The sequence below is a fragment of the Candidatus Limimorpha sp. genome (assembly GCF_056203535.1).
Map to the genome: position 1 here is coordinate 1 of NZ_JBADWU010000058.1, position 105,923 is coordinate 105,923.

At 45.1% G+C, this 105,923-nt stretch carries 78 protein-coding genes; 26 read left to right on the forward strand and 52 right to left on the reverse strand.

All coding sequences use genetic code 11. The features are described from left to right. Positions 1-241: 241 nt before the first annotated feature. The 13 genes from AC06MN_RS06865 to AC06MN_RS06925 form a co-directional block, all read right to left on the reverse strand. Positions 242-883, reverse strand: coding sequence for a toprim domain-containing protein (locus tag AC06MN_RS06865; protein ID WP_475671615.1), 642 nt, complete (start codon positions 881-883; stop codon positions 242-244). Continuing rightward, positions 876-2,186, reverse strand: coding sequence for an AAA family ATPase (locus AC06MN_RS06870; protein ID WP_475671616.1), 1,311 nt, complete (start codon positions 2,184-2,186; stop codon positions 876-878). The genes AC06MN_RS06865 and AC06MN_RS06870 overlap by 8 nt, the downstream gene beginning before the upstream one ends. Positions 2,187-2,293: 107 nt before the next feature. Next, positions 2,294-5,335: a type III restriction-modification system endonuclease gene (locus AC06MN_RS06875; protein WP_475671617.1), complete on the reverse strand. Its 3,042-nt coding sequence runs from the start codon at positions 5,333-5,335 to the stop codon at positions 2,294-2,296. Between the two features lie 20 nt (positions 5,336-5,355). After that, complete coding sequence (locus AC06MN_RS06880) at positions 5,356-6,582, reverse strand: hypothetical protein (RefSeq protein WP_475671618.1); 1,227 nt, start codon at positions 6,580-6,582, stop codon at positions 5,356-5,358. 2 nt (positions 6,583-6,584) lie between these two features. After that, positions 6,585-8,549, reverse strand: coding sequence for a site-specific DNA-methyltransferase (locus tag AC06MN_RS06885; protein WP_475671619.1), 1,965 nt, complete (start codon positions 8,547-8,549; stop codon positions 6,585-6,587). 17 nt (positions 8,550-8,566) lie between these two features. Then, the gene (locus AC06MN_RS06890; RefSeq protein ID WP_475671620.1) at positions 8,567-9,184 is read right to left on the reverse strand and encodes a DUF4391 domain-containing protein; all 618 of its coding nucleotides are present in this window, start codon (positions 9,182-9,184) and stop codon (positions 8,567-8,569) included. 163 nt (positions 9,185-9,347) lie between these two features. Further along, positions 9,348-12,590, reverse strand: a complete 3,243-nt coding sequence (locus AC06MN_RS06895; RefSeq protein WP_475671621.1) for a helicase-related protein — start codon at positions 12,588-12,590, stop codon at positions 9,348-9,350. Positions 12,591-12,910: 320 nt separating this feature from the next. Continuing rightward, positions 12,911-13,723, reverse strand: a complete 813-nt coding sequence (locus tag AC06MN_RS06900; protein WP_475671622.1) for a putative polyvalent protein kinase domain-containing protein — start codon at positions 13,721-13,723, stop codon at positions 12,911-12,913. A 203-nt stretch (positions 13,724-13,926) separates the two neighbouring features. Then, on the reverse strand, positions 13,927-14,088 hold the full coding sequence (locus AC06MN_RS06905) for a hypothetical protein (protein WP_475671623.1): 162 nt from the start codon (positions 14,086-14,088) through the stop codon (positions 13,927-13,929). Positions 14,089-14,154: 66 nt separating this feature from the next. Further along, positions 14,155-14,706, reverse strand: coding sequence for a hypothetical protein (locus AC06MN_RS06910; protein WP_475671624.1), 552 nt, complete (start codon positions 14,704-14,706; stop codon positions 14,155-14,157). Positions 14,707-14,939: 233 nt separating this feature from the next. Continuing rightward, positions 14,940-16,790, reverse strand: coding sequence for a 30S ribosomal protein S1 (gene rpsA, locus AC06MN_RS06915; protein ID WP_475671691.1), 1,851 nt, complete (start codon positions 16,788-16,790; stop codon positions 14,940-14,942). 759 nt (positions 16,791-17,549) lie between these two features. Beyond that, complete coding sequence (locus AC06MN_RS06920) at positions 17,550-19,610, reverse strand: hypothetical protein (RefSeq protein WP_475671625.1); 2,061 nt, start codon at positions 19,608-19,610, stop codon at positions 17,550-17,552. Between the two features lie 57 nt (positions 19,611-19,667). Continuing rightward, complete coding sequence (locus AC06MN_RS06925; RefSeq protein WP_475671626.1) at positions 19,668-19,874, reverse strand: hypothetical protein; 207 nt, start codon at positions 19,872-19,874, stop codon at positions 19,668-19,670. A 516-nt stretch (positions 19,875-20,390) separates the two neighbouring features. On the opposite strand from AC06MN_RS06925, the gene AC06MN_RS06930 reads away from it, so the two are divergent. Beyond that, entirely contained in the window at positions 20,391-21,554 is a 1,164-nt protein-coding gene (locus AC06MN_RS06930; protein WP_475671627.1) for a pyridoxal phosphate-dependent aminotransferase, read from the forward strand. Positions 21,555-21,560: 6 nt separating this feature from the next. Here the strand turns inward: AC06MN_RS06930 and AC06MN_RS06935 are convergent, their stop codons facing one another. The 5 genes from AC06MN_RS06935 to AC06MN_RS06955 all read right to left on the reverse strand — a co-directional run bounded on the left by AC06MN_RS06935 (position 21,561) and on the right by AC06MN_RS06955 (position 32,664). Next, a complete protein-coding gene (locus tag AC06MN_RS06935; protein WP_475671628.1) occupies positions 21,561-26,363 on the reverse strand; it encodes a RecQ family ATP-dependent DNA helicase in 4,803 nt (1,600 codons plus the stop codon). Between the two features lie 322 nt (positions 26,364-26,685). Further along, positions 26,686-28,188, reverse strand: a complete 1,503-nt coding sequence (locus AC06MN_RS06940) for a TrkH family potassium uptake protein (RefSeq protein WP_475671629.1) — start codon at positions 28,186-28,188, stop codon at positions 26,686-26,688. A 412-nt stretch (positions 28,189-28,600) separates the two neighbouring features. Next, a complete protein-coding gene (locus AC06MN_RS06945; protein WP_475671630.1) occupies positions 28,601-29,053 on the reverse strand; it encodes a DUF2750 domain-containing protein in 453 nt (150 codons plus the stop codon). Between the two features lie 80 nt (positions 29,054-29,133). After that, positions 29,134-31,089: a membrane protein insertase YidC gene (yidC, locus tag AC06MN_RS06950; RefSeq protein ID WP_475671631.1), complete on the reverse strand. Its 1,956-nt coding sequence runs from the start codon at positions 31,087-31,089 to the stop codon at positions 29,134-29,136. 117 nt (positions 31,090-31,206) lie between these two features. Further along, a complete protein-coding gene (locus AC06MN_RS06955) occupies positions 31,207-32,664 on the reverse strand; it encodes a glyceraldehyde-3-phosphate dehydrogenase (protein ID WP_475671632.1) in 1,458 nt (485 codons plus the stop codon). A 557-nt stretch (positions 32,665-33,221) separates the two neighbouring features. Between AC06MN_RS06955 and AC06MN_RS06960 the strand changes: the two genes are divergently transcribed. After that, the gene (locus AC06MN_RS06960) at positions 33,222-34,352 is read left to right on the forward strand and encodes a T9SS type A sorting domain-containing protein (RefSeq protein WP_475671633.1); all 1,131 of its coding nucleotides are present in this window, start codon (positions 33,222-33,224) and stop codon (positions 34,350-34,352) included. 95 nt (positions 34,353-34,447) lie between these two features. Beyond that, entirely contained in the window at positions 34,448-35,650 is a 1,203-nt protein-coding gene (locus AC06MN_RS06965) for an exo-beta-N-acetylmuramidase NamZ family protein (RefSeq protein WP_475671634.1), read from the forward strand. Between the two features lie 128 nt (positions 35,651-35,778). Here the strand turns inward: AC06MN_RS06965 and rplT are convergent, their stop codons facing one another. From rplT to thrS, 4 genes are all read right to left on the reverse strand, one after another. After that, entirely contained in the window at positions 35,779-36,123 is a 345-nt protein-coding gene (gene rplT / locus AC06MN_RS06970) for a 50S ribosomal protein L20 (RefSeq protein ID WP_475671635.1), read from the reverse strand. 76 nt (positions 36,124-36,199) lie between these two features. Next, a complete protein-coding gene (rpmI, locus tag AC06MN_RS06975; RefSeq protein WP_475671636.1) occupies positions 36,200-36,394 on the reverse strand; it encodes a 50S ribosomal protein L35 in 195 nt (64 codons plus the stop codon). 32 nt (positions 36,395-36,426) lie between these two features. After that, complete coding sequence (gene infC / locus AC06MN_RS06980) at positions 36,427-36,987, reverse strand: translation initiation factor IF-3 (RefSeq protein ID WP_475671692.1); 561 nt, start codon at positions 36,985-36,987, stop codon at positions 36,427-36,429. 222 nt (positions 36,988-37,209) lie between these two features. Then, a complete protein-coding gene (gene thrS, locus AC06MN_RS06985) occupies positions 37,210-39,150 on the reverse strand; it encodes a threonine--tRNA ligase (RefSeq protein ID WP_475671637.1) in 1,941 nt (646 codons plus the stop codon). Between the two features lie 110 nt (positions 39,151-39,260). Between thrS and AC06MN_RS06990 the strand changes: the two genes are divergently transcribed. The 4 genes from AC06MN_RS06990 to AC06MN_RS07005 all read left to right on the forward strand — a co-directional run bounded on the left by AC06MN_RS06990 (position 39,261) and on the right by AC06MN_RS07005 (position 46,268). After that, a complete protein-coding gene (locus tag AC06MN_RS06990; protein ID WP_475671638.1) occupies positions 39,261-42,089 on the forward strand; it encodes a C10 family peptidase in 2,829 nt (942 codons plus the stop codon). 28 nt (positions 42,090-42,117) lie between these two features. After that, a complete protein-coding gene (locus AC06MN_RS06995; RefSeq protein ID WP_475671639.1) occupies positions 42,118-43,488 on the forward strand; it encodes a choice-of-anchor J domain-containing protein in 1,371 nt (456 codons plus the stop codon). A gap of 168 nt (positions 43,489-43,656) precedes the next feature. Beyond that, the gene (locus AC06MN_RS07000; protein ID WP_475671640.1) at positions 43,657-44,955 is read left to right on the forward strand and encodes a C45 family peptidase; all 1,299 of its coding nucleotides are present in this window, start codon (positions 43,657-43,659) and stop codon (positions 44,953-44,955) included. A 23-nt stretch (positions 44,956-44,978) separates the two neighbouring features. Next, positions 44,979-46,268 carry a linear amide C-N hydrolase gene (locus AC06MN_RS07005; protein ID WP_475671641.1) on the forward strand — a complete coding sequence of 430 codons (1,290 nt, stop codon included), beginning with the start codon at positions 44,979-44,981 and terminating at the stop codon, positions 46,266-46,268. Between the two features lie 278 nt (positions 46,269-46,546). Here the strand turns inward: AC06MN_RS07005 and AC06MN_RS07010 are convergent, their stop codons facing one another. From AC06MN_RS07010 to AC06MN_RS07035, 6 genes are all read right to left on the reverse strand, one after another. Further along, the gene (locus tag AC06MN_RS07010; RefSeq protein ID WP_475671642.1) at positions 46,547-46,957 is read right to left on the reverse strand and encodes an FKBP-type peptidyl-prolyl cis-trans isomerase; all 411 of its coding nucleotides are present in this window, start codon (positions 46,955-46,957) and stop codon (positions 46,547-46,549) included. Positions 46,958-47,044: 87 nt separating this feature from the next. Continuing rightward, on the reverse strand, positions 47,045-47,203 hold the full coding sequence (locus AC06MN_RS07015) for a hypothetical protein (RefSeq protein ID WP_475671643.1): 159 nt from the start codon (positions 47,201-47,203) through the stop codon (positions 47,045-47,047). Between the two features lie 90 nt (positions 47,204-47,293). Beyond that, positions 47,294-48,199, reverse strand: a complete 906-nt coding sequence (locus AC06MN_RS07020) for an EamA family transporter (RefSeq protein ID WP_475671644.1) — start codon at positions 48,197-48,199, stop codon at positions 47,294-47,296. Positions 48,200-48,456: 257 nt separating this feature from the next. Beyond that, entirely contained in the window at positions 48,457-49,482 is a 1,026-nt protein-coding gene (locus AC06MN_RS07025) for an endonuclease/exonuclease/phosphatase family protein (RefSeq protein WP_475671645.1), read from the reverse strand. Positions 49,483-49,499: 17 nt separating this feature from the next. Then, entirely contained in the window at positions 49,500-49,886 is a 387-nt protein-coding gene (locus AC06MN_RS07030; protein ID WP_475671646.1) for an acyl-CoA thioesterase, read from the reverse strand. A gap of 354 nt (positions 49,887-50,240) precedes the next feature. Beyond that, complete coding sequence (locus AC06MN_RS07035; protein ID WP_475671647.1) at positions 50,241-53,699, reverse strand: tetratricopeptide repeat protein; 3,459 nt, start codon at positions 53,697-53,699, stop codon at positions 50,241-50,243. A 240-nt stretch (positions 53,700-53,939) separates the two neighbouring features. Here AC06MN_RS07035 and AC06MN_RS07040 point away from each other — a divergent pair, with 240 nt between their 5' ends. From AC06MN_RS07040 to AC06MN_RS07070, 7 genes are all read left to right on the forward strand, one after another. Then, a complete protein-coding gene (locus tag AC06MN_RS07040; RefSeq protein WP_475671648.1) occupies positions 53,940-55,250 on the forward strand; it encodes a T9SS type A sorting domain-containing protein in 1,311 nt (436 codons plus the stop codon). A 12-nt stretch (positions 55,251-55,262) separates the two neighbouring features. Further along, positions 55,263-55,937: a hypothetical protein gene (locus AC06MN_RS07045; protein WP_475671649.1), complete on the forward strand. Its 675-nt coding sequence runs from the start codon at positions 55,263-55,265 to the stop codon at positions 55,935-55,937. Positions 55,938-56,101: 164 nt separating this feature from the next. Continuing rightward, on the forward strand, positions 56,102-58,204 hold the full coding sequence (ligA, locus tag AC06MN_RS07050) for an NAD-dependent DNA ligase LigA (protein ID WP_475671650.1): 2,103 nt from the start codon (positions 56,102-56,104) through the stop codon (positions 58,202-58,204). A gap of 10 nt (positions 58,205-58,214) precedes the next feature. Next, on the forward strand, positions 58,215-58,760 hold the full coding sequence (locus tag AC06MN_RS07055; protein WP_475671651.1) for a pseudouridine synthase: 546 nt from the start codon (positions 58,215-58,217) through the stop codon (positions 58,758-58,760). Between the two features lie 226 nt (positions 58,761-58,986). Continuing rightward, positions 58,987-60,264 (forward strand): serine--tRNA ligase, encoded by a 1,278-nt coding sequence (gene serS, locus AC06MN_RS07060; protein WP_475671652.1) that lies wholly within the window; start codon positions 58,987-58,989, stop codon positions 60,262-60,264. Between the two features lie 212 nt (positions 60,265-60,476). Next, on the forward strand, positions 60,477-61,418 hold the full coding sequence (locus AC06MN_RS07065) for a glycosyltransferase family 2 protein (RefSeq protein ID WP_475671653.1): 942 nt from the start codon (positions 60,477-60,479) through the stop codon (positions 61,416-61,418). A 125-nt stretch (positions 61,419-61,543) separates the two neighbouring features. Beyond that, positions 61,544-62,575, forward strand: coding sequence for a threonine aldolase family protein (locus AC06MN_RS07070; protein WP_475671654.1), 1,032 nt, complete (start codon positions 61,544-61,546; stop codon positions 62,573-62,575). Here the strand turns inward: AC06MN_RS07070 and AC06MN_RS07075 are convergent. Next, a complete protein-coding gene (locus AC06MN_RS07075) occupies positions 62,572-63,909 on the reverse strand; it encodes an ATP-binding protein (protein ID WP_475671655.1) in 1,338 nt (445 codons plus the stop codon). The two genes, AC06MN_RS07070 and AC06MN_RS07075, sit on opposite strands and share 4 nt — an antisense overlap. 259 nt (positions 63,910-64,168) lie before the next feature. Here AC06MN_RS07075 and AC06MN_RS07080 point away from each other — a divergent pair, with 259 nt between their 5' ends. Continuing rightward, on the forward strand, positions 64,169-66,226 hold the full coding sequence (locus AC06MN_RS07080; protein ID WP_475671656.1) for a dipeptidyl-peptidase 3 family protein: 2,058 nt from the start codon (positions 64,169-64,171) through the stop codon (positions 66,224-66,226). Between the two features lie 52 nt (positions 66,227-66,278). Here AC06MN_RS07080 and AC06MN_RS07085 read toward each other — a convergent pair whose 3' ends face one another. Next, positions 66,279-67,568 (reverse strand): lipopolysaccharide biosynthesis protein, encoded by a 1,290-nt coding sequence (locus AC06MN_RS07085; protein WP_475671657.1) that lies wholly within the window; start codon positions 67,566-67,568, stop codon positions 66,279-66,281. Positions 67,569-67,709: 141 nt separating this feature from the next. On the opposite strand from AC06MN_RS07085, the gene AC06MN_RS07090 reads away from it, so the two are divergent. Beyond that, positions 67,710-69,668, forward strand: coding sequence for a glycosyltransferase family 2 protein (locus tag AC06MN_RS07090; protein WP_475671658.1), 1,959 nt, complete (start codon positions 67,710-67,712; stop codon positions 69,666-69,668). Between the two features lie 214 nt (positions 69,669-69,882). On the opposite strand, the gene AC06MN_RS07095 is transcribed toward AC06MN_RS07090, so the two are convergent. The 10 genes from AC06MN_RS07095 to AC06MN_RS07140 form a co-directional block, all read right to left on the reverse strand. After that, positions 69,883-72,429 carry an Ig-like domain-containing protein gene (locus AC06MN_RS07095; protein WP_475671659.1) on the reverse strand — a complete coding sequence of 849 codons (2,547 nt, stop codon included), beginning with the start codon at positions 72,427-72,429 and terminating at the stop codon, positions 69,883-69,885. Between the two features lie 73 nt (positions 72,430-72,502). Next, positions 72,503-72,973 carry an NUDIX hydrolase gene (locus tag AC06MN_RS07100; RefSeq protein ID WP_475671660.1) on the reverse strand — a complete coding sequence of 157 codons (471 nt, stop codon included), beginning with the start codon at positions 72,971-72,973 and terminating at the stop codon, positions 72,503-72,505. A gap of 5 nt (positions 72,974-72,978) precedes the next feature. Then, entirely contained in the window at positions 72,979-74,109 is a 1,131-nt protein-coding gene (locus AC06MN_RS07105) for an ATP-binding protein (RefSeq protein WP_475671661.1), read from the reverse strand. 221 nt (positions 74,110-74,330) lie between these two features. Continuing rightward, a complete protein-coding gene (gdhA, locus tag AC06MN_RS07110) occupies positions 74,331-75,674 on the reverse strand; it encodes an NADP-specific glutamate dehydrogenase (protein ID WP_475671662.1) in 1,344 nt (447 codons plus the stop codon). A gap of 133 nt (positions 75,675-75,807) precedes the next feature. Beyond that, positions 75,808-76,464, reverse strand: a complete 657-nt coding sequence (locus AC06MN_RS07115) for a toxin-antitoxin system YwqK family antitoxin (RefSeq protein ID WP_475671663.1) — start codon at positions 76,462-76,464, stop codon at positions 75,808-75,810. Positions 76,465-76,475: 11 nt separating this feature from the next. Continuing rightward, a complete protein-coding gene (locus AC06MN_RS07120) occupies positions 76,476-78,542 on the reverse strand; it encodes a LysM peptidoglycan-binding domain-containing protein (RefSeq protein ID WP_475671664.1) in 2,067 nt (688 codons plus the stop codon). Positions 78,543-78,763: 221 nt separating this feature from the next. Beyond that, complete coding sequence (gene guaA / locus AC06MN_RS07125) at positions 78,764-80,338, reverse strand: glutamine-hydrolyzing GMP synthase (RefSeq protein ID WP_475671665.1); 1,575 nt, start codon at positions 80,336-80,338, stop codon at positions 78,764-78,766. A gap of 108 nt (positions 80,339-80,446) precedes the next feature. Further along, positions 80,447-80,608, reverse strand: coding sequence for a hypothetical protein (locus AC06MN_RS07130; RefSeq protein ID WP_475671666.1), 162 nt, complete (start codon positions 80,606-80,608; stop codon positions 80,447-80,449). Positions 80,609-80,905: 297 nt separating this feature from the next. Next, positions 80,906-81,502: a hypothetical protein gene (locus tag AC06MN_RS07135; RefSeq protein ID WP_475671667.1), complete on the reverse strand. Its 597-nt coding sequence runs from the start codon at positions 81,500-81,502 to the stop codon at positions 80,906-80,908. 125 nt (positions 81,503-81,627) lie between these two features. Continuing rightward, entirely contained in the window at positions 81,628-81,873 is a 246-nt protein-coding gene (locus AC06MN_RS07140; protein WP_475671668.1) for an RHS repeat-associated core domain-containing protein, read from the reverse strand. 374 nt (positions 81,874-82,247) lie between these two features. Between AC06MN_RS07140 and AC06MN_RS07145 the strand changes: the two genes are divergently transcribed. The 4 genes from AC06MN_RS07145 to AC06MN_RS07160 all read left to right on the forward strand — a co-directional run bounded on the left by AC06MN_RS07145 (position 82,248) and on the right by AC06MN_RS07160 (position 86,750). Then, positions 82,248-83,054: a PrsW family intramembrane metalloprotease gene (locus AC06MN_RS07145; RefSeq protein WP_475671669.1), complete on the forward strand. Its 807-nt coding sequence runs from the start codon at positions 82,248-82,250 to the stop codon at positions 83,052-83,054. A 142-nt stretch (positions 83,055-83,196) separates the two neighbouring features. Next, positions 83,197-84,825, forward strand: coding sequence for a choice-of-anchor J domain-containing protein (locus tag AC06MN_RS07150; RefSeq protein ID WP_475671670.1), 1,629 nt, complete (start codon positions 83,197-83,199; stop codon positions 84,823-84,825). A gap of 137 nt (positions 84,826-84,962) precedes the next feature. Then, the gene (locus AC06MN_RS07155; protein WP_475671671.1) at positions 84,963-85,685 is read left to right on the forward strand and encodes an EFR1 family ferrodoxin; all 723 of its coding nucleotides are present in this window, start codon (positions 84,963-84,965) and stop codon (positions 85,683-85,685) included. Positions 85,686-86,561: 876 nt separating this feature from the next. Beyond that, the gene (locus AC06MN_RS07160; RefSeq protein ID WP_475671672.1) at positions 86,562-86,750 is read left to right on the forward strand and encodes a hypothetical protein; all 189 of its coding nucleotides are present in this window, start codon (positions 86,562-86,564) and stop codon (positions 86,748-86,750) included. 187 nt (positions 86,751-86,937) lie between these two features. On the opposite strand, the gene AC06MN_RS07165 is transcribed toward AC06MN_RS07160, so the two are convergent. Next, entirely contained in the window at positions 86,938-89,523 is a 2,586-nt protein-coding gene (locus AC06MN_RS07165; protein ID WP_475671673.1) for a C10 family peptidase, read from the reverse strand. A gap of 313 nt (positions 89,524-89,836) precedes the next feature. Between AC06MN_RS07165 and AC06MN_RS07170 the strand changes: the two genes are divergently transcribed. After that, positions 89,837-90,385, forward strand: coding sequence for a 30S ribosomal protein S16 (locus tag AC06MN_RS07170; RefSeq protein ID WP_475671674.1), 549 nt, complete (start codon positions 89,837-89,839; stop codon positions 90,383-90,385). 87 nt (positions 90,386-90,472) lie between these two features. Here AC06MN_RS07170 and AC06MN_RS07175 read toward each other — a convergent pair whose 3' ends face one another. After that, positions 90,473-90,877 carry an arsenate reductase/protein-tyrosine-phosphatase family protein gene (locus tag AC06MN_RS07175; protein WP_475671675.1) on the reverse strand — a complete coding sequence of 135 codons (405 nt, stop codon included), beginning with the start codon at positions 90,875-90,877 and terminating at the stop codon, positions 90,473-90,475. Positions 90,878-90,984: 107 nt separating this feature from the next. Here AC06MN_RS07175 and AC06MN_RS07180 point away from each other — a divergent pair, with 107 nt between their 5' ends. From AC06MN_RS07180 to AC06MN_RS07200, 5 genes are all read left to right on the forward strand, one after another. After that, positions 90,985-91,713, forward strand: a complete 729-nt coding sequence (locus tag AC06MN_RS07180) for a YebC/PmpR family DNA-binding transcriptional regulator (protein ID WP_475671676.1) — start codon at positions 90,985-90,987, stop codon at positions 91,711-91,713. A gap of 105 nt (positions 91,714-91,818) precedes the next feature. After that, positions 91,819-92,517 (forward strand): hypothetical protein, encoded by a 699-nt coding sequence (locus tag AC06MN_RS07185; RefSeq protein WP_475671677.1) that lies wholly within the window; start codon positions 91,819-91,821, stop codon positions 92,515-92,517. 78 nt (positions 92,518-92,595) lie between these two features. Further along, positions 92,596-93,828, forward strand: a complete 1,233-nt coding sequence (locus AC06MN_RS07190) for a DUF3078 domain-containing protein (protein ID WP_475671678.1) — start codon at positions 92,596-92,598, stop codon at positions 93,826-93,828. 10 nt (positions 93,829-93,838) lie between these two features. Further along, positions 93,839-94,717, forward strand: a complete 879-nt coding sequence (rfbD, locus tag AC06MN_RS07195; RefSeq protein WP_475671679.1) for a dTDP-4-dehydrorhamnose reductase — start codon at positions 93,839-93,841, stop codon at positions 94,715-94,717. 173 nt (positions 94,718-94,890) lie between these two features. After that, positions 94,891-96,612 carry a phospho-sugar mutase gene (locus AC06MN_RS07200; protein ID WP_475671680.1) on the forward strand — a complete coding sequence of 574 codons (1,722 nt, stop codon included), beginning with the start codon at positions 94,891-94,893 and terminating at the stop codon, positions 96,610-96,612. 127 nt (positions 96,613-96,739) lie between these two features. Here AC06MN_RS07200 and AC06MN_RS07205 read toward each other — a convergent pair whose 3' ends face one another. From AC06MN_RS07205 to AC06MN_RS07250, 10 genes are all read right to left on the reverse strand, one after another. Continuing rightward, on the reverse strand, positions 96,740-98,410 hold the full coding sequence (locus AC06MN_RS07205; RefSeq protein ID WP_475671681.1) for a uridine kinase family protein: 1,671 nt from the start codon (positions 98,408-98,410) through the stop codon (positions 96,740-96,742). Positions 98,411-98,547: 137 nt separating this feature from the next. Continuing rightward, the gene (locus AC06MN_RS07210) at positions 98,548-99,576 is read right to left on the reverse strand and encodes a tetratricopeptide repeat protein (RefSeq protein WP_475671682.1); all 1,029 of its coding nucleotides are present in this window, start codon (positions 99,574-99,576) and stop codon (positions 98,548-98,550) included. A 62-nt stretch (positions 99,577-99,638) separates the two neighbouring features. Next, on the reverse strand, positions 99,639-100,667 hold the full coding sequence (recA, locus tag AC06MN_RS07215; protein WP_475671683.1) for a recombinase RecA: 1,029 nt from the start codon (positions 100,665-100,667) through the stop codon (positions 99,639-99,641). A 232-nt stretch (positions 100,668-100,899) separates the two neighbouring features. After that, on the reverse strand, positions 100,900-101,346 hold the full coding sequence (gene bcp, locus AC06MN_RS07220) for a thioredoxin-dependent thiol peroxidase (RefSeq protein WP_475671684.1): 447 nt from the start codon (positions 101,344-101,346) through the stop codon (positions 100,900-100,902). Positions 101,347-101,409: 63 nt separating this feature from the next. Beyond that, positions 101,410-102,042 (reverse strand): hypothetical protein, encoded by a 633-nt coding sequence (locus AC06MN_RS07225; RefSeq protein ID WP_475671685.1) that lies wholly within the window; start codon positions 102,040-102,042, stop codon positions 101,410-101,412. Between the two features lie 141 nt (positions 102,043-102,183). Next, positions 102,184-103,014 carry a hypothetical protein gene (locus AC06MN_RS07230; protein ID WP_475671686.1) on the reverse strand — a complete coding sequence of 277 codons (831 nt, stop codon included), beginning with the start codon at positions 103,012-103,014 and terminating at the stop codon, positions 102,184-102,186. Further along, positions 103,011-103,652 (reverse strand): endonuclease III, encoded by a 642-nt coding sequence (gene nth / locus AC06MN_RS07235; protein WP_475671687.1) that lies wholly within the window; start codon positions 103,650-103,652, stop codon positions 103,011-103,013. Before nth ends, AC06MN_RS07230 begins: the two co-directional genes overlap by 4 nt. A 91-nt stretch (positions 103,653-103,743) precedes the next feature. Further along, complete coding sequence (locus tag AC06MN_RS07240) at positions 103,744-104,193, reverse strand: hypothetical protein (RefSeq protein WP_475671688.1); 450 nt, start codon at positions 104,191-104,193, stop codon at positions 103,744-103,746. 100 nt (positions 104,194-104,293) lie between these two features. Further along, a complete protein-coding gene (locus AC06MN_RS07245) occupies positions 104,294-105,520 on the reverse strand; it encodes an ABC transporter permease (protein ID WP_475671689.1) in 1,227 nt (408 codons plus the stop codon). A gap of 85 nt (positions 105,521-105,605) precedes the next feature. Beyond that, on the reverse strand, positions 105,606-105,923 hold a 318-nt coding region (locus tag AC06MN_RS07250; RefSeq protein WP_475671690.1), incomplete at its 5' end, for a transposase.

The following is a 105,923-nucleotide window of genomic DNA, read 5'->3' on the forward strand; positions in this document are numbered from 1 at the left end:
GCCATGTCTGTCAGTCTTTTGCTTGTTTTGTTTTCTACCACTAAGATAGGTGAAATTCCTGACATGGCAATCTCCTGGGCAACTTTTTGTTGCTCAGGATTTTATTCCTTTTAATCTATTACAGGTGTGCGGAATTAAGGAAAGATACATAATTTTTCTAATTCAGTTTGCAAAAATACATATTTTTAATAAATCACAAACTAAATAATGATTTTTTCGAGAAAAAGGGAGAGTAATCTTTTTATCCATTCGAATTAAAAGTTTCATCAACACCCAACATCCTTTCCAACCCTTTCAATTCAGTCTTTCTAGCTTTACGTATCTTGGACATATCTAATTTTTCGACAACAGGTGCAATGTTTTTTGAACCTTTACTACGAGAGTAAGCGATGTTTTTCCTATGGAATAATGATGCAACTTTTTCCTGTCCATTTGTTCCTTTGGGATTAGTGTCTTTTGGCAGGGAAAGCCCCCGCAGCAACCCATCCAAATCATCGAGCATCCAATCCTCAATACTGGTTTTTGCCTCAAGACGGCAGAATTCGACAACACCGAAGTCGGATTTGAGGTCTCGTTCCACATTCTTCCAATTTGGTTTTTGTTGAATTTGTTTTTCGTAAATATCTGTGTCGTATTCGCAACAAACGGCACGGAACGAGCAGGACTTCTTACAACATTGACGTATACGTTCCAATCCTTGTTTCATTTTTCTCTCAATTGGGGTGCCGTGCGTGTTAACCACCCTTACGCCAGATGGACGTTGCCAACCAAGACTTTTGTAATAGTCAAGCAATCTATTTACAATCAATTCATCGGCATCTCCTTCCACAAAGATGACGGTCATTTCTTCAGGATCCTGATTTTTGTCTTGTTTTTTAGTCATTCGCCACTCCCTTCTTTCGGCCAATCGGTTTGAAGAAATCATCTATAAGTTCATGATCACCGTCAAGATCAAGCATTAAGTCAAAAAGGTATTCGCCAAGCGACATGTTGCCTGCTGCTGCAATTTTCAACACGTTTTTCACTTTTGACGGCCTGAGTGTGCGAAAATCAACAAGACCTTTGTCAGAAGGGATTCCCACATAGAGTTGTTCAGCGGTAAGATGTTGTGCCAAGTGAGTGGAATGACTCGTGAATAACAGCTTCGTTTCACCAATAAGGCTGCTAATAGATTGCAGCAAATTTTCCATCAGCCTAGGATGTATGGAATTCTCAAGTTCCTCTACCAGCAATAATTGCACACCTTCTTCATTTGCCCGAATACAATTGGCCAAAAGAAACAACACCTTCATACTTCCAGTGGAAAGATAACGGAAAGGTGTCGCTTGGTTATTGCACTTTTCCTTTACAAGCACATCAAAACTATCAGGCAGTTCAAAAGGAATTCCGTCAACCATTTGCTTATCTGAAAAGTGTTGCCTTATTGGTTTTATTGACTCAACCATCGGAACAAGTTCCATGATTGTAGATGTCAAAAACTCAAACAATTCTGGCTGTTTTTCTTGAAGATGAAATAAATATTCAGGGAAACCACGGTCAATTGAAAATTCCATCTTCCCTTTTTGAGAAAACGAAAAACCAGGGACAAAAAAAGCGACAGGATCCGAAAGCGAATTAAGGAAACGTATCTTAACCGAAAGAATTTCAGTTACAACAACCCGATAGTTCCAAGAATCAAGATTCGAAAGCTTATTAATGGCCAATTCATCGGAAGAAACAACTATTGGCTTGTTGCATCGTCCACACGAGTCATATTTTGCTTCCTCTTCCTTACGATCAAACACGACCTTGTATTTTGGCTTTTCCGCCTCAAAATCTTTTATTCCGAGGTATTCGCTCAATATCTTTCCTTTAGTTTCGCCGTCCGCTTGATTGCCATTCATCAACCACCGAAAGCTAAAACTATACAAAAAGCCCAATCCATCATCTAAAGCCCCTTCAATTTCAAAGCGATACGGCCTACCTGCATTACTACTATTAATAGGAATAGAATTTGCAGAATGCATCATCTCCGCTTTCTCATCCATTGTAACATGCATAAACGACGAACCAAATTTTATGGCATCCAGCACATTACTTTTACCATAATTATTTGGTGCCAATAAGGTTGTGAGATTTTGAAGATCAATCTCAACATAATCAATGTTGCGGAAACCTCCAATCGAAATTTTTTTAAGCGTTGCCATTTCTTCCTTTTTTTTGAATTTTGAGGCAAAAATAAACAATTTTTCTCTATAAAAGTAAAAATATATTACTTTTAACCCAAAATATCGCAAACAAAAGATATGTACCCCTACCCTTTCACCAAATCCATCAGTTCCTGATAATCCGACACCACACCATAACAGACGTGTGCATCCGAAATGTTTTGGAAGAGTTTTTTGGCGCAAGCGGTCTTTGCATTTTCGATGGCACGAAGATCCATGCTATCCATGCTACCTTTGGTTTCCGCCACAAAGAAGACGTGCTTAACCGAACCATCATTAAAGGCGATGGCCCAATCGGGCGAGTAATTTCCGACTGGCGTAGGTATCTGGAACGCGCGTGGCAATTTGGCATAGACACAGACTTCAGTAGCGATGTCTAATGATTCCGCAAAGGTACGTTCAATGCTCTTGTCAGCCGAACCATCAGTAAAGACATAGTCCATGATGCTCTTCTGTGCATTATAGGCCTTGCTGATTGGCTGTGCGTGTTTCTCTTGGGTGAAAATGCTGCTATCGTAGGTCTCGTTAAGACGATCGTATTCAATATGTTCAACTATCATCGTGGCTTTCTCGTCTTTGATGAGTTTGCTGACATTTTTGATAAACTCTTCGGGATTGTTGCGGAACATCGCTAACTTGGACGGCTTGAGTCCCTTCAGAATGGTGCATACGGTACGGCGGGTCAGTGTGGTGCGTCTGGCTATCTCGCCTACCAAATCATATTTCACCGTCGAGGTGCTCACTGTTGACAAGGTCGTCGTCTTAGTCTGTGTTTCGCCAAACGTATCGACTTCCTCCTGGTTGCCAACCGTCATGACATATTTCAGTTCGGCAACTGCAAGCCTTGCGTTGATTGAAGTGACGGCTTTTTCGATAAGTTCCTTGCTATCGTAGTGAACCGTATAGACATATTTGTGGTTGATGCTCTTCCAAAGGGCCTGAAACTCTTTCTTGCTGAAATTGTCGTTCAACTTGTTATCAACAATTGTAGAGGCATGACCGTTCTCGACCATCGAATCCACTTCACTTTCAGTCTCATACACCGCCTGTATCAGTTTATGGACATCATCCTCAATCGGTTCCAGCATTGGGAACATGGCCATCGGTGCAAGCGTTCCATTGTCGGCAGCGTCCTTATAACTCTGCTGAATGTTATCATCCTTGTCAACATAGCCATTCATGATTAAATAGGTATAGATGACGTTTGCCTGCTGCTGGTCAATCTGCAATGTGTGACCATCCTTAAACTTATGCAGCCCTTCAAAATATGCTTGCGTTGCCTTGGTCGGGCGCTCTCGCAATGCCTGTTTTGTCTCATCCTGAAGTCCTTTCACAAAGGTCGAATAACTCTCGTTGGCAATGACAGTAAGTTTGTTGACATCATGCACATTGTCGCCCAGTTCCTCCTTATCCATACGGGTGCCGTGCTGGTTGACGCAGATTCTCAAGCCTCGGCCTACTTCCTGACGCCTGGCAATGGTGGAATCGGCATGACGAAGGGTACAAATCTGGAACACATTTGGGTTGTCCCAGCCTTCACGCAAAGCGGAATGGGAAAAGATGAAACGTGTAGGTTCTTCGAAACTCAACAGACGTTCCTTGTTCTTCAAGATAAGGTCGTATGCCGTGATATCGTCAGACGTGTCGCTGCCGCGTGACGTTTCGCTATTGACAGAACGGCCTTTCTTGTCGATGGAGAAATAGCCACGATGCACCTGACTTGCATCAAACTGGCGCAAGTAGGCCTGATAGTCATCGTCGAAAAGCGACATGTTTTCGCTCAGATAGTTGTTATATTCCTGTTCGAAGTATTTCCAGAAAGGGCCTTTCACCACGTTGCCTTCTTCGTCGTAGCTTTTATAATGAGCCACTTCATCAACGAAGAAAAGCGAAAGCGTCTTGATACCTTTTTCAAATAAGGTGCGTTCTTTCTCGAAATGCGAAGCTATGGTTTCGCGAATCTGGACACGCTGCATGGCTTCTTCGGTAGTGTCGCCATACACTTCGCCTTTGTATAGGGTAAGGCCATTGAGGAAGGTGACGCAACCACGGAAAGCGTCGATGTCGGAAATGGTAAAACCGTCATATACCTTCAAACCTGACACTGCATAAAGGCTATCGTGCAAATCGAAGCGACGCGACTCACGGCGAATGGCGGAAGCACCTTGCACCTGAAGCTCGATTTTTGCTTGCGGCGGCTTGTTTTTCGACAAGACGATGTCATCTAGATACAGATAGGCCGAATTACCCTTGATGTTCTTCACCTCGAAACCTTTCACCTGAATTTTCTTGACAAGTTTCTGCTTGTAGGCATCCAACGCATCCAATGCGTAAATGCAGTTGTGGATGGTTTTGTGCGTGGCCGAATAATAGAGTACGAAAAGCGGCTTGAAGCGTTTCAAGGCTGTCTGCGTTGCTTCGCCTTCCATCTTCTGCGGTTCGTCCATAATGATGATGGGGCGGTTGGCCGCCAACACATCTATGGGCTTGCGGCTGCCGAACTCGTCGCGTTCGCTGTAAATAATCTTTGACGCTGCGTTTCTTGCGCCTTCTTTCATTGAGGATGCGAAAGCCTGGGTATTGATAATCATCACATTGATACCCGCATCGGAGCTATAGGAATCCAACTGCTGGAGGTTCGAGCTGTTATAGACAAAGTATCTGGCTTTCTTGCCATAATGTTCCATGAAGTGGTCTTCGAGCATTTTGAAACTCTTGTTCACGCCTTCGCGGATGGCAATGCTCGGCACCACGACGATGAACTTGCTCCAGCCATACAGCTTGTTCAGTTCGAACATCGTCTTGATATAGACGTATGTCTTTCCCGTACCCGTTTCCATCTCGATGTCGAGGCCGACACGTCCCAAGTCGTGAGAGAGCGCAGCTGATTCGGGAATGTCGCAATGGTTTTGCATCTGCCTGATGTTTCTGAAAAGCACTTCGTCGGTGAGTTCGATGTCGGCATTCCTGTAGCCGGCATATTCTTCTTCATAGACAATGGTGCCCGACACCTTGCCGAGGTCGCGGCGATAGGTTGTGGCGTCGTGTGTGGGCTGACCAGCAAACACCTTTACGGTATTCTCCACCGCATCGGTCTGATATTGTTGTATCTTGAAGTTGAATTTCATAAGATTGTATTTACCATTTTTTAGCAAAATGCATTGTATAAATCATCATAATCCGCACGAATAACATTAAAACCTAACGATTCAAGAAATGCACATTTCCCCTTACTAATATTTTTACCTACATACCAACCTTTTAAATCTCGTTCATACATTCTTGAAAACTTCGCTCTTTGTATTAACAGCCATCTAAAAAAGACCTCATTTTCATCGAGAGACAAGCCAAAGATGAATAACGGTTTATTAAAAACAATATGCAACCACGTATTGCATCCAACCCAATTATCAACATTTTTACCATCAAAAAAATCGTTCATGTTTTTATAATGAATCATATTTCGAGCTCTAGCAACACTTCCCATATAATCACTTAACCCTAATTGGATACTTCGATGATAGTTTTTTAATCCATTAATGTGCCATATCCCAAATCCAGAAATTGGTGATTCTATTTTTTCATCTCTTCCCCAATACACATTCCACGGATAATAATCCGTAAATCCATTCCCCATTCTATTCAGTTTCAAACCTAAAGCAGAACTCATATAAGTGTCAAAATTAGTGGTTAAAATTGGAGACTTTCTGCCCTCCATTACCTTAATAAAGGAACTAAAATCAGAGCTAGTTTTCTCATCCTCGTACTCCTTTGCAATTTCTTTCTTCAATTGATTTTTGTACAGACGAACCTTTGTGGGGTCTGAAAAAAATTCTATCGTTTTATTAACGCAGTCAATATCAGATAAATCATCTGCATCCTCAATACTATTTTGACACCAATCTCGACAAATCACTTTTGTTTCATCCATTTTTTGCCGAAGATTTTGAATCAAATCTGTATTTTCATTTGAAAGATTATTTAAAGGAGTATTTTTTGATCCTGTCATCGCGATTGCATCTATCATCTTGCAATCAATAGATGGAAATTTTTCTTGTTGTCCTTGGAAAAAGTTGACCGAATCCCGAAAATAACAATTCTTGTCAACAGTACGACTATATAAATTAAGTTCAATCAAATCGAATAATTCAGTATTGGATAACCCATTCAATGTATTTGTATTTCCATCAATGAAATTGTCCAACAATTTACCATTTGGATCATTCTGATTAAATTTTATCCATAATGATTTCAACAACTCTATCCATGATTTAACATCATTAAAAAAACGTTGATTGATGCCATTGCCTATCACAAATGCAACATCATTTTGGGATAGAATTCCTTTTATAGTATCCCGAGTTCCTTCATTCATAATTACAATATCTTTCTAATCGTATCCTTACTATAAGCATTGAAAATCTGCTCGAAATTGTCGGCCACGTTGTCGGAGCTTAACGACTTGTCGCGCATAATGAAGTAATAGGGCTGCTGCTTGGCCACTTCGGTGATGACCTGCTCATTGACATCTTCATCGAAGCAGGCGATGAGGTAGCCTTCGTTCACATTGAAGACTTCCTTGCCCGCAATGGTTTTCTTCTCAATCTTAGCCGAAAGTGGCAGATTACATTCAAGCATTACTTGGAAAAGCAAGTCTTCGGGCGTGCGGTCGGGCTTCACATTGTCCTCGAAAAGACGCAAGTCCGAAAACTCCTCCGGCTTGTAATAGACATCCTCCATGTTGGAAGTGTCGAGCTTGAGGACGCGGAAACCGGTGTCCAAGTCTTGTGTTGTCAGCGGATTCTCTTCCTTTATCTTCTTCCCTGCCCTACGGATGCGCTCCTTGCCGATTTCACAGATGTTTTTGTAACCTGCTTTGTAGGCTTCGCTGTTTTCATCAGTCTTTTCAGGCAACTGAACCATAATAAATTTCCTTCTTCCGTTTTTTCTACTATTATAGTTCATTATTGCATGTGCGGTTGTTGCACTTCCACTGAAAAAATCGAAAATCAAAGCATTGTCTGGAAGGAAATAGTCAATCAAATATTCTAATAGTTCAACAGGTTTAGGAAATGGAAATATTTCTTTTTTCCCAAACAAATCCGAAATGTCCTTTGACCCATAATTAGGTATACCTTCTTCGTCTATTACAGAACTAATTATATTATTGTTTCGTTGTTTTTTATATCTTGGCATACCATTGCGATTGAAATATATTTCAACCCATTCCTGTCCTTTATTGTCAAATGTAGGCAAGCCCTTTTCTTTGTTTTGAAAAAAAGTTTCAATCTGATTTTTGTATGGCCATGTTCCTCTAAGAGTAACATCATTTTGAAGTACTCCATTTTTGAAAACCATCTCTCCATTAACAATATCAAGTTTCACATCAGTTCCAACTTGACCAATAAACACAGCATCTTTAACTCCTTCTATTGGACAACCTTTCTTAAAAACCAATTCATTATATGGATTTTTTGGACTTGGCTTATTGAAGCAATAATGCTCTAATGGTTCTAAATTATCAGCATTATTTTCGCCAAATGAACTTATAACTATTTCCGCGTTTTTACCATATCCTAATATGAATTCATGATTTTTAACAATTTTCGTAAACCCCTTTGAAGAGCCTCTATTTACCCAAATCATACTTCCTCGATCAAGCCTATTGGAAAAGCCAAAAATCTCATCACACATTTTTCTAACATTATCCAATTCCCTATCATCAATTGAAATAAACAATATGCCATTTTCAGATAATAAATCTTTTGCAACCTTAAGTCTTGGGTACATATCATTAAGCCACTTTGTATGAAACCTTCCTTCACTTGAAGGATTTAATTGATAATTATCCAACAGCATATTGCCATCAGCATCAAACATGCCGCTTTTATCCTTAAATTCTTCGGCAGACGCACTAAAATCATCTTCATACACAAAATCCTTTCCCGTATTGTAAGGCGGATCGATGTAAATCATCTTCACCTTGCCGAGGTAGTTTTCGCGCAAGAGTTTCAGTACTTCAAGGTTGTCGCCTTCAATGTAGAGGTTTTCGGTGTTGTCGAAGTCAACACTGTCTTCACGGCAAGGGCGCAAAGTCATATTGGTAGGCATATTGGCCAAGCGCATTGCCTCGCGCTTCCCTGGCCATGTGAATTGGTAACGCTCCTGATTGCCTTCAACAATCTCTTTCGATAACTCCTGTTTGAGTTTGTCAAAATCAATGGCTCTTTCGGGCTTGCCGTTTTCGTCCAATCGCTCCGTCAGGCAGTTGGGGAACAATTCGCCAATCTTTTGGATATTAGCATCGGTAATATCGGCAGTGTGCATTTTTAGTTTATCCATATTATGATGATTTACGATTATTTTTGAAATGACTTTAAAAATTCTCTTTGTTTATCGCGCAGTTCTTCAAACAGTTTCAGTTTCTTTCTCGGCTGTTTCTCGTTACGCGCTTTCTTTTCGAGTTGCTCTATTTCCTTCAGCAGCTTGCGTTTGGCTTCGTCAATGGCAATTTGTTCTTCAAGCGAACGGTCACCCTCTATGCCAATTTCGCCAATGGCAATCACAAGGTTGTCCCAAACCTCGTCGAGATCAATGCCTTGCAACTGAAGGGAAACGGCCTCTTGGTTTTGCCAACGGCCCATAATCAGCTTGGTGTGAGAAATGGCCAATTGCAGCTGGTCGGCATAACGCAAGGCAAAGACCATTCGCTGCGGAATGAGTCCGCACAGCAAAAGGAGGTTCTTCGGGTCGTAGTCTGGCTTTTTCAGCATCACCTCCACGACATAGATGCACTCCACTTCGCTCCCTTTCCGAAGCGTTGGAATGGTGGTCGGCGAAATGGCGTTCACGATAAGCATCCTGCTGATGTCATCATCAAAGTGTTCGCGTTGCGCGGGCTTCAATCCGAACTTGGCGAAGATGGTCTTCTTCGGAAGCTGCTGGCTTATCTCTGTCGCTTGGGGTAGTCCTAACATATTGTTCTCCTTTTATCTTAAGTAACCGTTCAAAAAACACACTACATCATAAACGGGCATGGGATTTCGAGGCTGCGAGGCTGCGGGGCTTCGAGACGCCTCGTATTCTCGCAATCCCGCGACCTCGTTGTCTTGTTTTCAATATGTGAACTAATTTTGCTCATCACCTTATCACCAGAAAAGTTATCAGTTCAAAGTCGTCCAATCCGGTGATGGGTTGGGTGAACAACTCGGTTTGTATGCCTCCGAGGAAGCTGTCCAAGTCCGACTCTTCCTTCACATTGATGATGCCGTTGATGGCCTCTCCAAGCAATTTCGAGTAAGCCTGCATCCTGAAACCATCCTTTGTTTCCTTGTTGAACTCCTTGCAAAGCTTTGCCTGTGGACGGTTTACGCCTTTGCAGAGCCGTCTGAACTTGTCTAACAATTCCTTTGGACTCAAGTGATTCACAATCACTTCGCCCGAATTGGAAATATAGACCATATAGAATGGATGGAGGCGGTTCTTCTTGTCGATATTGACACCATTGTCGCGGTTTTTCAGTACGAAAATCACGCCTGGCTGCGAATAAGCGTCATGCTCCACAACGGCATGGAGTCCAAAGGGCGTGTGTTCCACATCTTCGTGGGTCTTGATGTATTCGAGCAGGTCGAGGCGGAATTCATTCAGGCCGAGGTCCATGATGGAAATGCCGTTGTTCATTTCCTCAATGTCAACCACTTCTTCCTGTAGTTTCTTGAGTTGCGCCTTTCGGTATTCAAGGTCGCCTTTTTCTTCAGGCGAGATGGGATTGTCGTCGCCCGTTGAAGCCAGCACCGAGATTTTCATTCGGGCTTCGACGCGGCCTTTCAGGTCGATGTATTCGTCAAGCGTCAGGTCGGGCCAATAGTTCACCAACTGTATGACAGCGTTCCTTGAGCCGATTCGGTCGATACGTCCGAAACGCTGAATGATTCTTACCGGATTCCAGTGGATGTCATAATTAATAAGGTAGTCGCAATCCTGCAGGTTCTGTCCCTCGCTAATGCAGTCGGTGGCAATGAGGACTTCTATCTCCTCGTTGATTTCAGGATAAATGACTTCCTTTTCTTTAGAGACAGGCGAAAAGAGGGTCAAGACCTTGTTGAAATCGAGTTTGCCGATATGCCTTGCGTTGCAGCGAGCCTCCACATCGCCCGTTACCAAGGCCGTGTCCATGCCATACTTTTCCTGTATGCCTTTGGCCAGATTGTCGTAAAGATAGACGGCAGTATCGGAGAAAGCCGTGAAGATAATCACTTTCTTGTTGTTCCCGTTGATAGGATGTTCAAACTTGTTTTTCAGGTCGGCAATGAGCTGTTGCAGTTTGCTGTCGTATTCAGGCGTAATGTCGGCTACCATCAATCGGGTCAGTTCAAGTTCTTCATAGTCCTTTTGTAGATAATTCCTCCACGAGATGTAGTCCATGTCGTCGAGCGCAATCTTATTCTTCTTGGTCCCGACAAACACATCGTCTTCCATGTCCTCGATGTCGAAGTCCCAGTCTTGCGCTTCTTCAACATCAATTTCCGCTTCGTGGTTGTCGATACGTTCTATCGTGTTCTTGATGAGTGTCTCCACCCTCTCGAGTGTGAGGCGGAATGAATTGACGGAACTTTCCAAGCGTTTCAGCATGAGGATGCACATCAGCCGACGGATGCCCATTTCACGGCCTTCGAGCGATAGACCGCTTTTTCCCTCACCCAATTGCGGATTGTATTTTGCAATCTTACTTGGCAAGATGAAATGCGAAGGCGTGTAGATGGCAAGGTTCAGCTTTTGCAATTGCTCAAAGATTTCCTTGTAGTTGATGGCGCCCGACCTATTGGTAAGTGGCGGTCGTCGGGAAATGGGCGTCAAACGGGTTGGAAATTTGCCGATGGCCGAAGTATCGTAATAGGCCTCGATATGTTTTCGGCTTCGGGCAATGGTGACGGAATCAAGCACTTCGAAGAAATCGAAACTGAGCATGCCCAGGAGCCTGTCGGTAGTGCGTTCGGCATTGGGCAGTTTCGACCAGATGTTATAGGCCTTTTGCGCCTGACGGAAGATGTCGTCGAGCGAACTGCTGGTGTTCAGTTTGTCATCAATTTGTTTCACTTCACCCTCGTAGGCGAGTTGCAGCTGGTTCTTCAAGTCGTTGAAACGGTTGTTGACTGGTGTTGCCGAAAGCATCAAGACCTTTGTCTTCACACCTGAGCGAATCACCTTATTCATCAGCTTGAGGTAACGGTTTTCCTTCTTTTCGTCATCATCGCTTGTGCTGACCTTCCCGCCATTGCGGAAATTGTGCGACTCGTCGATGACGACAAGGTCGTAATTTCCCCAATTGATGTGACGGAGGTCGATGCCATTCGAGCTGCCGCCATTGCGCGAAAGGTCGGAATGGAACAGCACATCGTAACGCAACCTATCTTTTGCAATGGGATTGTTGATGTAGTTGGAGCGGAAAGTCATCCAGTTGTCGCACAGTTTCTTCGGGCATAGCACCAAGACGCTTTTATTGCGGTTTTCATAGTACTTGATAACCGAAAGGGCTGTAAAGGTCTTACCCAAACCGACGCTATCAGCCAGAATGCAGCCATTGTATTTCTCCAATTTATTGATGATGGCGAGTGCGGCATCTTTCTGGAAATTGTAAAGCTTATTCCAAATCTGGCTATCCTTGAACCCCGTGGCCTCATTGGGAAGCACATCCTCGGAAATATCCTCCAGAAACTCATGGAAAATATTGTAGAGCGTGACGAAATAGATAAATTCCGGGCTGTTTTCCTTATACACATTCTCGATATTGCTCAGCACCGTATCCGTCACTTCCTGAATACGTTCGGAATCGTTCCATAGGCTATTGAAGTTCTGCAAATAGTTATCAGCGTAAGGCGAGGAAACTCGCATCGTCAAAGGACAGATATTGTTTCCCTTCTCACAGCCCAATTCAGTGGTAGAGAACTCATTGAAAGGCTGGTAAGTGAGACGGGCATCCTTCTGGACGACATTAAGATAGTTTTGGATTTGACCGTTCGAGACATTGGTCTTGAACCGCACCTTTTGCCTAATCCAATCGGCACATTCCTTGGCGATAGCTTTTTGCGTGAGCTGGTTACGGAGTTTCACCTCGAAATCGGAACCGTAAAGCGAGCGCTCACGGTTGAGTTTTGGAATGAAAAATTCGCGGGTTTGCCTGCATGTCGATTCCTTGGTAAAGGTAGGAGAAGTGAAAATGAAACGAAGTTCATCTATCCCTTCCAATTCCTCTTTCAAGGCCTCGAAAGCATAGATGGAGAAAGAAGCGGCTGCCACCGAAACCTTACAGCCTTGGGTGAGTGTGATTTTCAAATCATCGACAAGACGATGATTGATGTTATCAAATTGTTTGATTTCCTCCATGCTACCGACTTATATAGCGGCGGCCATCTTATCAGATTTGCATCGGGCAACTCATCTATCGGAAACAGGACATAGAAAAAGCGTGAACTCCAGCTTATCTATGTCCTGAGGCCGTAGGAATTGCCCGTAATCCTAGATAAATGTCGCCCACGCGGGAAGCATGGGCGTCAGCTACTATCATCATGGATTACTTTGTCATTGAAATTTCCTACGTTTCAGGACAATCCGAATAAATAGCAAACGCTATTGGTTAATAATTATATGTCAATTAAAAAGATTTTCTATATTTTACAATTAAATGATAATCTGTTTGTTATTCGTTATTTAAATTCAACCTCCGTTGTCAAGGTTCTAATTCCTCCGCAGCGAAGTTTTGGAGTATTAATTCTAATATCACAATCAATCACAAAGACATTCCCTCTATATGAACGAATCACGTTTTCATCATGCAAGTCGCTCAAGTAAATCTCCGGAGTTGCGTATGTCCAATTCTTGGGATTTATGCAGTCAAAGCCAAGTTTTAAGGCAAAATCATGAATCTCTTTGTCTGACATTTTAGTACCTTGAATGAATGATTGTTCTGCGACAATCTGAAAATTGCCTTCCGATGTTCGCCCAAACCCAACGACCAATAGCTTGGTTTCCGGGAAATAGGTGTTGTGCAGCGAAATCCTATCCAAAGCCAAAATGGGCTGAATATAGTAGTCCAAACCGATGGATTTAATCAAGTTTGTTCCCTGCTGATACACATGAGCTTCCCCGCCTTCTGCAAGTTGTTCACCCAAGGCCCTTGGCAAAACAAGGTCAACATTGTCCAACCAACATTGTTTCTTTCTTGCCCATTGTTCTATTCTTTGTTCTTGCGTCTTTCCGCGTTTACATTCTCCTTGGAAATCGTTTGAGAATGAATCAGCATGATCTGTTCCAGCATCTGCTCCCGCGAGAAGGGTTGCAACAACATTAGCAACACCTCCTGCTGCGCAGCCATGCTGTTCAAACGATGAAAATCGCTTATATACAAGTTGTTGGTTGATGAATTGCTCTGCATATAGTTCCAGTTTATTTAATCCATTGGAAGAAAAACCTTCATCAATGATTTGCTGAATATCGTTCCAAAAGATTGAATTAGACATAGTTTTCGTTCTGTTTCAGGAGGCAAATATAGTTATTTTTGAGAGAAGTCTGATTATTGTCGGCATGAGCCATGTGAATTTGTTGCAAAAATAACGAAATAATGAAACGGGCGAACACCGAAGTCAATATTTTGCAAGAAAGGAGCAAATTCAAGCGTTACCATCCATCACCTCCGACAGGTTGAAGGGGTTTTAGGTCTTCGTCACACACCTCCGACAGGTTGAACGGGGTCGATGGTCTTGAAGCAACACCCTCTGATAGGTTGAACGGGGTCGATGGTCTTGACACAACACCCTCTGATAGGTTGAACGGGGTCGATGGTCTTGATGCAACACCTTTTGATAGGTTGAAGGGGGTAAAACATGTTTGCACATGACTAATTGGCAGGTTTAACGGGGTTTTTGGTCACGCAAGGCGACCGAAAACCAGGTTAAAGGCCCTTTTTAATGTCGATACATGACAAAACGACCGATAAAACGGGGTGAAAAGTCTCTTTCATACACCTCCGACCAGGTTGAACGGGTTTGAAGTCTTCATCACACACCTCCGACAGGTTGAAGGGGTTTGAGGTCACTGCATGGGTGTGTTTTAGCCAAGGTTTTGCCGTTTTTTGGAAACAAATCTCACATGAATCTTTCATTAATCCTTGCCAGACCACCAGCCGCTTCCTAATCGGAACTACAGAACCTTTCAAGGCCGCTTGCGCGGCAATGTTCCGAACACGGATAACACGGATCTTTCGGATGGATGTTTTGCGAGCAAAACATTTCCGTGCCAATCCGTTCAATCCGTGTTCAGTATAAAGCGGTCCAAAAAATCCAATCCATTCAATCCGTCCAATCTGTAATTGTCCCAAAAGCTTCCTAATCGGAATCACAGAATCTTCCAGTGCCGCTTGCGCGGCAATGTTCCGAACACGGATAACACGGATCTTTCGGATGGATGTTTTGCGGGCAAAACATTTCCGTGCCAATCCGTTCAATCCGTGTTCAGTTTAATGTGTCAATTTATGCGCGGCTCCTAAGCGAAGTCGAAGGGTGCGTATTAATAATTCTGCGTAATCTACCAAACCTGTAGTTAGCTAAAAATCAGCGTAATCTATGTAATCTGCGGTTCAAAAAAACAGATTACGAAAGCCAAAACAAAATAAAAAACCGCCCTCAAAACGAGAGCGGTTTTCCGTATGACAAAATAAGTTATTCCGTCAATTCAGGTTTATTCAGCGCCATTTTCCTTGGCAGCCTTTTCCTGCTTTTCAAGGTTTTCCTTCAGGCCAGCGAGGACATCAAGGTCACCGAGGGTGCTGCGTTCAATGGTGTCATTGATTTGTTTGACAGCGCGCTTGGCTTGCTTAGCAGCCTTATCGGCAGCCTTTTCTTCGCTTGACTTAGGTTCCTTTTCGGTTTCAACCTTAGGAAGAGCGAGAACGATTCTCTTGATTTCCTTGTTGAATTCGAGGACCTTGAAATCGAGGACGTCTTCAACCTTAGCGTTGGTGCCGTCTTCCTTCTTCATGTAGCGGCTTGGGCAGAAGCCTTCGACGCCGTAAGGCAATGAAACGACAACGCCCTTATCGGAAGCGCTGATGACAGTGCCCTGGTGCATTGAACCGAGTGTGAACACGCCTTCGAACACATCCCAAGGATTTTCTTCAAGCTGCTTGTGGCCGAGGCTGAGGCGACGGTTTTCCTGGTCGACATCGAGAACGACGACGTCGATGGTTTCGCCAACCTTTGTGAATTCAGCCGGGTGCTTGATCTTCTTGGACCAGCTGAGGTCGCTGATGTGGATGAGGCCGTCAACACCTTCTTCCAGTTCGACGAAGATGCCGAAGTTGGTGAAGTTACGCACTGTAGCAGTGTGCTTTGAGTTGATAGGATAACGTTCTGCAATGTTTGCCCATGGGTCTGGCATGAGCTGCTTCATACCGAGAGACATCTTGCGTTCTTCGCGGTCGAGGGTCAGGATCTGAGCTTCCACTTCGTCGCCAACCTTCAGGAAGTCCTGAGCGGTGCGGAGGTGCTGTGACCATGACATTTCCGAAACGTGGATGAGGCCTTCAACGCCAGGAGCGATTTCGACGAATGCGCCGTAGTCGGCGATGACGACAACCTTACCCTTAACGCTGTCACCAACCTTGAGTTCAGCATCGAGAGCATCCCATGGATGAGGAGTGAGCTGCTTCAGGCCGAGAGCGATACGTTTCTTACCTTCGTCGAAGTCAAGGATAACGACCTTGATCTTTTCGTCGAGCTTAACGACTTCTTCTGGGTTGTTGATGCGGCCCCAGCTGAGGTCGGTGATGTGGATGAGACCATCAACACCGCCGAGATCGATGAACACACCGTAAGAAGTGATGTTCTTGACAACACCTTCAAGGACTTGACCCTTTTCGAGTTTGCCGATGATTTCAGCTTTCTGCTGTTCGATTTCGTCTTCGATAAGAGCTTTGTGAGAAACAACCACGTTCTTGAATTCCTGGTTGATTTTCACGACTTTGAATTCCATTACGCTGTTGACGAATACGTCGTAGTCGCGGATAGGCTTAACGTCAATCTGTGAACCTGGCAAGAAGGCTTCGAGGCCGAACACTTCGACGATGAGGCCACCCTTGGTGCGGCTCTTGACATAACCATTGACGATTTCGCCGCTTTCGTAAGCTGCGTTGACGCGATCCCAAGCCTGGAGCATGATGGCCTTCTTGTGTGAAAGCACGAGCTGACCGTTGACACCTTCCTGATTTTCGACGAAAACTTCAACCTTATCGCCAACCTTCAGGTTTGGATTGGTGCGGAATTCAGCAACCGGAATAACACCATCTGACTTGTAGCCAATGTTGACAACGACTTCGCGAGGAGTGATGGCAACCACAGTACCTTCGATGACATCGTGGTCAGCGACCTGGTTCATTGTGTTTGCATACTTTTCTTCGAGCTTTGTGCGTTCGTCAGCTGAATAGTTGTCGAACTTTTTGTGTGATGAGTTCCAATCGAAATCAGCTGCTGGAACTGGTTTCTGCTTAGGAGCCTTAGGAGCTTTTTCAACTGGCTTTTGTTCTGCTGGCATAGCCTCGTTGATGATGTTTTCGTTTTCTGCCATTTGTAAATTTGTTTTGAATTGTACCCGACCATGCTTCGGATGCCACGGACGAGGAGGTTAAACTTTTTGTTATCACATTGAACCTCTGATTTTTACAACCAGACCGAAATAAGGTTCAAAACGGACTGCAAAGATATGAAACTTATCCGTAACTTTTACTGATTCAGACAATTATTTTGGCACTTATTTTCAACCCCAGCCTAAATCAATAAGGATTTTCAGCAGATTTCTTTCTCCCGCAGATGCCGCTGACTTCCGCAGAGGTTTTTTGAAACCGCAGATTACACAGATTACGCTGATTTTCAATAAACTACAGATTTCACAGATTACACAGAAATTATAAATGCGCAAGCGCAAAAATTCCACAGATTGGCTGGCGCACGAAAAAATTTACTCTTTAATTTACTCTTTAATTTCCTCCGTATTTACTCTCTACCGCCTTGGCGGAACATGATTTTTTTTGAAAACCGCTGATTACGCTGATTTCCAATAAACTACAGATTTTCAGATTGGACAGATTTATTTTTCATAAAACCGCAGATAACGCGGATGACGCAGATTTTACGCGGATTAAATTTTAATGCGCAGGCGCATAAATTAACACAGATTGGCTAACGCACAGATTTATTACCCCACACAAAACAAGGAAGAGGCACGCCATGCGCTCCTCCTCCCTCTGTTTTCATTCTTGTTCTTGTTTGTTTGTTAGCTCTCTACCAGCATTTTTCAATTCTTAGACACGAGGCGCACAGAGTTACCATAGGAGCGACTGACGTGATCGCCAGGACTGACATTGTCACTGGAGAATTTGAGGCGGTACACGTAGGTCGTACTTTCGAACGACGACGAGTAGTAGTAGCCATTTGATCCCACGTTTTTGACCGAACTATTATCGCGGTAGCCAGCGGCAGGAAGGAATACGGCCCCGGCGGCCTCCATCAGTGACCACTCGGAGTAACTGTAGACATTCGACCACGAAGATGTGCCGGGAGTGAAAGGCAGATTTGGTTTATACGTTTCCCAGTCATCAGGAAGGATGATCAGACCCGGCGTGCAGTTGCCCACCTTGCCCTCGCCGTAGAGTGGATTACCGTCACTATCTGTGCGGGTGTTGATGAGATACACCCACTCGTTCTTGGTCAGCGTGCGCCAGCTGCCGGCAGTATTGCCGCCGTTAATGATGGCGTTGGCATTGCCCCAGTCGGCCTTGCCCGTGTGAGGAGCAGGGCCGCCTTCAAGGTTTTTGTTATTAGAGTTGTAGACATAGTAATCGTTGAGTGGAGATGTATTCTTTTTCCAGGGCTGGTAGGCTCTATTGTTATGGTTGTAGCCAGAGGTGCCCCAGCCGAACAGGTCTATCCAGCCGTCGTAGGTCTGCGCAACATTTGCGTTGTTGCACTTGACACCATCTTTATATACATTTCCATTGGTGGCATCTCCGACAAAGTCGAACTGGTGCTCGGCGAAACGCCATGTGCCGCCAACATTTTCACCTAGAGCAACTTCGGCAGTAGAACCAGTGGCACAGTACTGAAGGTTGCCCTGAGAGAAGAAGACTTTTCTCGGGGTTTCGCCGTTCATGCCCACGGTGAACGGATGTGGGTTTTTGCCGTTGGTCCAGTTGCTTGGCAATGGCAGCGGTGTGTTGCTGAAGTCCTTGGCCGTGCTGTAGGCGGTGCCTACAATCATGGCGTAGGCGCGCACGTGGTAGGTAGTGCCGGCGGTGAGGCCAGTGATGTCGGCGGTGAATTCCTTGGTGCCTGAGAATGTGGCGGTGCCGGCCACAACCTTTTGCGCGCCTTCCTCAATGGTAGGTGTGTTGTCGCTGTCGCTGTACACAAGGCCGAACTCGCAGGTGTGTGTGCCCTCAGGAACGGTAACCGAACCGCCCACGTTGTAGATGTTTTCATTGGAGCATCCGGCGGTCAAGGTTACGCTGCTTGGCATGATAGGCGTATATGTGGCCACCGCCTGTTTCGGCAGCACGGTAATCTGGCTGCGGGCGATGAGGTTCTGGGGGGCGTTGGCGGTCTTCGTCCACACGTTGCCGTTGGTCTCCGTAACCTTCACGGTGAAGCTCGTGCTAAGCGTGCCGACCGGAACCACGAAGTAGTAGGCGGAAGGCTGGCTTTCGCTGGTGCTCATTGCCTTGCCGCCCTCGCCCATGACGAGCGTCAGCGTGGTGCCGCCGTTGCTCAGCGTGCCGAGGGTCGGAAAGCCATCGGTGAGGGTCACGGTACCCGTGCCGTAGAGTTGTTCGCTACTGTTTGAGGTGATGCTTATGCTCTGCACCTGGCAGGCTGTTGCGCTGTAGAGCTGCAGTTTGAGCACACCGCACACGTTCTTGAAAGGCAGCAGTGTCTCGCTTGAAGTGGCCGCCATCGGGTTGGTGCCGCTGGCGAAGGTGTTGTTTTCGTCATACTGCTGGGTTGGCGGCAGCGTGAGCTGGTCGCCTGAGAACTTGTCGGCAGGATAATAGCCCGTGTAGGGTGGTGCGTAGAAGTTCGTAGGCAGCGATTCTGCTGCATCGAAGTTGGCCGAGGCATCGGTGCCTGTGGTGGTGAAACGCTTTGGTGTGGTGCAGGTGCTGCTCTTCACCAGTATTTCATCGCCGCTGTCCCATTTCACGGCAAGGCCTTCCAAGTGGGTCTTGCCAGTGCTTTCATGGCTCTCCACCGTGGCGCGAAAGCCGTTGCCAGAGTTCTCGATTTCGTCTTTCTTGTCTTTCTTGCATGAAACGGCCAGCATCAGCAAAGCCGACATGCAGATCATCGTTAATTTCTTCATTTTACGTTTGATTTTGTCTTTTAACCTTTTTGATTTAATTGATTGTTCTCGTTTGGTTTACCATGCGCCGTCTGTCGTCGTCATGCTTTCGGGGCCGCCGCCGAGGCCGTCCCAGGCTCCGTCGCCTGTAGTGAATCCCTCAAAGCCAGCGTTGATGTCTGACGGCGACGCGCACAGGATGCTTTCCTGAGCAACCGCAACGCTCTCCGCCCGCGGAGGTTCATAGCCTTGGCTTAAGAATCTGAAATTCAATTGTTTCTTCATGTTGTTTGATTTAAAGATTTAATTATTTAATATTTAAAGGTTTGACTTTTTGATTTTTAGACTGTTTAACTATTCTTAATCCTCAATTCCCCCTTCCCTTCGACAAGCTCAGGGAGCTTTCCTCCTGCAATCCTGAATCCTTGAATCCCGACAAAACGAAAAAAGCCGCACGCCAAGGCGCACAGCTCCGCTATGAAACGTCGTAAAAATCTACGGATTTTAGTAAAGTATTGATTATCTGATATATATATATATATCAACTCCTAATAGCTTAATATTCAAACAGTTATAAACACTTTTAATATTATCCCGACAATTCAACATATTATTTGCTCCTGATGTCTTTTTATTAAGCTAAGAGGCTACAAAAATACATTTTTTATTGCAATTATTTACCTTTGTATAAAAAAATCCATTTTGGGCAGTGGGCGGGAAACGGCAAAAACTATTTGTGCCGTCATGTATATGACTCCCATTATTTTTGCTAATTTTGCCCAACAATAAGCATTTCATTTTATGAGTTACCTCGACACCAAAACGCAGTTGCCGGTCATCACCGGTTCGATGATCAGCTATTTCAGCAACATGATAAAACTCAAGGGCGGCGTGAACCTTGCACAAGGCATTCCCGGATTCCGTCCACCCGAGAAACTATTGGAGATTTTCGCCGATGTCATCAGCCGCACCAACGTTCACCAATACGCTCCCGGCTGCGGCAACCACCTTTTGCTACAGCAATTGGACAAGAAATATGCGCAACGTGCCGACACCACCAAGATTTTCGTTACCAGCGGCGCTACCGAAGCTGTCTCGCTGATTTACACCTATTTGCAATCGATTCACGGCAAGGATTTCACCGCCATGAGTTTCTCGCCCGCCTATGAATCGTACAGCAACCTGCCGCGCATTTTCGGCAACAATTACTGCACTTACAAAGTCAATCCGGAAAATTATTTCGACAATGATGATTTCCGCAAGTTCTTCATCAGCAACAAGATAAACCTGATTTTCATTGCTTCGCCCGGCAACCCTTACGGCAAGACCATCAGCAGGGAGAAACTGAATTACCTCATTGACTTGTGCGAAGAGTTCGGTTCATACCTTATTATAGATTCCGTTTACAGCGAACTGTATTTCAACGGAGAACGCCCCTACTACCCTATCGACCGCATCTCGCCCAACGTGTTCTATGCCAACAGTTTCTCGAAGAAATATTCCATCACGGGTTGGCGCGTGGGTTATTTCCTTTTCCATGAAAAGCATTTTTCACAAATCAGTTTCATCCACGATTACATCGGATTGTCGTCGGCGGCGCCACAGCAGCAAGCCATTGCCGAGTTCCTCGATTTACCTGAATCGGAGAAATGCATCAATGAATTGAGAAACACCATCATTGAAAACTATAATTTTGCCAACCAACGGCTTGCCAAGGCGGGATTCGAATGTCCGCAAAACGACGGCGGCTATTTCGTTTGGGCGAAATTGCCCGAAAAATGGAACGACGGCCTGCGTTTCGGCCTTGCGCTCTACGAAAACACGCAAACTGGCGTTATCCCCGGTGTGCATTTCGGCAAGGAATGGAACAACTACATCCGCATTAACATTGCGCAGCCGAAAGAAGTCCTGACGCAAGGCATTGACAACCTGATTCGGTTTGCGGAGGAGTTTGAAGTGTATTAGGACTGCTTATTTATCAAACTTCTTCAGCAAAACATTGGGCAGCACGACTGCTGTTTCCTGTTCCGCATCCTTATTTTTCCATGCCACCACGAAACGCACTTCCGCCGACACCAACTCATAACCTTTTGCCATCCAATTAGCCATATTTTCGCGGCATTGCTTTGAAAAACGGACTATTTCCTTGTTCTCATCATCAACTTTAATTGACAAACCGCTTTCGCCAGCCACCAGCCGGTCACCGCTGCGAAGGTTCAGAACGGTTTGCTTCTTATCTTTAAAGAAATCAAGATACACATCACGATGCGTCAGCTGCATGACAATCTGCTCAGGCCCTGCATATTCCATGAAATCTGATTTTTCCTCCACACCAGGCACACAAATGCCACGGAACAAGTCGCCGTTGTAATGGACAAACAAGGAATTTTTCGCACGCGTCATGCCGACATACAATTTCCGACATTCCGCATCGGCACTGACATTGGCCTGATTCAGCATCAGGTAAACGGAATCAAATTCACGGCCTTTTGCCTTGTGAATAGTTGAAACATACACGAAATCCATTTCATCGTCATAAAAATCCTCGAAACTAGATTCGTTGATAAACTCGGCCAAATCCGTCCTGTATTTCATCTTATTCAAGCGTTCAAAATCCTCCATGAAATTCAAGACATTTTCCAAGCAGCAGCTATCCTTGTATTTAGCCATCAGCTTATGTTTCGCCCGTTCCCAAAGTTCGTTATCAATAACCGGCGTGTGCAACTCACTATCAATCACTTTCAAAAGATAACGGATTTCCATCAAGTCATAAAATCGGAATCCATCCATCGACTGAATCAGTTTCGCACGAATGCCTTCCTTATGGAGCAATCCGATAACTTGCACAGCTTCATCGTTAGTCCGCGTCAAGACACACGCCCGACCTTGACGATATGTCCGCTTGACCTGCTCAACCACAGGCACTTCAAGATTTGCACCGACATGTTTTGTCAGCACGACCTCTCCCCCATTCCTCATCGCCAGAATCGGTTCCGTCTTCATGCGGCTTCTAATTTTTCTGACAAAAGCATTCGCAAAATCGACAATCAGTTTTTCACTACGGAAATTATCGACCATTTCATAAAACCTTACTCCACAATCACTTATCAACGAACTGAAATAACTTGAATTTGAACCTCGCCATTCATAAATGTTCTGGTCATCATCACCAACGGCAATCACGCGCATTTCCTCATTCTGATTCATCAAGGCGCGGACAAGGTTGAATTCATCCCCATCCATATCCTGAGCCTCATCAATCACAAGCACCGATTTGGCAATTCTGCCACGCTCAACTTCACCGTTTTCAATCATCTGTGCAGCCTGTCTCACCACATCTTTTGCCTCATCCAAATTGCCGACTTTTCCAATCAAATCGAAACTATAGGAATGGAAAGTCTTGATTTCCACAAAATGCGCTGCGCCACCAATCAAGCCAATCAGACGTTTCTTGAACTCCGTTGCTGCAGCCCGCGAAAAAGTCAGCATCAGCAACTGCTCGTGCTTGACATCTTCCATCAGCAGTAGCGAGGCTAACTTATGCACCAAGACTTTTGTCTTTCCACTTCCAGGACCAGCCCCGACCACAATACATTTTGAATTCTTATCATTGATGATAGCACGCTGTCTATCAGACAAATTCCCAAACAACTGGCGGTATTTCTCAGGCGTAATGTTCTTGTCAATTTCAATCGCTCGTTCACCTTTAAAATACTTACTGATAAATTTCTTGAAATCCAGATAAAAGTAATCGTGGACAAACTGAAGTGCCGCCTCATAATTGCCCACCATCAGATTGGCATATTCACCGACGATGTGTATCTGTCTGATTTTCTGCTTGTAAAACTCATTCAGCAAGCGGTAATCATCAACTTTATATCTTGTCTTATTGTCAGCAACACGATTGATTTCCAAAGCATTGTACAAAACCAGGAAACCACCTTCCAATTTCAGAGCCCCGATTTTCGACAAATAGAGCAACGCTTCCTCGACATGGAGCAAGTTGACCTCATCCAAATTGACATCCAAACGCAACTGCGACTTGTATCCCTTCAAAATGCCAAGCATGGAAAAAGTGACGGGCTGTTCATCGGATTCCACTACCATCAAATCAGCCTTATCGAACAGATAACCAATGATATACCTGCACAAATCCATGCGAAGCAAAGCCTTTCGCTTCAGCATATCGATGTCAAAACAAGGCATAATTGCCACCACATCCGATGCGGTCTTTTCCAAGACATGAACATAGCCCTTCACTTTCAGGAAATGCAACAAAGTCCTGATATTCTTTACCGTAGAACCAGAAGCACCCGCATCCAACGCGTTCTCATTCAGTTCCTTGACATTTTGCTCAAGGCCTTCATCGGAAAGACACGACAAGAGAAAAGTTTCCAATTTCGCAAACTTTTCAAAAACTGCTTTTGACTTATTTTCAGAATCCGATTTCATGATGTAGGCCGAGATGTCCATCTCATCAGAAAGAATGTCCTCCTGACGCATGAGGTTGACAGCCATAACCACACTTTCCTTTGGAAGTCCAAGAATATCAGCCAAATAATCAACACGCGACTCAGCATCCTCATCCCTTGCCTTCGCAATGCTGCGGCACGAAATCAACGATTTGATAATTCTAACTGCGTTTTCTCTTTCCTTGTCGCTAAAATATGGTGATTTCAAAATACGTTCATGCGCTTCATTCATGTCCTTCACCCGAATGCTCGTCGCATAAACATGCGGAACGTTATTGCCTCTTTTCACATAGCCCGCCGTTTCCAACGCTGCGACAGCCGTTTTCACCCTCGTTTCCACCTCACTGACCGAGTCGTCCCACCCAGCCTGCCGTGCAATTTCCAAAGCCGAACAGCAAACCGTATGACGCATTTTGGTCAAATCCTTGATGGCCTTCCAAACCTGCTGTATCTCGCTCAAGCTCAGCTTCGACTGGTTCAGCAGAATGAAATGCTTATCCAAATCGCTGTCATTGTAAAGCACAAAACACTTGGCCTGCATATTCGGGTCACGACCGGCACGACCTGCTTCCTGAACATAATTCTCCAACGAATCGGAAATGTCGTAATGCACCACTAACCCCACATTCGACTTATCGACCCCCATGCCGAAAGCCGAAGTAGCCACCATCACCTTAATCTCGTCATTGATAAAAGCATTCTGGTTCTTAATCTTTTCATTGGGATCCATTTTCCCATTATAGGCTTTGGCAGGATAGCCGTCGCTTGTCAGTTTAATAGCCAATTCAACGGATTTCGCCGTTCTCGAAACATAAACAATTGTAGGACAATCGTTAGCGGAAATCAGGTTGCGAAGCATGGAATACTTTTCATCATCCGTCTCAACATGCTGGACAACATATTGTAGATTTTTTCGCGCCGAAGTCGTGGAAAACACCTCCAAGTCAAGATTCAGCTTCTGCTTGAAATAGTCGCAAATATCGGTGACGACTTTCTGTTTGGCCGTGGCCGTAAAGCAGGAAACCGGAATCGGATTTTTCTGCAACTGCTTTTTCTGTTCCTTTAGTTTCCTAATGAAATCGCCGATATACAGATAATCGACGCGGAAATCTTGTCCCCAAGCCGAAAAGCAATGCGCCTCATCGATGACAAAACGAACCACATTCCGCGACAGCAGCATTTTTTCGATTGTACGCGAGCGGAGCATTTCCGGCGATATGTAAAGCATTGTGGCACTGCCATTCAGCACCCTTTCGCAAGCATCGGCACGCGTGACGGGATCAAGCAAACCGTTGATAGTCACAGCATCGGTAATGCCTTTGTTGTAAAGATTGTCCACTTGATCTTTCATCAGCGACTGGAGCGGCGAAATCACCACAGTCAGGCCGTGAACGTTTTCGCCCGCCATCAAAGCCGGGAGCTGAAAAGTCAGCGATTTTCCGCCACCTGTAGGGAAAATGGCAAGCAACGATTTCCCCTCGACGGCCTTTTGCACGGCAAGTTCCTGAAGCGGTTCTCCGTCAAAAGTACGAAACTGGTCATAACCGAAAAAACGCTTCAATCCAACGTGAATGTCGAAATGCCGCTTGCAATAATCACAACCCGCCGAACACGGACGATTCCTAAGATATTTGACGACATTCTCAATCTTTGGAAAATTCCTCAACAGCCAATGGGGAGTCACCGAATGATAATCATCAGAAGAAACCAAAGCCAAGGAATAAGCCAACTCGACAGGATAGTTGCGCACAAGCATTTCCAAATCAGCATTTTCGCAAAACAATCCCTTATAAACTACCCGAATCTCGCCAATCAAATCATCCGGTTTTGAAAGGAAATCCATGTAATCGAAGAAACCCTTGAACTCCTTTTGCGAATACAACAAGGCAAAATATACGCCCTTGACTTTTTCAGGCAGTTTTTCAAAGGCATTTATTTCATCGCGGAACAATTCTCTTGCCTTAATGCAGTCGTTTACAGGGTTATTACACTCGTCGACTTGGAGTTTATCATCCTTCAAAAGCGCATGGTAAGGCTTTTTAGGGAAGAGCAAAGGCGAAAGGAAAAGCGTGTCAATCAAGCCGTAGTGCGACATCGGGACTGCGCCATTGGTCAAGAAATCCAAATCGTGATGCACGATATTATGTCCGCACAGAAAATCGGAACCGGCAATGAACTTATAAAAAGCATCCTTGTTAGCCGAATGGAAAAACCTTCCATCGTGGCTGACGGCTCCGATGTCGTGAATCTTCCTATCACTCAATCCGACTTCCAAATCGATAAATGACAATGACTTAGACATAATCAGAGATTATTTGAAAGACGGTTTCGCAAAAACAGCGCAAATGTTTTCACCATTCCAAGAGATTATACACCTACAAAATTACACCATTCCAAGAGATCCTGCAAGCCTAATTTGACACCATTCCAAGAGTTTTTTGTTGATTGTTTTTGAAGCAATTGATTATTAAGCAATTGCAAACACAAAAAAATCAAGATAAAAATAGCAGGGGAAAAAGGCTTTTTGAATCGACTTTAAAAGAAAGTTTTTTCACCAATCCACCATGCAAATTCCCCAAACCTTTGAATCAATACTTTTCTCTCTTCCAATCCGCAACTCCTAATCACAACGATTTCCAGAAATTACGGGTGAAAAGCATGAATACGGTAAAGATTTCGAGACGGCCAAGCAACATATCGAGGGAAAGAATCCATTTTGCGGCAGCGGGGACAGCGGCAAAGGTGCCGTCAGGACCTGTCAAACCTGAACCAGGGCCAAAATTGCTGAAGCAAGTCAGAAATGCCGACATCGAATCATTCAGGCTCAAGCCTGCGGCTGACAACAAAACCATATTCCCCATAAACACCAAGATAAACAAAGAGAAGAAAATACACACCTGACGGACCGACGATGTTTCGACTGGTTGTTTCGAAATCTTCAAAATATACATGCCTGTCGGATGAATACATTCTTTCACAGCCATCTTCATGTATTTGTACAACACAATGATACGGATCACTTTGATACCGCCACTCGTAGAACCAGCGCAACCTCCAGTAATCATCAGGAAAAACGTGATTACCAAAAACATAAGCCCCCAACTGTCATAATTGAAGTTTTCCGCCTGATAGCCCGTATTGGATAGCAAGGTGGCCACATGGAACAGCGAAGTGCGCAATTTGTCCTGCCAATTTTGCGGCATACCAGCCAGCTGTTCTTCGGTGACGGCATTGAAATTTCCAGCAAACTGAAACAGACAAAAGAAAATCACAACAGACACCAGAATCATCTGGATATAGCAACGGAATTCCTCATTTCGGAAAACCAAGTCTAAACGGCGGGTAAAGGCAAAGTGATAAATAGCAAAATTAATGCCTGACAGAATCATAAACAGACTGCAAATGTACTCAATATAAGACGATTGGAAATAGCCGATGCTGGCCTGATGCGTACTGAAACCACCCGTTGCGACCGTAGTCAAGGCATGGCAAACAGCATCGAAAACACTCATGTTGCCAAGCCAATAGCAAAAAGCGCACATTGCCGTGAGAATGATATAGATAATCCAAAGGCTGCGTGCCGTATTCTGCATTTTTGGTGACAGTTTCTCGACACTCAAGCCTGGCGCTTCAGCAGCAAAAAGAACCATTTTTTTCGATCCTTTTGCAATTGAAGGAATGAAAGCCAAGGTAAAGACCACAATGCCCAAGCCGCCTAACCATTGCATCAGGCTACGCCAAAACAAAATGCCATGTGGCTGACTGTCAATATTTTCAATCACTGTTGCACCTGTCGTGGAAAATCCAGACATGGTCTCAAAGAAAGCATCCGAGACATTATCGATAGTTCCATAAAGGAGGAACGGTATCATGCCAAACGCCGAAAACACGACCCATGAAAATGTGACAACCTGAAACGAGTCTTTCAATCTCAAAGGCCGGCTGTTTTTTCTGATGCCCAACAAATAAAGGACAGTGCCCAAAACAAGGCAAGCCGCCGCCGGAATGAGGAAACAATTCAAATCCGTCTCATTCGCCACACTATTGTAATAGAATGACACGCCCGCTGTTATAGCCAATGCAGCGGCCTCAATAAACAGAAGAACACCGAACAGTTTACTCCTCATTTGTGGACTATTTGATTTTTAGACAATTGGACGTTTTGATCGTTTGACATTTTAGACTTTCGGACTATTTTACTATTTAGACTATTAGACTTTTTGATTTTTTGAATGCAGGAATGAGGTTTCAGGATTTCGAGATTGTATGATTACTTTGAGCTTTCAATTATTATCCTTCCATTTCAAGAGGTCAATGTTTATACAAATATCATTTCCTTTTCCATTCCAAGACGCGATAAATCGCGTCTCTACACCTAACATATACCATCTCCCTTCGACAAGCTCAGGAAGCTAAACACTCTCTATTTCAACTTTTTACTTTAAACAATTCCCAATTCATGCATTTCTTCCCTTTCACCTTTCGGACGCACGCAGTGCGTCCCTACTCCTAACTCCTCATTCCCCACTCCTAACTCCTTTAAAACTCATGCGCCCAGCCTTCGCCATAATCGAAGCCATCGACGACACTGCCTTTTGACTTGCCTTTTGGCTTTGCCTCAGGCTCATCTTCCTCATCGTCTTCTTCCTCAATATAGGAATGGTCATCATATTGCTTTGCCCATTTGCCAAAATTTGCAGAAGCAATGGCCGTGATTTCACCATCTTTTTCTGGCGAAACGGCAATGTCGATTTCGTCGCGCGACAATTCCTTCAACCACACTACGAGTTCCGAGAAACCAATTTCGGTCACTTTGTAACCTTCCCAATCGTCTATGGCTGAGTTCTTTGCCAATGTTTCACTTTCCCAAACTGGAATATAGGAATTGCCATTGTCGTCTTCCAACATGGCAAACATGCCTTCCATGGCTTGCAGCAGCCAAACCTTGCGCGTTTCGGTGATGGCTGCAATGAAATCTTCAAGTTTATTCATTTCTTTTCTTCTTTTATGGCCGCAAAAATAGCAAAAAAGCCGACCAAATTGTCGGCTTTCTTGAATTGTCGATTGAAATCTTATCTTCTCTGCTGTTGTTGAAGTTTCTGCTGCTGTTTCTGAGCTTCTTCCAAACGTTTCTGGAAGTTCGATTTCTTCACGGGTTTCTTCTTGTTCTTTTCAATCGTAGCACGAACCTTGTCTTCATCAATCATCTTGCGGAAGACGAACATCTGAATGAAAGTGATGATGTTGACGAGCATATAATAATAGCTCAAGCCAGCCGAATAGTTGTTGAAAATGCCGAAGAACATGATTGGCATGAGATACATCATCCATTTCATCGGTTTCATCGACGGGTTTGACGAGACATCCATCTGCTTGTTATTCACGTATGTATAAATGAAAGTGGTGATGGTCATCAACAGGCAGAACAAGCTGATGTGATCCATGCCAAGGAATCTTGGAAAATCGACGATGCTGTCGTAGGTTGAAAGGTCGTCGCACCAAAGGAATGGCTGCTGACGCAGTTCGATACTGGCCGGGAAGAAACGGAACACGGCAAACAAAATCGGCATCTGCAACAAGGCTGGGATACAACCCGACGACGGACTTGCTCCCGCCTGACGCTGCAATTCCATCACTGCCTGTTGCTTCTTCAGGGCATCTTCTTCCTTAGGATATTTTGCATTGATGGCATCCATTTCGGGTTTCAGCACGCGGGTGATAGCCGATGATTTGTAGGATTTGAATGCGAACGGGAACAAGACTGTCTTAATCAAAATGGTAAGTATCAGAATCACAATACCGTAACTCCATCCGTAGGAACTCAGCCAGTTGAATACTGCAATGACACCATAGTTAATCCAACGGATCAGGAAGAACTTACCCAAATTGATTTGATGCTGCATACCTAAGCCGTAGCTTCTCAAGGTCTTGAAATGGTTAGGGCCGAAATACAACGACATGGCAATATCGTTTTGTTCGGCATTGACATCAATCGGCACTTCTACATTGGCCGACATGGTTTTGAAATAACGCGGATTGTTCGACTTGTTGGTGCGGACTTCCATGTTGGCGCTTTCGAATTCATCCTTGGCAACCAGCACGTTGCAGAAGAAACGCTGTTTGAACGAAATCCATTTCAGTTTGGTGTGAACGGCTTCTTCACTGTCCTTGAATTCATCCAGATGGTCGACATCCTTGTCGTTCAGCGGACGGTAATAAACCGATTCGCCTGAGAAACGGTCGGCTGATTTTTCCTGTTTCATCAAATCGACATTCCATTCGATGGACATGTAGTTGGCATTCGTGGCAAGAATGTCTTTCATGCCAATGGTGCGAATGTCAAAATCCATCATGTAGTTGTCGTGATGAATGGTATAGACGAAATCGATGTACTTGCTGTTATTGACGCTGCCGTCCAGATTGTCAGTCATCAATCGCATGGTGACCATCACACTATCTTCCGGCTGGGTCATCAGGTCTCCCCCATCCCAAGGCTGTCCGTTGACAAAAGGCTTGAAATAGAACTGCGAAGAGTTGATGGTGCGGTTCTGCGAGAAGAAGGCCAAATCGAAAATGGCAGTCGTTGGGTCGAATGAAATCAAAGGCAGACTGTCGTAAGTCTTGTATTCCTTCAATTCCACTTGCTTCAGGAAACCGCCTTTTGTGCTGAAAGTCAGGCGTTGCAACTGGTTTTCAACGGTGAAAGTCTGTTCCTCGCCCGTGGCTGCATTGGCGAAAACGCCGAATTTGTCGCGCAAGGCATTGAATTGTGCCTGGGCTAAAAATGCCGAATCAGCAATCGTGTCGGATTGCATCAAATTCTGAATGGCCGTCAGCGAATCATTGGCTCTTTGCAATTCGGCTGCACGGATTGAGTCGAGTTGCGCTTCTGCGATACGCACCTGACGGATAGAGTCTTGCACATGCTGCTGACGGGCAAGTTCCTCTTTGGAAGGGGTCATCCACATCATCCAGCCAAATAGGATGGCGGCAATGAGAATGAAACCGATTAAACTGTTTTTGTTCATTATAAATCGCTTTTTCCGAAATAAGATGCAAAGATAGGAAAAAAAACATTGGGCACCCTTCCGATGCCCAATGTTTTTCAATGAAGCTGGTCTTATCTTAGCTTACAGCTCAAAAAATCAATAATATCTGTAGCTCTTCACCTGACCGATGTGGCGTGCAAGGCGGATGACCTGGTTGCTGTAGCCGAACTCGTTATCGTACCATAAGTAAAGGATAACGGTCTTGCCATCAGCACTGACCTTGGTGGCAGGAGCATCGAAGATGCAGGCGCATGAATCGCCGATACCATCAGATGAAACGAATTCCGTCGACTGACTGAAACGGATCTGTTCGATAAGATTACCTTCGAGGCAAGCCTTACGGAACATTTCGTTCACTTCCTCAACGTTGGTTTCGCGGTCGATGTCGAGAGCCAAAACTGCCAATGAGACATCAGGCGTAGGAACGCGGACAGCGTTGCTGGTGAGTTTGCCCTTCAGTTCAGGCAATGCCTTTGCAGCAGCCTTGCCGGCACCTGTTTCGGTGATAACCATGTTCAAGGCAGCTGAACGGCCACGACGTTCTTTCTTGTGGTAGTTGTCCAGCAGGTTCTGGTCATTGGTGTATGAGTGAATGGTTTCGATGTGACCCTTGATAATGCCAAAGTTGTTCATAATCACCTGCAAGCCAGGAACGATGGCATTGGTGGTGCATGATGCTGCCGAGAAAATCTTTTCATTTTCAAGGTCGAGTGTGCCTTGGTTGACGCCATAAACCACATTCGGAATGTCGCCCTTACCAGGAGCTGTCAGCAACACCTTGGCAACGCCCTTCGACTGGAGGTGACGGGCCAACGATTCTCTGTCGCGGAATGCACCGGTGTTATCAATAAGGAGTGCATCATGGATGCCGTAGGCTTCGTAATCCATATCTTCAGGATTCTTCGATTCAAGGAAGAGAATCTTCTGACCGTTGACCATCATGGCGTTTTCCTCAATCAGAGGACGGCAGACACCGTGGAAATAGCCATGCACTGAGTCGGTGCGGAACAAGCTGATACGCTTTGCGATATCTTCAGGAGAATTTTTGCGGGTGACGATGGCGCGGACACGCAAGGTGGTGCCGTTACCAGCCATTTCCGTCATTTCGCGGCAAAGGATACGACCGATACGGCCAAAACCGTAAAGAATGACATCCTGAGTCTTGTTGCTACGCGGATTGACATCGATGAAATCCTTGAGTTTGTCGCGGACAAAATCGGTGACGTTGTTGTTATACTTTTCCTTTTCGTCGGTCCATTCTGAGTTCAGACGGCCTATATCAATACGGGCAGGAGCAATGTTTTCGGCCAGCATAGCCTTGGCAATCAGCAGTGAATCCTGCACGCGGACCGGTTTTCCAAGGACATCTTCTGCACGGAGGTGCTTGTTCAAAATCTTACCTGAACCACGGTTCACCAACAGTGAACGCAACAGAATCAGTTCGATTGATTTGTCGTACCAAAGTTTACCAACGATGTTAATGAACTCATTAGCAGCCTTTTCGTTCTCATTCCATTTATGGAGAGAGCTTTCGTATGTTTCATTATTTTCCATGATAGTGTGTTTTAATTGATGATTATTTTAATGACACTTTATAATACTTGCAAAAGTAAGGAATTAAATCAAACAACAATGTTAAATTTCAAAAAATAAGAAATTTTTACGCAATAAAATGAGGATTTGACTTATGGACTATTAGACAATTTGACTTTTTGACTATTGGACTTCATGGTTGACAAAGGTAAAGTTCTACAGACACTTTGGATAGGATGACAAGACAGTGTCATCCCGATTGGATTTGCCGTAATGGAATAGGCGGAAATCAAATGTCAAATTCCATCCAAAACGCATGAAAAAGCCCTGAAATGAGCGGTTGTGAATTTCAACTCGACATAATGTTTTGTCTCAAGGTTTTGCAAGTTTTGCGAAACCTCAAGCCAAAAGCACTGCCAAGAACCTCTATTTTTCGGCATTTCGCCTGAAGTAAAACAATCACCGATTTCTTCGGCAAGCCGAACCCGTGCAATTATTTTCAATAAAATCAAACATTTCTCAATTATTTATTACTTTTGCAGAAATTAAATCACAATACAAATCAAAACACATTCATCATGAAAAAAAATCTACTCCTTTTGATTTTGGCCTTGGTGCCATGCTATCTGCTTCAGGCACAGTCGTTTTTCTTAGACAGCTATTATTCCGATGATGGTTTCGACCGCGTCCAGTACTACTACAATAACGACAACCTGTTGGAATCCTACTATGTCGTTTCGGGCGTTTCCGGCGACAACGAGCAATTCATCGACTCGCTGTATTACGATGAGCGCGGCAACGTGATTCGCGTCAACTCATACCAATACTACAACGACCAATGGATTTTTCCATGCTACATCGAATACACCTATGACGACAAAAACAACCGCACCAGCCGCACCAACTACAACGATTTCGGTAGCGGCCACGAAATTCAAGGCGTCTACACCTATTTTTATGAAGACGACGTGCTAACTCGCTACGAAATGACCCTCGGCGGCAGCCTCCTCATGCGCGGCACCTACACCTACAACGCCCAGGGCCTTCTCGATGAACTCATCGAAGAAGTTTACAGCTCATGGATGTACACTTGGGAAAACTCCTCAAAGACCAAGCACACCTACGATGCCAACGGCAACGAAACCCAAACCGCCTACTATTATTGGGATTATTCGTGGGTTCCGGAATCAGTCGTCAACCGCACTTTCGATGAAAACAACAACTGCATGATCCGTGAACAAATCTACAACGGCACGGTTGCCGACAGGGTTTCTTACGTTTACGATTATGATTACAGCATCAACGACTGCCTCATGCCTTATCACCCGGAACCATCCTACACTTGGGACGATTTCCGTGGCAACAAGCCAATCGGCTTCGGCTGGGAAACTGCCGACGATGGCGGGACATTGGTTTACATCTGCGACTACATCTTTGAGTACGGCGAGTTGGACGATGCCGTCAGTGCAAATTTCGTCAAACCTGAGATGGCTCTGATTTTCCCTAATCCTACCGATGGCGAACTGAACATCAGCCTCGATGGACTCAAGCGTGTTGAGATCCTCGATGTCAACGGCAAGCTGGTCATGCAAAGCGATGCCAACGGCAAAATGCTGAAAATGAACGTCTCAGGATTGGCTTCAGGTCTCTATTTCGTCAAGTCATACAACGGACAGACTTGGACCATGAATAAAATTCAGGTGAAATAATAAGTTTTGGCATAAAAATCGATAAAAACAGTTCAAAATGGTTCAAATGCTTTATTCAAAACTTGAACCATTTTGAACTTTTTAATTTTCCGAATATGAAACGTGTATTTTTCTTGATTTCAACGCTGCTCATAATTTGCAGCACAAGCCTCAAGGCTCAAATCTTCAAATTGGACGAAGGTCAAAAGATTGCTTTCGTTCCGAAGGAACAGTATGTGTCGGCAGCCCAGCAAATGGACAATTACCTACCGCTTTTAAAAGGTAAAAAGGTCGGCGTTGTTGGCAACCAAACCAGCCTTGTAGGGGCGACGCATCTCGTTGACACACTGATTGCAAAAGGTGTCAACATTAAGAAAATCTACACGCCTGAACATGGATTCCGTGGCACTGCCGATGCCGGAGCCAAAGTCAACAATGGAAAGGACGAAAAAACGGGACTTCCTATAGTCTCACTTTATGGCAAGACCAAGAAACCCACGCCCGAAATGTTGCAAGGCATCGATGTGGTTTTATTTGACTTACAGGATGTCGGGGTGCGTTTCTACACCTACATTTCCACCCTTGCATACATCATGGAAGCCGCTGCCGAAAACAATATTCCAGTCATTGTTTTGGACCGTCCGAATCCAAACGGATTTTATGTCGATGGACCTGTCTTGAAATCAGAAAACAAATCATTTGTCGGAATGCACGCAGTGCCAGTGGTTTACAGCATGACAATAGGCGAATACGGCAAAATGGCAAACGGCGAAAGATGGCTGAAAAACGGCGTGCAATGCGATTTGACGGTGATACCTATTAATAATTACAACCGCAACACCATTTACGAACTGCCCGTGAAGCCATCACCCAACCTGCCCAATTGGGAATCAGTTTACCTCTATCCCACCCTCTGCTTTTTCGAAGGCAGCATCGTCAGCGTGGGACGCGGCACCGAAACGCCTTTCCAGATTTTCGGTCATCCGAATATGCGCGGCGAGTATAGTTTTACGCCAAAAAGCACCTCTGGCGCTTCAAAGCCTTTGTTGGAAGGTCAGCGCTGCCGTGGCGAAAACCTTGTTGAGTTTGCGCATGGCTACGCCTTTAACGTCAACCAATTGCATCTGGAATGGATCATCGAAGCCTACCAGCAACTCAACGACAAGGATTTCTTCACCAGCTATTTCAATCTGCTTTCAGGCGACAAGAAACTTCGCAGCCAAATCGAACAAGGTTTAAGTGCCGACGAAATCCGCGCCAGCTGGAAAGACGAGATTGATGCCTTTATGAAAATCAGGAACAAGTATTTGATGTATTGAGGTATAAAGGACACCTACTATTGATTCATTTGTAAAAATCAGCATTATAAACATACAAAAAGCCTCGGCAAAATGCCGAGGCTTCATTGTTGTTATCGTTAAGACAATAACGCTTTGCCGAGGTAAGATTACTGAATCTTTTCGACGATAGCCTTGAAAGCTTCCGGATTGTTCAGAGCCAGGTCGGCGAGAACCTTGCGGTTGATTTCGATGCCGCTCTTGTTGAGCTTGTCCATGAACACGCTGTAAGACATGCCATATTCACGGATGGCTGCATTGATACGGACGATCCACAGGCTGCGGAATTCGCGTTTCTTGTTCTTTCTGTCGCGATAAGCGTAAGTTTGACCCTTTTCGTAAGAGTTCTTCGCCACAGTCCAGACATTCTTTCTTGTACCGAACTGACCTTTGGTCTTTTTCAGGATTTTCTTGCGTCTAGCTCTTGAAGCTACTGCATTGACTGATCTTGTCATTTTTCAATTTTTTTCGTCCAGCGCCTCGCCCTTTTCGAGAACTTTTCTGCTGAGACAAAGTTAAACATTTAATTAATTACAGTTGAAGCATTGCTTTTACGTTCTTTTCATCAGCGCTTTCAACGATAGCGGTGTGATCCAAGTTACGTTTTCTCTTCTGGCTCTTCTTGGTCAGAATGTGGCCATGATAAGCATGCTTTCTTTTCAGTTTACCGGAGCCTGTCAATTGGAAACGTTTCTTAGCGCCGGATTTTGACTTCATTTTAGGCATTTTACAAATATTTTAAATCGGTTAAAAATGAGTTATTTCTTTGTCGTTTTAGGAGCTATCATCATCAGCATGCGCTTTCCTTCAAGTTTCGGCATCGATTCGACCTTTCCGAATTCCTCAAGTGCCTGCGCAAACTTCAGCATCATGATTTCACCCTGCTCCTTGTAGACGATGGAACGTCCCTTGAAGAACACCTGGACTTTCACCTTTGCGCCCTCTTGCAGGAAACGCTTGGCATGGTTCAGTTTGAACTCGAAATCGTGATCATCGGTCTGACCCGTGAGATGGATTTCCTTCACCACGACCTTTGTGGCCTTGGCCTTGAGTTCCTTCTGCTTTTTCTTCTGGTCGAAAATGAACTTCTTGTAGTCCATTGCCTTACAGACCGGAGGATTGGAGTCTGGAGAAATCTCGACTAAGTCAACGCCGAGTTCTTCGACAATCCTCAAAGCCTCTTTGATTGGATAGATGTTGGTTTCAACGCCCTCACCTACTAACCTGACCATCGGGGCCTTGATTTCTTCGTTCACCCGATGCTGATCTTCGTCCTTGCCTTTAGCTGGCTTCTGCGAAGGTTTTCCTTTTGGTGGAATCTGTGCTATGGTAGTAATCTCCTATAATTTAGTTATACTTTTGTTGTCAGTCTTCTGTCGTGCTAAGTATTCAGTTTAAAAGTTCAAAATTGTTCAAAAGTTCAAATATTTCCACTTCGTTCACCGTTTCGACAATCTCAACGAACTAAATACCCCTAACTCCTAACTCCTAATTCCTAACTTTTATACTTTCAACTTTAACGCTTTCCGACTATCAACTTTTTATCTCTTATTTCTTTCGTCCTCAACTTGCTTGTTAATCATAGCTGCAAAGTCTTCGACGCTCATCGAGCCGAGATCGACCTGACCGTGACGGCGGACCGAAACCGAATTTTCGGCTTCTTCCTTTTCACCGACGATGACCATGTAAGGATATTTCTTCATTTCGGCATCGCGGATCTTACGACCGATCTTTTCGTTTCTCTCATCAATGAGGGCGCGAATATCGGACTTTTTCAGATACGATTGCAAATTTTGTGCAAAATTCATGTATTTTTCGCTCACAGGGAGGATTATCAGCTGATCTGGAGCCAGCCAAAGCGGAAATTCGCCTGCGCAATGCTCTAACAAGACAGCCACGAAACGCTCCATGGAACCGAATGGTGCTCTGTGAATCATGACCGGACGGTGCTTTTCGTTGTCAGCGCCGATGTAGGTCAAATCGAAACGTTCAGGCAGGTTGTAGTCGACCTGAATGGTGCCCAACTGCCATTTACGTCCGATGGCATCCTTCACCATGAAGTCGAGCTTCGGGCCATAGAAAGCAGCTTCACCGTATTCGACGTGTGCCGGCAGACCTTTTTCCTGACATGCTTCCTGGATAGCGGCTTCAGCCTTTGCCCAGTTTTCGTCAGTGCCTACGTATTTTTCATGGTTGTTAGGGTCACGGAGCGATATTTGAGCTTCAAAGTTCTTGAAATCAAGAGCCTTGAAGATGATTTCGATGATTTCCATCACGCGGATGAACTCGTCTTTCACCTGGTCGGGACGGCAGAAAATGTGAGCATCGTCCTGAGTGAATGAACGCACGCGGGTCAAGCCGTGCAATTCGCCGCTCTGTTCGTAACGGTACACGGTACCGAATTCAGCGATACGGACCGGCATGTCCTTGTATGAACGCGGCTTCCACTTGAAGATTTGGCAGTGGTGAGGGCAGTTCATCGGCTTCAGCAAGTATTCTTCGCCTTCTTCAGGAGTGGTGATTGGGCGGAAACTGTCGGCGCCGTAGTGCTCCCAGTGACCTGATGTCACATAAAGCTGTTTGCCACCGATATGTGGAGTAATGACCTGTTCGTAACCATAATCCTGCTGAATCTTAGTCAGATAATCCTGCAGACGCAGACGCAATGCAGTACCTTTTGGCAACCAAATCGGAAGACCTTTACCCACCAATTCGTTGAACATAAAGAGTTCCAGCTCACGGCCCAGCTTACGGTGGTCGCGTTTCTTGGCCTCTTCAAGGAGGACAAGATATTCATCCAATTCCTTCTGCTTCGGGAAAGTGATACCGTAGACACGGGTCAACTGCTTGCGCTTTTCATCGCCACGCCAATATGCGCCAGCGAGTGAAGTCAGCTTCACGGCCTTAATAAAACTCGTGTTCGGAATATGTGGTCCACGGCAAAGGTCGGTGAAATCGCCATTCTTATAATAGGTGATGGTGCCGTCTTCCAATTCGGAAATCAGTTCCACCTTATATTCGTCGCCTTTGTCGGAGAAATGCTTCAAAGCCTCTTCCTTTGTAACGTCAATGCGTTCAAAGGTCTGCTTCTGGCGTGCCAGTTCAAGCATCTTCTTTTCAATGTTGACGAGGTCGGCTTCAGTCAAAGTGATGTCGCCAGTATCAATGTCATAATAGAAACCGTTATCGATTGAAGGGCCGATGCCGAATTTCACACCTTTATATAATTGCTCGATGGCAGCAGCCATCAAGTGGGCTGATGAGTGCCACATAGCGGCTTTGCCTTCAGGGTCATCCCAAGTAAAGAGTTGGATTTCAGCATCTTCGTTGATGGCGCGGGTTGCGTCCCATTTCTTACCATTCACGCTGGCTGCCAACACGTTGCGAGCCAAGCCTTCGCTAATGCTCTTAGCGATGTCCAATGGCGAAACGCCTGCTTCGTACTGTCTGACGCTCTTGTCAGGAAATGTTATATTAATCATAATAGGTATACCTGTTTTGAAAACGGCTGCAAAAGTACAACTTTTTTCATTACGTAAACGTTTTCAAGTCAGATTTTAAACTACATTTGCAGCACAAAATCACGACACTAATGAAACGGACATTTTTACTTCTTTTTCTGGTTTTGGCAGCCATTTCCATTCAGGCACAAAACAAAACCGACAACAAGCAATCAGTTCAAGCCTTCGCAAAAAGCAATTTGCAACTGCAAGCAAATGAAATTCAGGCTATTGAAAACAACACATTTTCAATTTACAACATCGACAATCAAGGTTTCATCATAACCTCCAACAGCAAAAACCTTCCTCCTATCCTCGCCTATTCCGACAATTCCATATTTCCGAGCCTTGAAGATGCGCCCGAAAACATCAAATGGTGGATGGAGCAATATGAGGAAATGAGCCGTTATGCCGATGAACATCCCGAACTGACGCCCGATTTCATCAAGCAACAATGGAACGATTTTGAGAATGGTAGACTTCTTATTAATAAAAGAGGTGTCAATCCGTTGGTTCATACACTTTGGAACCAGGACTGCTACTACAACGAATATTGCCCGACGGCCTGGGGCGGGCCTTGCAACCGCGTGTATGCCGGCTGCGTGGCGTGCGCCATGGCTCAGGTGATGAAATACCACAACCACCCCAAGCAAGGCTATGGCACACACTCCTACAATCATGGCAGTTACGGCCAGCAAAGCGCCAATTTTGGTGAAACTACCTACGATTGGGACAACATGCCCGACGAAATCTTTTCGCACAACGATGCCATTGCCACGCTGATGTACCATTGCGGCGTGAGCGTCAACATGGACTACAGCCCGAGCGGCAGCGGTGCACAGTCGAAAGATGTGGAAACCGCCTTGCGCAGTTATTTCGGTTATTGCAGCGCAACCTACAGAGAGCGCTCGAAATACGAGTTCGAAGAATGGCGCGACATGGTGCGTAACGAACTCGACAATGCACGTCCCATTTATTATTCCGGCACCAACAGCAGCACAGGCCACGCCTTTGTCCTCGATGGCTACAATGCCAGCGACTACTACCATTTCAACTGGGGCTGGAGCGGCTACAGCAACGGCTATTATTCGCTTTATGATGTGAACGGTTGGACCAACAACCAGACTATGGTCGTCAACATCAGGCCGATGGTCATCAACAGCGACGAAAACGGCATCATTTATGTCAGCCCCGACGGACAAGGCGACGGTTCCTCTTGGGAAAATGCCACATCGGAATTGCATTTCGCCAACGCCCGCAGCATCAACGGAGTAAGAATCTGGGTCAAGAAAGGCATCTATTACGGTGATGACACCGACCCCGAAAATGCCTTCAGCATCACCTACGGCAATCGCATCTACGGCAGTTTCAACGGTGACGAAGCCCCTGACTACGACCTCTCGCAACGCGATTTCGTCAACAACGCTTCCATCCTTGATGGCCAGAGCGCGAAACGCGTCTTGAACCAAGCATCCGCTTTCAATGCAGGAACAGCCGCCGTTTGGGACGGTTTCACCATCACCAATGGCGCAACGGGATCAGGAGCAGGCGTTTATCTCAACGATTATGTCACCCTTTCCAATTGCATCATCGACAACAATCACGCTGACATTTACGGCGGTGGCATCTACATCAATGCGGCTTCAGGCAATAGCAAAGTAATCATTTCGAACTGCACCATCACCAACAACACCACTTCCATAGGTGCTGGTATATGCGACCGTTACGGAACCGTTTTCTCCAACTGCATCATTTGCAACAACACGGCTTCCACCAAAGGTGGAGGCTTGTATATATACAACAATGCCGAACCCACTTTGAAAGGCTGCATCGTCAGCAATAACACCGCTAAAAACGGCGCCGGCATGTATGCCCGAGGCAAAATGACGGTCACAAACTGCAATTTCGTGATGAACGACGCCCTTGAATCGTCGGGCGGCATTTTCAGCGAAAACCGTTACAGCAAATACACGAACTGCATCGTTTGGGGCAACAAAGCCAACGGCACTGACAATCAGATTGTCGGTGAAATGAAAGCCGACTATTGCGCCGTTCAAGGCAATTATGAAGGCGAAAACATGATAATTTTGTCCGCTGAAAACAAAGGCGAAACGCCAGAAAATTTCGTCCGTTTCGCACAACCCACCGAAGGCGCAGGCGCCGAATATCACGATGCCGACTGGAGCCTCATGCCACGCAGCATCTGCCTCAATGCCGGCAAACTAAACACCACAGGTTTAGGCGAAAACGACCTTTTCGGCAATTTCCGCATCCAAAACGGACGCATTGAAATAGGCGCTTACGAAAGTTGTTCGCCGCTCAACGTGATTGACCTCATCACTTGCGGCAGTACCTACAATTTCAATGGCACGATTCTCACAGAACCAGGCTATTACACAACGGCTTACGAGACTGCTTTCTGCGACAGCATCGTCGGTCTGAACCTGACTTTCAATCCTTCTTCAATGGAAGTCACGATTTCAGGCAGCACACAAATCAATTTTGGCGAAAGCACCACCTTGACTGCCAACGGCGCTGACACTTACCTTTGGTCGACAGGCGAAACAACGGCATCCATCACCGTTTCGCCTACCCAAACGACCACCTACACCGTGACAGGCTACAACGAAGAAGGCTGCGAAGCACAAGCCGCTGTTACCGTTGAAGTGAAGTTTTCCGACGTTGCCGAAAACAGCGTTGATGCCAAAGTCTACCCCAACCCGACAAAAGGCAATATAACCATTGAAGCCAATAACTTGCAGCATGTCACAATATCAAACATACTTGGACAGATGTTTTACGATGCTGCTTCCAACAGCGACAGCATGACACTCGACCTGACACAGTTTGGCAACGGCATCTTCATCGTCCGCATTTCCAATAATAATGGCACTTGTGTGAGACGCATAAGCGTTGAATGACAATAAGACAATTTATAAATCATACATCATGAGAAAGATTGCAACCACACTTTTCCTTATCCTCGTCTTTGCCTTCGGCACGATGAAGGCTCAGAACATTGAAAACCTTTACGTTTCAGCCACAGGCTGGGCGCAATGGGACGAACTTGAAAATGCCGACGGCTATATGGTCCGCATCGACAACCAACAGGAATTCGAGATTGAAAAGCACTACTTTCAACACCAAGTGAATGATTTCCAAGATGGTGAAAGACACAACATCATGGTAGCTTCTATCTTTGACGGCACCATTGGCAACTTTTCCAGTTTTGACTGGATTTATTCCTCATGCGAACATTACGAAGGCTTCGTCAGCGTCCCACAAGGCGGATGGCAAGGCGACGACATCGTGCTCAACTGGGAACTGCCACAATCGCCTCAGGACGACAGTTTCTTTGAAAGTTTCGAAAGCGGCATTCCGCAGAATTGGGGACTCATCGATGCCGATGGCGACAACCACTGGTGGTACCTCGCCTCAGTGTTCATGCCAGCCCCACAATACACATTCTTCCCTCACACTGGCGAAGACATGATTTGCTCAGAGAGTTTCAGCAACATGATTGGTGTTGGTGCACTGCATCCCGACAATTACATCGTCACTCATAAAGTTCATGTTGCCGAAAGTTCCGCATTCAGCTTTTGGGCTTGCGCACAAGATGCTAGCTACCCATTTGAGCATTTCGGAGTTGCCGTTTCTTCAGAGAGCCAGACTAATCCCGCCGATTTCACCATGTTACATGAATGGACACTTTCTGCCAAAGACAGCCGCAACGGCACCTGGTATCAATACACCGTTGATCTCAGCGCTTATGCCGGCCAAGAAGTATATATCGCCATCCGCCATTTCAACTGCACCGACCAGTTTTACCTCAATGTGGATGATGTGGAATTCAGCAACAATGGAACCTCAGCAGCAGGAATCATCGGAACGCTTATCATCCGCGACGGCGAGTCGTACGACATCGTCCCTGGCGATACCAACTCCTATACTGATGTCGCCCCAGACCACATCGATCATGAATACAATCTGCGCGTTATATACGACGGTGAAGAAAGCGATTTCACGCATTTTGCCATGAGCTGCGAAGAGATCGTCCTTGTGTCCGACCCGACCGATGTGGATGAAAACAACTACAACCGAATCTCAGTATTTCCAAATCCAGCCATCGATGCCGTCACCATCCAATGCGAAGACATACAGCAAGTCACAATCTTCAACAGCATCGGACAAATGATGTTCACATCGGAAGCCAATGGCAACCAATTGCAGATAGACCTCAGCGATTTTCCTGCCGGATATTATTTCATTCAGACACGAAACACACAGGGCGTGATGATGCAGAAAATGGCTATCAAATAGATTTCAGCAAGATTATAACAAGCAACCAAAAATTATTGTATTTTCGCAACCTAATATGAGACGTATAGGTCTCGCATCGTCAAAGCCAGATAATGGGTTCTGCTGGCTCGGGCGGTGAAGTCAAACAAATAGGACCCATCTAATCAATTCATGAAAAGAATTTATTTTATGATTATCAGCGTTTTTGCCATCGCATTGGCAGGCTGTAGAAAGTCAGACGACACAAACGTAATTGAAGGAACTGTCATCACGGAATTGCGTTCCCATACGGAAAAGTCGCCCAACCCGATGAATGTTAACAACTATAAGCTGGCAAAGTCCAAAGAGACCTTGGAATCGCTCACCCATGTGTCGAAAAACCGTTTGTTCTACATGGACTATTTGGCAGATTTTCCTATGGAGGCACTTTGCAAGACTGGTAGCGCCCGCTACACGTCTGATGCCGCCTTGGAAGGCGAAAAAATGTTTTATACCGATTATTTGGACTTGCTGTATCATGAACACGCTGACCCGATTCCTATGGATGACCCCTTGGTTTGTTCCTCTTTCGTATGTAAGAATGAGAAGAACGACAACCTTCTCTGTCAAAATATGGATGGCGCAGGTGGAAGCATCATAGCACTTTACCAGCAGCCCAGACCTGGCAAATATGGCTTTGTGTCGTTGTCAAGCACCATTTACAACGGAGTCAGAGTGGCGCCTGAATATCTGAACGATGGATGCCTGATGGACGGAAAAACGGATCTTTCTTACCTTCTCACCCAGCATATCGCCGACCTGGGCGGAATGAACGACCAAGGCCTGTGCTATTGCATGTTGCAGCTGCCTCCGATGCAGAGACCTGACGATTACGACTCAACGAGTACGCAGCCACATATCACCGTAGAGAACAAGAGCGGCAACTATTCGCTGCCACAACTGATCTATCCGTCTTTGTACTATATGGTGATCACACGCTGCGCCACGGTACGTGATGTCGAAGACATGCTGCGTAACGATTTCGACTTCACTCACCTTAATTATATCATGAACGGACATCTGCTCATAGCCGACGCCACCGGCGACTATGCCGTCTTCGAGTATTGGAACGACTCACTCTATGTCTTGCGGGCAGATGAGCGCAGGGCGATATTGGGAAGCACTTCCCTTGTCATTCCTTTTGAATACAACAGTATGGAGAATTATTATTGCAATCTGGAAGCGACCAATACATATATGCAGGATAAATGGCAATACGCATTCAGTGCCAAAGTCCGCGTCGGGCACATGATGAATTCATACAGACCTGTCATGAGCGAATTCGAAGCACTCAAATGCTTGCAGGAAGGCACCTACGCCATCGAGTATCCAGGTAAATTGACCAATTATTCCGCCGTTTATAATGCCAACCAGCGCACCGTGCTCTTCAATGTACACAACGACATGTCAGAGGCCTTCACCATCGACTTGAAGAAAGATTTTAAATAGAAACACCAATAATAATTACAACTATGAAAAAAGTATTGTTTACGCTCGCCCTACTTATAGTAGTGGCATACATTTCATCTTGTCGCAAGGACGACATGGAGAAATTCTCCGCCGAAGAAATTGAGGAATACAACTTCCAACAAATCCCTGTCACGAAAATCAACGACTATCTCTTTGAGGTGACAAACAGCGACTTCTATACAAGTTACATTTTCAATCCGTATTCCGTTGGAGATGAATTTAATGGACTTTCAACATGGCATGGTGTGTGTACCGGCATACGTAACGGCGACCTCGTAGGCCGTAACCTCGACTGGGAATGCTCCGAAAAACCAGAGTTCGTTGTGCGCATCCCTGCCAGCAAAGACCGTCATGCATCCATCGGCATTTGCAATTCAAATATGGTGAAACATGCGCCTCTGGAGGGATGGCTGTCACAGATGCTTGTCAACGACATTTCAAACAACTGCTTTGACGGTGTCAACGACTGCGGCGTCTCATGCGTCTCATTGGTGGTGCATTTCGCTGACGACATTCAGGAAACAGTCAATGGCACAAATGATTCTCCGACAGCCTTTACGCTGCATTGCGCAAATGTCGTACGCTATATCCTGGACAAGGCTTCGTCGGCCAAGGAGGGCGTTGAACTCCTAAAGGCGGCGAACATCTATGGTTATTTGGGAGAATATTCCTTCCACTGGATGATTTGCGATGAAAGGGAAAGCTATTTCGTCGAACTTATTCACGCAAAGGTTGTAGCGACAAAGGTGGAAGAAAATGCCATAGCAAGCTTTGCCAAGCCGATTATCACCAATTTCTACGTGCTTAAGGAACTCAGCGAGCAAAAAGTTCCATGTGGTGTGGAACGCTACAACATCCTTGAAGCCAACTATGGCAACGCCACAAGCGTTCAAGGTATGTTTGAGACACTTGAAAAGGTCAGGTATTCACGCAAGTACGACGGAAAGGATCCTTCAACACTTGCAAATGGCGAGCAAGACCCGAACTGGTATTCGGAATTTCTTGCACACATGCCGAACTATGACGACGTTTATGGCGCTCCTCTCTATAACGAATATCCAAAGGACGAAACCGAAAAACAAAAATTGTGGGAGACCATCATAAGCAAGGACATTGAACGCAACGCCATCTCCAAGTTCCCCAATCCTCGTAAAAATCCTATGTCTGCATGGACATGCCATTCAGCAGTCTATAATATCAAGGAACGCTCGTTACAATTGGTTATTGGCGAGGAGTACAACAACATCATCCCTTCAGCCAGTACTTCATTCAAACTTGACAGCAGCAACTGATAGCTTGAAGGATTTGTAAACCGAAGAGATAAATCGGTGCAATTTACGTTTATTAGAATAAATGGAAAAGCCTTGGCCAACCGGTCAAGGCTTTTTCTGTATAACATAAACATATACCCAACCTCCACCCCATGTCAATCAGCGGAATTTATGCGCCGTACCCTGAACAGAGCCGAAGGGGGCACATTTATAATTTACTGACTAATTCCGTTTAATCTGTATAATTTGTAGTTTTTTTTCAATATAAATCAGCGAAATCTGCGGTTTCGATAAACAGATTACCCTGCCGCAGCAATCAAGAGGATCTCGAAAATCAGGGTCGAATTGGCGGGAATCTCGCCTGCATTGCGGTTGCCATAACCCATCTCAGCCGGGATGTAAACCATCCAGCGGTCGCCGATGTGCATGCTCAGCAAGGCCATCTGGAAGCCGCCAATCAGTTCATACACGCGGAAACTCTCAGGATAATTACGCTCAAAAGCATCGTCAAAAACCTTCCCGTTGATGAGCGAACCTTTGTAGCGCACCGTAACGATGCTCTCGTTTCTCACTCGCGTACGGTTATGGCCATCGCCCGATGCCAAGACCTTGTAAAGCACGCCATTACCTAATTCCTTGACACCTTCTTCCTTGCGGATTTCTTCAAGAAACTGTTCGTTTTGAAGTCTGTATTGTTCTCTTTTATTCATTTTTATTGATGTTTGTTGTTTGACTGCCACCTATCAGAGACGCGATAAATCGCCGTCTCTACTAACGCTTCGCACATCTTTCAACTTTCAACTCTCCACTTTTCCACTCTCCACTTTCACCTTCCTCAAATCTAACAAGTTAATCGGATTACTTCCCAACCCCTCTACTCTCTTGTTGACGAAACGCAGAACCTCGTCGTAAAAAAGCGGCACGATGGGCGCGTCTTCCATCATCAGGGCATCCATCTGGCGGTAATAGGCGGCACGCTCATTAGCATCGGTGCAAGCATTGCGCTACGTTGATACGGGGCTAAGCAACCCTTATGATTATTTTCCTTAGACGCAAAGGAAAGCCAATGCCGTCAAGACCATCAGGAGCGGAATAATCTTGCTCCTGATATTTTTTTCCTTGAAACATAAGGCTCCGTATGAAAACGAAACAACAAGGCGTACACCATTGAGAATCAACGGAATGATAACCATGATGGCTGCTTCCTGACTCAAGCCGGAAAGATAAATGCAGTCGGCCACCGAAACAAAAACCGCCATGACTACGATGCTCCAACGCCACTCGAACGGATGTTCCTTGCGACGCTTCCACCACACGCACAAAATGAACACCGTCATCAATATGAATAGATAAACGGAGTACCAAGACTGCACCGTGACAGGAGCCATGTGTTGCTTGCTCAACAAAAACTTATCGTAGATACCGCTAATTGCCACAATTACAGCAGATAGCAGAAGCATGATGACCCATTTGTTCGACTCGAACTTGATACCTTCCCGCTTGCCCGACTTGTTCATCAAATAAAAGGAAACTATGGCTAACACGACGCCAATCCTCTGATTTACACTCAAATGTTCCTGAAACACCATCAGCAGCAACAGCAACGATATAGCCGGTCTCAACTGATTGATTGGGCCAACCACGGTTATAGGCAGATTCTTCATCGCCGAATAACTGAAAACCCACGAAATCATAATCATAAAAGCCTTTCCCAAAATCAGAAGATGATTTTTAAAAGGAATCGATTCGACATAAAAATTGGTCAGAAAGCCATCGGAAAACCACTGCGGCTGATAATGAGACAACAAAATGAAAGGCAAGAATATAAGCGCACTCACTAAAGTACTGAAAAACAGCACTGGAGCAATTGCATTTGCATTGACCGACTTCTTTTTAAAAATGTCATAAAAGCCTAATAGAAAGGCCGATATTAAGGATAATGTGATCCACATGTCATTGCTTGTTTGCGGCTGCAAAGGTAGTGTTTATTAGGGAACGGTGGCAAATTGGAGGGGATTATTTTGGGGAGATGTTTGCGTTGCTTTTAGCCGTTAGCTGTTAGCTTTTAGACTTTGGCTTTTGGCTTTTAGCCGTTAGCCATTAACAAAATATATGATAATTATGGATTCTGCAATAAACCGACAACTGATTACTGAAAACCGATTACTGAAAACTGATTACTGAAAACTGAAAACCGACAACCGATAAATCACCGAACCAAATCAATATAGACCGGCAAATGGTCGCTGAAACCGCCGAAATAGCGAGGACCGATGTAGGTGCGGATGAGTTTCTTTCCGTGATAAATCGGGTCGTCCTCAAGCATGAAATCCGTCCAGAAGATTCGGGCGCTATTTTCCTTATAATGAAGGCCTTCCCTATCGTTCAGCACTTGCGGGGTCACGATAATCTGGTCGAAAATCTGCCAGTCGTTCTGATGCTTCAAGGTGCCTTCAAAGCCAAAGTTTTTGTCGCCCGCCATCAGATTTATCAGGTTGCCATCCTCGTATTCAGAGAGTTGCCTTGCTTTCAAAACATCATAAATGCTTGGGTCGGTCGGGCAATCGTTCAAGTCGCCCATCATGATGATTTTCGGAGAATAACCTTTTGGCGCAACGGCATTAATTGAATCGGCTTGCCTACGCAAAATGGCCGCCGAACAAGCCCTTGAGCCAACAGTTTCCAACTCACCGCTGTAACGACTTGGCCAGTGATTGACAAAAATATGAAGCGTATCATCCTTATTATCAATGAATTTCGCATACAAAATATCGCGTGAATGATAGGCTGTGTCTTCAGGATTATAATAAGGAATGGTCTTGCTGTCGACCAAAGTAAACCAATCCTTTGAATAGATGATGGCCGGATCGATGCCGCGTTTGTCGGGGCCTTCGTAATGGACGAAACGGTAATTGTGGTTTTTGAGTGGAGTTTGGTTGAATAAGCTGTTCAACACATACTCGTTTTCCACCTCGCAAACGCCGAAAATGCCAATCGGCTTGTTTTCAGAAAGGGCAAGAATGGCCTTGTACATGTTGTTGCGTTTCTTGTAGAAGCGCGATTTGGTCCAATGCTGTGAGCCTTCGGCGGTAAACTCGTTGTAAGTCAGCGTGCTGTCAACAAACGGATCGAAGAAATTCTCCATGTTCCAAAAAGCGACACGGACGCTTTCCTTCTGCTGCGAGAAACAATTCAGGCAGAAAAACAGCACTATGATCAATAATAACCGTTTCATTACAAAGCATTTACAAATTACCGGAACAACTTTTTCAAATCCTCTGAAATAGGCTTCGACACGTTTTTCTCGCGGTCGATGCAAACCAAAACGCTGCCGCAAACCGACATTACTTCGCCCGTCACGGTGTTTCGCAAACATTGTTTCAGTTTCACGCTACTACGCCCGATTTCAGCTACTTCCGTCTCACATACAATCTTGTCGTGAATGTGAATCGGCTGCTTGAAATCAATATCGACGTGAACCAGAACCATGTCGAAAGTCAGCCAGTCGATTTCCTTCTGCATGGCGTTTTCGAGAAACTGAGTGCGGCCATAATCGTAAAGGTTCAGCTGATAACCGTTATTAACGTGATTGAACGGATCCAAGTCGCTCATTCTGATTTGTATCGGACAAGTAAACATGATTTTCCTTTTTTAACGTGCAAATGTAGGATTTTTTTGCTTCATAAACACATTAAACAAAGGCAACAAATACAATTTGTCCTTTTAATAACCATTCATAATTAAACTGCAAAAGTATCTTCTCATTTCGACAGGCTCAATGAGCTGCAAATCAGGTAACTGAGCTTCGCTCCATGAGCTTGTCGAAGGGCGAAGCACCGAACTAATATGTAAATTAATTTTGCTCACCTACTTAGTATACTATTGGAAGACAATTATCGTCAATTAAACGTCAATTATATTCCAGATTGTGAAACTGCATTACCCTGAAAACATTGACTTGTGATAGTACACCTTACTCAGTAAAGCCAAGCCTCAATCTTTATGATTTTGAACCCATTCCAACACAGCCGCCCTTTGCTTTTCGTCCAACAGCGGCAAAAGCCATGACCAAAATGTTTCTGGTTCTTTTCCTGATCCACAATAAGCTGTTTTCAAGTTACCATAAATTGCTGAAGTTTTAGGATGCTTCATTTCGAGTTTGTCAAGATACACTTTGAATGCCTTCAGGCAATATTCCAATGCCTTGTCGTAATTGCCTTGGTCTTGATACACGCCCGCGATGTTGTTGTAGGTCGTGGCGGTGTAAGGGTGTTCCTTGCCAAGGACTATTTCACTGATTTCAAGATCCTTACGGTAGAATTCCAATGCCTCGTCGTAATTGCCTTGGTCTTGATACACGCCCGCGATGTTGTTGTATGTCGCGGCGGTGTAAGGGTGTTCCAAGCCAAGGACTTTTTCAACGATTTCGAGAGCCTTGCGGTAGAATTCCAACGCCTCGCCGTAATTGCCTTGGGCTTCATACACGCCCGCGATGTTGTTGTAAGTCGTGGCGGTGTCAGGGTGTTCCTTGCCAAGGACTTTTTCAACGATTTCGAGGTCCTTGCGGTAGAATTCCAATGCCTCGTCGTAATTGCCTTGGACATAATACACGCCCGCGATGTTGTTGTATGTCGCGGTGGTGTAAGGGTGTTCCAAGCCAAGGACTTTTTCAACGATTTCGAGAGCCTTGCGGTAGAATTCCAACGCCTCGCCGTAATTGCCTTGGGCTTCATACACGACCGCGATGTTGTTGTAGGTCGTGGCGGTGTCAGGGTGTTCCAAGCCAAGGACTTTTTCACGGATTTCAAGATCCTTACGGTAGAATTCCAATGCCTCGCCGTAATTGCCTTGGGCATAATACACGAGCGCGATGTTGTTGTAAGTCGTGGCGGTGTAAGGGTGTTCCAAGCCAAGGACTTTTTCAACGATTTTGAGAGCCTTACGGTAGAATTCCAACGCCTCGCCGTAATTGCCTTGGGCATAATACACGCCCGCGATGTTGTTGTAAGTCGTGGCGGTGTCGGGGTGTTCTAAGCCAAGGACTTTTTCACGGATTTCGAGAGCCTTGCGGTAGAATTCCAATGCCTCGCCGTAATTGCCTTGGGCTTCATACACGACCGCGATGTTGTTGTAGGTCGTGGCGGTGTCAGGGTGTTCAAGGACTTTTTCACGGATTTCGAGAGCCTTGCGGTAGAATTCCAATGCCTCGCCGTAATTGCCTTGGGCATTATACACGAGCGCGATGTTGTTGTATGTCGCGGCGGTGTAAGGGTGTTCCAAGCCAAGGACTTTTTCACTGATTTCGAGATCCTTGCGGTAGAATTCCAATGCCTCGCCGTAATTGCCTTGGGCTTCATACACGAGCGCGATGTTGTTGTAGGTCGTGGCGGTGTAAGGGTGTTCCAAGCCAAGGACTTTTTCAACGATTTCGAGAGCCTTGCGGTAGAATTCCAACGCCTCGCCGTAATTGCCTTGGGCTTGATACACGCCCGCGATGTTGTTGTATGTCGCGGCGGTGTCAGGGTGTTCCAAGCCAAGGACTTTTTCACGGATTACAAGTGCCTTACGTAAGAATTCCAATGCCTCGCCGTAATTGCCTTGGGCTTTATACACGAGCGCGATGTTGTTGTAGGTCGTGGCGGTGTAAGGGTGTTCCAAGCCAAGGACTTTTTCAACGATTTCGAGAGCCTTGCGGTAGAATTCCAATGCCTCACCGTAATTGCCTTGGGCATCATACACGACCGCGATGTTGTTGTAAATCGTGGCGGTGGAAGGGTGTCCCTCGCCTAAGATTTCCTCTTTGATTTTCAAAGACTTTTCATAATACACCAAGGCTTTATCAAAGTCGGCCAATTGTTTAAGGCCATCACCAATATTGTGATAAATATAGGCAAACAGATCGGATTCTTCCGTTTTCACTGCCTCCAAAACAGCTTCGGCAATTGCAATCTTGCGCTGCGTTGAGGTATAAATTTCAGCTTTGTCAAAATAGCCGTTTTTATAATCACTGATGGAATCCAAAAAATGCGTTGCCGTGCCCTGCGGAGCTTTGCCATCAACATAATCCAAACGTATGATTTCCTTTACCATCGGGTGCATGGCATAGCTTTCGTCCTTGTACGACAGCCAACCGTCCCTGGTCAACTCCCAAAGGTTATCGCCATCGTAACCCAACCAACTTTCCATTTCCTCCAGGCTGTAGGAATCGGTTGGCAACACGGCAATGTCGTTCAAGGCTTTTATTTCGTCCTCAGTGCGTTGCTGCATATCGAAAAGCTCTTTCAAATGCTGGGCAATGGTGAGGCTTTCGCCACGGGCATGGTCTGCCTCAATTTCACGCTTACTGAAGCCAACGCCTTTTTCCACCAATTTAGAATAATACTTTCCCAAATCCTTTTGCCTTGCGGCTTTGGCTATCAGTTCAACGGAAAAAGTATGGCAACTCACCAAATTCACCAAGTTAATCACCGTTTCCTTTTTCTCGCGTTTTTCATCTTCACCGTAGTAAAGGTAAAACAGGTCGATGCAAGCCGCCTCATCCAAATCATTCACTGCAATGCGTCTGAATGCCTTCCCGATTTCATCTAATCTCGAAGTCAGTATAAGTGTCGTTTCCTGCCAACCTGTCAGTTCTCCCAGCAACTGGTCTTTTCTCGGATTCTGGTTCCGAGCACTATCCACATTGTCAATGATAAAAAGCTTGCTTTTGCCATCGTTCCTAAGATTCATAATGGTCCTTATGCGTTCCTCATCATCCTTGCAGAATTTCAAAGCATCCATTTGAATTTTGGCCAAGAGGCTTTTGCGCAAATCGCCTTGGTAATCAATCCAAGCCACCTCATCGTAACGTTCATGGATTTTGCGGAAAACCAGCTGCGCCAACGAAGTCTTCCCAATGCCGCCAAAACCGTTTACCAACAAAAGGCTATTGTGATGTTGCAACTCATCTTCAATTGCTTCGACATCCTTTTCACGATGAATGACCGTCGTTTCATCAGCAAATGGCGGAGTGTTGGTGAGGAAATGTGCTTTTTGCTGTGAGACATACTCATTCAAAAGCTCCAATATTTTATCAAGTTTATAGCCGTTCTCCAAATCCACATTCATTATGGCACGATGCTGTTCGCTGTCCAAATAATGACGGGTAAGATCAGCTTTTCTCAATTCGGATTCAAACAGTTGCAGCAGTTCCTTTGTTGAATCAGGTAATTTTCCCCATTTTTCGGGATGCTCAAAAGCGTCCTGAAGTTGCTTTATCTTTTCCGGTTGCTGTATGCTCGCCAAAGTCCGCTCCTTGTCGTTCTTTGTCCATTGGTCAACAGCATTGTTATATGCCTTTTCCATCTCCCTGTTAAGGTTTTCGGGGAAAAGAGCCTTAAATGCGGCTTTTGCGCCATCGGAAAGCAGATTGGCAATCAAACCAGGAACAATATTTTGTAGTAATGAATTCATATAAAAACGATTGAAATAATGTGACAAATGTAAAATTTTTGCAAAGATAATGTTTTTACCGAAATATCGTTCTCTTTTGTCATTGAAGCTTTGTACCTAAAACTCGTATAGCAAAATAATTCATCCAAATCAAAACAGCTTCTGATTATCTACTTACTTTTGTTCACCAAATCAAAAAGAATATGTTGCAGCAACGCAAGGATTTTTTACCTTTGCCGTCAAATTCAAACATTTAATCACATGCAAAAATCAAGTAAAAAGTTTTTCCTTATCACCCTACTCTGTTTCGCCAGCGCAAACCTTTTCGCGCAATACGGCACACAATTCGACAACAGAGGTTTTGAAAACTGGACCACACGCGACATCGAATCATGCGATGAGCCTGTACATTGGCACGCCGGAGGCACCGCAACCGGTTCGTTTTCAGGATTTCTATCCAGCCAAATCGAACAATCGTCACAAACCCGTCCCGGCTCCAATGGCAGCAAGAGCGTCAGAATCTATCCCACAAAAGTATTAGGCATCACGGCCAACGGCAACATGACCAACGGACGCATGAATGCCGGCAGCATGTCGGCAACAGGAACAGACAACTACCATTATTCCCAATGTTCGAATCCTACATTCAACACTGAAATTTCCGTCATTCCCGACTCAGTGGCCGTTTGGGTTTGTTTCCGCAGCGAAAGCAGCACCCAAAACGCCAGCATCCACGCCGCAATTCACGGCGAATATGATTACGTATTTTACGCCAATGGCAGTGAAGGACCATTGTACGAACTTGTTGCAACAGCAGAGGACCGCTTCACCAGAACCACTACGGAACAAGGCGACATGGTTTGGAAGCGCATCTCCATACCTTTTGCAAATGACGGTTATGGCACCGAAATAAAGCACATTCTTTTTACCATCACGACAAACGAATTGGCAGGACAAGGCAGCGACAAAGATGATATGTTCATCGATGATATTCTATTGATATACAATCCATCGCTACGATTAGAACAGCTCAACAAAACCAATTTCGTGCAACTCGACGACATAACAATCCGTTTTTCCCTCAGCGGAACCATGTCGGCAGATAACCTGAACGCCGAAGCCAACAAAGTCATCGCCCAGCTCTCCGATGCCAACGGCAGCTTCGCCAATCCAATTGAATTGGGTCGCGTGACCACCAATGAAAGCGGCACCATCACGGCACAGATTCCTCAAGTTGAAGACGGGCATTACAAAGTACGCGTCATCTCCACCAATTACCCAATGGTAGGGGAAAACATCACCGACATTAACATCCAAACCTATTTTTCTGCCACAGAAAACACATCAGACTGCGAAATATACCCCAATCCGACCAGTTCAAGCATTCACATTTCCGCTAAAAATCCGATTAATGAAATCAAGTTCCTCGACATGAATGGCAAAGTGCTTGTGGAAAAAGCAATGGCTACAAAAGAAGCCGAAATCGACATGACGGCTTTCGAATCGGGCATTTATTTCATTGAAATCACATCTGAAAACAAGAAAAGTGTACAACGCATCGTTAAAGAGTAAAACGAGACGAAAATGCTTCACGAACTAAAGACATTCAAAAAAGAGCATCCTTTTACCGCGCTGATGCTCATCGCGATAGCGGTCAGAATCATTGCAGTGGCTTTCGTTCCTGGCTTCGGTTCGCATCAGGAATTGCAGCATCCGAGCCTCATTCACGACTTTTTGGAATGGCTCAAAAACGCCATCGGACTGAGCGGTTCGCCGAAAGTGCAATTTGTCAGCCGCACCTTCTACGCACTGATTTCATTATTCACGGTATCAATGATTTACCGCATTTGCGATTTAATAGGAGACAAAAACAACGCGTGGCTTATCGCCCTCATCCCGTCCATTTGTTGCATTATGCCATCGTTTGGCATTATTGAGAACATCAGTGCGTTTTTAGGTTTGCCGCTCGTGCTTTACGGCAGCAACATAGTTCTCCGACAGGAAGTGCTGCGCAAGGCAAACATGCACGAAAACGTTCACCGCACATCGTTTTATGTCGCGGGCATCATGTTTGGATTGGGCATTGCCGTTTGGTACGAAAGCACCTTGATTGCCCTCAGCGTGCTGCTGATTCTCGCCTTGAAACGCAATCGGAAAGGCGTTCAATTCACCTTTATTGGACTGATTATCACGTTGGTAATCATTTATGCCTTACTTCTTATTTTACATGTTAATCCTTGGGGATATGTGATGATTTGAGCCATTAGCAATTTCAATATTACGATAAAACTGAGATGAGACTCCCGCGCAGGCGTGAGTGACATTCTTCCAAAAGGCCGTCAAAAAAACTCCAATAGTCCAACTGTCCACAAGTCTAACAGTCCATTAGTCCAAAAGTCTAATTGTCCAAAATTCACATTCTCATGAACTCCGAAGAAGCCCGTCAACGTATCGCCGAATTGTGCGAAGAACTTGAAAGACACAACTATAACTATTATATCCTCGCCAACCCGACCATCAGCGATTACGAGTTCGATATGAAACTCGAAGAGTTGAGTCGTTTGGAAAAGGAGTTCCCCCAATTTTTGCTGTCCACCTCTCCTACACAGCGTGTCGGCGGCGGCGTGACGAAGGAATTCAAAAGCGTCGAGCACCGCTATCCGATGCTTTCGTTGGCCAATTCCTACAGCAAGGAAGACATTCAAGAATTTATCACGCGCATCAAAAAGACTATCAATGAAGAAGTTGAGTTTTGTTGCGAATTGAAATTCGACGGTCTTTCCATCAGTCTGCAATACGAAGACGGCGTTTTGGTGCGTGCCGTGACTCGCGGCGACGGCACACGCGGCGACGATGTAACGACCAACGTAAAGACCATCCGCACCATTCCGCTGAAACTGCAAGGCGATTTTCCACCGTTTTTCGAGATGCGTGGCGAAATCGTGATGCCTTTGGATAGCTTCAACCGCCTCAACGAAGAACGTGCCGACGAAGGCTCGCAACTCTTTGCCAATCCGCGCAATGCAGCCGCCGGAACATTGAAACTGCAAGACTCGCGCGAAGTGGCGCACCGGCGTTTGGACAGTTACGAATACTACATGATGATGGACGACTTAGAGACCCGTTTTTCAACGCATTACGAGTCGCTGATGGCCTCGCGCAAATGGGGTTTCAACGTTTCCAATTTCATCTGCCTTTGCAAAAATGTTGATGAGATTTTCGACTTCATCAACTATTGGGATGAAAAACGCCACGAACTACCTTTCGCCATCGATGGCATCGTGCTGAAAGTGAACAGTTTTGCCCAGCAGCAAATGCTTGGCTTCACGGCGAAATCACCGAAATGGGCCATAGCCTACAAATTCAAGGCCGAAGAAGTGGAAACGGAACTTTTAAGCGTTGATTTTCAGGTCGGTCGACATGGGACAATTACCCCTGTAGCGAACCTTGCTCCCGTTCAGTTAGCAGGCACGACCGTAAAACGCGCCACCTTGAACAACGAAGATTTCATCCGTCAATTCGATTTGCATTATGGCGACACCGTGAGTGTAGTGAAAGGTGGCGAAATCATTCCGAAAATCATCGGCGTCAACCTGAACTGCCGCAAAGAAGGCGTAGAGCCAGTGAAATTTGTCACGCATTGCCCGATTTGCGGAGCAGAATTGGTGCAAAACGAAGGAGAAGTGGCTTGGTATTGCCCGAATACTTTGGGCTGTTCACCACAAATCAGAGGGCGCGTCGAGCATTTCATCGGGCGCAAAGCCATGAACATTGAGAGCCTCGGCGAAGGGAAAGTCGAATTGCTTTACGAGGAAGGTCTCATCAAGGATGTTGCCGATTTATACGATTTGACATACGACAAACTATTTGGTTTAGAGAAAGTTATCACCATTCAAGATGAATATAGTCTGCTGCCCGTCGCGACACGCAAAGTCAGTTTCAAGGAAAAGACGGCTCTCAACATACTGGATGCTTTGGAGAAATCGAAATCCGTTCCATTCGAGCGTGTGCTTTTTGCCTTGGGCATCAAATTCGTCGGCGAAACGGTTGCCAAGACGCTTGCCTTTGCCCTGCACGACATCGACCATATCATCAATGCAAGCGTTGAAGAAATGACGAAAATTGATGAAATCGGTGAAAAAATCGCCCTTTCGGTCAGGAATTTCTTTGATGACGAACGCAACATCGAAATTGTCAACCGACTGAAAACCGCCGGTTTGCGATTTGTTGTAGAAGAAAAGCAAGCCTCTGACAAAGAGCAAGTTCTGGCTGGCAAATCGTTTGTAGTGAGTGGCGTTTTCGAGCATTATTCACGCGACGGCATCAAGGAAACCATTGAGGCATACGGCGGCAAAAACGTCAGTTCCATCTCCTCCAAAACCGATTTTGTGCTGGCTGGCGACAAAATGGGACCCGAAAAACGCAAGAAAGCCGAAATTCTCAACATTCCAATCATCACCGAAGCGGATTTTGAAAAAATGATTGGCGTGGAAAGGCAGGAAGAATTTACCGGACTGCTGTTTTAATCATTTGGTTATGAACATTTTATTCAATAAGCCGTATGGCGTTTTAAGCCAATTCACACCCGAAGCCGGACATCAGGCGCTGAACGAATTTGACCTACCACCAGGCGTTTATGCCGCAGGCCGCCTCGACCACGACAGCGAAGGTGCCTTATTGCTTTCCGACAACGGCAAACTCATCAAAAGACTCTTAGACCCGAAATTTGAGCATCCACGCACCTATCTGGCACAAGTCGATGGACAGATTACCCCCGAAGCCGTGCGCCAATTGGCAAAAGGTGTCAACATAAAAGGCTATCAAACAAAACCTTGCAAGGCTGAAATCGTTTCGGAGCCTGAAAATCTATGGGAACGCATCCCTCCTATCCGTTACCGCGCCAACATCCCGACAAGTTGGGTTCGCCTCACCCTCATCGAAGGCAAAAACCGCCAAGTGCGCCACATGACGGCAGCCGTTGGATTCCCCACTTTACGCCTCATTCGTGTACAGATTGGCAACATTGATTTAGGCGAATTGCAACCCGGCGAATGGCGCGTAGTGAATGAACGGGTGATTTGAATTTCAGGTAGTCCTATTACACTATTACAATTGGAAATCGATTGGAATAGAATATTTCATGGACGATATTCTTGAAGTCAAAGCCAAATAGCAGGTTGATGTTACACTGGGGCGTTTTCCTGATTTCGCCTATTTTTCGTCAATGGCGAATGAAAAAGATGAAATGTGAGGGCGTTTTGGCAAAAAAATCTTACTTTTGCAATTTAATCTATAAATTCATGCAATCATGATTGACATTAAGTTTTTAGTCAAGAATCCTGACATCGTCAGAGAAAACATCAAGAAAAAATTCCAAGACAGCAAGTTGCCTTTGGTTGACCAGGCAATTGCTTTATATCAGCAATATTGTGATTGTCAGCAGCGTGCTGACGATCTGCGCTCGCAGCGCAACTCCATTTCAAAGGAAATAGGAATCCTCTTTAAAAACAAGGAGGTTGAAAAGGCCAACGAATTAAAGAAAGTCGTTGAAGCCAACGCTCAGGAACTGGAAAATCTCGCCAAGCAGCAGACTTCCCTCATGGACGAATTGACCAAGGTGATGTATGCCATCCCGAACATCATCGCTCCATCGGTGCCAATTGGTCCTGATGACACGCATAATGTTGAGATTGAGAAGTTTGGAGACCCAGTCGTTCCTGATTTCGAAGTACCTTATCATGCCGACATCATGGCTAAGTTCAATGGCCTTGATTTGGATGCCGCTCACCGTGTGGCTGGTAATGGCTTCTATTATCTGATGGGCGACATTGCTCGTCTTCATTCAGCCGTCATTACCTACGCCCGCGACTTCATGATTGAAAGAGGTTTCACCTATTGCATTCCTCCTTTCATGGTCAGAAGCGAAATCGTTTCAGGCGTGATGAGTTTCGCCGAAATGGATGCCATGATGTATAAGATTGAAGGCGAAGACCTTTATCTGATTGGCACCAGCGAACACTCCATGATTGGCAAGTTCATCGACCAGATGATTCCTGAAGACAAGCTCCCGTTGACCATGACGAGTTATTCACCTTGCTTCAGAAAGGAAAAGGGTGCTCATGGCATTGAGGAACGCGGCGTTTACCGTATCCACCAGTTCGAAAAGCAGGAAATGGTCGTCATCTGCAAGGAAGAGGAATCGGAAATGTGGTACGAAAAGATGTGGCGCAATACCGTTGAATTGTTCCGCTCTATGGATATTCCGGTTCGTACTTTAGAATGCTGCTCTGGCGATTTGGCCGACTTAAAGGTCAAGTCGTTGGATGTTGAGGCTTGGTCGCCGCGCCAGAAGAAGTATTTCGAAGTGGGCAGTTGTTCCTATCTCGGTGATGCTCAGGCCCGTCGTCTGAAGATTAGGATTAAGAGTAAAAACGGAAACTATTTCGCACACACCTTGAACAATACCGTTGTGGCTCCTCCGCGCATGTTGATTGCCTTCTTGGAGAATAATCTCCGCGCTGACGGTTCAGTTGCTATCCCTGAAGCCTTGAGACCTTATATGGGAGGAAAGACGGAAATCAGATGAATGGTAATGGGGTGAAGGGGTATTGGTTTTCAGTTATCAGTTATCGGTTATCAGTTTATAGTTTTCGATAGTTCAAAATTGTTCAAATCTTTAAATCCTTAAATCTTAAATCTTTAAATCTCTCCCCATAGTCTAATAGTCCCAAAGTCCAATTGTCAAACAGTCTAAAAGTCAAACAGTCTAATTGTCCACAAGTCCAAAAAATCAGAAAAATGGATCTTTCAATAGTCATACCTTTATTAAATGAAGCGGAGTCGCTGCCTGAGTTGGAGGCATGGATTCGTCGTGTCGTGGAAAAGGAAGGTTATTCCTACGAAATAGTTTTCGTTGATGATGGTTCAACCGACAATTCATGGCACATCATTCAGGAACTTTCGAAGCAGAATCCGAATGTGAAGGCAATCCGATTCCGCAAGAATTACGGCAAGTCGCCGGCTTTGAACGAAGGTTTCAAACTCGTCCAAGGCGATGTGGTCATCACGATGGATGCCGATTTGCAGGATAGCCCTGACGAAATCCCTGAACTCTACAAGATGATTAAAAAAGACGGTTATGATTTGGTATCAGGCTGGAAGAAAGTCCGTTACGATTCCAAGTTGATGAAAAACATCCCTTCCAAGCTGTTCAATTGGACGACAAGGAAAATGTCGGGAATCAAATTGCATGATTTCAATTGCGGCTTGAAGGCCTATCGTTTGGATTTGGTGAAAAGCCTTCAGATTTATGGCGAGATGCACCGTTACATTCCTGTCATCGCCAAGATGAATGGCTTCGGCAATATTGGGGAGAAGGTCGTGCATCATCAAAAGCGCAAATATGGCACAAGCAAGTTCGGCATGAGCCGTTTCGTGCGTGGCTATCTGGATTTGTTGACCATCAATTTCATCTCCAAGTTCAGCAACCGCCCAATGCATTTTTTCGGGCTTTGGGGCTCGTTGACTTTCCTCATCGGTTTTGTCATCGCCCTGTATCTGGCTTGTTCGCGCATTTTCGCCCACGTCTATCACATGACCGACCGACCGTTGTTCTATTTTTGCCTCTTGGCTATGGTGATTGGCGTTCAGCTGTTCTCCACAGGTTTTCTGGCAGAAATGATTACCTCGACGCAACGCGAAAAACGTGTGTATTCCATTTCGGAACGTATCAATGAATAAAATGTAGAGGCGCGATTTTGAGTTGGGTTAATGGTGACGAGTGAAAACTGATAACCGAAAATTAAGAATGAATCAACACCAATACGAATAGCAAGTTATAAGGTTGGAATCTAATAATTTACACTATGAAAAGAGGTTTTGGAAGTGACAACCATTCAGGCATTTGCCCAGAGGTCTTGGAAGCCATCGCCCGCGTCAACCAAGAACATGCCTTGGCTTACGGTGATGACGAATATTGCGCTGCTGCCGAGAAGCGTTTCAAACAATATTTCGGCGAACAGGCCAATGTCTATTTCGCATTTAACGGGACTGGGTGCAACACGCTTTGCATCGATGCAATGACGCGCTCGCACCATGCCGTGGTGTGTGCCGAGACTGCTCATATCAATGTTGATGAATGTGGCGCGCCTTCGCGAATCGTGGGCTGCCGTCTGCTGACGGTGCCGACACCAGATGGCAAACTGACGCCTGAGTTGGTGAAAACCCAATTGCACGGCTTTGGCTTTGAGCATCATAGCCAGCCGAAAGTGATTTCTATCACGCAACCTACCGAATTGGGCACGCTTTACACGATAGATGAAATCAAGGCCTTGGTTGCTTTGGCGCATGAATACGGCATGTATGTCCATGTTGACGGAGCCCGTTTGGGCAATGCTGCCGTTGCCTTGAACTGCACTTTCCGTGAAATGACGACCGATCTTGGCGTTGATGCCGTTTCGTTTGGCGGCACTAAAAACGGCCTGATGATGGGGGAGGCGGTCGTGTTGCTCAACCCTGAACTTGCCGATGGTTTCAAATACCGCCGCAAGCAAGCCATGCAGCTGTGCTCGAAGATGCGTTTCATCGCTGCACAGTTCGATGCGTATTTTGAAAACGACTTATGGCGCCGCAATGCCGAACATTCCAACCGGATGGCGCAGCTTTTATATAATAGTGTGAAAGACATTCCGGGCGTCAAGGTGATGTATCCCGTTCAGGCCAATGGCGTGTTTGCACAATTGCCGCGCAAGGTATGGAAGGAATTGCAGAACCATTATTTCTTCTACGATTGGGACGAAGATGCCGATGTGGTGCGTTGGATGTGTGCTTTCGACACGACCGAACAGGATATTTTGGATTTCGTTACAGTGCTCAAACAACTGATGGCGGAGAACTAAAGCAAACCAGTCATGTAGACGGGCACCATCAAGGTTGTGTCGTCTTGGCGGAAGTCTTTCGTGTAGATGAGGTAGCGTGTCGAAATGTGTTTTGAGAATCGCTCGCAGAACTTGTCTAAAGACTTGTGTGTGTTGTAACCTGCTGATTTTACCTCAATTGGACAAATCTTGTTGGAACGCGACAGGATGAAATCGACCTCATAGCGATGGTTCTGTTCATCGCAGAAAGTGTGATAGCAAAGCCGATTGCCGGCAGCAACCAGCATTTGGGCAACCACGTTTTCGTAAACATAACCTAAGTTTGCATCGAGTTTGTCGCTGATTAGCTTCTGGTAAATGACGTTATCAGTGAATTGCTTGTCCCAAAATGCCAAGGTGACAAACAGACCTGTGTCGCACAAATAAAGTTTGTAAGTGCTTCTGTCATATGACAATTCAAATCCAACTTGCGGGTCATCAAGGTGATAGGCAGGATTGACCGTCATGCTGTCTTGCATAATGTACACCAAATCCAAGGCTTTTGCCTGTTTCACGTTCTCAATCACCGTGCTCATCTGAAAACGTGATGCGTTTTTGTGCAGTTCGGAAGGAATGGAAAGGAAGACGGATTTTGCCTTATCGGTCTTGTCGATTTTATGGAAATCGTTGGCATACAGACGGATAATTCCTCTTTTCACTTTGTCCACTCTGCCTAAATCATGCGTTTCAAGATATTCGTTTACGGCTTGTGGCATTCCGCCAATGAGCATGTAAAGGCGGAAATCGAACATGAGTTTTCGGTTGATGCCATCGGTCAACGATATTCTTTTGCTGAAAGTCTCTCTCAGTATGTCAAGAGTTTCATGGTCACCTAAGGCCCAGCGAAATTCTTCATAATCAAGCGGATAAAGACTAATCGCTTCTTCCTCGCTAGGTATGATGATGCTTTCGACGTTTTGCTGGATGCTAATCAAGGAGCCTGTTTCGATATAGTCGTAGCGTCCATCGGCGACAAGATGCTTGATGGCTTCCCTTGCTTTCGGCACTTTTTGGACTTCGTCGAAAACGATGACTGATTCACGCTTATATAACGTCACTTGGCATGCCAGTTTCAGTTTCATAAAGAACATGTCCATATTCGAGTAATCATCGAACAGTTTGACGACTTCCGGGTTCGGATTCGAAAAGTCGATGACAAGATGCGACTTGTATTCGTTTTGGGCGAATTGCCGTGCCAATGTTGACTTGCCGACGCGCCTTGCGCCTTCAATCAGTAAGGCGGTCTTTCCTTGCTCTTCCTTCTTCCATTGAAGCATTCTGTCGTACAGTTTGCGCTTGAAAATATGTTCTGACATGGCTTGATTTTTTATAACGATGCAAATATAGATAAAAATTATTGATTGACAATGTTTTTTGAAAAAAAAATACCGCTGATAGCAAATTTCAAATTGCTAAAAATGCCGATGAGAGCAAATTTCAAATTGCCAAAAATGCCGCTGAGAGCAAATTTCAGTTGAGGAAAAATTTACTTGATATTTCATTGATACGTGTTTTTTCCCTAAGTTTGCGGTGCCGTTTTTAAGCAAACAAATTCTATAACATAAACCTAATCAAATGAAAAAGCTAATGATTTGTATCGGATTGGCTGGGACGCTTGCCGCTTGCGCGCCTCAGCAGACTGCCGACGAAGCTCAGGCTCAGCCGCAGGAACAGGAATTCAAGTTCCTCGTCGATGAGTTCGCCGACTTGAAAGTCATGCGTTATCAGATTCCTGAATGGGATCAGCTGACGCTGCAACAGAAGGCTTACGTCTATTATTTGGGCGAAGCCGCCAAATGTGGCCGCGACATCCTCGCCGACCAGAATTTCAAGTACAACCTGACGGTGCGCAAGACCATCGAGGCTGTCATCGAATCCTATCAAGGCGACCGTGAATGTGCTGATTTCCAGAATTTCATGGTCTATGCAAAGCGCGTTTTCTTCAGCAACGGCATCCATCACCATTATGCTGAAGACAAGTTCTTCCCTGAAGTCTCCGAGGCTTATTTCGCTGACTTGGTGAGAGGTTGCGATGCTACCTTGCTGCCTTTGAACGAAGGTGAAAGCATTGATGATTTCATCACTTTTCTGACCCCTGTCGTCTTCGACCGCGAACTTTACAAGATTCGTCGCAGCAGCGAAGAAGACATCATCGCCAATTCAGCTGTCAACTTCTACGATGGCGACATCACCAAGGCCGAAGTGGAAGATTTCTACGGCAAGATGCGCAAGCCTAACGATGAAACGCCGATTTCCTACGGCTTGAATTCCAAACTCGTCAAGAAAGACGGTCAAATCTATGAAGATGTCTACAAGGCCGACGGTTTGTATGGCGATGCCATCAATGCCATCATTGACTGGCTGCAAAAGGCTAACGAAGTCGCCGAAAACGACATTCAGCGCGATTACACGCAGAAACTGATTGACTATTACACGACTGGCGACCTGAAGACTTGGGACGAATACAACATTGCCTGGGTCCAGGATTCACTTTCGACCATCGATTTTGTCAATGGTTTCATCGAAGACTACGGCGACCCGATGGGCATGAAGGCTACTTGGGAAGCCATTGTCGATTACAAGGATGTGGAAGCTACGGCCATCTCCAATATTATCAGCGAAAACGCACAGTGGTTCGAAGACAATTCGCCTGTCGATGAACGCTTTAAGAAGAAGGAATGTAAGGGTGTTTCGGCAAAAAGCATCATCGTCACCACATTGGCTGGCGATTGCTTCCCGGCACCTCCGATTGGCATCAACCTGCCTAATGCCGACTGGATCCGCAAGGATTACGGTTCAAAGTCGGTTACAATTTCCAACCTGATGGTGGCTTACGACAAGGCTGCTGACGAAAGTCCACGCAGCGCCTTGGCTGAGTTTGCTTATTCGCAGGATGAAATCGACCTCTGCAAGAAATTCGGTTCGGAATCTGATGTGATTCACACCAACCTCCACGAATGTCTCGGTCATGGTTCAGGTCAACTGCTGCCTGGCGTTCAGCCTGGTGCCTTGAAGGAATTCAGTTCCACTTTGGAAGAAGCCCGCGCCGACTTGTTTGGTCTTTACTATTGCGCTGATCCTAAGATGGTTGAATTGGGCATTTTGTCGGATCCGGAAGCCTACAAAGCTGAATTTGCCGGTTACATCCGCAATGGCTTGATGACACAGTTGGCCCGCGTTGAACTGGGCAAGGATGTCACCGAATCGCACATGCAGAACCGCAAGCTCATTTCCGAATGGTGCTACGAACACGGCATGGAAGCCAAAGTGATTGAAAAGATAGTCGAAAACGGCAAGACTTATTTCGTCATCAACGATTACGAGGCTTTGCGCAACCTGTTTGGCGAATTGCTCGCCGAAGTGCAGCGCATCAAGAGCGAAGGCGACTACGAAGCTGGCAAGGCTTTGGTCGAAAAATATGCCGTCAAGGTTGACCCTGTGCTTCATAAGGAAGTGAAGGAACGCTACGATGCCCTCGGCCTGAGACCTTACGGCGGTTTCATCAATCCAGAAATCGTTCCTGTGGTTGAAAACGGCGAAACCGTTGACTACAAGATTGAATATCCCGATGATTTCGTTGGTCAACACATGAATTACGGAAAGAATTACAGTTTCCTGAAGGCAAGACATTGATTGCTTGCATTTTAGAAAAATCGGCTGTGCGGGTTATCTGTGCAGCCGATTTTTATTTCCCCATCAGTTTCCTCATTTCATCCTTTGCCCAAATCCAATCTTCCTTGTTGGGAATCAAATCAACGAGGTGCGCCGAACTTTGCTTGCGGAAAATGAGCCAATGGTAGGTGAAAGTCGCGGCAAATGTAATGGAAAAGGCTATTGCCGCACCATTGATGCCAAGTGGTTTTACCAAAAGCAAAGTGCTTGGAATGGTGAAGCAAAGTCCTGTGATTGAAGCATATAAATTATATTTCGGCTGTCCTGTTCCTGAAAAATAATGCGTCAGGATGGTATGGGCAGCCAAAAAGATGATTCCAGGTGACAGACAAAGCATAACTTGCTTTATTTCAGCAAATTCACTCGACAAAATCCATTCGTAAAATGTGGTTGGCAACAAGAGAATGATAGCCAAGGCCAAGAATGTGAACAAGACCGCAATCTTGATGAATCGTAAGGTAAGTTGAATGGCTTCTCTGCGCTCCGTCATATTGCTCAAGGCCGAAAACTGCACCAAGGCGAGACTGTTTCCGATAATCTTCACACCTTCAGCGATTTGCGTTCCAGAAGAAAACACACCTACTTTGTCGTCGCCTTGATGTTGCTTGAGCATCGACATACTCAACCTTTTGTTTAATATTGTGACCAAAGCTGAAAGCTGAATGACGACGCCATAGTTAAACATCTCTTTTACAGTGCTTTTGACGGAGTTGAAACCTTCATTTTTCACCATGGGAAGCATGAAGCAGAACCCGACGAGGGCGGCGACAGAATAACCGCATAGCAAGGAATAGATAAATGCGTGAGCATCAGTAAGATGAAAAACAAAAAGCAACAGACACATCACGAAGATTTGAGTCAGGATTTGGATAGAAAACACCCAATTATACAGATTGACTTTTTCTTTGCCCAAAAAGATGTTGAGATTGAAGCCATGAAAACTGTAAACCAAGACCATCAGCAAAATAATCTTGGCGTAGCCATCTGGCACCATAGTACAGAAAGTTTTTGGGAAAAAGGAAAGAAGCCAAAACGTGATGGCATAGAACAAAACCATTATGATAATCCATGAATAGGAAACCAACATCAATGTGGAAAGTTTTTTCCGTGGCGTGAAATAGACCAGACCGCTGCCTGCAATAAGTTCAATGCCAATGAGGAGGAAGGAAACATCGAGGACAACCATATAACCGATGCCCCACTCGGCGGCACCTAAAATCTTGGCACCAAGCATCATATTGGCCAAGCCAATCAGAAGGTTCAGTATTCGTGTTGCACCAGTCCCTAATATCTTCTTGAACATAGAAGTAGCATCCTAAATTTGTTGACAAAAATACAATTCTTTTCTTTTCCTCGCGTTATTTGAAAGTCAAAACGCTGAAAACGGAAGAATTTTGTTTGTCAATTCGGCAAAGTGTCTTATCTTTGACAGATTTTTTTGAGTATGAAGTTATCTATCGTCATCGTAAATTATAACGTAGAGTATTTTTTGGAACAATGCCTTTATTCAGTGCGTCTTGCATTGCAAGGCATTGAAAGTGAGGTTTTTGTCGTCGACAACAATTCTGTTGACGGCTCGTTGAAGATGCTGGCGCAGAAATTTCCCGAAGTGAAGGTTATCGCCAATAAGGAAAATGTTGGTTTCAGTCGCGCTAACAATCAGGCTATCAGGATTTCGACTGGTGAATATGTGTTGCTTTTGAATCCCGATACTGTAGTCGAAAACGACACTTTCAGCAAGTGCCTCGCTTTCATGGATGCACATCCCGATGCGGGCGGTTTAGGCGTGAAGATGGTGGACGGCAAGGGGCAGTTTTTGCCCGAATCGAAACGCGGCCTGCCTACACCTATGACAGCTTTTTATAAGATGTTTGGCCTAACCAAGTTGTTTCCCCATTCCAAACGTTTTGCGCATTATTACATGGGGCATTTGTCGAATGACGAGACGAATGAGGTTGAGATACTTGCGGGTGCTTTCATGCTGATGCGGCGTGAAACTTTGGACAAGGTCGGGCTTTTGGACGAAACTTTTTTCATGTATGGCGAAGACATTGATTTGTCATATCGCATCACTTTGGGCGGTTACAAGAATTACTATTTCCCCGAAACCCGAATCATTCATTATAAAGGCGAAAGCACCAAGAAAACGAGCGTCAACTATGTCTTTGTGTTTTACAAGGCCATGGAGATTTTCGCCAAGAAACACTTTGGACAAAAGCGAGCTTCAACTTTCTCATTTTTAATCAATTTAGCCATTTATTTTAAAGCATTCCTTGCACTGGTTTCTCAATTCTTCCACAAAGCATTCATGCCGGTTATCGATACCATTCTGGGTTATGGAGGCTTGGCTGCCATCAGTTATTTTTGGGGTAGAATGACAGTGTATAGTGGTGCAGGCAATTACCCAACAGTGTTGTTTGCAGCAGTCCTGCCTGTCTACATCTTGATTTGGCTTTTATGTTCCTATTTCTGTGGCGGTTACGACAAGCCCTACGGCTATGGAAAGAGTGTTTTCGGTGTCGCCATAGGCAGTGTTTTGATTTTGGTGCTATACGCCTTGTTGCCTGAAAGTCTGCGTTTTTCGCGTGCCTTGATATTGTTTGGCACTATTTGGCTTGCCTTGGAGATGTGCTTGACACGGTGTGTCGGTTATCTTTCTGGAAATGAAGCCTTTCAACTGAAGAAAAACCAGAAAAAACGGTTTCTGCTCATCGGTAGCGAAGCGGAAGTGCAAAGAGTTGAAAATCTGTTGGATAGCACATCTATTAAGCCTGATTTCGTTGGTCGTGTGTTTTCGGATGCCGAAAGCGATGTGCCAGAAGGTTTCATTGGGAATATAAGTCAAGTACCCGACATCATTACGATTTACAGAATTTCGGAGGTGATTTTCTGCTCAAAAGACGTGCCGCATCAAGTCATCATCGATAAGATGGTGGAGTGGCATGCAACCAATGTGGATTATAAGATTGCACCCGAAGATAGTCTTTCAATCATCGGCAGCAACAGCATCAATACTCGCGGTGATCTTTATACCGTTGATATTAAGGCAATTGACACCAACACCAACCGCCGCAACAAACGCTTGTTTGACGTGTTAGTGAGTTGTTTTAGCATTTTGTTTTGGTTGCCTTTGGCTCTGTTGGTCAAGCATCCTGTGCGTTTCCTGAAAAATGCCGTGTTGGTACTGTTTGGCCGTTGTACATGGGTCGGCTATTGCCCTATTGATGACGATGCGCTGAAACTGCCGAAAATCAGACGCGGCATTTTCAATCCGGCTTCCTATCTTGATCCTGATGTTTTAGAGGACAGTCCTTTTGTCAATCAGCTTAATCTTGTTTATGCCCGCGATTACACGGTTTGGAAGGACGCTGAAATTTTCTTCAAGTCGTTCACAGAGAGATAAGCGAGAATAAAAAAATAACCTGTAACAGAAATAGCTGTTTATTTGCTTCGCTAAACGCAAATTATCGTGAATGGATCATAAATTGACAAAATCATAATTACATGTATATCAGCTAAATTCTCATAAATTTATGAATAATATGTGACGACTTGCGTTGGACAAGAAAATAATTGCTAACATTGAAATGTGTTACAACTTATTTTTTTAGTGTCACTTACCGAATCACTTCCACCTTTCGGACTGCCCTACCCTTTTCCGCGACAACTTCTACATAATACAAGGCTGAAGGTAACATTTCTGTGTTAAGCATAAGTTTATCCGTCGACAAATCCATATATTTTTGGCAAATCTGTCCAAACATATTGCAAACGGAAACCTGACGGATACCTTCCGCTTCAACAACAAGTTGCCCATGTGCCGGATTCGGATAAAGCCTTACAGACATTGTTCCTATTTCATCAACACCATAGAATGAACATACCAGCCAATATTTGCTTTCCACCCCATCAGGAGCACATCTATTGTAGGCCTTGGCTTGCAGCCAAACAGTATCCGTTGTATAGTAATGCACAGAAACGGCACAAGATTTTCCATCGTCTGAAGGAGTCAATTTCCAACCTATTGGACTCTCAAAACTCCACACAATGCTATAGAAATCTTCATTTTCAGTAGCATTCTCAACATAATAGGTATATTCATTGACTTGAAATTCAGATGCCGGGATAACCCAATGCGTGATTCCAGCAGTTGCAGACCTGATTTCAGTCAATTCTGGCGTATATCCAAGTGACAGGTTCAAAATCAATGTACTATCGCAACCCAACACGTTGTGCAGATGAACTTCGTACGTGCCGCTTTCGTAATACGTCGAATCCTGCCATTCATAAAAATCGCACTCATCATCAATATCAAAGACATTTGGCTCCGAATCGGCTCCCGCAATCAGATTCAGATTGAAGGTGACAAAACAATCGCCAACGCTAACATCTTGAGAATAAAACCCTTCTTCGTTCAAATAGCCCAAATCATAGCCATGACTTTGCCAATGATAAGGCAGTTCGCAAGTCGCGTCTTCTTCATCAAACGTTTCACTTTGTACGATGGTCAGGTTCAGCCGCACCAAGCTGTCGCAACCATGAGGGCCTACATAATAATGCGAATAAATGCCCGATTGCGTATAAACCGAGTCGCACCAAGGACTTTGGAACTCATTGCAGCCCAATGTGTCGATGGTGATTTGCGAAGCCTGATAAACCGTCAAATCAAGATAATAAATTCGGTCACACTCATCGCCTTGACCTTCAACAACGACTGTGTCACAGCATGACTGCTCATAATGATAAATCTCGCCTTCAACATCCCAATCGTATGAATAACAGACTTTTGGTGTATCAAAATGTTCAGATGCCGAACCCATGGTAAGATGCAAAGTGACTATGCTGTCGCACCCCAACTGCGTCTGAATGGTATCGAAATAATCGCCGGAACTCTGACATTCCATGCCATGCCAGAAAAACGGCTCGCAAACCGAAGCAACGGTATCGGAAAACACTGTTTCTGCTATCGTAAGATGCAAGATGTAAACGCTATCGCATCCATGCTGCCCGACTCCAGGAACCGTAACCATATAATCATCCGTTTCCGTATAAGTGTTTCCGTGCCAATGGAATTCCCCGCACGACACATGGGTTTCTTCTTTCAACTGCTGTCCGTAAACCGTGACATTCGCCGTCGCCTCCGCCGATTGGCCACTGCAAGTTATCCGGTAACGGAAAGAATCAGTTCCTGAGAAACCATTGTTTGGCGTATAGCGCATGATGTTGCTTGCGTATGTTGCCGAACCATTAGCGGGCTGCTGTATAATGCTGCACGACAAATTGTTACAACTTTGCAAGACATGGTCATTATCGAGAAAATCAATGGTGACGGGTTCTTCGTAACACGTTGAGACATTATCGTTTCCGGCACTCATGGCATCCACGGTAACGGTGCTATGCGCTTCGCTGTCGTAGACCAATTGGCAGAAAGAAATATCATCGAGACCGAAATCGTTTCCACCGCCCGTAGTGTTCTGGTTCAAGATGGTGATGGTGGCCGAAGTCGAATTGCCGCTGTTCCATATCTGATAGAACTGAATCCAGATATTTGTGTTCGTCGGTGCCGAAAACACACGGCCAATCTGCTGCCCATTGATGCCGAACTGCAATTGAGCCTCAGCGCCCGCACAAACCGAGCAGACGTATGTGGAAAAAGCGTAATTCGTGTTTGGTTGCACCGATACGGTTTCCGTCCAGACATTAGTGCCCGGCATTGTCGCGCCATTGATAATCATGAAATTACCCGAACCGCCATGCCCGTGGCCAGTGAAACTTTCATGATGCCAGCTTGCATCGCTGTCAACATAATAGGTTCCCTCGCCATAGAGGTCAGAATTGTATTGATACGATGAAGTGAAGCCCGTGTTGCCTTGCTCGAAATCGCCATTCGTAACGCGCTCTGGGCCAGGCTCAAAGCCCGTGCAGGTATAAGTTGTCGTAACACTGGGCGATGCAACCGTTGTTGGGCCAATTGTCGTACTCAAGCCTGTCGCAGGCGACCATTGGAAAAACGTTGCGCCCGTTGCATTCAAAGTCACCGATTCGCCCGGCTGAATGACAGGATTTACAGGCGTAATGACAACACTACGGTAGCCATTCTCTTGGGCAAAGCCAAATGCCACGGAGAAAAGCAACAAAACGGCTATAAAGATTCTCTTTTCCATGATTTTCAGATTTTTGGGACAAAAATAAGAAAATTGTATTATTCAAGCAAAATGCAACCGAAAAATCGTTGCTTTATTGCGGCAACACCTTTCCATTCAGCACTGCTTCGCGAAGCACATCGCCTTCATAGCGTAATTTCAAGGAGAAAAACGGCACTTTTTCATCAATCAAGCGCAGGAAAATCTTGTCGCCTTCCCATGACGGCAGTTCCAAAAGACGCTGTTTTTCAATCCATTCCAAGTCGCCTTCATTACATTCAATCTGTTCGCCCGTCCAATCGGTGCAGACAAAAATGTGCATCTGTTCGGCAGGCCAAATGTCGGAAACGAAAGTCACGATGCCGCAATAGCGCCATTCGGTGACAGTGAAACCCGTTTCTTCGCGGATTTCGCGCAACATGCAATCTTCAGGGCTTTCACCTTCCTCGAACTTTCCTCCTACCCCAATCCACTTGTCGTGGTTTTCATCATTTTGTTTTTTCGTGCGGTGCAGCATCAGGTATTGGCTGCCGCGTTCAAGGTAACATTGTGTGGTCTGTTTCATTTCAATTAAGGTCTTAAAAATTCAAAATAGTTTTCAGGCGTTACGACAACAGATTGATTTACAGCATAATTATTCAAAAACGAATCAGGAAATTTCGTCTTCGACTTATTCGGATTCCATTTCATCTCGAAAATCGAAAACGCTCCGTCTTTTTCCTCAACGTAATCGATTTCCTGCTGTTGCGTCGTGCGCCAGAAATAGGTCAAGCATCGATAATCGGAATAATGATTCCGTTTCAACCGCTCGCTGATGAAGAAATTCTCCCACAAAGCGCCCATATCCTGACGCAATCCGACTGGCGCAAAACTCTGAATGACTGCGTTTCGCACACCGTTATCCCAGAAATAAAACTTTTTCGCCTTTTTCAACTCGTTGCGCATATTTCGGCTCAAGCCCTCCATGCGGAAAACGATGAAACATTTCTCTAGCAAATCGATGTATTTCTCAACCGTCTTGTTATCGGTGCCCACTGTCTGCGCCAGCTCATTAAACGAGACTTCTCTCCCCACCTGAAACGCCAAAGCCTTGACAATCTTGTTGATTAAGGTCGGGCGACGCAAACCATCCAAAGTCAGCAAATCCTTATACAGATAGCTGTTTATCAAGTCCAAAATGATGTTTTCCGCCTCTTCAGGATGGTTAATCACCTCTGGATACGAGCCATAAATCAGCCTTTGCTCCAAGGTTTGCTTTATGAAAAGATAGCCCTTGTCATCGTAAAGCTCCGAAATAGAAATCGGATACAGATGATACTCGTATTTGCGTCCCGTCAAAGGCTCATTCAGCAGGTTTTGCAGGTCAAACGACGACGAACCCGTCACAAGAATCTGAACATCAGGAAAATTATCGACCATGCGCTTCAAGGTCAGGCCTATGTCGGGCACTTGCTGGGCTTCGTCAATCAAAATCACTTTGTTATTTCCAATCAGCAGGCGCAAATCCTCGGAATTCGGTTTGTCCAGCATCTCTTTCATCTCCGGCTCATCGCAATTCAACGACAAAACGGGAACATTCATGTTGCCGACCAAATGTTTCATCAAGGTGCTTTTTCCCACTTGCCGTGCGCCGATGAGAATAATCACCTTGCCTTTGAACATTCTTTCCTCAATGACTTTTTGCAATTGCCTTATAACCATACTTATCCATATTATTTCGGCTGCAAAGATAAGCATTATTTTTATGCTAATCCCAAAATTTGCCTAATTTTTGGGATTACAATCCCAAATTTAAGCTAATTTTTAGGATTACAATCCTAAAATTCATCTTATTTTTGGGATTAGCTTTTTTTTACGAAGAATAATAACAAACAAAGGCGGCCTTACGAGCCGCCTTTGTTGAATTAAGTCGTGATGACAAATTAGATGATGCCTTGAGCCATCATAGCCTTAGCAACGCGCATGAAACCGGCGATGTTAGCACCCTTGACGTAGTTGATGCTACCGTCAGCTTGCTTACCGTATTCAACGCACATGTCATAAATGTCGTTCATGATCTTGTGGAGCTTCTGGTCAACTTCAGGAGCAGTCCAGTTGATGTGAGCAGCATTCTGGCAGATTTCGAGGCCAGAGGTAGCAACGCCACCAGCGTTGACAGCCTTACCTGGAGCGAAAGGAATACCAGCGTTCTGGATGTAAGCGATAGCTGCTGGCTGGCAACCCATGTTGGAGATTTCAGCAACATACTGAACACCGTTAGCAACCAATTCCTTAGCATCGTCTTCGTTCAGTTCGTTCTGGAATGCTGATGGGCAAGCGATGTCGCACTTCACCATCCAAGCCTTCTTACCAGGAGTGAAGATGGCCTTGCCTGGGAACTTGGTAGCCATGTCTTCAACCTTGTTACGACGTGAGTCACGCATGACCAGCATATAGTCGATCATTTCCTTGTTGATGCCTTCTGGGAGTTCGCAAACGCCGTCTGGGCCTGACAGAGCGACGACCTTAGCGCCGAGTTCTGTAGCCTTTGTAGCAGCACCCCAAGCCACGTTACCGAAGCCTGACAGAGCGACTCTCTTGCCTTCCATTGTTTCACCCTTCTGGTGAACCATGCGGTCGACATAGTACATAGCACCGAAACCGGTAGCTTCAGGACGGATCAAAGAACCACCCCAGCCATAGCTCTTACCAGTCAGAGCACCTGTGCTGTGTTCACGAGCGAGCTTCTTGTAAGCGCCATAGAGGTAACCGATTTCACGGCCGCCAACGCCGACGTCACCAGCTGGTGAATCTTGGTCAGCGCCGATGTTGCGCCACAATTCATACATGAAAGCCTGGCAGAAACGCATGATTTCAGCATCTGATTTGCCTGTTGGGTCGAAATCAGCACCGCCCTTACCACCACCGAGTGGGAGGTTGGACAGTGAGTTCTTGAAGATGTGTTCGAAGCCCAAGAACTTCAGCATTGAAACGTTAACTGCTGGGTGGAAACGGAGGCCGCCTTTGTAAGCGCCAAGAGCTGCGTTGTACTGAACACGGTAGCCGAGGTTAACCTGGACTTCACCTTTATCGTCAACCCATGTAACACGGAATGTGAAGATGCGATCTGGTTCAACGAGACGTTCAACGATCTTAGCAGCTTCAAATTCTGGATGCTGGTTGTAGACTTCTTCGATTGATTCGAGCACTTCGCGTACTGATTGCAGATACTCATTTTCGCCTGGATGTTTCTTTTCCAGGGCGACCATAATGTCATTTACTTTCATTTTATTTGTTTAATTTTAAAAGGTTTATGTGTTTACTTTTATAAGTTAAATGCTTTCTAACGCTAACTTTTCAGTTATTTCGCTGCAAAGGTAGTATTTTTAATTTTACAAACGAAATTTACTTGAAATTATTTTACTCTCCACCATGAAATGTGGTTTCCACTTCCTCGCCATATTCATAAACCGTGGTTTTTGCCACCGTTCCATCGGGATTATAATAAGTCTCCAAACCATGTTTCTGATTAGCCACATAATTGGTTACCAAACATTTATAGCCCGACATTTCATAACCAATCTGTTGGCCGGTACCCATCACGTAATTTGCCGTTGATGCCAACGCGCCATCAGAATAAAACATCATCCATGAGCCATCCATCATGCCATCGACAAACTGACCTTCGGTAAAAACCTGTCCGTTTTCGTACCATTTCACGATTGGGCCATTCAGTTTACCATCGGAATAATGTTCCTCGGAGGCCAAAATGCCCTTCAGGGAATAGGAATGGTAAATGCTGTCGAGTTCGCCATCCTTGTAGAAACCATCTTCCATGATGTTGCCGTTCTCGTACCAGCGCGTCATCTTTCCGTTCATTTTATTATTCTGATAATCAACCTGAAACTGCTTACGGCCATTTTCATAATACCATGTGCAGGTGCCATTCAGCACATCGCCTTCATAACTGAGTTCCGACTTCAGGTTGCCGTTATCCCAATACGACTTGCGTGTTCCGTCGTCACACGACGACAGAAACAGGACAACTAAAGCAAATAGAAAAAATGTTTTTTTCATAATAAATCGAATCATTTTCCTGTCTCTGAAAGATTGATAGGTTTCAGTTCAACATTTTCATTATCATATTGATAAACGCTCCATTGATAGTTTTCCAGACCATTGTCAGAAGCAGTTTTCACGAAACGGAATGAATTTGACAGCAAAGGCATTTCGAAATTCAGCAGACAATCCTTCGGTTCGTGACCGTAACGCATCATGGCATTCATGAAATACCAGGCCACATCGAAACCCGAGAAAGCGTAATCGGTTGGCTCACAGGAATATTTCCTTCTGAACTGAAGCACAAATCGCTTTGCCTCATTGCTGTTGTAATCGACAAAATCATCGCTGAAATAAATGGCATTCATTTTCAGCAGATTCTCGACAAGCAGTTTGTCCAAATCCGACCAGTCGGGCATGGCAACCAAAGTAATTGGATGAGTTTCAGCCGTCTTATTCAGCTTGTTAAGTATTTGAGTAGCAAAAACATTATCCGTACCGTATGCAATCACAAGATTATTCCGCACTTCGGAAAGGCTTTTGGTGAAAGCGCTCATATCTCCAGAATTATAAACATACCGGCCGACCGAATTTTCAACCCGCACATTGTCTATTGCACCGTTTTTCAAGTCCTTAGTCGCGTATATTTGACCTTCCACTTCAATTGTCGAAGGCAATTTGTTTCCCAATTCCAAACGGCGACCTTCATTTTGGGCATAACGCATGAAATCGTCAGTCGTGAGCACCACTTCCGAATTGATGGCCAAATTCAGCAGACGTTCCATCTCATCCAAATAGGCAGATGTGCCTTCCGAAATACTGCTTTGGCTGATAATCGACACGTTGGAATCGCCAAAATACTGATTGACAAGACTTGCCAGCTGCGACAACTGACCAGCTGCGTTTGGTTTCAGTTTCACAACGTAAGGATTGCCTTCAACAATATTTTCACGAGTCGACAAAGGATTAACAATGAGTGTTTTATGTTCCTTCGCATATTCCTGAACCACGCCGAATGACTTGCTGAAAAACGGTCCGACAATCAAATCGACCGGACTTTTTTCCAACTGACTGACAGCATTTTGAGCCGTGCCTATGTTTTCAGTCACATCAATCACCGTCAAATCCAAACGCAATCCGTAATGTTTTGTCAGCGAATCAATTGCAATCATAAAGCCTTCGTAAAACTGTAGGAACGACAACGGCCGTGCCTTGCGTGATTTCACTAAGCTTTCCGGTGAAATATCGATGTCATTAACCTCACCTAAATACAAAGGAATGAGCAATGCCACCTTGTAATGCTCATGTGCATTTTCGGATTTTTCAGAACAATTTGAAACAGCAACAGGTTCTTCCTCAACAATAATTGGCTCAGTTACAGGTGTTTCAGAAGCAATCGGTTCTTCTTCCTCTTCATCATCAACGACGGCAGCAGGATTTTCGATGATTTCCACCTTTTCAATCGGAATCAGAACTATTTGGTCAGAAAAAACATGCGAACCAACGGCCGGATTCAAGGCTCTGAACGCGTCTTCATCGATTTTCCATTTTTTCAGCATACTTGAAGTCTTTTCACTCAATTCCACCTTGTGAACCAAATATTCCTCCTCATTGCGAATTGACGGCACCTTAATCACCGTTCCCTCGGCAGGTTCATTCGTCAGGCCAGGATTAATGGCCTTGAAATCAGCCAAATCAATGCCAAATTTCTTTGCAATCGTGTAAAGATTTTCGCCACGGGAAACCGTATAACCGCCATCATTATAAGATATTACTTGCGGTTCTTCGACCTTATTCTCCACCACATTCTGAACGGGTTGCGTTTCTTCCTCAGAGAAATCAACCACCGGGATTCCAAGCACCATTTCGGCTTGCAGTCCGTCATTAACTTCAGGATTCTTTCGCGTAATTTCCTCAATGGAAACATGATAGGCTTTCGAAATGCTGTACAAGGTCTCCCCTTGCTTCACATGGTGCATGTAATATTCCACGCCACCGACCGTAATGATTTCCTTCGACCGTTCCACAACGACCTGAGCATCAGCGAGCAAAGGCATGAAAGCGGCCAGCAGAAATATCAAAATTATCTTTTTCATATCGAATTTCTATAATTGAAGCGGCAAAAATACAAAATTATTGCACGCAAACAAAAATGCGGAACAGCCGAAGTCATTCCGCATTGAAAACACTACTCTAAAAGTTATCGGTTTTCTGTTCCCAGTAAAGATCGCCCAAAAGTCCAAGTCACTTTCAACTTTTCACTTTTTCACTTTCAACTTTCAACAGATAAACCTCAAACAATTCAACCATTCAATAATCATTCCCACTCAATTGTCGCAGGCGGTTTCGACGAAATGTCGTAACAGACGCGATTCACGCCCTTCACCTTATTAATAATATCGTTCGACACTTTGGCAAGGAACTCGTAGGGCAGATGCACCCAGTCGGCAGTCATGCCATCGGTCGAAATGACGGCACGCAAGGCAATCGTGAACTCATAACTGCGTTCATCGCCCATCACGCCAACCGATTTCACTGGCAGCAATATCGTGCCTGCCTGCCAAATGCCATCATACAGGTTGTCAGCCATTTCATTCGGATAGGATGCGCTTGGCAACTCGCAAGGCCAATTGCGTAGGCCTTTGATGAAAATATCATCGGCATCGCGCAAGATGCGTAGTTTTTCTTCGGTTACTTCGCCCAAAATGCGGATGCCCAGACTCGGTCCCGGGAAAGGATGACGGCCAATCAGTTCACGCTTGATGCCCAAGGCGCGGCCCACACGGCGCACTTCGTCCTTAAACAGCGTGCGCAGCGGTTCCACAATCTTCAGGTTCATCTTTTCCGGCAAGCCGCCCACATTGTGGTGCGACTTGATCTTGCAACTTGGTCCATTCACGCTGACGCTCTCGATGACATCAGGATAAATGGTGCCTTGAGCCAGCCAACGTGCGCCTTCAATCTTTTGGGCTTCGGCATCAAAGACTTCGATGAATGTCGAGCCGATGGCTTTACGCTTGGCCTCCGGGTCAGTGACGCCTTCCAGTTTCTTCAGGAACAACGCGCCGGAATGGACGCCTATCACGTTCAGTCCCATTTCCTTATAGGATTCGAGGACTTCTTCAAACTCATTTTTGCGCAGCAAGCCGTTGTCAACGAAAATGCAGGTCAGGTTCTTGCCAATAGCCTTATTCAGCAAAACGGCAGCCACGGTGCTGTCGACGCCACCCGAAAGGCCGAGAATCACCTTGTCGTCGCCAAGCTGCTGGCGAAGGCTTGCAACGGTATTGTCGATGAACGAATCCGGTGTCCAATCGCCTTTGCAGCCGCAGATGCCGAGGGCGAAATTAGCCAAAATCTGAGGGCCTTCCTTGGTGTGGAAAACTTCGGGATGGAACTGCACGGCGTAGGTTTCTTCGCCATCAATCTTATAGGCGGCATTCTCCACATCTTCCGTCGAGGCGATGATGCGTGCTCCAGCTGGCAATTTGGCAATCGTGTCGCCGTGGCTCATCCACACCTGGCTCGATTTGCTCACATTTTTGAACAAAGGCGAAACCTCGTCAATGATGGTCAGCATGGCACGACCATATTCGCGGGCGATGGAGCCATTCACCTCACCGCCAAAGTGTTGCGAAATGAACTGAGCGCCATAGCAAATGCCCAGCAAAGGCATTTTGCCTTTAATGCCTTCCAGATTGACAAAAGGAGCCTTCTCGTCGCGGACCGAAAAAGGACTGCCACTCAAAATGACGCCTTTCACATTCGGGCCAATGGCGGGAATCTTGTTATAAGGATGAATTTCACAGTAAACATTCAATTCGCGGAGGCGACGGCCAATGAGTTGTGTCACCTGCGAACCGAAATCAAGTATCAAAATCATTTCTTGCATATCGGGAAACTTTTTTGCAAAAATAGGCAATTTCGCGAATGAAAACGAAAGAGAAGTTATTTTTTGTGCATTGTACTGAAAAGGGCTGGTTCAAAGGACGAAAGCCTGTCAAATCACCAGACCATTCCAAAGGTCTTTCAGAAAATCCGATACGGGAAGAATGTCAATGCCGTTGAGTTTCCTTTTGTAATTCCTCGGACAAAAATTCAGGATGCTGGAGAAGACACTCGAATTCGGAAGGTCTGAGCAAATCGTAATAGCGGCAATCATGAAAATGCGAAGTCAGCCAGGTCGTTTTTTCAGTTTGTCTTGCTCCGAACAGAAGAACGCTGTCATTGTATTCGTTATCAATGTCCAACAATCTTTTATACATACAAATCATGTCTATTTATCATGATAAAACAACATTATCATGTCGCAAAATTACAATTTCAAATTGAAAGTGTAGACGACGAGGCTGCCCTGATGGTCGGTGAAGGTGTAGTGCATAGTCATTTCTCTTTCTTAATGCTATGGTGGTAAATATAGCTATTTTAATAATAGGGCGGCAAAACAAATATTGCCGTCCTAAACCGAAATGATTCTATTTCTATTTTTCAAGTTGGTTATTCTATTCCAATAACAATTAAAATAGTCCTTTGCTTGTAACATAATAATATCAGACCTCGAATCATCAAATGGATAATAAATACCATTGTTGGGGAAAACCACATACAATTGATTGTCTTTTAACGCAAAGAAGAAAGCGTACTTGTCAGAAAAATCCGGATATTCGACTATGGAAAAATCGGGCAATTCACATGTGAAAACACAATCCAAAGCCTTATCATGTAACAATTGCATCAACTCTTGGCCAAATGCGATTTCATTTCCTTCGTAAAGAAATGATTCAGTTTTATGATTTTTATCTATAACGCTTGCTTGCTTTTCCTCAACATTATACAAAATGATTTGCTCAACATAAAAAGGACTTTTGTTGCAGAAAGAGAATCCTTCCTTTTTCAACAAAATAATATCTTGAATAAAACCAGATTCACTTTGGTAATAGTCTTTTGAAAACCTTTTGGCGTTTAGACTGTCAACATTGGGAAAATTCATTCTATAACAAGGGTATAGCGTAATATTCTCTTTAGCTAATGACAGGGAATCGTTTTCTTCTATCATAAGCCATGTCTGATTCATAGCCGTAGTTAGTTCGTCCTTAGAGACAAGTGTTGAGAACCGATTAGAACTACATGACGTGAAGAAAGACCATACCGATATTAGAACTATGAACGCGGGTTTTGTTTTCATCGTGACTTTTTATTAAGGTAATTATGTGTATTAGGTTTTAATACTCTGGCGCAATATCCACCACATACCCACCCGCTCGGATCCGTAAACCTCAGCGGGTTGTTGAAGCAATAGGAATAGCGGTTGTACGACTGGGTGTAGTCCGTCTGCTGCACCACGATGTCGGGAGAGAGCATGCGGCCAAGCATGGGGTCATAGAGCCTGCCGTTCATATTGATGCAATATGTGAAAGATTCAGCCATACTTGCCTGATTTTGACACTGCAAATATAGGACAGGAATAAACGGAAAGCAAGAAAAAATGAAGTTTTTAATTCCCGACCGTCCGCTGGACTTATGGCTGACAACAAAGATTCGCCTAATTCGCCGCGATTAGCGGTTAAAGTCCAATTTGAATATAATTGTCAGGATTCAATCGACATCAACAGTTTTTTCATACTTTTGCGAACAAATCGGAAAAGAAATGTCGGCCAAGAAAAAAAGCAAGCCTAAAATAGAGACGCACCTGCCAAACGAAAAGAAAACATCGTCAGTCAACGGATTTGTGAAGATTCTGCTGTGGGTGCTTTTATTATTCGTTGCTTCGATCATTATCAGTTACTTAATATCATAAAACTATGGATTATTTGCTCATCGGATTGTCGATTCTGCCCGTTGTGGTACTGATGATTTTCATTTACTTTCAGGACAAATACCAGAAAGAACCCATCAAACTGCTGGCAAAAGCTTTCATCGGGGGCATGCTTGCCATTCCATTGGATTTTGTCGTCATCGACCTCATCAAGTTGGTTTTCTATTCGGAAAGCACAGCTTATCAGGCTTTTTTTGAGGCCGGCATTCCCGAAGAGCTGTCGAAATTCATCATCCTTTTCCTCTTCATTTGGCGGCGCAAGGAATTCGACGAATACATGGACGGCATTGTTTATGCTGCTTTCGTCGGATTGGGTTTTGCCTGTGTCGAGAATCTTTTGTACGTTTCAAGTTCGGCGGCAGAAGCCTACCAAATCGCCATTTCAACCGGTTTTTCACGCGCATTGGTTTCCGTTCCTGGCCATTTCCTTTTTGCCGTGGTGATGGGTTATTTCTTTTCCTTGGCGAAGTTCGACAAAAAGCATCGGGCAAGAAATCTGATTCTCAGCGTAATATGCGCTGCGGCGGTTCATGGATTGTTCGACTATCTGCTGATGATTGAGGAATTCCTTTCATCGGGACTTGCAACCGTCATTTTCATCGTTTTCATTTTAGGCGACATCAAACTTTGGAAACTCGGAATAAAATTCATCAGGAAACAGCAACAACTTACGCAAAACCAAAATATTACTTCCGATGAAGAATATGCACAAGCCGAAATACCTGTGACAGAAAACGAGGAACCTGAATACAAAAGCATTGATTGGAACGCAGGTGAGAAAAACACGAACTAATTCAGATTCACTGATTTTTAAGATTTTATCGGATTTTTCAATTTATTATGTTTTTTTCTTTACTTTTGTAATCAATAATCCTTTCTCTTGTAGAAATCAAGTCAACAAACAATAATTTATTAAACAATAAAATCTATCTATAATGAAGAAAAATCTACTTTTTTTGGCTGTATCATTGTTTGCCATTATAGGCTTGGCAAATGCCCAAAGACCTATCAGCAATTTCTCCGAAGACTTTGAAGACGGCACCCTTGGCATCATGACCACCATCGACGCCGACGGCGACGGTCACAACTGGATGAACTCATCTGCGCTTCAAGTGCAAGGCGACGGCCATAACGGCAGTGCCCGTTATGCCTATTCCGAAAGCTGGGCTTCGGCATTAAAAACGGACCGCTGGGGGCTCAATCCCGACAACTTCCTCGTATCACCATTGGTTGCCATCGACGAGACATCCGTGTTCACTTTCTATGTCTGCTTAGACTGGTACGTCTACCCTGGCGAACATTACGGCGTAGCCGTCTCAACTGCAAGCAACACCAATCCCGATGATTTCACCACCATCGCCGAATGGGACCTCAACGACAAAGGCACACGCGACGGCGACCAAGGTCAGTGGCACGAGCACAACATCGACCTCAGCCAATATGCCGGACAGAACGTCTACATCGCCATCCGCCACTTCTACTGCTCAAACATTTACCTCATCGACCTTGACGATGTCTCCCTCACCTCGCAAGCCGGCGGCAGCTGCGAAGCTCCTACCAATCTCACGGCCACAGCTACAGGAAGCACCATCAACCTGTCGTGGACTCCATCACCATCAGCAGGAACCTACCGCGTGTTCAGAGGCGAAACCATGATTGCCAACAATCTTTCAGGCACGACCTATACCGACAGAAACCTGGATTACAGCACCCAATACTGCTACACGGTGAAAACCAACTGCGACAACGGTAACATTTCCGACCCATCGAACCAGGCCTGCGCCACTACCGCTGACCCTTGCACCGCTCCTACCAACGTGCAGGCCATCGTCAACGGAGCCAATGTCATCATCACTTGGAACAGCGTCAGTTCGGCACTGTCATACACCCTCTACAGAGACGACGAGATGATTGCCAAAGACCTTACCGCCACCAATTACATTGACGAAGACGTTGAAAACGGCCATCATTGCTACACCGTAGCGAGCGAATGTATTGAAGGCACTTCACCAGATTCTTCACCAGCTTGCGTCGATATTGAACGGCCTTGCGAAGCTCCGACCAATCTCCACGTCTCAAGCCAAAACCCCGACATCTTCTTCTTTGACTGGAACGCTGCCGAAGGTGCTCAGAATTACTACATTTACCGTAGTTTTACGGGCAGCGACTACGAATTTTACGGTTCGACAGACTTGACCACCTATTTCGACAATTTCAATGAATCCACCACTATCTATTTTCAAGTGACCGCCGATTATGGCTATTGCGAATCAGAACCAGCCACGACAGCCGATGGCGACAATTACATCATGGTAACATTGGAAGATGGTGTCAACGAAAACGACATCAAGACTAACATCTACCCTAACCCATCCGATGATGCCTTCAACATCAATTGCAAAGGCATGACAAGATTGACGGTCTACGGTATGCGCGGCGAGACCATCATGGACATCAACCTTGATGCAGACAACTACACCATCAGTGGCCTCAGCACTGGCGTTTATTTCGTCAGAATCGAAACCGCTACGGGCTGCATGACGCGGAAGATTGTCAGATTATAATCTACATTGAGACGTTGCACGCAACGTCTCTACAACGAAAAATCACCGTTGGTTTGGGCTGGCGGTGATTTTTTTCATCTCAATTGAACCTATTTCTTTCTTTTTCGGTTATCTTTGCCACAATTAAATGTTCAAATATGATTTATTACTTTTCCGGCACGGGCAACAGCAAATATGTAGCCCAACGACTTGCAGAAGCACTCAACGAGACCCTCTGCGACATGGCCACAACCGACATCCGTTGCACCGACAGCAAGACACTCGGTTTCGTGATGCCCGTCTACTATTGGGGCATTCCCAACATCGTCATAAATTTCCTGAAAGACTTTAGAATGAGCAACTGGCCCTACGTCTATCTCGTCTTCACCTGCGGCGGCAGCACGGGAGCAGCAGGAAAAATGTTTGAAAAGGCACTCGGCAGGAAGACCGACGCCCAGTTCTCCGTCCTCATGCCCGACACTTGGACACCGATGTTCGATGTGAGCGACAAAGCCAAGATGGAACACATACTCGATACCGCCGAACCCAAGATTGACGAAATCATAGAAAAAGTGAAAAGCAAAGCCAAGGGCGATTTCAACCGCCACAAAGGTTTCACGCCACTCACGCCTTTGGTCTACCCTTCCTACAAAAAACAGTCGACACGCAAATTTACCGTCAGCGGAGATTGCATCAGCTGCGGCCTTTGTGAAAAGCTGTGTCCTTCGGGCATCATCAAACTGGAAAACGGCAAGCCCGTCTGGACTTCCGACAAATGCGCCTTTTGCTTAGGCTGTCTGCACCGCTGCCCGAAATTCGCCATTCAGTTTGGCAGAAAAACCAAGAAACATGGGCAGTTTTTCAATTGGCGATTGAAATAAAACACTAAAAAGGCTGCCCAAACGGACAGCCTTTTGTTGTTCGTGCCTATCCACCTATACGGAATAGCCTCAGGCGTCGTAGCTGAACTCCTGCAAGGCTTCGCCTTTGTCGGCAAAATATGTTCGGGCTGTTTCCATTGCTTCGCTTTTCATGGGGCTAAAATAGGAAAATTACTTTTCCAAAGACCAACATCTAATGAATTATTAGTAAGGAAGCCGCCAAAAGACATGACGGCTTCCACAAAATAATGTTACATGCGTCTCACTTCATATAAGGATTGTCTAAAAATGTCATCCCAAACATGGCAAACAGAATAAAAGCAACGCATAGAATATTCTTGATGATTCTTTCTTTCCTGCTCTCGTTTTGGAACATTTCGCATATCGCAAGGTATCTTTTCTTCCACAAGAAAAACAACGAATTGATAATCAACAATAATGCTATGGTAATAAAAACACTTGAGGCAGGGAATATTTGTTTCATTCCCAAACAAAGGCATAGCGTTTCTATAAACCCTAAAAAATACAAACCTATCAAAGAAATGAAAAGTACTGCAAGATGTGCTGACAAACTTTTTAAACCACGATAGGCATTACAATTAACCAACCAATGGTATAGAAAATAATACACTCTATAATACGCTTTCATGATGTTAAAACTTATCATACAACCAATCAAAACCTCCAAGTACATCTACTATTTCAACAACCAACCCCGCAACAATGCAAGCTGAACTCCTGCAAGACTTCGTCTTCGTCGGCAAAATATGTTCGCGCTGTTTTCATTGCTTTGCTTTTCGTGGGGCTAAAATAGGAAGTTTTTCTTTTTGCGGGACATAAATCTTTCACAAATGTATCATAAATGCGTTACTTGCCTTGGTACGCTTTCAGCCTTCCTACCAAAAGGCGGCGGCCTTTTGGGTAAAAGGCGGCCTGCTTTTTGAAAAAGCAGGCGGGCTTTTAAAATTTGCCGCTCGTGCTTTTTTCAAAAGCTGGCGGCCTTTTCGATTTGCGCTTCCGAGGGGTTATTTCTGGGCAATAAAACACTATTTGACCCCAACATGATGAACGTAAATTGAAATCACCAAAAGGCTGCATTGAATCGAGCGGTTGCGAGATTCAGATCCGGATAAACAATTGTTTTATAGGTCCTGGTTGTTTTGATTATTAAAAAAGACAAATCGTATATATTGTTGCCACAAAAAAGGCTGCCCAAACGGACAGCCTTTTCAATTTCGTATCATTCAAACGATTACTTCACGACTGAAATACGCTTTGTGGTTTCGCCATTCTTGGTGGAAACGCGAACCATGTAAAGACCTGATTCGACATCGCTCAGGTTGATGACGAATGAGTTGCCGTCGCAATCTGATTCATAAACCGTCTGGCCGATTGTGTTGAACACGACAACGTGAGTCAAATCGACACCTTCAACGGTGAAGCTTTCTCTTGCAGGGTTCGGGAAGAGAGCCACCTTTTCTTCACCCAGTTCGTTGACTGCGGTTGGTGAATAGTAAACGTGCAGGAAGAACTGATTGTTGTCGCCAATCCAAGCGGCAGGAGCTGATGTGCAGTCGATGCCCTGATAGTAGGCAATCACCTGATAGTAATAGTCACCTTCTTCGAGCGAAGCGTTGTCGGTGTAAGATGTTGCGCTTGCATTGCACAGCTTAATGCGTTCATATTCGCCGCCTTCAGCCTTACGCATGACGAAGTAGCCGGAAAGACCTTCAGCATTTTCAGGCTTGTTCCACTTCAGCTTGGTCTTGAAAGCAGAACCTGTCTGTTCGTAATCGAGATGTGTTGCAGGATCGCAGCCTTCGCCAGCCACAGCGCATGATTCGTTGGAATATTCGCCGTTTTCACCACCGAAGCCCATGAAACCGACCTTGTAGCAGTGACCGCCACGAGGAGCGTTTTCATCGACAAATGATGTAGCGGTAGGAATCAAACGGTAAAGCAGATTGTCGCGATAAACGACATAGCCATAACCTTGTTCGTTGACACCGTCCCATGAAACATTGATGTTATTGTGGTTGGCATCGTCAACGACGGCAATAGCATTTGTAGGAACTGAAACAGCGATGTTTTCGCCGCAGCTGTTGTTCATCGACAGGAAAATGCCTTCTTCCAAATTGTTGGACGAACCGCTGTAATTGTAGACCGTAGCGTTCTGTGAATCCTTAATGACAATGCTCATGCTGCTAACCTCAGCAGTAGGAACCGACCAGCCGAATGAAACAGCGCCAACTGGCATATCAATATCGACTGATGTTGTGCCCGAAGAAGTGGTTGTGTAGCTGCCAATCTGAGTGCCGGCTGCATTGTAAACGAGAACGGCACCACCGCGCCAACCTTGGAATGAGGTTGTGGTCATCATAAGTTTCCATGAACAGGTTGGGCCGAAAGGAACGCTCTTCTTGTAAGCGACTTTACCATGGTTGCCGCCGATTACAGCGTAAATGGTATAGTCGAAAGAATCGAAACGAGGAACGTTAGCATCGGTAACGGTCATCGTGGCACCAGGAGTGACATTGTTTTCGGTATAGATGATTTCACCGTTTCTTTCAACGACAATCATGTCGATGGTTGAAAGGTTGGCGTTGTTCAAGGTCTTGTTTGGGTTGACCCAAGTCATGGTAGCTGAAAGTTCGTTGTTAGCAGCAGGCGTAACGTTGAAGTTGGTAGGAGCCTGAGCCGTGCTGTTGTAAACTTCAGCAGGAACGTAATTGAACACGGCAGCATCTCTATAATAGGAGTAATCCATGGCATCGAAATCGTACCAGCCATCGCCGCTGCCGCTCCAGCCCCAGTTCCAGTGATAGAGACCGGCTTCGTTGTAACCATCGGTGACGAAAGCGTGACAGCCGATAGGATTGCCGTTGTCGCAACCGGAATAATAGACAGGCCAGCCCATGTCGAACTGTTCAATCACCATATCGTTCCAAGCCTCACGTGAATAACTTGCTCTTTCACGATAGACAGATGCACCTGCATAGCCGAAATAGTTGGAAATGGCACCAGGGACACGGTCTGACTGAGAACCACTGCCATCAACGGCATATTCCATATCAACGGCAACGCCACAATGATACATCAAGGTAGCAACGGCCAGTTTTTCTTCTTCAGGCGAGTTGTTTGAAAGACTGTTTGGCATGTTTTTCCAGTCGTAGGTCGTAGCACCAAAGTTTGCGCTCTGCTGGCCATGGCCTGGGCAATTGTATGAATGGCTTCCGGTACCCTGTGCAGGATGTTCCCAGAATTTCATCACCTGCGACATGGCTGTTGCAACGCAACCGGCATAGCAGCGTCCGCCAGGACCACCAGTGCCAGTAGGACAAAGCAGGTTGTAAGGGCTGTCCTGATTCCAAGTGGTGGTAAGCATGTAAGTGGCTGCACGGCCAGGATAGAGTGAACGCAAAGTGCCGTTGTTCATCACGGTTTCCCATTCGGAAGCGGTTGCCGGGTCAGCATGGCCCGTAAGTCTGTTGCTTCTGCCTTCGATAAGGTTGTTCAACATGCAGTTCAGAGCCGGATTGATGTTCTGAGCATCGAAAGTACCCTGATCGGAATAACCGACGATAGGGCGGTAAATGTCGTCAGCCGAAACGATGACGAAGCCTTCGTTACCGACATTGTAGACATAGAAGCAGGCAGCGCCTCTGTTAGTTGTTGCCGTGTAGACCAAGGTCAATTCGCCATTGGCTCTTGTCTGCTCGAAATTAGCCTGGACAAACTGTTGTCCGACATACTTAGCCCTGCTCTGGTCGACGGGATGGGCGTTGACCATACCGATGCCAAGAACCAAGGCAAGCATACTCATCAAATACTTTTTCATAGTGTGATAAATTGAAATTTTTAATTGTGTTTCCTTTACATATAGTTTAAGCGGGCAAATTTATGAAAAAATGGAATATCTCAAGCAAGTTTAGTGCCAATTTAGAATGAAAATAGTTCAAAATGGTTCAAATGCGCTTCGCGTGGAAGAAAAACGTTCAAAACGCTTTGCATAATTAGGAAGTGATTTGAACAATTTTCCCGCAATTTTGAACCATTTTATTGTCAATCAAAGAAAAAGTCGTACTTTTGCACTCGGAAACCACGGGATGGTTTTAGTTAATTCATTAAAAATCAACTTTAAACACTAAATTATGCCAGCAAAAATCAGATTGCAAAGACATGGCAAGAAAGGCCAGCCTTTCTATCACATCGTAATTGCCGACTCTCGTTCACCACGTGATGGTAAGTTCATTGAGAAAATAGGCACTTACAACCCAATCACCGACCCAGCTCAAATCAACATCAAGTTCGACAGAGCTTTGTATTGGTATTCAGTCGGTGCTGTCCCGACAGACACAGTCCGCTCACTGCTTTCAAAAGTCGGCGTCATGATGAAGTATCACCTGATGCGCGGTGTCCAGAAAGGTGCTATGACCGAGGAACAAGCCGAAGTCAAGTTCCAGAACTGGATGAAGGAAAAGGAAGCTAAGGCTGCCAACGCTGTCAAGGCTAACGAAGAAAAAGCAAGAGGCGAAAAGAAAGCACGTTTTGAAGCTGAAAAGGCTATCAACGAAGCTCGCGCTGCTGAAATCGCCAAGAGAAAGCAAGCCGAAATCGAAGCCCGCAAGGCTGAAGAAGCTGCTGCTCAAGCAGCAGAAGCTCCTGCTGAAGAAACTCCAGCTGAAAACACTGAAGCTTAATCTTTTCTTCAAGACCGATAAAAAGCCGTTCGATAGAGCGGCTTTTTTGTTTTGGGATATTCACACGCTGCAACAAGCCGACACATTTCAACGGAAACGGGTTTTATAAACAATGAAAGCCTCGTTTTTAATCCAATCACGCAACAGGCGCATCGAATCCAAGTCGCATGCCACGATTTCAGGATTTAGGGAAACCGTTTTTGCCGCATCAATTTGACAAAAATCTGCAGGCACACCTATTAATAATATATAATCAAATGCATTCTGTTCACAATTACCGAAAGCATTCGGTTTCACTGCTGACAAATCCACAAGACACTCTTTCATCGCCGCAACCACCAATGGCTGAATGTTTTCCACAGAATGTATTCCGGCAGAAACGACCTCAAGTTTTTGCGAATAATCGCGCAGAAATGCAGCCGCCATCGGGCCGCAGCAATCGTCATGCCATGTCAAGACCAATATTTTCATTTCGTCAAAATCGTCTTGCAAAAATACATTTAAAACGCACATCATAAGATTTTTGCTTCAATTTTGCCATTATTCTATGGGATTTACTATCTTTGCGGCCTAAAATTTAAAACTAAACACATTACAATATGGGAAGAGCATTTGAATACCGCAAAGCGGCGAAAATGAAAAGATGGGGACACATGTCACGCGTGTTTCCAAAATTAGGTAAGTTGATCACCATTGCAGCCAAGGAAGGCGGCCCCGATCCTGACATGAACCCCAAACTGCGTCAGGCCATCCAGAACGCCAAGGCTGAAAACATGCCTAAGGACAACATCGATGCCGCCATCAAGCGCGCCACCGATAAGGATGCTGCCAACCTCGTGGAAATCACATACGAAGGCAAGGGGCCTTTCGGCATCCAGTGCATGGTTGAATGCGCTACCGACAACACCACACGCACCGTGGCCAATGTGAAATCATACTTCAACAAGTGCGGCGGCAGCTTCCTGCCAATCGGCTCTCTCGAATTCATGTTCACCAGAAAAGCTGTCTTCGAAATCGAAATGCCAGTCGGCATGGAAAAAGACGACCTCGAACTCGAACTGATTGATTTCGGTCTTGACGAAATCACCCAAGAAACCGACGAAGAGGAAGAAACAACAACAACAACCGTCTACACCGCTTGGACCGACTACGGCACCATGCACGACGCTCTGGAAGAACGCAAGATCAACATCGTGAAGGCTAACCTGCAACGTTTCCCGAACAGCACCGTCAGTTTCACCGACGAACAGATGGTTGAAATCGAGAAATTCCTCGACAAACTCGACGAAGACGAAGACATCCAAGCCGTCTACACAAACATGGAATAATTAATTGTAGAATTTTTTCTCAAAAGCATTGACAAATTTGCCAATGCTTTTTTTGTTTTTATTCTTGAAATCTCTATTTTTGCAAATATTTTAAACATAACAAAAATGAGCCTAATAGACGACATCAACAATAAGATAGATTCCCTGCAAAACGAAGAGTATTCTATCATTGAAACCAAGGAAATGAATGCTTTTGATGATTTGAACGACAGCCTTTCAGCAATTGTCACCAATGCCACCGTGTTATACATCAACATCAAAAACATTCCCTTTATCACCAAAAATGATGGGAAACGTGCGGCTTCAAAAATCTACAAGATGTATCAGGAAGTTCTGAAGCTTTTTGCCAACGACACAAATGGCGTTTTTGCTTGCTACACTAATTCGAGTTTCCTCATTTTCTACCCATCATCAATCAAAGATGTTGACATCCATATCACCAACGCATTCAAACTCAGTTATATAATTGGGAAAGTACTGCCTCAAAAACACCCACAGTTTTCAAGTGTAAACATTTCAATCGGAGTTGACCACGGCAGAATCTTAGGAACGAAATGCGACCATGGCAGATTGTGGTTCGGATCGTGTATCGACAAGGCATTAGCCATCAGCGACGCATGCTCAAAGCCCTTATATTTAGGAATTAGTCGTCTGATTTACAGTGAAATTGGTGAAGACCTGCGAACCATAACCCACCACGTTTTAGGCTTCTCAAGGCAAGAAATAGCTTGGCAAAAAGGCTCATACCAATTTGAAAACGAAAGTAAGCACTACTATTCGACACGACATAACCTTGAAATTTAGTAGATTTTTCCTTAAAAAGGGACCGCTATTTTCGCAATAGATTGTATTTTTGTCCGTTAATAAGCAAAAATACAGTTTATGTGTAACAATCAGAAAATAACTGTCTTCATTATATTGATTATCACCATGATAATCATGCCGGGACAGTTATTTTCGCAAAATCACAGAGATTTCGTTACGCCAAGAATCGACTCAATACTTCGAAATACACTTGATTACCTGGAAATCAGGAATTCCTTAGTCAAGCAACAATTTGACATTCAACAAAAAGAAAAGCAAATCGGAAAGACTTTGAGCGTGCTCAACAAACATAACGCCGAAATAGTGAATGAAAGGCAAATCATCGAAAGCGAACTGGCTGCCATCAACCGCCACATCGATTCCCTCGTTCCTCCTCAGCCTGCCAGAAAACGCCCCAAAGCAAACATCATTGACATCATCAACGAAGGGCTTACTTTCAGTGGTAATTTCGGACTGAATATCAACCAGCTGGCACTATCCAACTGGGCCGCCGGCGGTGAAAGTTCCTCAACAGGAAAAGCCTTTGCCAACTTCACCTTAGCCAATAACAAAAAACGGTACGAGAGCAAAATCATCGGAAACTTCGCTTTCGGCATTTCGCGTTTTTCCGATAAACGTATTGAAAAAGCCGACGATAAAATCGACTTACATTATTCATATTCACGCAGAAGCGGCAAATGGGTCAATTTTTCGCTCGTCTCAACTTTCAACACACAGTTTGCCAACGGTTACACCTACCCTAACGATTCAGTCAGGATTTCTTCGTTTTTTGCACCAGCTTATCTCACAGTATCAGCAGGTTACACATTCAAGACGAAAAAAGACATTTTTCAGGCCTATGTTAGTCCGTTTGCCGGCAAAATCACATTCGTGATGGCACAAGAACTTGCTGACCAAGGACAATACGGTGTCAAAGCGGGGTATTATAATGCCGATTCGACATACATTCACGGCGAAAACATTGCTCCTGCCATTGGTGCCAATATCATCATCAACTATAAGCAAAACATCGGTAAAAGCATCACCTACTCTACCCTTCTGAACTGCTTTTACAACTATTCTGAAAGACGTGACGACGGACGTGTGAAAATCGACATGAACTGGGAAAACAACATCAACTTTATCATTAACAAAAACATTTCGGCTGTGCTTTTCGTACATCTGAAATACGACCACAACACCACATTTCCGGTCTACAAAGACATTGATGGCGTGGAAACTGTCATCGACAATATACCCAAACTTCAACTCAAGGAATCGTTAGGCATTGCCTTAGTACATAACTTTTAAACATCTGATTATGAACATACTGATAACAGGCTGCAAAGGTCAATTAGGAACAGAAATCAATAAAATTGCAAGCACCGACACGCTTCACGACTGGTTTTTTACCGATGTCGATAGCCTCGACATCTGCGATGCGCAAGCCGTTGAAGACTATTTCTCCAGCAACGAAATTCAGGTCTGTATCAATTGCGCGGCCTACACTGCCGTTGACAAAGCTGAAGACGAACCCGATTTGGCATTGAAAATCAATGCGAAAGCGCCGCAGATTTTGGCGCAAACCTGCAAAAAACATGAAGCTTTGCTCGTTCACGTCTCCACTGATTATGTTTTCAATGGAAATGGAACAAGCCCCTATCAGGAAAGTGAACCCGTTGCACCGCAATCTGTCTACGGCAGCACCAAGGCCGAAGGCGAAAGACTGATTCGGGATAGCGGATGCAACTACTTCATCGTCAGGACGGCATGGCTTTATTCCGCCACTGGAAAGAATTTTGTAAAGACCATGCTCATGCTGGCCGACACACGCGATGAAATCAACGTGGTGTGCGACCAGAAAGGCACGCCGACCTGGGCTTACGACTTGGCCGAAATGCTCATCCACCTCGTCAACCAAAACGGTCTGAACCCCATTCAAGAGACCTTCCATTTCACCAACGAAGGCATCATCACCTGGTACGATTTCACCGTGGCCATCATGGAAATCGCAGGAAAGACCTGTAAGGTCAACCCGATTACGACCGACCAATATCCCGCCAAGGCACATCGCCCTGCCTACAGCGTTTTGGACAAGACGAAAATCAAGAACTACACCAACAGAACGATTCCATTTTGGCGCGACAGCTTGGTGAAGTGTATTGAAGAACTCCGACTTAAACTTAAAGAACAAGCATGAAAATCTCAGAATCCCAGCCCCGTAGGGGCGGCATCCCAGTAAGTAGGTGACGTCAGTCCCTGCCGGATGGCGACAGCCAGACGCAAGCAAGTAAGCAGGTGACGTCAGTCCCCGCCGGATGGCACAGCCAGACGCACGAAAAACAATCATCATAATATAAACATATAAACAACATGGATCCTAAAATCATAGAAAGAGCAAAGAGTTGGTTGACAGACCTCTACGATGCCGAAACAAAGAAGCAAGTCCAAGACATGCTTGACAACGACCCTAACGAACTGGTGGAAAGTTTCTACCGTAACCTTGAATTTGGCACAGGCGGTCTACGCGGCATTATGGGTGCCGGCACCAACCGTATGAACATCTACACCGTTGCCATGGCCACGCAAGGTTTCGCCAACTACATCAAGCTGATGCACCCAGGCGAGAAAGACCTCAGCATTGCCATTTCCTACGACGGACGCAACAACAGCCCTGCTTTCGCCAACATCACCGCCGATGTCATGTCGGCCAACGGCATCAAGGTCTACATTTTCGACTGCCTCCGCCCTACCCCAGAACTTTCCTTTGCCGTGCGCGAAATGAAATGTCAGGCCGGCGTGATGGTCACGGCTTCGCACAACCCGAAGGAATACAACGGCTACAAGGCCTATTGGAACGACGGTGGCCAACTGGTCAGCCCACACGACAAGAACGTGATTGCCGAAGTGGAGAAAATCACCGACCCTTCGATGGTGAACTTCAAGCGCAATCCCGAACTCATCACCGTTTTAGGTGAAGACTTCGACAAGATTTACCTTGAAAAAGTATATGGCCTTTCACTCTCGTTAGACCTCATCAAGAAACATAAAGACCTGCGCATCGTCTACACGCCAATCCACGGAACAGGTCGCCGTTTGGTGCCTGAAATCCTGAAAATGAAAGGCTTCGAAAATGTTTACTGCGTTGAGGAACAGATGATTGTCGACGGCAACTTCCCGACCGTAAAATCACCAAACCCGGAAGAACCTGCCGCTATGGCATTGGCCGTAAAGAAAGCTCAGGAAGTGAATGCCGACCTCGTCATGGCCACCGACCCTGATGCCGACCGCGTGGGCATTGCCGTGAAAAACGACAAGGGCGAATTCATCCTATTGAACGGTAACCAAACCGCCAGTATTTTCGTCTATTACCTCCTCACCCGTTGGAACGAACTCGGCAAACTGACTGGAAAAGAATACATTGTGAAAACCATCGTCACTACGGAACTGCTGTTCGAAATCGCCAAGAAATACGATGTCAAGCGTTACGACGTGCTGACTGGTTTCAAATTCATTGCCGACAAGATTTTGGAATTGGAAGGCAAGGAACAGTTCATTGGCGGCGGCGAAGAAAGCTACGGCTATCTGGCTGGCGATTTCGTCCGCGACAAGGATGCTGTCATCGCCACCAGCATGATTGCCGAAGCCACAGCTTGGGCTGCCGAACAAGGCAAGACACCTTACCAGCTGCTCATGGACATCTACAAGGAGTTCGGTCTCTACAAGGAAAAGCTCGTATCCCTGACCAAGAAAGGCATCAGCGGAACCGAGGAAATCAAGGCTTTGATGGCCAAGTTCCGCACCACGCCTCCAACTGAAATCGATAGCGAAAAAGTGGTTGAAATCCGCGATTACAAAGCCTGCGAAGCCAAGGATTTGCTGACGGGCAAAGTCACTGCCATCAACCTGCCCAAGAGCGATGTGCTGCAATTCTTCACCGAAAGCGGTTCGAAGATTACAGTCCGTCCTTCAGGCACCGAGCCGAAAATCAAGTTCTATTTCAGCATGAAAGGCAAGATTGACGGCAACCTTGACGCAGCCATGAAATGTCTGGATGAAAAGCTGGAAAAGGCGGCCAAGGAGTTGACGGAATAAAAGTTACAATTCATAATAACAAAAACAGGGAGTTCGATGAACTTCCTGTTTTTTGATTTAATTGTAACACTTTTTCTATATCCGATTCTTTCACAACAACTTTCATTCACAGACTTAGAACTATTAACTATTCCTTAAAACTGCTTCCACCGATAAACTGTCTTATCATGGAAGTGGCTGGAATTTCATTGTCAGGAACAGGAGTGAAATAATGAAGAAAACGTAACAGTCGGTGCGCCTCAGTATATTCAGGACAATTCTTAGGAACGCTTGCCAAAATCGGTTCGGCATGGTTGCGCATCACGGCAAACTCCAAAAGATAGGCCGAATTGAACATCACATCGGCATTTTCCTGAAAAGGATTAATCCACTTTTCCTCCGCTGCACATACACTCGGCCATTGGCTGATGGTCTGACGCGCTGTAAACGCACCTTTGTTGTAATCACGCACAATGCGACGCAACAAACGGTTATCATCGGTCGGAATCCAGTTATGGTCATCAAGCAAAGTGCAAGTCAAGGTTGAAATGAAGATACGGAACTTGTTGATTTCCGGCACTTTCTCCGTCAAACGCGGATTCAAGGCATGGATACCTTCCAATAACAAAACCGAACCTGGTTTCAGACTTAAAGTCTTGCCGTTGTATTCACGGATACCCGTCACAAAATTGTATTCAGGCACCGAAACCTCTTCCCCATTCAGCATGGATAAAAGGTCACGCTCCAAAAGGCGGTAATCGACAGTCTCGAAATTATCAAAATCGAATGTGCCATCTGGAAATTTCGGCGTATCAACACGGTTCACGAAATAGTCATCCGTTGAAAATGAAATAGGATTCAATCCGCAAGCCTTGAGCTGAATGCTGAGACGTTTGCAGAAAGTGGTCTTTCCGCTACTACTCGGACCCGTAATCAGCACCACGCGAACTGGTTTTTCGCCATGATAACGACGGTCGATTTCCTCGGCAATCTGCACGATTTTCTTTTCCTGCAAAGCCTCAGCCACTTGTATCAGTTCGCTTGCCTTTCCGTTTTGACAAGCCAGATTGACATCACCGACAGTGCCCAAACCCATGAAATCGTTCCATTTCAGGCTTTCGGAAAGCACCTCAAAAGTCTTTGATTGTTCGCGTAATTCGGCAAGACGATTAGGATTGTTGCCATCGGGCACACGCAGAAGCAGTCCGTCGCGATAAGATTCTAAGCCCCAAACGGTTAAGAAACCCGTCGAAGGCAGCAAACGACCATAATAATAATCAGTGACATTGTCCAAAGTGTAGTAATCCCAATACACCTGACCGCAGGTTTCCAAAAGTTTCACCTTGTCGTTTTGGCCCAAATCGTTGAAAATCCGAATGGCATCTTCGGTCCGTGCTTCATGACGATGGAACTGAACATCCTCATTGACAAGTCTTTGCATTTCTTCACGCAGAGCACCAATTTCAGTTTCACTCAGCAAATTTCCATCAGCCTTGATAATCTTTCCGTAAAAGCCATTGGCGATGGGATGCTCCATATTCAGTTTGCTCCCAGGGAATAGATCCTGCGAAGCCTTGTAAAGCAGGAAGCACAAGGAACGGCAATAAACCAGCATGGCACTGTGTTCACGGACATCTAAAAATTCAACGTCACGGCTATTGTAGACGCGGAATTTCAACCCTTGGGAAACGTTATTCACCTTAGCCGAGACAATCGGATAAGGTCTATCAAACTGAAATTCAGGCAACATTTCCAACAATGTCGTGCCTTCCTGAAACTCTTTTGTCGTCTGGGTGTTTTTGCAATATATCTGGAGCATCGCTATGGATTTTCACAAAACTTTCAAAACTTCATCAAAACCATTTGTTTCATTCAACGGCTCGCAACCGCTTGCCGTGAAAAATGAACTTACATATATTTCAATTAAACAACTGATTTCGAATACGTTATTATCAATTATTCTTCTGCCTGATTCTGAATGCGGTTAAGGGCTTGAATGGCCAATTCGTAATCTTTCTGGCGGTTCAGCACCTCTTTATAAATGTTGATGGCATCGGCATATTTACCCATCTGCTCAAGAACACGGCCCTTGTTGAACAAAGCATCCAAATAATTAGGATTCAGTTCCAAGGCACGGTCAAACAAACTCAAAGCCGTTTCATTGTCACGCAGATAAATGAAATTGACGTATGCCTGATTATATACAACCATATAATTATCAGGCTGTTCCATCAGCAAGGTATCGTATTGCAAAAGGGCTTCTTCCGGCTCGCCATGTTCCTGAAGATACAAGGCCAGTTCATATCGTGCATTGGCACGATCAGGAAAATTCTTCTGCACGTTTCTTATGTAATCCAAGGCAAAAGGCGGCTGCTGCACGGCATAGATTCTGCAAATCTGTTCTGCCGGATCGTAGAAAGCGGCATCCTGCTCGTATGCATACTGAAAATTCTTCAAAGCATTGACCGTATCTTGCTCAGCAATAATAAAATACATACCTTTTACGAAATAAGCCTTGGGATTGTAGGAATTGGTTTTCAAAGCCTTGTCGATGTAAGCGGCGGCAAGATTATAGTTTTGCTGCAAAAGATTCAGTTCGCCCAATTTCACCAAAGGACGGGAATCAAACGGGTCAATTTCGGCGGCACGGTTCAAAGTCGTATTGATATTGGTTTCATCGCCCAACATATAATAAATGTCGGCCAGCATCAAATACGAATCAACATTATTAGGATTCAGCGAAATGGCCTTGTTGACATCCATCATGGCCGCACCGACTTGTTCTTCAGCCATATACGCACGGGCGCGATTCAAATACAAATCAGCACGAAGGCTATCCTGTGCAATGGAATCAGTGTAAATGGCAATCGGACTGCCAGGAACGACAGTTTTCACATCAGTTGGCTGTTCAACCGTTTCTTTCGGTTTTTCGTTACAGGCGGCAAATGCAAGACAAACGCCAAAAAGTAAAAATAACTTCTTCATATTCAGTGTTATAAATCACGGACAGAGACGCTTTTCAGCACCTCTATCCGTTTGAAAATTCATTATTGTTCGCTGTTTTCCAAGGCTTCGAAAATCTTAGCCGTGAGTTCATCAGCCAATTCTGGATTGTCTTCGATGAGTTTCTTCACGGCATCGCGGCCTTGCGCCAATTTCGAGTCACCGTAACTGAACCATGAACCGCTCTTCTTGATGATGCCCATTTCGACGCCAAGATCGACGATTTCGCCCGTGCGCGAAATGCCTTCACCATAAAGGATGTCGAATTCAGCCTTGCGGAACGGAGGCGCGACCTTGTTCTTCACGACTTTCACCTTCACGCGGCTGCCCAAAATGTTTTCGCCGTCCTTAATCTGACTCACCTTGCGGATGTCGATGCGGACAGAGCTGTAGAATTTCAATGCATTACCGCCCGTGGTCGTTTCAGGATTGCCAAACATGACGCCAATCTTTTCACGCAACTGGTTGATGAAAATGCACACGCAACCAGTCTTATTAATCGTGGCCGTGAGTTTACGCATGGCCTGCGACATCAAACGGGCCTGCAAGCCCATCTTGCTGTCGCCCATTTCGCCTTCAATTTCGCTCTTTGGCGTCAAGGCGGCGACAGAGTCGACGACGATGACATCGATGGCACCCGAACGGATCAGGTTTTCAGCGATTTCAAGAGCCTGTTCACCATAGTCAGGCTGGGAAATGAGCAGGTTTTCGACATCCACGCCCAATTTGGCGGCATAGAAACGGTCGAAAGCATGTTCAGCATCGATGAAAGCAGCAATGCCGCCTTTCTTTTGCGCTTCGGCGATGACGTGCAAAGCCAAAGTTGTCTTACCTGAGCTTTCTGGTCCGAAGATTTCTATGATTCTTCCTTTTGGCAGACCGCCAATGCCCAAGGCGTAGTCCAAGCCGACCGAACCAGTGGAGATGCTCTCCATCTTTTCGGCTTCAGCGCCGAGACGCATGATGCTGCCTTTTCCGAAATTCTTTTCAATGTTACCGAGGGTGGCTTCCAAAGCCTTTAACTTCTCCTGCTTTAACTTAGCGAGTTCGTCTTGCGATTTTTCAGTTGTCATAACGTGTTTATATTTAAAGATTTAACATTCAACGATTTAAAGATTATTCGGTTTTCGGTTATCAGTTTTCAGCTTTCAACTTTCAACTTTCAGTTTTCAGTTTCCAATTGTTCAAAAAACCAAAACTATCACCTTTGAACCGCCCCTTCGACAAGCTCAGGGAGCTATTTTTTACAAACTTTCAACTTCTATACTTCCCAACTTTCCACTTTAGTACTTTCAAACTTTCCACTTACTTAATGATTTGCGCAGCATGATTAGCGACCTTCACCTTTTCGATGACCTCCTCTATCCTGCCCTCTTCGTCAATGACAAAAGTAGTGCGCACCACGCCCATGTGTTCACACCCACACATTTTCTTGAGTTGCCAAACACCATAGGCATTCATGATTTCCTTGTCGGCATCGGTGAGCAGTTGGAACGGCAGGTTTTGCTTCTGCGTGAATTTACCATGCGAAGCCTCCGAATCGGGACTGATACCCAGCACGACATAGCCTTTGGACTGCAGTAAAGTATAGTTATCGCGCAAATTGCATGCCTCTTGGGTGCAGCCTGGGGTATTATCCTTCGGATAGAAATACAACACGACTTTCTTTCCGCGAAAATCACTCAGTTTCACTCTATTACCAAGTTGGTCGGTGGTTTCAAAATCCGGAGCCAAAATTCCTTTTACTAACATAGTCTTTTCAAATTTTAGGGTTACAAAAATAGTAAATTATCTTTTTATAAGTCGTTTTTCTTCTCAATTCATTTCCATATCAGAAAAAATATCTAATTTTGCATCGTCGTCACGAGCAGGAAGGCTGCTGCCGTGTGCCGAATTTTCGGCATGGATGATGGAGGAAACGCCGCCCTCCGATGATATAGGCCGTATGCTTTTGTATTTTTCACTGGCATACGGCATTTTATTTTGGTCAAAAAACGACTTGTGCCAAATAATTTTTCCCTCTGCTGATTTTTCCAACTGAATGACAACAGCATTATATCTATCAATTTTTTTGACAAATGCAATTGAAACCTTTTCCCTTACGATTTCCTTTATCTCATCTGGATCATTCAAAACTTCCTGAATCAAAAGATACCTCTCCTTATTAATATTGGGATGGTTGTTCACCGCATGGTCAATGAAATATGCCATACTGGAATACACGCGATTATCAACGATGTCTTCATCGAACACAACCATATATTTTTCAGGAATATAAGCTATCGGTTGCGGCAAGACGCAATCAAATTCATCGAATATTTCCTGACTCGTCTTTCCTATTGCTTTTTCAAGGTTTTCATCCGAAAGCCAATCCATTATCCTTTTGCCGAACTCCTCTTTTTCTGCTTCCGTAATAATAAATTTCTCAATGTCGTTTTGTTTATCCATACTCATTTCTCCTTTTCTCGCTGCAAAATAACGACATCTCGGAAAAAGAAAAACGATAACAAACGTTTGTAGTCGACTGTAAGCGTTTGTTGTCGTTTGTAGTCGGATAAATAACTAATAATCAATTATCTATAAAAAAATCTATTCGCAATAATGAACAAGTCTTACGGAATAGCCATACCCCTTGGCTTGAGCATCTTGAGTTCCATACAAAACATGATAGAATAGCATACTTGTGGCATGATGCAAATCACATCCGGAAGCAGTCCAATAACGGCCTTCTTCGCCAATGGAACGCACATCATTATTGATGCGGTAACCAGCGGCAGGAAGAAAGACAGCACCAGCATTTTCTAAAAGCTGCCATTCTTGAAGGTCGTAATTGTTATACTGCCAGCCTTCTGCATCCGTTGCAAAACCGACTCCATCAGGTTGCGTCCATTCGTCGGGCAAGAGCATCAAACCACGAATTCCATTGATGAAAGCTTGGCAGCATTTTTGGTCCGCATCTTTTCTGTAAAACATAATATATTCCCATTCTAAATCATTCAAAGTATGCCACATGTCCCATGCGTTTCCTCCATTTCTGATGCAGTTCACACCCCAATCAGCACCATTTTCATGATTTAGATTTAATTTTCCATTTTCATATTGCGGCTGATAGTAATCATTTAACACATAGCATTTTGCACCTTGCAAATAGCAAGATGTGCCCCAGCCGAACAAATCAATCCATTCAGCATTAGGTGTTCCTATATTTTCATTATCCAAACCAATGAAATCATATTGGTGTTCGGCAAAACGCCAATATTTTTCAGCAACATTGTATTGCAGGTTTCCCTTTGAGAAGGTAACTTGGCGATGGTCGGATATTGAGAATTTCGCTTCGAAACTGCCTTGCGGCAATTCTTCTTTTTTACATGCAGAAAATGCACAAAGCATTACAGCTGCGATTACAAGTAACTTTTTCATTTACAATTCTTTTTATAGTAACAACATATATCATTTATTCCGCATTTTTCGCACTGCGGATTACGTGCCATGCAAACATATCTGCCATGCAGAATGAGCCAATGGTGAGCGGTTGAAAGCACTCCCTTCGGGAAATGCGCCGTCAGCACTTTTTCGGTTTCAAGAACATCTTTCGAATTTTTGGTCAGTCCGATGCGGTTTGCCACACGGAAAACGTGCGTATCGACAGGCATAGCTGGTTTGCCGAAAGCCACGGCCAGAATAACATTTGCCGTCTTTCGGCCCACGCCAGGGAGCCGCTGCAAATCATCAAGATTGTCGGGGACGATGCCACCAAACTCATTCACGAGCGTCTGCGCCATGCCCAACAGGTTTTTCGACTTGTTGTTCGGATAAGAAATCGACTTGATGTAGGAATAGATTTCCTCAACGGTAGCCTCCGCCATATCTTTTGGCGACGGAAAACGCTGAAACAATGCCGGTGTGGTCATGTTCACGCGCTTGTCAGTACATTGCGCCGAAAGTATGACCGCCACAAGCAATTCGTATGGATTGCTGAAATGCAGTTCCGATTCCGCCACGGGCATGTGCTCGGCGAAATAGGCGACAAAAGCATCGAATCGTTCTTGCTGTGTCACAAAAATCAATTTATCTCTTCCCGCTCCCTGAGCTTGTCGAAGGGGCGTTGCTCGCTTATTTATCGTTTCGACAGGCTCAACGAGCAAATAATTAAATGATATTTCCCTGGTCGTCAACCAAAACGCCCCAGCTGACGGCAGTCATGCCTCCTTCATCGAAGAAGAAATCGATGAGGGCATCTTCAAACGAAATGCGCAGTTCGCCGTCTTCGGTTTCCTGTTCCAATTCATTGAAACCTTTCGCTTTCATCATTTCGATGACGGCTTTCTGGTCCAAATCGAAGACTTTTTTACCATAAAGCGTGGCATTTTCGTTTTCAGTCTCAAAGCAAGCTACCACCGATTTTGTTATGCCTTCGAAATAAATGTTGGTCTGCAAGTCGTCATATTCGTAATAAATGGAGCGGTTTTCCGTTTCCTCCATGTCGTTCAGTTCCTCGTAAAAGTTTGGCATTCCGAGCATTTTGACGGCTTCGTCAAGCGTCATTCCGAAAGGTATTTCACCGTAACCTTTCAACGGTTCAATGGTAAAGTTTTCCATATTTCAAATGTTGATTTATTGCGGTAAAAGTAGTGTTTTTTCTTCAAATGAAAAGAAAAACTGCAATTTTTAATGATTATAATTTAGAATGACAACATTCTCATTCAAACCGGATGGAGCGCGATGGTGTGATTCTGTTGATGACGCTTGTCGGGATGAGCAGCATCAAAGTCCAAAGGACGAATGTACCTAAATTGATGGCAATTACAGTGGTGAGATGTAATTCAATCGGCACGGCGGAAAGATAGTAAGTTTCGGCTGGCAGCTTTATTAATGAGGTGTATTGCTGCAAGAAGCAGAAACCGAGACCCAAGGCGTTTCCAATCAACATGCCGATGCCGAGGATTTTCATCGAGCGCAACAAGACAACATTTCTGACGAACTTGTTTGTAGCTCCCATGGCTTTCAAAAGTCCAATGGTAGAAGTACGTTCAATAATGATAATCAGCAACATACTGACGACCGTAATGCCTGCCACCAAGAGCATCAGTGCCATAATGAGCCACACATTCGTATCGAGCAAATCGAGCCAATCGAAGATTTGCGGATTGCTTTCGCGTGCGGTATAAGAGGCTAAATTGCCCGGAATGCTATAATAAAGTTTGGAATTTACCTCATCAGGCTTTGCACCATCTTTGAGCCAGATTTCAAGCAATCCGGTTTCGTTTTCCGACCAGCCGTTCAGTTTGCGGATTTGGTTGATGTCGGCAAAGACGAAACGCTCGTCAAACTCATACAAGCCCGTTTCAAAAATGCCTTTTACGGTAAACTTTCGTCCTCTCGCCTGCATGTCCTTGTCGACAAACCAAACGCGGACCTCGTCACCGGTTTTCAGCAGCATTTTATCAGCTATGACTTTGGAAATCAAGACTTCAGTGGAACGAACGCTATCGGAATAAACAGGCACTTCACCATCGACAACGCAAGTGGAGAAATACGACCAATCGTAATCAGAGCCAACGCCTTTCAGCACCACACCTTGAATTTCATCCTCGGTCTTAATCATGCCCGCCTTGTTGGCAACCATTTGATAATGGCTGATTTCATCAAAAGCACCTAACCGGCTGACCAAAAGCGAATCCAATTGGAATGGCGTTTCCTCGACCGACTCGTTTTTGTCCAAGGCCTGCACACGAACGGGTGCCACAAAACCGATGACCTTGTCGCGAATCTGGTTTTTGAAACCAACGACAACAGCCCACGAAATAATCATCACAATGATGGCCAAGGCTACGCTTGTGACGGCAAGGCGCATCACCGTCGAAGAAAGGTTTTGCTTCGACAAGGAAAACAATCGGTCTGCTATGAATTTCGAACCTGATGCCATGATTTCGATTCAGAATTGCAAAGATAGGATTTTAATTTCAGAAAATCCGTTGTGTGAAAAAGAAAACCTGTTTTGTGGAAAAAACCTAAGTACATGACAAAATTTGAAAGATGTCGAATTTAGGTATATGATTAGGGTTCATTATGCACTCGGCGATGTAGTCCAGGCCGTACTTGAAGAATGACACGGCCTTTCTCCCGTTCTTGAGTATTCTGGTTTTCTTGACCAGTCTGTCTCTGGAGATTCCGACCAGGTATGCCCAAAGGAAGGCGATGGTGACGATGGCGAAGAGCCTTTCAATCCGTTCGATGTCAGCCAGGTGGGTGTCCTCAATGTTGAACCCGCTGGATTTCATGGACTTGAAGCAGGTCTCGATCTGCCAGCGCATCCTGTAGGTCTCGGC

Excerpts from the sequence above, each read along its gene's own strand:
- AC06MN_RS06890 (WP_475671620.1), bottom strand. The coding sequence starts at position 9,184 with ATGTTAGGACTACCCCAAGCGACAGAGATAAGCCAGCAGCTTCCGAAG.
- recA (WP_475671683.1), bottom strand. The coding sequence starts at position 100,667 with ATGACAACTGAAAAATCGCAAGACGAACTCGCTAAGTTAAAGCAGGAG.
- AC06MN_RS06995 (WP_475671639.1), top strand. The coding sequence starts at position 42,118 with ATGAGAAAGATTGCAACCACACTTTTCCTTATCCTCGTCTTTGCCTTC.
- AC06MN_RS06880 (WP_475671618.1), bottom strand. The coding sequence starts at position 6,582 with ATGAATGAAGGAACTCGGGATACTATAAAAGGAATTCTATCCCAAAAT.
- AC06MN_RS07200 (WP_475671680.1), top strand. The coding sequence starts at position 94,891 with ATGGATCCTAAAATCATAGAAAGAGCAAAGAGTTGGTTGACAGACCTC.
- AC06MN_RS07095 (WP_475671659.1), bottom strand. The coding sequence starts at position 72,429 with ATGGAAAAGAGAATCTTTATAGCCGTTTTGTTGCTTTTCTCCGTGGCA.
- AC06MN_RS07155 (WP_475671671.1), top strand. The coding sequence starts at position 84,963 with ATGATTTATTACTTTTCCGGCACGGGCAACAGCAAATATGTAGCCCAA.
- AC06MN_RS07100 (WP_475671660.1), bottom strand. The coding sequence starts at position 72,973 with ATGAAACAGACCACACAATGTTACCTTGAACGCGGCAGCCAATACCTG.
- AC06MN_RS07070 (WP_475671654.1), top strand. The coding sequence starts at position 61,544 with ATGAAAAGAGGTTTTGGAAGTGACAACCATTCAGGCATTTGCCCAGAG.
- AC06MN_RS06930 (WP_475671627.1), top strand. The coding sequence starts at position 20,391 with ATGAGTTACCTCGACACCAAAACGCAGTTGCCGGTCATCACCGGTTCG.
- AC06MN_RS06900 (WP_475671622.1), bottom strand. The coding sequence starts at position 13,723 with ATGTCTAATTCAATCTTTTGGAACGATATTCAGCAAATCATTGATGAA.
- AC06MN_RS07090 (WP_475671658.1), top strand. The coding sequence starts at position 67,710 with ATGAAGTTATCTATCGTCATCGTAAATTATAACGTAGAGTATTTTTTG.
- guaA (WP_475671665.1), bottom strand. The coding sequence starts at position 80,338 with ATGCAAGAAATGATTTTGATACTTGATTTCGGTTCGCAGGTGACACAA.
- rpsA (WP_475671691.1), bottom strand. The coding sequence starts at position 16,790 with ATGCCAGCAGAACAAAAGCCAGTTGAAAAAGCTCCTAAGGCTCCTAAG.
- AC06MN_RS07010 (WP_475671642.1), bottom strand. The coding sequence starts at position 46,957 with ATGAATAAAAGAGAACAATACAGACTTCAAAACGAACAGTTTCTTGAA.
- AC06MN_RS07180 (WP_475671676.1), top strand. The coding sequence starts at position 90,985 with ATGGGAAGAGCATTTGAATACCGCAAAGCGGCGAAAATGAAAAGATGG.
- AC06MN_RS07245 (WP_475671689.1), bottom strand. The coding sequence starts at position 105,520 with ATGGCATCAGGTTCGAAATTCATAGCAGACCGATTGTTTTCCTTGTCG.
- rfbD (WP_475671679.1), top strand. The coding sequence starts at position 93,839 with ATGAACATACTGATAACAGGCTGCAAAGGTCAATTAGGAACAGAAATC.
- AC06MN_RS07015 (WP_475671643.1), bottom strand. The coding sequence starts at position 47,203 with ATGGATGCCCTGATGATGGAAGACGCGCCCATCGTGCCGCTTTTTTAC.
- AC06MN_RS06920 (WP_475671625.1), bottom strand. The coding sequence starts at position 19,610 with ATGAAGAAATTAACGATGATCTGCATGTCGGCTTTGCTGATGCTGGCC.
- AC06MN_RS07140 (WP_475671668.1), bottom strand. The coding sequence starts at position 81,873 with ATGGCTGAATCTTTCACATATTGCATCAATATGAACGGCAGGCTCTAT.
- AC06MN_RS06875 (WP_475671617.1), bottom strand. The coding sequence starts at position 5,335 with ATGAAATTCAACTTCAAGATACAACAATATCAGACCGATGCGGTGGAG.
- AC06MN_RS07035 (WP_475671647.1), bottom strand. The coding sequence starts at position 53,699 with ATGAATTCATTACTACAAAATATTGTTCCTGGTTTGATTGCCAATCTG.
- AC06MN_RS07045 (WP_475671649.1), top strand. The coding sequence starts at position 55,263 with ATGCTTCACGAACTAAAGACATTCAAAAAAGAGCATCCTTTTACCGCG.
- AC06MN_RS07170 (WP_475671674.1), top strand. The coding sequence starts at position 89,837 with ATGCCAGCAAAAATCAGATTGCAAAGACATGGCAAGAAAGGCCAGCCT.
- AC06MN_RS07225 (WP_475671685.1), bottom strand. The coding sequence starts at position 102,042 with ATGGATAAACAAAACGACATTGAGAAATTTATTATTACGGAAGCAGAA.
- AC06MN_RS07030 (WP_475671646.1), bottom strand. The coding sequence starts at position 49,886 with ATGTTTACTTGTCCGATACAAATCAGAATGAGCGACTTGGATCCGTTC.
- AC06MN_RS06955 (WP_475671632.1), bottom strand. The coding sequence starts at position 32,664 with ATGGAAAATAATGAAACATACGAAAGCTCTCTCCATAAATGGAATGAG.
- AC06MN_RS07190 (WP_475671678.1), top strand. The coding sequence starts at position 92,596 with ATGTGTAACAATCAGAAAATAACTGTCTTCATTATATTGATTATCACC.
- AC06MN_RS07145 (WP_475671669.1), top strand. The coding sequence starts at position 82,248 with ATGGATTATTTGCTCATCGGATTGTCGATTCTGCCCGTTGTGGTACTG.
- AC06MN_RS07080 (WP_475671656.1), top strand. The coding sequence starts at position 64,169 with ATGAAAAAGCTAATGATTTGTATCGGATTGGCTGGGACGCTTGCCGCT.
- AC06MN_RS07115 (WP_475671663.1), bottom strand. The coding sequence starts at position 76,464 with ATGAAAAAAACATTTTTTCTATTTGCTTTAGTTGTCCTGTTTCTGTCG.
- AC06MN_RS07005 (WP_475671641.1), top strand. The coding sequence starts at position 44,979 with ATGAAAAAAGTATTGTTTACGCTCGCCCTACTTATAGTAGTGGCATAC.
- AC06MN_RS07020 (WP_475671644.1), bottom strand. The coding sequence starts at position 48,199 with ATGTGGATCACATTATCCTTAATATCGGCCTTTCTATTAGGCTTTTAT.
- AC06MN_RS06945 (WP_475671630.1), bottom strand. The coding sequence starts at position 29,053 with ATGAATAAACTTGAAGATTTCATTGCAGCCATCACCGAAACGCGCAAG.
- AC06MN_RS06940 (WP_475671629.1), bottom strand. The coding sequence starts at position 28,188 with ATGAGGAGTAAACTGTTCGGTGTTCTTCTGTTTATTGAGGCCGCTGCA.
- ligA (WP_475671650.1), top strand. The coding sequence starts at position 56,102 with ATGAACTCCGAAGAAGCCCGTCAACGTATCGCCGAATTGTGCGAAGAA.
- AC06MN_RS07230 (WP_475671686.1), bottom strand. The coding sequence starts at position 103,014 with ATGAAAAAGTTACTTGTAATCGCAGCTGTAATGCTTTGTGCATTTTCT.
- yidC (WP_475671631.1), bottom strand. The coding sequence starts at position 31,089 with ATGAACAAAAACAGTTTAATCGGTTTCATTCTCATTGCCGCCATCCTA.
- AC06MN_RS06990 (WP_475671638.1), top strand. The coding sequence starts at position 39,261 with ATGAAACGGACATTTTTACTTCTTTTTCTGGTTTTGGCAGCCATTTCC.
- AC06MN_RS06895 (WP_475671621.1), bottom strand. The coding sequence starts at position 12,590 with ATGGAGGAAATCAAACAATTTGATAACATCAATCATCGTCTTGTCGAT.
- rpmI (WP_475671636.1), bottom strand. The coding sequence starts at position 36,394 with ATGCCTAAAATGAAGTCAAAATCCGGCGCTAAGAAACGTTTCCAATTG.
- AC06MN_RS07165 (WP_475671673.1), bottom strand. The coding sequence starts at position 89,523 with ATGAAAAAGTATTTGATGAGTATGCTTGCCTTGGTTCTTGGCATCGGT.
- AC06MN_RS07135 (WP_475671667.1), bottom strand. The coding sequence starts at position 81,502 with ATGATAGAAGAAAACGATTCCCTGTCATTAGCTAAAGAGAATATTACG.
- AC06MN_RS07120 (WP_475671664.1), bottom strand. The coding sequence starts at position 78,542 with ATGAAAAAGATAATTTTGATATTTCTGCTGGCCGCTTTCATGCCTTTG.
- AC06MN_RS06870 (WP_475671616.1), bottom strand. The coding sequence starts at position 2,186 with ATGGCAACGCTTAAAAAAATTTCGATTGGAGGTTTCCGCAACATTGAT.
- AC06MN_RS07205 (WP_475671681.1), bottom strand. The coding sequence starts at position 98,410 with ATGCTCCAGATATATTGCAAAAACACCCAGACGACAAAAGAGTTTCAG.
- AC06MN_RS07075 (WP_475671655.1), bottom strand. The coding sequence starts at position 63,909 with ATGTCAGAACATATTTTCAAGCGCAAACTGTACGACAGAATGCTTCAA.
- rplT (WP_475671635.1), bottom strand. The coding sequence starts at position 36,123 with ATGACAAGATCAGTCAATGCAGTAGCTTCAAGAGCTAGACGCAAGAAA.
- gdhA (WP_475671662.1), bottom strand. The coding sequence starts at position 75,674 with ATGAAAGTAAATGACATTATGGTCGCCCTGGAAAAGAAACATCCAGGC.
- AC06MN_RS07240 (WP_475671688.1), bottom strand. The coding sequence starts at position 104,193 with ATGGAAAACTTTACCATTGAACCGTTGAAAGGTTACGGTGAAATACCT.
- AC06MN_RS07105 (WP_475671661.1), bottom strand. The coding sequence starts at position 74,109 with ATGGTTATAAGGCAATTGCAAAAAGTCATTGAGGAAAGAATGTTCAAA.
- serS (WP_475671652.1), top strand. The coding sequence starts at position 58,987 with ATGATTGACATTAAGTTTTTAGTCAAGAATCCTGACATCGTCAGAGAA.
- AC06MN_RS07150 (WP_475671670.1), top strand. The coding sequence starts at position 83,197 with ATGAAGAAAAATCTACTTTTTTTGGCTGTATCATTGTTTGCCATTATA.
- AC06MN_RS07130 (WP_475671666.1), bottom strand. The coding sequence starts at position 80,608 with ATGATTGCCGCTATTACGATTTGCTCAGACCTTCCGAATTCGAGTGTC.
- AC06MN_RS07055 (WP_475671651.1), top strand. The coding sequence starts at position 58,215 with ATGAACATTTTATTCAATAAGCCGTATGGCGTTTTAAGCCAATTCACA.
- AC06MN_RS07085 (WP_475671657.1), bottom strand. The coding sequence starts at position 67,568 with ATGTTCAAGAAGATATTAGGGACTGGTGCAACACGAATACTGAACCTT.
- AC06MN_RS07025 (WP_475671645.1), bottom strand. The coding sequence starts at position 49,482 with ATGAAACGGTTATTATTGATCATAGTGCTGTTTTTCTGCCTGAATTGT.
- AC06MN_RS07210 (WP_475671682.1), bottom strand. The coding sequence starts at position 99,576 with ATGAAGAAGTTATTTTTACTTTTTGGCGTTTGTCTTGCATTTGCCGCC.
- bcp (WP_475671684.1), bottom strand. The coding sequence starts at position 101,346 with ATGTTAGTAAAAGGAATTTTGGCTCCGGATTTTGAAACCACCGACCAA.
- AC06MN_RS06905 (WP_475671623.1), bottom strand. The coding sequence starts at position 14,088 with ATGTTTTACCCCCTTCAACCTATCAAAAGGTGTTGCATCAAGACCATC.
- AC06MN_RS07065 (WP_475671653.1), top strand. The coding sequence starts at position 60,477 with ATGGATCTTTCAATAGTCATACCTTTATTAAATGAAGCGGAGTCGCTG.
- AC06MN_RS06865 (WP_475671615.1), bottom strand. The coding sequence starts at position 883 with ATGACTAAAAAACAAGACAAAAATCAGGATCCTGAAGAAATGACCGTC.
- AC06MN_RS07185 (WP_475671677.1), top strand. The coding sequence starts at position 91,819 with ATGAGCCTAATAGACGACATCAACAATAAGATAGATTCCCTGCAAAAC.
- AC06MN_RS07000 (WP_475671640.1), top strand. The coding sequence starts at position 43,657 with ATGATTATCAGCGTTTTTGCCATCGCATTGGCAGGCTGTAGAAAGTCA.
- AC06MN_RS06965 (WP_475671634.1), top strand. The coding sequence starts at position 34,448 with ATGAAACGTGTATTTTTCTTGATTTCAACGCTGCTCATAATTTGCAGC.
- thrS (WP_475671637.1), bottom strand. The coding sequence starts at position 39,150 with ATGATTAATATAACATTTCCTGACAAGAGCGTCAGACAGTACGAAGCA.
- AC06MN_RS06925 (WP_475671626.1), bottom strand. The coding sequence starts at position 19,874 with ATGAAGAAACAATTGAATTTCAGATTCTTAAGCCAAGGCTATGAACCT.
- AC06MN_RS06960 (WP_475671633.1), top strand. The coding sequence starts at position 33,222 with ATGAAAAAAAATCTACTCCTTTTGATTTTGGCCTTGGTGCCATGCTAT.
- AC06MN_RS06885 (WP_475671619.1), bottom strand. The coding sequence starts at position 8,549 with ATGGATAAACTAAAAATGCACACTGCCGATATTACCGATGCTAATATC.
- AC06MN_RS06935 (WP_475671628.1), bottom strand. The coding sequence starts at position 26,363 with ATGTCTAAGTCATTGTCATTTATCGATTTGGAAGTCGGATTGAGTGAT.
- AC06MN_RS07040 (WP_475671648.1), top strand. The coding sequence starts at position 53,940 with ATGCAAAAATCAAGTAAAAAGTTTTTCCTTATCACCCTACTCTGTTTC.